The organism is Streptomyces sp. NPDC001315 (genome assembly GCF_042896175.1).
Classification (GTDB): Bacteria; Actinomycetota; Actinomycetes; order Streptomycetales; family Streptomycetaceae; genus Streptomyces.
This window is the reverse complement of sequence record NZ_JBIAWZ010000004.1, coordinates 402,542-516,555: the sequence shown is the minus strand read 5'-3', so window position 1 is coordinate 516,555 and position 114,014 is coordinate 402,542. Positions and strand designations below refer to the sequence as shown.

101 protein-coding genes, 1 pseudogene and 1 riboswitch (1 of these 103 cut by a window edge) are annotated in these 114,014 nt (G+C 70.4%); of the genes and pseudogenes, 70 read left to right on the top strand and 32 right to left on the bottom strand.

Going from position 1 to position 114,014, the window contains the following annotated elements:
• The first annotated feature begins 60 nt into the window (after nt 1-60).
• Nucleotides 61-2,955, top strand: a complete 2,895-nt coding sequence (locus tag ACFY16_RS15730; protein ID WP_390647666.1) for a vitamin B12-dependent ribonucleotide reductase — start codon at nt 61-63, stop codon at nt 2,953-2,955.
• 275 nt (nt 2,956-3,230) lie between these two features.
• Complete coding sequence (locus ACFY16_RS15725) at nt 3,231-4,019, top strand: DUF2785 domain-containing protein (protein ID WP_390647665.1); 789 nt, start codon at nt 3,231-3,233, stop codon at nt 4,017-4,019.
• Nucleotides 4,020-4,031: 12 nt separating this feature from the next.
• Here ACFY16_RS15725 and ACFY16_RS15720 read toward each other — a convergent pair whose 3' ends face one another.
• Complete coding sequence (locus tag ACFY16_RS15720) at nt 4,032-4,556, bottom strand: TerD family protein (protein ID WP_390647664.1); 525 nt, start codon at nt 4,554-4,556, stop codon at nt 4,032-4,034.
• 154 nt (nt 4,557-4,710) lie between these two features.
• Between ACFY16_RS15720 and ACFY16_RS15715 the strand changes: the two genes are divergently transcribed.
• From ACFY16_RS15715 to ACFY16_RS15705, 3 genes are all read left to right on the top strand, one after another.
• The gene (locus ACFY16_RS15715) at nt 4,711-5,316 is read left to right on the top strand and encodes a YdbC family protein (RefSeq protein ID WP_390647663.1); all 606 of its coding nucleotides are present in this window, start codon (nt 4,711-4,713) and stop codon (nt 5,314-5,316) included.
• A gap of 116 nt (nt 5,317-5,432) precedes the next feature.
• The gene (locus ACFY16_RS15710; protein WP_351152847.1) at nt 5,433-6,092 is read left to right on the top strand and encodes a histidine phosphatase family protein; all 660 of its coding nucleotides are present in this window, start codon (nt 5,433-5,435) and stop codon (nt 6,090-6,092) included.
• A 12-nt stretch (nt 6,093-6,104) separates the two neighbouring features.
• Nucleotides 6,105-7,010, top strand: coding sequence for an ADP-ribosylglycohydrolase family protein (locus tag ACFY16_RS15705; RefSeq protein ID WP_390647662.1), 906 nt, complete (start codon nt 6,105-6,107; stop codon nt 7,008-7,010).
• Nucleotides 7,011-7,352: 342 nt separating this feature from the next.
• On the opposite strand, the gene ACFY16_RS15700 is transcribed toward ACFY16_RS15705, so the two are convergent.
• Nucleotides 7,353-8,900, bottom strand: coding sequence for an MFS transporter (locus tag ACFY16_RS15700; protein ID WP_390647661.1), 1,548 nt, complete (start codon nt 8,898-8,900; stop codon nt 7,353-7,355).
• Nucleotides 8,901-9,086: 186 nt separating this feature from the next.
• Here ACFY16_RS15700 and ACFY16_RS15695 point away from each other — a divergent pair, with 186 nt between their 5' ends.
• The 3 genes from ACFY16_RS15695 to ACFY16_RS15685 all read left to right on the top strand — a co-directional run bounded on the left by ACFY16_RS15695 (nt 9,087) and on the right by ACFY16_RS15685 (nt 11,195).
• Nucleotides 9,087-9,710 (top strand): TetR/AcrR family transcriptional regulator, encoded by a 624-nt coding sequence (locus ACFY16_RS15695; RefSeq protein WP_390647660.1) that lies wholly within the window; start codon nt 9,087-9,089, stop codon nt 9,708-9,710.
• Between the two features lie 82 nt (nt 9,711-9,792).
• Nucleotides 9,793-10,494 carry a ribonuclease HII gene (locus ACFY16_RS15690; RefSeq protein ID WP_390647659.1) on the top strand — a complete coding sequence of 234 codons (702 nt, stop codon included), beginning with the start codon at nt 9,793-9,795 and terminating at the stop codon, nt 10,492-10,494.
• A 68-nt stretch (nt 10,495-10,562) separates the two neighbouring features.
• The gene (locus ACFY16_RS15685) at nt 10,563-11,195 is read left to right on the top strand and encodes a hypothetical protein (RefSeq protein ID WP_390647658.1); all 633 of its coding nucleotides are present in this window, start codon (nt 10,563-10,565) and stop codon (nt 11,193-11,195) included.
• A gap of 376 nt (nt 11,196-11,571) precedes the next feature.
• Here the strand turns inward: ACFY16_RS15685 and ACFY16_RS15680 are convergent, their stop codons facing one another.
• On the bottom strand, nt 11,572-12,192 hold the full coding sequence (locus ACFY16_RS15680) for a hypothetical protein (RefSeq protein ID WP_390647657.1): 621 nt from the start codon (nt 12,190-12,192) through the stop codon (nt 11,572-11,574).
• 581 nt (nt 12,193-12,773) lie between these two features.
• Between ACFY16_RS15680 and ACFY16_RS15675 the strand changes: the two genes are divergently transcribed.
• From ACFY16_RS15675 to ACFY16_RS15640, 8 genes are all read left to right on the top strand, one after another.
• Complete coding sequence (locus ACFY16_RS15675; protein ID WP_390647656.1) at nt 12,774-14,933, top strand: RecQ family ATP-dependent DNA helicase; 2,160 nt, start codon at nt 12,774-12,776, stop codon at nt 14,931-14,933.
• 484 nt (nt 14,934-15,417) lie between these two features.
• Nucleotides 15,418-17,013 carry a DUF4192 family protein gene (locus ACFY16_RS15670; protein WP_390647655.1) on the top strand — a complete coding sequence of 532 codons (1,596 nt, stop codon included), beginning with the start codon at nt 15,418-15,420 and terminating at the stop codon, nt 17,011-17,013.
• 662 nt (nt 17,014-17,675) lie between these two features.
• Entirely contained in the window at nt 17,676-19,595 is a 1,920-nt protein-coding gene (locus ACFY16_RS15665; RefSeq protein ID WP_390647654.1) for a glycogen debranching N-terminal domain-containing protein, read from the top strand.
• Nucleotides 19,596-19,736: 141 nt separating this feature from the next.
• Nucleotides 19,737-20,495, top strand: coding sequence for an NUDIX domain-containing protein (locus tag ACFY16_RS15660; protein WP_390647653.1), 759 nt, complete (start codon nt 19,737-19,739; stop codon nt 20,493-20,495).
• A gap of 130 nt (nt 20,496-20,625) precedes the next feature.
• The gene (locus ACFY16_RS15655) at nt 20,626-22,866 is read left to right on the top strand and encodes an ATP-binding cassette domain-containing protein (RefSeq protein ID WP_390647652.1); all 2,241 of its coding nucleotides are present in this window, start codon (nt 20,626-20,628) and stop codon (nt 22,864-22,866) included.
• A 162-nt stretch (nt 22,867-23,028) separates the two neighbouring features.
• A complete protein-coding gene (locus ACFY16_RS15650; protein WP_390647651.1) occupies nt 23,029-23,916 on the top strand; it encodes a FadR/GntR family transcriptional regulator in 888 nt (295 codons plus the stop codon).
• A gap of 428 nt (nt 23,917-24,344) precedes the next feature.
• Nucleotides 24,345-25,886 carry an RNA polymerase sigma factor gene (locus tag ACFY16_RS15645; RefSeq protein ID WP_390647650.1) on the top strand — a complete coding sequence of 514 codons (1,542 nt, stop codon included), beginning with the start codon at nt 24,345-24,347 and terminating at the stop codon, nt 25,884-25,886.
• Between the two features lie 131 nt (nt 25,887-26,017).
• Nucleotides 26,018-26,896, top strand: a complete 879-nt coding sequence (locus ACFY16_RS15640) for a S1 family peptidase (protein WP_390647649.1) — start codon at nt 26,018-26,020, stop codon at nt 26,894-26,896.
• 185 nt (nt 26,897-27,081) lie between these two features.
• Here ACFY16_RS15640 and ACFY16_RS15635 read toward each other — a convergent pair whose 3' ends face one another.
• Complete coding sequence (locus tag ACFY16_RS15635; RefSeq protein ID WP_390647648.1) at nt 27,082-27,312, bottom strand: hypothetical protein; 231 nt, start codon at nt 27,310-27,312, stop codon at nt 27,082-27,084.
• Between the two features lie 441 nt (nt 27,313-27,753).
• Here ACFY16_RS15635 and ACFY16_RS15630 point away from each other — a divergent pair, with 441 nt between their 5' ends.
• The 6 genes from ACFY16_RS15630 to ACFY16_RS15605 all read left to right on the top strand — a co-directional run bounded on the left by ACFY16_RS15630 (nt 27,754) and on the right by ACFY16_RS15605 (nt 34,976).
• Nucleotides 27,754-29,877, top strand: a complete 2,124-nt coding sequence (locus ACFY16_RS15630) for a type IIA DNA topoisomerase subunit B (protein ID WP_390647647.1) — start codon at nt 27,754-27,756, stop codon at nt 29,875-29,877.
• A 527-nt stretch (nt 29,878-30,404) separates the two neighbouring features.
• Nucleotides 30,405-30,929 (top strand): DUF1453 domain-containing protein, encoded by a 525-nt coding sequence (locus tag ACFY16_RS15625; RefSeq protein WP_390647646.1) that lies wholly within the window; start codon nt 30,405-30,407, stop codon nt 30,927-30,929.
• The gene (locus tag ACFY16_RS15620; protein ID WP_390647645.1) at nt 30,926-32,077 is read left to right on the top strand and encodes a sensor histidine kinase; all 1,152 of its coding nucleotides are present in this window, start codon (nt 30,926-30,928) and stop codon (nt 32,075-32,077) included. The genes ACFY16_RS15625 and ACFY16_RS15620 overlap by 4 nt, the downstream gene beginning before the upstream one ends.
• Nucleotides 32,074-32,757 (top strand): response regulator, encoded by a 684-nt coding sequence (locus tag ACFY16_RS15615; RefSeq protein ID WP_390647644.1) that lies wholly within the window; start codon nt 32,074-32,076, stop codon nt 32,755-32,757. The genes ACFY16_RS15620 and ACFY16_RS15615 overlap by 4 nt, the downstream gene beginning before the upstream one ends.
• Before the next feature lie 69 nt (nt 32,758-32,826).
• Nucleotides 32,827-33,387 (top strand): DUF485 domain-containing protein, encoded by a 561-nt coding sequence (locus tag ACFY16_RS15610; protein WP_390647643.1) that lies wholly within the window; start codon nt 32,827-32,829, stop codon nt 33,385-33,387.
• Nucleotides 33,384-34,976, top strand: a complete 1,593-nt coding sequence (locus ACFY16_RS15605; protein ID WP_390647642.1) for a cation acetate symporter — start codon at nt 33,384-33,386, stop codon at nt 34,974-34,976. The genes ACFY16_RS15610 and ACFY16_RS15605 overlap by 4 nt, the downstream gene beginning before the upstream one ends.
• A 108-nt stretch (nt 34,977-35,084) precedes the next feature.
• Here the strand turns inward: ACFY16_RS15605 and ACFY16_RS15600 are convergent, their stop codons facing one another.
• Nucleotides 35,085-35,777, bottom strand: coding sequence for a response regulator (locus ACFY16_RS15600; protein WP_390647641.1), 693 nt, complete (start codon nt 35,775-35,777; stop codon nt 35,085-35,087).
• Nucleotides 35,778-35,938: 161 nt separating this feature from the next.
• Between ACFY16_RS15600 and ACFY16_RS15595 the strand changes: the two genes are divergently transcribed.
• From ACFY16_RS15595 to ACFY16_RS15585, 3 genes are all read left to right on the top strand, one after another.
• Nucleotides 35,939-36,754: an ABC transporter ATP-binding protein gene (locus ACFY16_RS15595; protein ID WP_390647640.1), complete on the top strand. Its 816-nt coding sequence runs from the start codon at nt 35,939-35,941 to the stop codon at nt 36,752-36,754.
• Nucleotides 36,744-37,622, top strand: a complete 879-nt coding sequence (locus tag ACFY16_RS15590; protein ID WP_390647639.1) for an ABC transporter permease — start codon at nt 36,744-36,746, stop codon at nt 37,620-37,622. The genes ACFY16_RS15595 and ACFY16_RS15590 overlap by 11 nt, the downstream gene beginning before the upstream one ends.
• A gap of 73 nt (nt 37,623-37,695) precedes the next feature.
• A complete protein-coding gene (locus tag ACFY16_RS15585) occupies nt 37,696-38,757 on the top strand; it encodes an ABC transporter substrate-binding protein (RefSeq protein ID WP_390647638.1) in 1,062 nt (353 codons plus the stop codon).
• Nucleotides 38,758-38,812: 55 nt separating this feature from the next.
• On the opposite strand, the gene ACFY16_RS15580 is transcribed toward ACFY16_RS15585, so the two are convergent.
• From ACFY16_RS15580 to ACFY16_RS15565, 4 genes are all read right to left on the bottom strand, one after another.
• On the bottom strand, nt 38,813-39,493 hold the full coding sequence (locus ACFY16_RS15580; RefSeq protein WP_390647637.1) for a response regulator: 681 nt from the start codon (nt 39,491-39,493) through the stop codon (nt 38,813-38,815).
• Nucleotides 39,490-41,160 (bottom strand): ATP-binding protein, encoded by a 1,671-nt coding sequence (locus ACFY16_RS15575; RefSeq protein ID WP_390647636.1) that lies wholly within the window; start codon nt 41,158-41,160, stop codon nt 39,490-39,492. Before ACFY16_RS15575 ends, ACFY16_RS15580 begins: the two co-directional genes overlap by 4 nt.
• A gap of 269 nt (nt 41,161-41,429) precedes the next feature.
• Nucleotides 41,430-42,368, bottom strand: a complete 939-nt coding sequence (locus tag ACFY16_RS15570) for a sucrase ferredoxin (protein WP_390647635.1) — start codon at nt 42,366-42,368, stop codon at nt 41,430-41,432.
• Nucleotides 42,369-42,446: 78 nt separating this feature from the next.
• Nucleotides 42,447-43,703: a citrate synthase family protein gene (locus ACFY16_RS15565; RefSeq protein ID WP_390647634.1), complete on the bottom strand. Its 1,257-nt coding sequence runs from the start codon at nt 43,701-43,703 to the stop codon at nt 42,447-42,449.
• A 98-nt stretch (nt 43,704-43,801) separates the two neighbouring features.
• Between ACFY16_RS15565 and ACFY16_RS15560 the strand changes: the two genes are divergently transcribed.
• Nucleotides 43,802-44,968, top strand: coding sequence for a citrate synthase (locus ACFY16_RS15560; RefSeq protein ID WP_390647633.1), 1,167 nt, complete (start codon nt 43,802-43,804; stop codon nt 44,966-44,968).
• 180 nt (nt 44,969-45,148) lie between these two features.
• Here the strand turns inward: ACFY16_RS15560 and ACFY16_RS15555 are convergent, their stop codons facing one another.
• Nucleotides 45,149-45,385, bottom strand: a complete 237-nt coding sequence (locus ACFY16_RS15555) for a hypothetical protein (protein WP_189147568.1) — start codon at nt 45,383-45,385, stop codon at nt 45,149-45,151.
• Between the two features lie 191 nt (nt 45,386-45,576).
• A complete protein-coding gene (locus ACFY16_RS15550) occupies nt 45,577-46,143 on the bottom strand; it encodes a DUF6082 family protein (RefSeq protein ID WP_390647632.1) in 567 nt (188 codons plus the stop codon).
• Between the two features lie 319 nt (nt 46,144-46,462).
• On the opposite strand from ACFY16_RS15550, the gene ACFY16_RS15545 reads away from it, so the two are divergent.
• Nucleotides 46,463-47,539 carry a CobW family GTP-binding protein gene (locus tag ACFY16_RS15545; RefSeq protein WP_390647631.1) on the top strand — a complete coding sequence of 359 codons (1,077 nt, stop codon included), beginning with the start codon at nt 46,463-46,465 and terminating at the stop codon, nt 47,537-47,539.
• Here ACFY16_RS15545 and ACFY16_RS15540 read toward each other — a convergent pair.
• A complete protein-coding gene (locus tag ACFY16_RS15540) occupies nt 47,536-49,992 on the bottom strand; it encodes a DNA topoisomerase (ATP-hydrolyzing) subunit A (protein WP_390647630.1) in 2,457 nt (818 codons plus the stop codon). The genes ACFY16_RS15545 and ACFY16_RS15540 overlap by 4 nt on opposite strands.
• Before the next feature lie 275 nt (nt 49,993-50,267).
• Between ACFY16_RS15540 and ACFY16_RS15535 the strand changes: the two genes are divergently transcribed.
• From ACFY16_RS15535 to ACFY16_RS15520, 4 genes are all read left to right on the top strand, one after another.
• Nucleotides 50,268-51,665, top strand: a complete 1,398-nt coding sequence (locus tag ACFY16_RS15535) for a M16 family metallopeptidase (protein ID WP_390647629.1) — start codon at nt 50,268-50,270, stop codon at nt 51,663-51,665.
• The gene (locus tag ACFY16_RS15530; RefSeq protein WP_390647628.1) at nt 51,662-53,065 is read left to right on the top strand and encodes a M16 family metallopeptidase; all 1,404 of its coding nucleotides are present in this window, start codon (nt 51,662-51,664) and stop codon (nt 53,063-53,065) included. The genes ACFY16_RS15535 and ACFY16_RS15530 overlap by 4 nt, the downstream gene beginning before the upstream one ends.
• Nucleotides 53,066-53,287: 222 nt before the next feature.
• A riboswitch (cyclic di-AMP (ydaO/yuaA leader) is annotated at nt 53,288-53,452 on the top strand.
• Nucleotides 53,453-53,464: 12 nt separating this feature from the next.
• The gene (locus ACFY16_RS15525; protein WP_390647627.1) at nt 53,465-54,217 is read left to right on the top strand and encodes a M23 family metallopeptidase; all 753 of its coding nucleotides are present in this window, start codon (nt 53,465-53,467) and stop codon (nt 54,215-54,217) included.
• Between the two features lie 211 nt (nt 54,218-54,428).
• A complete protein-coding gene (locus ACFY16_RS15520; protein ID WP_390647626.1) occupies nt 54,429-55,124 on the top strand; it encodes a GntR family transcriptional regulator in 696 nt (231 codons plus the stop codon).
• 223 nt (nt 55,125-55,347) lie between these two features.
• Here the strand turns inward: ACFY16_RS15520 and ACFY16_RS15515 are convergent, their stop codons facing one another.
• The gene (locus ACFY16_RS15515) at nt 55,348-55,629 is read right to left on the bottom strand and encodes an HPr family phosphocarrier protein (protein WP_003993478.1); all 282 of its coding nucleotides are present in this window, start codon (nt 55,627-55,629) and stop codon (nt 55,348-55,350) included.
• Between the two features lie 179 nt (nt 55,630-55,808).
• Between ACFY16_RS15515 and ACFY16_RS15510 the strand changes: the two genes are divergently transcribed.
• The 4 genes from ACFY16_RS15510 (at nt 55,809) to ACFY16_RS15495 (ending at nt 61,247) form a co-directional block, all read left to right on the top strand.
• Nucleotides 55,809-58,667 carry a GNAT family N-acetyltransferase gene (locus tag ACFY16_RS15510; RefSeq protein WP_390647625.1) on the top strand — a complete coding sequence of 953 codons (2,859 nt, stop codon included), beginning with the start codon at nt 55,809-55,811 and terminating at the stop codon, nt 58,665-58,667.
• A 71-nt stretch (nt 58,668-58,738) separates the two neighbouring features.
• Nucleotides 58,739-59,335: a DUF5998 family protein gene (locus ACFY16_RS15505; RefSeq protein ID WP_351146542.1), complete on the top strand. Its 597-nt coding sequence runs from the start codon at nt 58,739-58,741 to the stop codon at nt 59,333-59,335.
• Entirely contained in the window at nt 59,335-60,540 is a 1,206-nt protein-coding gene (locus ACFY16_RS15500) for an alkaline phosphatase family protein (RefSeq protein ID WP_390647624.1), read from the top strand. Before ACFY16_RS15505 ends, ACFY16_RS15500 begins: the two co-directional genes overlap by 1 nt.
• A gap of 56 nt (nt 60,541-60,596) precedes the next feature.
• Entirely contained in the window at nt 60,597-61,247 is a 651-nt protein-coding gene (locus ACFY16_RS15495) for a thymidine kinase (RefSeq protein WP_390647623.1), read from the top strand.
• Between the two features lie 58 nt (nt 61,248-61,305).
• Here the strand turns inward: ACFY16_RS15495 and ACFY16_RS15490 are convergent, their stop codons facing one another.
• Complete coding sequence (locus tag ACFY16_RS15490; RefSeq protein ID WP_390647622.1) at nt 61,306-62,109, bottom strand: VOC family protein; 804 nt, start codon at nt 62,107-62,109, stop codon at nt 61,306-61,308.
• Nucleotides 62,110-62,404: 295 nt separating this feature from the next.
• Here ACFY16_RS15490 and ACFY16_RS15485 point away from each other — a divergent pair, with 295 nt between their 5' ends.
• Complete coding sequence (locus ACFY16_RS15485; protein WP_390647621.1) at nt 62,405-63,256, top strand: sulfurtransferase; 852 nt, start codon at nt 62,405-62,407, stop codon at nt 63,254-63,256.
• Between the two features lie 171 nt (nt 63,257-63,427).
• Here ACFY16_RS15485 and sepH read toward each other — a convergent pair whose 3' ends face one another.
• Nucleotides 63,428-64,462, bottom strand: coding sequence for a septation protein SepH (sepH, locus tag ACFY16_RS15480; RefSeq protein ID WP_390647620.1), 1,035 nt, complete (start codon nt 64,460-64,462; stop codon nt 63,428-63,430).
• Nucleotides 64,463-64,950: 488 nt separating this feature from the next.
• On the opposite strand from sepH, the gene ACFY16_RS15475 reads away from it, so the two are divergent.
• Nucleotides 64,951-65,730, top strand: a complete 780-nt coding sequence (locus ACFY16_RS15475) for a hypothetical protein (RefSeq protein WP_390647619.1) — start codon at nt 64,951-64,953, stop codon at nt 65,728-65,730.
• Here ACFY16_RS15475 and ACFY16_RS15470 read toward each other — a convergent pair.
• Both ACFY16_RS15470 and ACFY16_RS15465 read right to left on the bottom strand, forming a co-directional pair.
• Nucleotides 65,654-66,973: a D-arabinono-1,4-lactone oxidase gene (locus tag ACFY16_RS15470; protein ID WP_390647618.1), complete on the bottom strand. Its 1,320-nt coding sequence runs from the start codon at nt 66,971-66,973 to the stop codon at nt 65,654-65,656. The genes ACFY16_RS15475 and ACFY16_RS15470 overlap by 77 nt on opposite strands.
• Nucleotides 66,933-68,171 (bottom strand): MFS transporter, encoded by a 1,239-nt coding sequence (locus ACFY16_RS15465; RefSeq protein WP_390647617.1) that lies wholly within the window; start codon nt 68,169-68,171, stop codon nt 66,933-66,935. Before ACFY16_RS15465 ends, ACFY16_RS15470 begins: the two co-directional genes overlap by 41 nt.
• 125 nt (nt 68,172-68,296) lie before the next feature.
• On the opposite strand from ACFY16_RS15465, the gene ACFY16_RS15460 reads away from it, so the two are divergent.
• Together ACFY16_RS15460 and ACFY16_RS15455 are read left to right on the top strand one after the other, a co-directional pair.
• Nucleotides 68,297-69,424, top strand: coding sequence for a ferrochelatase (locus ACFY16_RS15460; protein WP_390647616.1), 1,128 nt, complete (start codon nt 68,297-68,299; stop codon nt 69,422-69,424).
• A gap of 8 nt (nt 69,425-69,432) precedes the next feature.
• Complete coding sequence (locus ACFY16_RS15455) at nt 69,433-70,248, top strand: inositol monophosphatase family protein (RefSeq protein WP_390647615.1); 816 nt, start codon at nt 69,433-69,435, stop codon at nt 70,246-70,248.
• Nucleotides 70,249-70,342: 94 nt separating this feature from the next.
• On the opposite strand, the gene ACFY16_RS15450 is transcribed toward ACFY16_RS15455, so the two are convergent.
• On the bottom strand, nt 70,343-70,516 hold the full coding sequence (locus tag ACFY16_RS15450; protein WP_351146330.1) for a hypothetical protein: 174 nt from the start codon (nt 70,514-70,516) through the stop codon (nt 70,343-70,345).
• Between the two features lie 415 nt (nt 70,517-70,931).
• Here ACFY16_RS15450 and ACFY16_RS15445 point away from each other — a divergent pair, with 415 nt between their 5' ends.
• The 4 genes from ACFY16_RS15445 to ACFY16_RS15430 all read left to right on the top strand — a co-directional run bounded on the left by ACFY16_RS15445 (nt 70,932) and on the right by ACFY16_RS15430 (nt 74,466).
• Nucleotides 70,932-71,585: a response regulator transcription factor gene (locus ACFY16_RS15445; protein ID WP_009340866.1), complete on the top strand. Its 654-nt coding sequence runs from the start codon at nt 70,932-70,934 to the stop codon at nt 71,583-71,585.
• 6 nt (nt 71,586-71,591) lie between these two features.
• Nucleotides 71,592-72,824, top strand: coding sequence for a sensor histidine kinase (locus ACFY16_RS15440; protein ID WP_390647614.1), 1,233 nt, complete (start codon nt 71,592-71,594; stop codon nt 72,822-72,824).
• 396 nt (nt 72,825-73,220) lie between these two features.
• On the top strand, nt 73,221-73,517 hold the full coding sequence (locus tag ACFY16_RS15435) for a DUF4193 domain-containing protein (RefSeq protein ID WP_003993510.1): 297 nt from the start codon (nt 73,221-73,223) through the stop codon (nt 73,515-73,517).
• A 13-nt stretch (nt 73,518-73,530) separates the two neighbouring features.
• Nucleotides 73,531-74,466, top strand: a complete 936-nt coding sequence (locus ACFY16_RS15430; RefSeq protein ID WP_390647613.1) for a hypothetical protein — start codon at nt 73,531-73,533, stop codon at nt 74,464-74,466.
• Between the two features lie 107 nt (nt 74,467-74,573).
• Here ACFY16_RS15430 and ACFY16_RS15425 read toward each other — a convergent pair whose 3' ends face one another.
• Complete coding sequence (locus tag ACFY16_RS15425) at nt 74,574-75,038, bottom strand: DUF3093 domain-containing protein (RefSeq protein WP_390647612.1); 465 nt, start codon at nt 75,036-75,038, stop codon at nt 74,574-74,576.
• A 58-nt stretch (nt 75,039-75,096) separates the two neighbouring features.
• Between ACFY16_RS15425 and ACFY16_RS15420 the strand changes: the two genes are divergently transcribed.
• The 9 genes from ACFY16_RS15420 (at nt 75,097) to ACFY16_RS15380 (ending at nt 83,863) form a co-directional block, all read left to right on the top strand.
• Nucleotides 75,097-75,681, top strand: coding sequence for a PaaI family thioesterase (locus ACFY16_RS15420; protein WP_390647611.1), 585 nt, complete (start codon nt 75,097-75,099; stop codon nt 75,679-75,681).
• Nucleotides 75,678-76,238 carry a dUTP diphosphatase gene (gene dut / locus ACFY16_RS15415; RefSeq protein ID WP_390647610.1) on the top strand — a complete coding sequence of 187 codons (561 nt, stop codon included), beginning with the start codon at nt 75,678-75,680 and terminating at the stop codon, nt 76,236-76,238. The genes ACFY16_RS15420 and dut overlap by 4 nt, the downstream gene beginning before the upstream one ends.
• Before the next feature lies 1 nt (nt 76,239).
• On the top strand, nt 76,240-77,001 hold the full coding sequence (locus ACFY16_RS15410) for a DUF3710 domain-containing protein (RefSeq protein ID WP_390647609.1): 762 nt from the start codon (nt 76,240-76,242) through the stop codon (nt 76,999-77,001).
• Nucleotides 77,002-77,177: 176 nt separating this feature from the next.
• The gene (locus tag ACFY16_RS15405) at nt 77,178-78,356 is read left to right on the top strand and encodes an alginate lyase family protein (protein ID WP_390647608.1); all 1,179 of its coding nucleotides are present in this window, start codon (nt 77,178-77,180) and stop codon (nt 78,354-78,356) included.
• Between the two features lie 77 nt (nt 78,357-78,433).
• The gene (locus ACFY16_RS15400; protein ID WP_390647607.1) at nt 78,434-79,126 is read left to right on the top strand and encodes an ABC transporter ATP-binding protein; all 693 of its coding nucleotides are present in this window, start codon (nt 78,434-78,436) and stop codon (nt 79,124-79,126) included.
• A 145-nt stretch (nt 79,127-79,271) separates the two neighbouring features.
• A complete protein-coding gene (locus tag ACFY16_RS15395; RefSeq protein WP_390647606.1) occupies nt 79,272-81,818 on the top strand; it encodes an ATP-binding protein in 2,547 nt (848 codons plus the stop codon).
• Nucleotides 81,812-82,528 (top strand): response regulator, encoded by a 717-nt coding sequence (locus tag ACFY16_RS15390; protein ID WP_390647605.1) that lies wholly within the window; start codon nt 81,812-81,814, stop codon nt 82,526-82,528. Before ACFY16_RS15395 ends, ACFY16_RS15390 begins: the two co-directional genes overlap by 7 nt.
• Nucleotides 82,529-82,708: 180 nt before the next feature.
• Nucleotides 82,709-83,107 (top strand): OB-fold nucleic acid binding domain-containing protein, encoded by a 399-nt coding sequence (locus ACFY16_RS15385; protein WP_390647604.1) that lies wholly within the window; start codon nt 82,709-82,711, stop codon nt 83,105-83,107.
• Between the two features lie 3 nt (nt 83,108-83,110).
• Nucleotides 83,111-83,863 (top strand): DUF3159 domain-containing protein, encoded by a 753-nt coding sequence (locus ACFY16_RS15380; RefSeq protein WP_390647603.1) that lies wholly within the window; start codon nt 83,111-83,113, stop codon nt 83,861-83,863.
• 77 nt (nt 83,864-83,940) lie between these two features.
• Here the strand turns inward: ACFY16_RS15380 and ACFY16_RS15375 are convergent, their stop codons facing one another.
• Nucleotides 83,941-84,618, bottom strand: a complete 678-nt coding sequence (locus ACFY16_RS15375; RefSeq protein ID WP_351146343.1) for a TrkA family potassium uptake protein — start codon at nt 84,616-84,618, stop codon at nt 83,941-83,943.
• Entirely contained in the window at nt 84,618-85,286 is a 669-nt protein-coding gene (locus ACFY16_RS15370) for a potassium channel family protein (protein WP_390647602.1), read from the bottom strand. Before ACFY16_RS15370 ends, ACFY16_RS15375 begins: the two co-directional genes overlap by 1 nt.
• A 299-nt stretch (nt 85,287-85,585) precedes the next feature.
• Here ACFY16_RS15370 and ACFY16_RS15365 point away from each other — a divergent pair, with 299 nt between their 5' ends.
• The 5 genes and pseudogenes from ACFY16_RS15365 to ACFY16_RS15345 all read left to right on the top strand — a co-directional run.
• Complete coding sequence (locus ACFY16_RS15365; protein ID WP_390647601.1) at nt 85,586-86,818, top strand: SLC13 family permease; 1,233 nt, start codon at nt 85,586-85,588, stop codon at nt 86,816-86,818.
• Between the two features lie 4 nt (nt 86,819-86,822).
• On the top strand, nt 86,823-87,323 hold the full coding sequence (locus ACFY16_RS15360) for a universal stress protein (protein WP_390647600.1): 501 nt from the start codon (nt 86,823-86,825) through the stop codon (nt 87,321-87,323).
• A gap of 469 nt (nt 87,324-87,792) precedes the next feature.
• The gene (locus ACFY16_RS15355; RefSeq protein ID WP_390647599.1) at nt 87,793-89,844 is read left to right on the top strand and encodes an APC family permease; all 2,052 of its coding nucleotides are present in this window, start codon (nt 87,793-87,795) and stop codon (nt 89,842-89,844) included.
• A 116-nt stretch (nt 89,845-89,960) separates the two neighbouring features.
• Entirely contained in the window at nt 89,961-91,289 is a 1,329-nt protein-coding gene (locus tag ACFY16_RS15350; RefSeq protein ID WP_390647598.1) for a class I SAM-dependent RNA methyltransferase, read from the top strand.
• A gap of 378 nt (nt 91,290-91,667) precedes the next feature.
• Nucleotides 91,668-91,982: pseudogene (locus ACFY16_RS15345) on the top strand (sensor histidine kinase); the annotation flags it as partial.
• A 192-nt stretch (nt 91,983-92,174) separates the two neighbouring features.
• Here ACFY16_RS15345 and ACFY16_RS15340 read toward each other — a convergent pair.
• Complete coding sequence (locus ACFY16_RS15340) at nt 92,175-92,573, bottom strand: type II toxin-antitoxin system VapC family toxin (protein WP_390647597.1); 399 nt, start codon at nt 92,571-92,573, stop codon at nt 92,175-92,177.
• A gap of 192 nt (nt 92,574-92,765) precedes the next feature.
• Between ACFY16_RS15340 and ACFY16_RS15335 the strand changes: the two genes are divergently transcribed.
• Nucleotides 92,766-92,843 (top strand): hypothetical protein, encoded by a 78-nt coding sequence (locus tag ACFY16_RS15335; RefSeq protein WP_390647737.1) that lies wholly within the window; start codon nt 92,766-92,768, stop codon nt 92,841-92,843.
• Nucleotides 92,844-92,895: 52 nt separating this feature from the next.
• Here ACFY16_RS15335 and ACFY16_RS15330 read toward each other — a convergent pair whose 3' ends face one another.
• Nucleotides 92,896-93,513, bottom strand: coding sequence for a TetR/AcrR family transcriptional regulator (locus tag ACFY16_RS15330; protein ID WP_390647596.1), 618 nt, complete (start codon nt 93,511-93,513; stop codon nt 92,896-92,898).
• A 102-nt stretch (nt 93,514-93,615) separates the two neighbouring features.
• On the opposite strand from ACFY16_RS15330, the gene ACFY16_RS15325 reads away from it, so the two are divergent.
• Genes ACFY16_RS15325 through ACFY16_RS15315 form a run of 3 tightly spaced genes read left to right on the top strand, consistent with a single transcriptional unit; the run spans nt 93,616 to nt 95,794 of the window.
• Nucleotides 93,616-93,987 (top strand): DoxX family protein, encoded by a 372-nt coding sequence (locus tag ACFY16_RS15325; protein ID WP_390647595.1) that lies wholly within the window; start codon nt 93,616-93,618, stop codon nt 93,985-93,987.
• A 50-nt stretch (nt 93,988-94,037) separates the two neighbouring features.
• Entirely contained in the window at nt 94,038-95,066 is a 1,029-nt protein-coding gene (locus tag ACFY16_RS15320) for an LLM class flavin-dependent oxidoreductase (protein WP_390647594.1), read from the top strand.
• Between the two features lie 35 nt (nt 95,067-95,101).
• Nucleotides 95,102-95,794, top strand: coding sequence for an NADPH-dependent F420 reductase (locus tag ACFY16_RS15315; RefSeq protein ID WP_390647593.1), 693 nt, complete (start codon nt 95,102-95,104; stop codon nt 95,792-95,794).
• A 17-nt stretch (nt 95,795-95,811) separates the two neighbouring features.
• Here ACFY16_RS15315 and ACFY16_RS15310 read toward each other — a convergent pair whose 3' ends face one another.
• From ACFY16_RS15310 to ACFY16_RS15295, 4 genes are all read right to left on the bottom strand, one after another.
• A complete protein-coding gene (locus ACFY16_RS15310) occupies nt 95,812-96,150 on the bottom strand; it encodes a hypothetical protein (protein ID WP_390647592.1) in 339 nt (112 codons plus the stop codon).
• A 382-nt stretch (nt 96,151-96,532) separates the two neighbouring features.
• Nucleotides 96,533-97,024, bottom strand: coding sequence for a DUF4188 domain-containing protein (locus tag ACFY16_RS15305; RefSeq protein ID WP_390647591.1), 492 nt, complete (start codon nt 97,022-97,024; stop codon nt 96,533-96,535).
• Between the two features lie 34 nt (nt 97,025-97,058).
• Nucleotides 97,059-97,268, bottom strand: coding sequence for a 2TM domain-containing protein (locus ACFY16_RS15300; protein WP_390647590.1), 210 nt, complete (start codon nt 97,266-97,268; stop codon nt 97,059-97,061).
• 50 nt (nt 97,269-97,318) lie between these two features.
• A complete protein-coding gene (locus ACFY16_RS15295) occupies nt 97,319-98,041 on the bottom strand; it encodes an alpha/beta fold hydrolase (RefSeq protein WP_390647589.1) in 723 nt (240 codons plus the stop codon).
• 386 nt (nt 98,042-98,427) lie between these two features.
• Between ACFY16_RS15295 and ACFY16_RS15290 the strand changes: the two genes are divergently transcribed.
• Nucleotides 98,428-99,303, top strand: coding sequence for an alpha/beta fold hydrolase (locus tag ACFY16_RS15290; protein WP_390647588.1), 876 nt, complete (start codon nt 98,428-98,430; stop codon nt 99,301-99,303).
• Nucleotides 99,304-99,454: 151 nt separating this feature from the next.
• Nucleotides 99,455-100,696, top strand: a complete 1,242-nt coding sequence (locus ACFY16_RS15285) for an MFS transporter (protein ID WP_390647587.1) — start codon at nt 99,455-99,457, stop codon at nt 100,694-100,696.
• Nucleotides 100,697-100,939: 243 nt separating this feature from the next.
• Here ACFY16_RS15285 and ACFY16_RS15280 read toward each other — a convergent pair whose 3' ends face one another.
• Nucleotides 100,940-101,689, bottom strand: coding sequence for an IclR family transcriptional regulator (locus ACFY16_RS15280; protein ID WP_390647586.1), 750 nt, complete (start codon nt 101,687-101,689; stop codon nt 100,940-100,942).
• Nucleotides 101,690-101,832: 143 nt separating this feature from the next.
• Here ACFY16_RS15280 and ACFY16_RS15275 point away from each other — a divergent pair, with 143 nt between their 5' ends.
• The 4 genes from ACFY16_RS15275 (at nt 101,833) to dmpG (ending at nt 105,490) form a co-directional block, all read left to right on the top strand.
• A complete protein-coding gene (locus ACFY16_RS15275) occupies nt 101,833-102,597 on the top strand; it encodes an IclR family transcriptional regulator (RefSeq protein ID WP_390647585.1) in 765 nt (254 codons plus the stop codon).
• A gap of 90 nt (nt 102,598-102,687) precedes the next feature.
• On the top strand, nt 102,688-103,536 hold the full coding sequence (locus tag ACFY16_RS15270; RefSeq protein WP_390647584.1) for a 2-keto-4-pentenoate hydratase: 849 nt from the start codon (nt 102,688-102,690) through the stop codon (nt 103,534-103,536).
• A complete protein-coding gene (locus ACFY16_RS15265; RefSeq protein WP_390647583.1) occupies nt 103,533-104,480 on the top strand; it encodes an acetaldehyde dehydrogenase (acetylating) in 948 nt (315 codons plus the stop codon). Before ACFY16_RS15270 ends, ACFY16_RS15265 begins: the two co-directional genes overlap by 4 nt.
• Nucleotides 104,477-105,490: a 4-hydroxy-2-oxovalerate aldolase gene (gene dmpG, locus ACFY16_RS15260; RefSeq protein WP_390647582.1), complete on the top strand. Its 1,014-nt coding sequence runs from the start codon at nt 104,477-104,479 to the stop codon at nt 105,488-105,490. Before ACFY16_RS15265 ends, dmpG begins: the two co-directional genes overlap by 4 nt.
• Nucleotides 105,491-105,954: 464 nt before the next feature.
• Here the strand turns inward: dmpG and ACFY16_RS15255 are convergent, their stop codons facing one another.
• From ACFY16_RS15255 to ACFY16_RS15240, 4 genes are all read right to left on the bottom strand, one after another.
• The gene (locus ACFY16_RS15255; protein WP_390647581.1) at nt 105,955-106,899 is read right to left on the bottom strand and encodes a 3-carboxyethylcatechol 2,3-dioxygenase; all 945 of its coding nucleotides are present in this window, start codon (nt 106,897-106,899) and stop codon (nt 105,955-105,957) included.
• Nucleotides 106,896-108,650, bottom strand: coding sequence for a bifunctional 3-(3-hydroxy-phenyl)propionate/3-hydroxycinnamic acid hydroxylase (locus ACFY16_RS15250; protein WP_390647580.1), 1,755 nt, complete (start codon nt 108,648-108,650; stop codon nt 106,896-106,898). Before ACFY16_RS15250 ends, ACFY16_RS15255 begins: the two co-directional genes overlap by 4 nt.
• A gap of 26 nt (nt 108,651-108,676) precedes the next feature.
• Entirely contained in the window at nt 108,677-109,537 is an 861-nt protein-coding gene (locus ACFY16_RS15245; RefSeq protein ID WP_390647579.1) for an alpha/beta fold hydrolase, read from the bottom strand.
• Between the two features lie 515 nt (nt 109,538-110,052).
• Nucleotides 110,053-110,688: a TetR/AcrR family transcriptional regulator gene (locus ACFY16_RS15240; RefSeq protein ID WP_390647578.1), complete on the bottom strand. Its 636-nt coding sequence runs from the start codon at nt 110,686-110,688 to the stop codon at nt 110,053-110,055.
• Between the two features lie 113 nt (nt 110,689-110,801).
• On the opposite strand from ACFY16_RS15240, the gene ACFY16_RS15235 reads away from it, so the two are divergent.
• The 3 genes in view from ACFY16_RS15235 to ACFY16_RS15225 are tightly spaced (at most 37 nt apart) and all read left to right on the top strand, a layout consistent with a single transcriptional unit that may run on beyond the window.
• Nucleotides 110,802-112,352: an FAD-dependent monooxygenase gene (locus ACFY16_RS15235; RefSeq protein ID WP_390647577.1), complete on the top strand. Its 1,551-nt coding sequence runs from the start codon at nt 110,802-110,804 to the stop codon at nt 112,350-112,352.
• Between the two features lie 37 nt (nt 112,353-112,389).
• Nucleotides 112,390-113,367, top strand: a complete 978-nt coding sequence (locus ACFY16_RS15230; protein ID WP_390647576.1) for a VOC family protein — start codon at nt 112,390-112,392, stop codon at nt 113,365-113,367.
• Nucleotides 113,364-114,014, top strand: partial view of an alpha/beta fold hydrolase gene (locus tag ACFY16_RS15225; RefSeq protein ID WP_390647575.1) — the 5' portion only. Its footprint extends 222 nt past the window's final position; only the first 651 of its 873 coding nucleotides appear in the window; its start codon is at nt 113,364-113,366; its stop codon lies beyond the right edge, outside the window. The genes ACFY16_RS15230 and ACFY16_RS15225 overlap by 4 nt, the downstream gene beginning before the upstream one ends.

The following is a 114,014-nucleotide window of genomic DNA, read 5'->3' as shown; positions in this document are numbered from 1 at the left end:
CACCGTGCCACGGGAACATCGGGGCACTTCAGGGCGTTTTTGCCCGTACAGGGAGGCGGCATGACAGAGACGGCGAGCGGTCCGGCACGGAGTTCCCGCGCCAAGGGCACCAAGGCGAACAAGGGACTGCGTATCGAGCGCATCCACACCACCCCTGGCGTGCACCCGTACGACGAGGTGGCCTGGGAGCGCCGTGACGTCGTCATGACCAACTGGCGCGACGGCTCGATCAACTTCGAGCAGCGTGGCGTCGAGTTCCCCGACTTCTGGTCGGTGAACGCGGTCAACATCGTCACCAGCAAGTACTTCCGGGGTGCCGTGGGCACTCCGCAGCGCGAGACCGGCCTCAAGCAGCTGATCGACCGCATCGTGAAGACGTACCGGAAGGCCGGCGAGGACTACAAGTACTTCGCCTCGCCCGCCGACGCCGAGATCTTCGAGCACGAGCTGGCGTACGCCCTCCTGCACCAGATCTTCAGCTTCAACAGCCCCGTCTGGTTCAACGTGGGCACCCCGCAGCCCCAGCAGGTCTCCGCCTGCTTCATCCTGGCCGTCGACGACTCCATGGAGTCGATCCTCGACTGGTACAAGGAAGAGGGCATGATCTTCAAGGGCGGCTCCGGCGCCGGCCTGAACCTCTCCCGCATCCGCTCCTCCAAGGAGCTGCTCTCCTCCGGCGGCAACGCCTCCGGTCCGGTGTCGTTCATGCGCGGCGCCGACGCCTCCGCCGGCACGATCAAGTCCGGTGGCGCCACCCGCCGTGCGGCCAAGATGGTCATCCTCGACGTCGACCACCCCGACATCGAGGACTTCATCGAGACCAAGGTCAAGGAGGAGGAGAAGATCCGCGCCCTGCGCGACGCGGGCTTCGACATGGACCTCGGTGGCGATGACATCACCTCCGTCCAGTACCAGAACGCCAACAACTCGGTCCGCGTGAACGACGAGTTCATGAAGGCCGTCGAGAACGGCGAGAAGTTCGGCCTGCGCGCCCGTATGACCGGGGAGGTCATCGAGGAGGTCGACGCCAAGGCACTGTTCCGCAAGATGGCCGAGGCCGCCTGGGCCTGCGCCGACCCGGGCATCCAGTACGACGACACGATCAACCACTGGCACACGTGCCCGGAGTCCGGCCGCATCAACGGCTCGAACCCGTGCAGCGAGTACATGCACCTGGACAACACGTCCTGCAACCTCGCCTCGCTGAACCTGATGAAGTTCCTGAAGGACGACGGCAAGGGCCACCAGTCCTTCGACGCCGAGCGCTTCGCCAAGGTCGTCGAGCTCGTCATCACCGCGATGGACATCTCCATCTGCTTCGCGGACTTCCCGACCCAGAAGATCGGCGAGAACACGCGCGCGTTCCGCCAGCTCGGCATCGGCTACGCCAACCTCGGCGCCCTGCTGATGGCGACCGGTCACGCGTACGACTCCGACGGCGGCCGTGCCCTCGCCGGCGCGATCACCTCTCTGATGACCGGTACGTCGTACCGCCGCTCCGCCGAACTCGCCGCGGTCGTCGGCCCGTACGACGGCTACGCCCGCAACGCCGACGCCCACAAGCGCGTCATGAAGCAGCACGCCGACGCCAACGGCAAGGCCGTCCGCATGGACGACCTGGACACCCCGATCTGGGCCGCCGCCACGGAGGCCTGGCAGGACGTCGTGCGCCTCGGTGAGCAGAACGGTTTCCGTAACTCCCAGGCGTCCGTCATCGCTCCGACCGGCACCATCGGTCTCGCGATGTCCTGCGACACCACCGGCCTCGAGCCCGACCTCGCCCTGGTCAAGTTCAAGAAGCTGGTCGGCGGCGGCTCGATGCAGATCGTCAACGGCACCGTCCCGCAGGCCCTGCGCCGCCTGGGCTACCAGGAGGAGCAGATCGAGGCGATCGTCGCCCACATCGCCGAGCACGGCAATGTGATCGACGCCCCGGGCCTCAAGCACGAGCACTACGAGGTCTTCGACTGCGCCATGGGCGAGCGCTCCATCTCCGCGATGGGCCACGTCCGCATGATGGCCGCGATCCAGCCGTGGATCTCGGGCGCCCTCTCCAAGACGGTCAACCTCCCGGAGACCGCCACCGTCGAGGACGTCGAAGAGGTCTACTTCGAGGCCTGGAAGATGGGCGTCAAGGCGCTCGCCATCTACCGCGACAACTGCAAGGTCGGCCAGCCGCTCTCCGCGAAGACCAAGGAGAAGGAGAAGGCCGAGGTCACGGCGAAGGCCGAGGAGACCATCCGTACCGCGGTCGAGAAGGTCGTCGAGTACCGTCCCGTCCGCAAGCGCCTCCCCAAGGGCCGTCCCGGCATCACGACGTCCTTCACCGTCGGCGGCGCCGAGGGCTACATGACCGCCAACTCCTACCCGGACGACGGTCTCGGCGAGGTCTTCCTGAAGATGTCCAAGCAGGGCTCCACCCTTGCCGGCATGATGGACGCCTTCTCCATCGCCGTCTCCGTCGGTCTCCAGTACGGCGTGCCGCTGGAGACGTACGTCTCGAAGTTCACGAACATGCGCTTCGAGCCGGCCGGCATGACGGACGACCCGGACGTGCGGATGGCGCAGTCGATCGTCGACTACATCTTCCGCCGCTTGGCGCTGGACTTCCTGCCCTTCGAGACGCGCTCGGCGCTCGGCATCCACTCCGCCGAGGAGCGCCAGCGTCACCTCGAGACCGGCTCCTACGAGCCGACCGAGGAGGAGGTCGACGTCGAGGGCCTGGCCCAGTCGGCGCCCCGTCAGACGGACCTGAAGGCCGTCGCCACGCCGAAGGCCCAGGTCGAGGAGGTCAAGCCCGCCCCGAGGCAGGCCCACACCAGTGCCGAACTGGTGGAGATGCAGCTGGGCATCCAGGCCGACGCCCCGCTGTGCTTCTCCTGCGGTACGAAGATGCAGCGGGCCGGCTCCTGCTACATCTGCGAGGGCTGCGGCTCGACCAGCGGCTGCAGCTGATTCCGGGCACAACCCGCGGGTGATTTTCCCTGGTCAGGGCGGTGGAGCCGTTTCTACGGCGCCACCGCCCTTGGCGTCTGTGATGCGTGAATGTCGCACTCCATGCACCAGCCAGGCGCTCGTCGGCGGGGCTCCGGCCACATCGCCCGATGCCGGACAAACCCCTTCCTCGTAGCGGGGAGCCGTTCGCCGGCGTCGACGCGGGTCGGCGCGGGTCGGCGCCCCCTTTTCTCGTCGGTGCCCGAACCGGCGCCGGACCCCCGTAGCCTCCGATCATGACCACAAGGCAGTTGTACGACGGTGAGATCGGCGGGCTCTCGGGGGCGCCCCGCGCCGCGGCCCTGGACGCGCTCGTCACCGACCTCCGCTCACCGGATCCTGTGGTGCGCGACGACCGGGCCTACGTCACGGCCGTGCGCTGGATACCGGACCTCGACCCGGCAGAGCGGCATCAACTCGGCGACCGCATGGCCGTGTACTTCACCGATCCCGTACCGCAGGCCCGTACCTTCGCCCCGCTGATCCTGGCGCGGATCGTGGAGGCGGGGGACTGGCGTGCGGCGTGGTGGCGGCCCTTCGCCGACTGGTACCCGGCCGAGCGGGACCTCCGTGGGTACGATCCTGCCCTCGGCTGGCTGCATGCCGCAGCGCACGGGGCCGACCTGCTGGCCGCCCTGGCCCGACATCCGGGCCAGGACCCGCTGCGGCTGGCCCAGTTGGCGGTCGACCGGCTGCTTGCCCCCACCGACCACCTCTTCGACGCCATGGAGGACGACCGCATCGCGTACGCGCTCGCCCGGATCCTGAGCGGTCAAGAACTCACCGCAGCGCGGTCCGTGGCATGGCTGGAACCGGTTGCCGAGGCCTTTCGCACAGGTGAGCCGGGACCGGTGCCCGCCTGGGTGTCCAACACCGTGCGGACGCTGCGTATGCTCTATGTGCTGGCCGACCGCGGTGTGCGCACCCGTAACACCGACGAGCCGCCCCGCCCGGTCACCCACCGGGAACAGGTCCTGGAAGCCCTGGCAGACACACTCGCGATCGTCGCCCCTTACACGGGGTGAAAAACAGGGCCGTTATGCCCGGCCCATGGTCCTGGTGAAGGTCGCGGGATCGTCCTCGAAGCCCTCGAGACCGGGGTGGAAGGTCCACCCTGCGGAGGAGTCGCGGACGAACTCCGCGACCGTCGCCGCCGTGGCGCCGAGGACGCCGGCGAAGTCGTCGTCGGTCAGGACCGTGTAGCCCTCGCGGATGCGCAGCCCCGGGTTGCGGACGCCGTCGAAGGTCCGGCGTGCGGAGCGCTGCTGTATGACGACGCCGACCACCACGCGCGCGTACCGGCCGTCGAGTCGGTCGAGCTCCAGCGTCATGACCTCGTCCCAGCCGAAACCCTTGCCGTCCTTGCTGTCCCGGTTGAGGTAGATCGTGCCGTCGGGGGAGCGGCTGTCGAAGTGCACGACGTAGGCGGGGGCGCCGTGGGGATCGTCCGCGACATAGGTCGCGGCGACTATGTCCAGGTCGGTGGGCGACTCCCCCGTGGGACTCGGGTCCCACTTCAGCGCGACTTCGACCTTGCGGATGCCTTTGCTGAGGCCGTTCACCGGACTCCCCTTCCCCGTGTCCCCGAATGCCCTCGGACCGAACTGCCGGTTCGGCAGGGCGGATTGTCCATCCTGCCACGCGCGCGTGGCGATCGCGCGGCTGCTCTCGGCCGGACAGTGACGGGTGCCACTCTCCGGGCCGTACGATGGCGCGGTGCTGGTCAAGTGGATTCGCTGCACCGTGGTGGACCGCCGCGGCTTCGAGCGGGGGCAGCGAAAGTGGGCGGGGCTTCTGGGGGAGCCGGGGTTTCGGGGACAGGGCGGGGGCTGGAGCAGGAGGCGGCCCTCGGTGGCGCATGTGTTCGCGTTCTGGGAAAGCCGCGCCTTCTACGACTCCTTCATGGCCCGCTCCCACGACCGGCTGGCGGCGGCTCAGGCCGGCACGTTCAAGGACATCCAGGTCAAGCTGTTCGACCACCGCTTCGACGTGAAGACCGGCTTCGAGCCGCGCTTCACGGAGGCCGACCTGATCCGGGTGGCCCTCTGCCGCGCCCACGAGGAGCGCGCCGAGCACTTCACCCTCATGCAGGAGAAGGTGTGGAATCCCGCGATGGCAGGCTCCCCCGGGATGATCCGCGGGCTGTTCGGTGAGGCGCCGGGGCACGAGTTCCTGGTGCTCTCCATGTGGCACTCGGAGGCGGAACACGGCAAATACCGCACCGAGCGGGTGGAGCGGCTCGCCCTGCGGGCCCAGACCGAGGCGGACGTCGCCTCACTCACCGGGGACATCGTGGAGATGGAACCGAGCTGGACGGTGTGATTTTCGGCGTGGTTCATCGTGTGCCCTGTGGCCCGTGGCGCGGGATCTGTGTGACCTACGCCGTATGGAAGCCGTACAAGTGCTCGGTGAGCCCTCATTCGATCTAGGGTTTCGGCATGGCACGACCACGGCGCATCGTCCTTGTCCGGCACGGCGAGTCAACGGGCAATGTTGATGACACCGTCTACGAGCGTGAGCCCGACCACGCACTGGCCCTGACCGAACGGGGGTGGTGGCAGGCCGAGGAGACCGGCAAACGCCTGCGCGAGGTGTTCGGCCGCGAGCGCGTCAGCGTGTACGTCTCCCCGTACCGCCGTACCCACCAGACCCTCCGGGCCTTCCATCTCGACCCCGAGCTCATACGGGCGCGTGAGGAGCCCCGGCTGCGCGAGCAGGACTGGGGAAACTGGCAGGACCGCGACGACGTACGCCTGCAGAAGGCCTATCGGGATGCGTACGGGCACTTCTTCTTCCGCTTCCCGCAGGGGGAGTCCGGTGCCGATGTGTACGACCGGGTCGGTGGCTTCCTGGAGAGCCTGTTCCGCAGTTTCGAGGACCCGGACCATCCGCCGAACGTGCTCCTGGTGACCCACGGCCTGGCGATGCGGCTGTTCTGCATGCGTTGGTTCCACTGGACGGTCGCGGAATTCGAGTCGCTGTCGAATCCGGGGAACGCCGAGATGCGCATGCTCGTTCTCGGGGACGACGGCAGGTACACGCTGGACCGGCCGTTCGAACGTTGGCGAGATCCGGAGCCGTACGGGATCACCGGATAGAGTGGCAGAGCGATGACCGCTGAATCCTCACACGACGGGCGCCTGGACCGCGCCCTGGCGAGCTTGCGCGGACTGGCGGTGGGGGACGCGCTGGGCTCGCAGTTCTTCGTGCCGGTGAACTATCCGCTGCTCAAGCACCGCGAGCTGCCGCCCGGCCCCTGGCAGTGGACGGACGACACGGAGATGGCCTGCTCGGTGGTCGCCGTCCTGGCCGCTCACCACCGCGTCGACCAGGACGCCCTGGCGCTCTCCTTCGCCGAGCATCACGACTTCGACCGAGGGTACGGCCCGGCGGTCAACCGGCTGCTGCGCCTCGTCCGGGAAGGGGGCGACTGGCGCGAACTGGCCGCCGCGCTCTTCAACGGACAGGGGTCGTGGGGCAACGGCGCCGCGATGCGGATCGCCCCCTTGGGCGCCTACTACGCGGACGACCCCGAGCAGGCGACCCACCAGGCGGAGATCTCCGCCTACCCGACGCACCAGCACCGTGAGGCAGTGGTCGGCGCCATGGCCGTCGCCGCGGCCGCCGCGCTGGCCGGCGCCCCGGGTGGGCCGCCCAGCGCCGAGGCGCTCCTCGACGGCGTTGTCGCGCTCGTCCCGAAGAGCGCCGTCGGTGCGGGCCTGCGGCGCGCCCGGGACATGCTGGACTACGGCGACGCTGCCACGGTCGCGGCCGTGCTGGGCTGCGGGCGGCGCACGACCGCCCACGACACCGTGCCCTTCGCCCTCTGGTCGGCCGCGCGGGCGCTGGGCGACTACGAACGGGCGTTCTGGACGACTGCTCAGGTCGGTGGGGACGTGGACACGACCTGCGCCATCGTGGGCGGGGTGCTGGCCGCAGGGAAGGCGGGGGCTCCGCCGTCCGGCTGGGTGGAGCAGACGGAGGTCCTCCCGGGCTGGGTCGCGACGTCCGTCTGACACGTTCCCTGCGCGACGGCTGCTGTGGTGCGGCTTCGGAAGCTCTTCCCCGGTGGGATCCGGAAACTCCTCTGAGTGAAGCTGCGTGGTCGCTGAAAACTCTCCGTGTTCTCCGGGAACTCTGTGTGACAGCCCGGTCGTTGTCACGACATCCGCTGTGCGACACATGGGGCGCACGGTCAGTGGCATGGGAGTGGCGGCGGGGTGGGCAGGGTGCGGGGAGGGGTGGGCAGGATGTTCTCGTCGACTGTGCGTGCGGTGCGGGTGACCGGGCCGTCGTTCAAGCCGTCGGTTCCTCGGGCGCGGCCCGGTCACCCGTGGTCTTTCGCGGACCCGGCCGGATCAGCCGGCCACGGGGCCTGCCGTTCCCGCCAGAGCCTCCAGATCGCTCTTGCGGACCCGGATCACCAGCCAGGCGGTCACCAGGGCGAGCAGGGCCATGGCCGCTGCCGGGACGAAGGCGGTGGAGATGCCCTGGGCGAGCACCTCGTGGCCCCAAGGGGCGGGCAGTTGGTGCGTCCTGGCGAACTCCGCCTTCTGCTCAGCCGATCCATTGGCGAGGAACTTCGGCAGTTGCTTCTCCGCCTCGTCCTTGCTGGCCGTGCCGAACACCGTCGTCAGGATGGACAGGCCGAGCGATCCGCCCACCTGTTGTGTGGCGTTGAGCAGCCCGGACGCAGCGCCCGCCTCGTGCTGGGCGACCCCGGAGACCGCGGTGACCGTCACCGTGACGAAGTTCAGGCCCATACCGAAGCCGAACACCAGCATGGGGCCCAGCACCCCGCCCGCGTAGGAACTGTCGGGACTGATGAAGGTCTGCCAGACGAGTCCGATCGCCACGAGCGCGGAGCCGGTGACCAGGAACGGCTTGGGGCCGAGCAGCGGCAGGAAGCGCTGCGACAGACCTGCGCCGACCGCGATCGCGACCGTAACGGGCAGGAAGGCGACGCCCGCCTTGATGGGGCTGTAGCCCAGGACGTTCTGCACGAACAGCACGATGTAGAAGAACATGCCGAACATCGCCGCTGCCAGGCTCAGCATGATCACATACGTGCCCGAGCGGTTGCGGTCCGCGAACATCCGCAGCGGAGTGATCGGCTCCTTGGCCCGCCGCTCGATGAACACGAAGGCCAGCAGCAGCACCACCGCGGCGGCGAAGGAACCGCGGGCAAGACCGTCCCGCCAGCCCTCCTCGGCAGCGCGGATGAAGCCGTATACCAGGGACGCCATCCCCGCCGTCGAGGTCAGCGCGCCCGCGATGTCGAAGCGTCCGGGATGCCGCTCGGACTCGCTGATGTAGATCGGCGTCAGCACGGCGATCAGCACACCGATCGGCACGTTGACGAAGAGCACCCAGCGCCAGTCGAGCCACTCGGTGAGCATGCCGCCCGCGAGCAGACCGATGGCCCCGCCTCCCGCGGACACCGCGGCGAAGACGCCGAAGGCCCGGTTCCGCTCCGGGCCCTCCGGGAAGGTGGTGGTGATGAGCGCCAGCGAGGTGGGCGACGCGATCGCGCCACCCACGCCCTGCAGGGCGCGGGCCGCGAGCAACTGCCAGGGTTCTTGGGCGAGTCCGCCCAGCAGCGAGGCGAAGGTGAAGAGCAGTATGCCGGTCATGAACACCCGGCGGCGTCCCAGGATGTCACCGGCTCGGGCACCGAGCAGCAGCAGACCGCCGAAGGTGAGCGTGTAGGCGCTGACCACCCAGGTGAGATCGGTTGTGCTGAATTCGAGCGCGTCTTGAATGTGCGGGAGAGCGATGTTCACAATCGTCGCGTCGAGTACCACCATGAGTTGGCAGGCAGCGATGACGGTGAGTGCTATGCCGGGATGTCCCTCCCGGCGAGCCGCTCCTGGCTTCTGGTTCTGAATTAACTGAGAGGTTGTCACTATGGGTCCCCCACAAGTGCCTTAGTGAACGCTCGCGTTCACTGTCGCGTCAACGGTAGTGAGTCCCCAGTAGTGAACGCAAGCGTTCACTTAACGCTCTGTCGCTCGGCGTGTCCCCCTTCGTGCCGCGTGGCGTGTCCCCCATCCCCGGAAAATCCCCTCCCCTTGCACGCTGGAGATGCTCAGATGGTTACTTCGCGCTGGACGGACGCCCCCGCTCGGACCGCCTCCTTGCGCCGGCGTGGCGCCGTGCTCGAACGCGCGATCCTCGATGCCGCGCTGGAGCAGCTCGGCACGGTCGGCTGGAACTGCCTCACGATGGAAGGAGTCGCCGCCGGCGCCCAGACGGGCAAGGCCGCGGTCTACCGGCGCTGGCCGACGAAGGAGGATCTGGTCGCGGATGCGCTGCAGGCCGGACTGCCGCGCCTGGACGCGGCGCCCGATCTGGGGAGTGTGCGCGCGGACCTGCTCGAGCTGTGCCGGCAGGCGCGCGACGCGATGTTCTCGCGTCCCGGCTTCGCGCTGCGCTCAGTGATTCACGAATGCGACCATACCCAGGCTGAACGCTTCCATGCAGTGATCATCGAGGGGGTCGTGGAGCCGACCATAAGGCTCCTGAGGGAGGTCATCGAGCGTGGTATCCGGAGAGGTGAGGTGCGGTCCGACGCGACAAGCGGTTACGTCCTCGATGCCATCCCGGCGATGATGATGTATCGCGCAAAGATGTGCGCAAGCGAATGGGTCGACCAGGACGTCGAGGAGATGATCGACCAGTTGATGTTGCCGCTGCTGCGTCCGAACGGTATCTGAGCGCGGTTCGCGGCGGCCGTGAGGGCGCTCGGGCCAACCGGGGTGTCGTACCGGGATCCCGGCGGCGTACCCTAAGGGCGCCATGCCGTACGAACCGCCTACTCACACCGTCGAGCGCTCCCTTCGCGCCACGACCGGAGCGAAGGTCATTGCCGGTGTCGACGAGGTGGGGCGCGGTGCCTGGGCCGGTCCCGTCACCGTCTGCGCGGCGGTCACCGGACTGCGCCGGCCCCCGCAAGGGCTCACCGACTCGAAGCTGCTCACCGTCAAACGACGCACCGAACTCGCCCTGGAACTCCGGAAGTGGGTGACGTCGTACGCCCTGGGGCACTCGTCACCGGAGGAGATCGACGATCTGGGGATGACGGCGGCGCTGCGGCTCGCGGCGGTGCGTGCCCTCGATGCCCTGCCGGTCCGCCCCGACGCGGTGATCCTCGACGGGAAGCACGACTACCTCGGCACTCCCTGGATGGTCCGAACGGTCATCAAGGGCGACCGGTCGTGCGTGGCGGTTGCGGCGGCCTCGGTGATCGCCAAGGTTCAGCGCGACAAAATGATGGCCGAACTGGGTATCGACCATGCACACTTCCGTTTTGCGGACAACGCCGGGTATCCGTCACCCGTGCACAAGGCCGCACTGGAGGAGTGGGGCCCCACCCCCTACCACCGGTTGTCGTGGGCGTATCTTGATGCGCTGCCCCAGTGGCGGCATCTCAAGAAGGCCCGCAACTGGGCGGACGGACGCGTTCCGGAGATCGAGGGTCAGCTCGGCTTCGACTTCTGACGATTCCGCTCGCGCTGATGTGCCACCCCCTGGCGCGAGCCGCACCAACGTTTGATAAAAAACAGCTCATGCCTCTCATTCCCGAGGAGCCTCAGATTCACGAGAGTGCCCAGGGTCCCCGCGCCACTCCGGCCAGTGGCCGTACCGCGCCGACCCCCCGCCCTGTACCCGGCCCCCGCCCCGCGGCTCCGTCGCGACCCGGTCGTCCCGGTCCCCTCCGGCCCGCGCCGCCGGTGCAACGCACGCCACGCGACGTGGCCGCCAAGCACGAACCGTCGGGCCCGGCTGCCCCTGCCCCTACCGCCGCGGTGACTCCGCAGCTCCAGCTGATCCCGGCCTCGGCCGAGGGTGCGCTCGACGCTGCCGAGGAGGCCGTGGACCTGCTCCTGGACTCGGGTCGCGTCCCCGGTGACGTTCTTGTGGTCACCACCGGCGATCCGCACCCCTGGGCCGCTCACGAGCTGTCCTTCGGTGAAGCCTCCTATTGGGCGCAGGACGACGCGCGCGACGACGTCTTCTACGCCGACGCCGCCATCGCGGGCCGTGCCGGATCCCGTCCCGTGGTCGTGGTCGCCGTCAACGGCGGCCCCGCCGCCGCTGCCGCCACCGCCCTGTCGCTCGCCCATGCCAAGGCCGGTGCCCTGCTGATCGTCTGCGGCGACCCGCAGCAGATCAACTCGGTGCTGGGCGCGGGCGTCTGAGCCGGTTCCGCCGGTCCCGGCGGATGCCGGGAGTGACGGAGGTGCTGTTGCGACGGCACCCGCACAGTGGGCATTTCGGCACGCCCGGACGGCCGTGGGCACGCGCAGTGCGCGTGCCTCCGCCCCGGTCCGCGATCTCCGTCGACGCCGCTGCCGGCGCCGGGAGGCAGTTGCCGTGCCGCAGTTTCCTGTCCCAAGGGGCGTTCCGGTGTGCGGTGGCCCGGCCGTTTGCGGGCACTCGGCGTCTGGAGGGTCGTACGAATCGCGTCGGCAGTGACGTCGCGGCACGGTGACGCCGGGCGGGGCTGCCGACGGGGGTCTTGACCGACGTACGACGGGACGCGTGCCCTCCGGCGTGGAGCCCCGTCGGCGACCTTCAGCGGGCGGCGGCGCGGCGCAGGACCTCCGAGGCGGCGCCGCCGGTGCGGGGCAGCAGCGGTGGCGCCTCGGATATCGCGAAGGGCTCCGGTGCCGAGTCGGCATTGGGGCGACGGCCGCCGCGGCCCTCGCCGAGGACCTGCCAGCCGTCGTGGGTCAGCGTGATGTATGCCCCGCAGCGCAGCCCGTGCAGCGTGCAGGCGTCACGCAGCCCCCACATCCACGCGCCGTCCTCCTCCGTCCAGCGCGCGTCGCCCTCACGGCAGTAAAGCAGCACGGCGGTGCGCACCGGGGTGCGGCGCCGCAGGTCGTGCGGGATGACCCGGCGCAGCTGGGCGAGCAGCGCATTGCGGAACATCCAACCGTCCGCCGGAGTCGAGCGGCGAGCGAACGAGGCGCTTGCCCGCACTCGTTCGTCCGGGTCGAGCACAGCCACGATCGCCGTCTCGGGCTTGGGACGGTGCCGGGTGTGGAGGCCGCTGACGACCTCCCGGGGGTTGCGCAGCAGCGGGATCCCGGCGGCGGCCCACTCCGCGGGTTCGAGCATGCGGCTGGCGGAAGCGGCGGACGTGGATGTCGACAACGATGCTGCCGAGGACGGAGCGAATCCGAAGGTCACGGTCCTCCCTTCGGCTACGCGCCCACACTGCGGGCGGGTCGGATTCGGGGGAGCGCACACCGCAGCAGAGCCCTACCTGATCACGGACGAGCCGTGCGGGGAGCGGACTTCAATTCTTCCTGTCGAACTTGGATGCGGCAACGAGCAATTGGGGCCACCGACCTGTATGCGGCAGTGTGTGACTTATATCCCTACCCCGTGTTTCACCCGGCGATGCGAGAGACGGCAGCGGACGGCACGTTCGACCGCGTGCGGTGCGGAGGAGTCGAACGAGTGCGGCCGCGTGGCCGCCCGGTCGGCATTGCGCGGCGAGTATCAGCGGCAGCACCTGCCGGGCGCCGCACAGCACCTGGTCGCCGGAAGTCCGGGTCGTTGAGGGCTCCAGGCCGGAGAACCGGGAAGCATGTGAATCCGGGCGAATCGGGGATCTGATCTGCGCAAACGTGCTGTTCGAGGACAATCGTGGCCGAACGCTTGGCCTTGGCCGTCCCCATCGGTGCGTGGTCGATGGACCGTTCGCGAACTGCTGGTCACGCTGGGTGAGGTGGCCCTTTGTCGTTGCCATCGGGTTGCATGGGGGCATGGACAACCTGGAGCTCCGCACTGAAGCCGACGCCATCCTCGCTGAGCTCGTCGGTGACCCGGGGGGTTCGGCGCGGCTGCGGGAGGACCAGTGGCAGGCGGTGGCGGCTCTGGTGGAGGAGCGCCGGCGTGCCCTGGTGGTGCAGCGCACCGGCTGGGGGAAGTCGGCGGTGTACTTCGTGGCCACCGCTCTGCTGCGCCGACGTGGCTCGGGGCCGACGGTGATCGTTTCGCCGCTGTTGGCGCTGATGCGCAACCAGGTCGAGTCGGCGGCGCGGGCCGGTATCCGGGCGCGCACCATCAACTCGGCCAACCCGGAGGAGTGGGACACGATCTACGAGGAGGTCGAGCGCGGCGAGACCGATGTTCTCCTCGTAAGTCCGGAACGCCTTAATTCTGTTGACTTCCGCGATCAGGTGCTGCCCAAGCTGGCGGCCACGACCGGCCTGCTGGTGGTCGACGAGGCGCACTGCATCTCCGACTGGGGGCACGACTTCCGCCCCGACTACCGCAGGCTGCGGGCGATGCTCACTGAGCTTGCCCCCGGCGTGCCGGTGCTGGCGACCACTGCGACCGCGAACGCGCGGGTCACCGCTGATGTGGCCGAGCAGCTGGGTACCGGTGCCGGCGAGGCCCTGGTGCTGCGGGGCCCGCTGGAGCGGGAAAGCCTGCGGCTGGGCGTGGTCCAGCTGCCGGACGCCGCCCACCGCCTGGCCTGGCTCGCCGAGCACCTGGACGAGCTGCCGGGCTCCGGAATCATCTACGCCCTCACCGTCGCCGCAGCCGAGGAGGCCACCGCCTTCCTGCGGCAGCGCGGTTTCCGGGTGGCTTCCTACACAGGGCGCACGGAGAACGCCGACCGGCTGCAGGCCGAGGTCGACCTGCAGGAGAACCGGGTCAAGGCGCTGGTCGCGACTTCGGCGCTGGGCATGGGCTTCGACAAGCCGGACCTGGGCTTCGTGGTCCATCTCGGCTCGCCGTCCTCGCCGATCGCGTACTACCAGCAGGTGGGGCGTGCGGGTCGCGGTGTGGCCCATGCCGACGTGCTGCTGCTGCCGGGCAGGGAGGACGAGGCCATCTGGCGCTACTTCGCCGACACGGCCTTCCCGCCCGAGGCGCAGGTCCGCCAGACCCTCTCGGCGCTCGCCGGTGCGGGACGGCCGCTGTCCGTGCCGGCCCTGGAGGCGGCGGTGGATCTTCGGCGTACCCGTCTGGAGACGATGCTGAAGGTGCTGGACGTCGATGGGGCCGTCAAGCGGGTGAAGGGCGGCTGGATCTCCACTGGCGAGCCGTGGGTCTACGACTCCGAGCGCTACGCCTGGGTCGCCCGGCAGCGGGCGGCCGAGCAGCAGGCCATGCGCGACTACGTGAGCACGTCCCAGTGCCGGATGGAGTTCCTGCGCCGGCAGCTGGACGACGAGGGTGCGATCCCGTGCGGCCGTTGCGACAACTGCGCGGGAGCCTGGGCAGATTCCTCGGTTTCGGCGGAGACGCTGACGGGGGCGGTGAAGGAACTGGACCGACCGGGGGTGGAGGTCGAGCCGCGCCGGATGTGGCCGACGGGGATGCCCGCACTGGGTATCGAACTCAAGGGGCGTATCCCTGCCAAGGAGCAGTGCTCCACCGGGCGCGCTCTGGGGCGGCTCTCGGACATCGGCTGGGGCAACCGGCTGCGCCCGCTGCTGGCTGAGAACGCGCCCGACGGGCCAGTGCCCGATGATGTCCTGCGGGCCGCGGTGGCGGTCCTCGCCGATTGGGCGCGTTCCCCGGGCGGCTGGGCGGCGAATGTTCCGGACGCTGTTGCCCGGCCGGTGGGCGTCGTCGCTGTGCCGTCCCTGGCCCGCCCCCAACTGGTGGGGTCTCTGGCCCAGGGAATCGCGGCCATCGGCCGCCTCCCCTTTTTGGGCACCCTGGCCTACACCGGGCCGAGCGGCGTGCATGCGGCGCGTCGCAGCAACTCCGCTCAACGCCTCAGGGCGCTCTCCAGTGCCTTCGCCGTCCCCGAGGAACTGGCTGGTGCCCTGGCCGGCTCTCCGGGTCCCGTCCTCCTCGTGGACGACTACACCGACTCCGGCTGGACCCTCGCAGTCGCCGCCCGCCTGCTCCAACAGGCAGGCAGCGAACAGGTGCTTCCCTTGGTCCTCGCTGCGGCAGGCTGAGTTTCCCCGTTTCGTGGGTGCGGCCGAACGCGTCGCCTCTGTCGTGGTGGGCGGCGCGACGGTTCCAGTGGTGGCCGGAATGCGCGTGCCCCGACCCGTCAAATTGGCTGGATGGCTGGTTATCGACTGTTTTGGGGAAGGCCAAGGTCTCGTGGTGCCCAGCGCCCGGTACGCCCTGCGGCGCCTCCTCGGGGATGCGCGCCTGCGTGCCGGAGTGTGGGGGCGTTGACGTCCGGGGCTTGGAGACTCGGCCGTTCACCCGCCGACCCGCCTGGGCGGTTCGGTGAGGCGGGCGAGGATCGTGTGGGCCGCCGTCCGAAGGTCCATGTTTGCTCGTGTGCTCCATGCGTCCCATACGACACGACCGCACTGACAGGCGGCGGAGACGCCGCGGCGACGCTGCGGAGACGCCGTCATGACGTGTTCCTGATTGAAGTTATCCACAGGCAAAGCGGAACTTCGCAATCCGCGAGATCGTCGGCGCATGACGAATCACGGCGAAACGACTGGATCATTCGAAAACGGCGACATGGCACGGCGTGCGGGCATGGAACGTGCCGGGTTCGACGACCCCACCGGCACGCACCAGGTCACCCTGCGCACCCCGGCCGAGCTGGCCGACGCCCTGCCGTACCTGCTCGGGTACCGCCCTGAGGACAGCATCGTGCTGGTAGCCCTGCACGACAAAGCCGGACGGGGCCGGTTCGGCGGCCGGGCCCGGCTCGGCATTCCGGCCGGTTCCGACGACTGGGCCTCCGTGGCACGGCAGTTGGCGCACGGACTGGTGACGGGTAGCGAACGCCGGGGCGCCCGGCCCGAGCAGATGGTCGCCTACCTCTGCCAGGAACCGGGGCCGGGCGAGTCGGGTCGACAGGTCATGGAACGGCTGCGGCCCCTTGCACAGCGCATCCGCGTCGAATGCGGTCTCCTCGACGTGCCGGTCATCGAGGCGCTGTGCATCTCGGACGGCCGCTTCTGGTCGTACTGCTGCACAGGTGAAGCCTGCTGTCCGGCCGAGGGTGTCGTGATGGGCCTGCCCGGCACCTCCGTGCTGGCTGCCGCCGCCACCTACGCCGGACTCCAGGTGCGCGGCACACTGCGAGAGCTGCGGGCCAGGCTGCTGCCCTGGGAGACGACGGCCGCGCTCGACCAGGAGACCGCCCTCGACGCCGCCAGCAGGAATTTGGTCCCCATGATCCTGGACGACACGAGCCGCGCCCGTGTGGCGGACGAGACCTTGGCACTGGTGGAGGGGGTCATGCGGCGCTTCGCCGAGGCGCCGACCGTCTCCGGCACTCTCATGGCCGACGGGCGCGACGACGAACTGCTGGAACACGACGAGGCCGCGGCGCTGATTCTCGGCCTGCAGGATCGCACGACCCGCGACCGGGCGGCCGCGTGGATGGAGGGCGACGAGGCAGGTCCCGCACTCCGTCTCTGGCGCGCACTGGCCCGCCGCTGTGTCGGTTCCTACGGCGAACACGCCGCGGCGCCCCTCACCCTGGCCGGCTGGGTAGCCTGGTCGACCGGCGATGACCTGGAGGCCCGGGAGGCCCTGGCCATGGCGCTGGGTGCCGACCCCGGGTACCTCTTCGCCCGTCTGCTGCACCAGGCCTGCAACGAGGGCCTGGACCCGGAGTCGGTCCGCCGCTGCCTGCGTGCCGAGCGCGCGGAACGCGCGAGCCGTGGGTGTCCTGCTGCCGAGCCGACTGTCAGGACGGCACGGGTGGGCACCGACGCCCCGGTACCAGGCGATGTCACTGAGTCTGTACCAAGCGATGTGACTGCGTCGATGCCCCGCGATGCGACCGAGTCGATGCCCCGCGATGCGACTGAATCGGCGTCATGTGACGTGGCCGAGGCGGTGCCGAGCTCTGCGCCGAGCTCTCCGGTCACCTCGGGAGAGGCTCCCCGCCGCCGACGCCGCACGCGCGGTGCCGGGGCCGCCGAGGGCCGCCCCGGCACCGCTCCGACGGGCAGCACGCGACCACATGGTTCGAGGAAAGGCACGGAGCGGCGTCGTGGCACCGGTGCGGGGGGCGCGCGTCCTGGGCGCGGTGACACCAAGAAGGAGGCATGAGCGACTGTCGGGGTGTGCCTGCCGCAGCCGCGGATGTCCTCGCGTGGGCGGCAGCAACGGGACGAGCGGCGGACCGTACCCCAGGGCCGGTACCAGTGTGCCGCCGCACCGCCACCATTCGGTGGGGCTGTCCCATGGCGGCCGTGACCCGAAGAAGCCCGGATCCGTTCACCTGAGTGGCGGAACGCATGGACGGGGCGCGCCGCCGCACCCGTGTCCCGCCTCAGCCCTCCGCCCGGCGCCGCCCACGCCAGCGGCGCACAGAGCGCAGAAGAAGCCACCGTATGCACCAGTCCACTCCGCCCTCAGCCGACGACGACCGCTTTGCCGCCGGGAGGTCCGCGCCGCCCCTTCGTCCCGGCACGGGTCCACCGCCCGTGGACCAATCCAGTGCAGGCCGGGTCCGGACGCCTGCGCCTGCAAGCCAAAGCCAGACCCACGCGCCCGCGGATCAAGGCGGGATTCCCGGGCTCACGGGCGAAGGTCCACCTCCTGCGTCCGCGAGCGCCCAGCCGCCTTGGTCCACAAACCCCGTATGGTTTCCGTCCCCGCACACCAGCCAGGCGCGTCGGGCATCGGCCGCCCCGCCGAGAGGAACCTCGCAACCAGCCCCGCTCCCGACGCCCCGTCGTGCCGGCGATCTCCCGCCCACCCACACCACGATGATCTGCCTGGCTCTCCCCGGCCTCGTGATCTCGACGGAACAAGGGCAGCTGACCGGCCGGGGACTGGAGGGGTACTACCGTGCGGGTCGGCGCCTGCTGTCCCGTTGCCAGGTCCGCGTGGCCGGACGCGAACCGCTCGCGGTCCAGGCGCGGATGGCCGCGGCCGACCGGGTGCGTTTCGTAGGAACCCTGCGCGTCTCCCCCTACGCCGGCCCCGATCCGGACGTCGTCGTCGAGCGGATCCGGCACGCGGACGGCACGGAGCGGATCACACTGCGCAGTACGGCCCCGCGTCCAGTGCGCCTCCCGGTCGAGGTGGCCCTGGGCACGGACCTGGCCGACCTGGGTGCTATCGCGTCCGGCACCGCAGGGCCCGAACTGCCCGCCAGCGTCCACGACTCCGGCCTGCGCTGGAGCTGCTCCGCCGGTACGTCGTCGGTCACCGCCGCCCCGCCACCCGCCGACGCGCTGGCCTCCGCGGGACTGCTGCGCTGGGACGTCGAGCTGCCTCCGGGCGGGAGTACCACCGTGGAACTGCGTGTCCGACCGGACGGGGCGGGGCCCGTCCGGGCCGCGGGCCGCGCGACGACGAGCCCACTCGCCGCCGCCCGCGCGACCGGTGACCACCCAGGAGCTCCGGCACTCCTGCGCACGAGTATCGAGGACCTCCAGGCGCTGCTGCTGCGTGACCCGGCACACCCGTCCGACAGGTATCTCGCGGCCGGGGCACCCTGGCGGTGCGGCCTGGCTCCGGCTGAGGCGCTCGCCGCGGCCCGGATGGCCCTGCCGCTCGGCACCCGGCTCGCCACGGGCACGCTGCGCACCCTCGCCCGCACCCAAATCCCGGCCCCGGACGCGCGCTCCGGCATGATCCCCGGACCGCTGCGCGACGCGGGTCCTCGTCTGCCGCCGGCCTGCACGGCCACAGAGGCCACGCTGCTGTTCCCGGTGCTCCTGGCGGAGGCCCGCCGCTGGGGGCTCCCCGAACACGAGACCGAGGAACTGCTGCCGGCGGCCGAGCGCTGTCTGACCTGGCTGCGGGCCACCGTGGGCGACGGCACGTACCTGTACGACCCGCAGACCGAAGGTCCCGCCCGCTGCGAGACGCAGGCCCACGCCCACCGTGCCGCGGTGCTCGGCGCCGACCTGCTGGATGCCTGCGGGCGGCCCGGTGGCGACGGTCTGCGGCAGTGGGCCAAGGCGCTGCGGAACGCGTTTCGGGAGGACTTCTGGGTCGAGCACCCCGGCGGTGGGCGACCCGCGGCCGCGCGCGCCCCGGACGGACGTCTCGTCGCGCGCCTCGGCGCGTCCGTCGTCCATCTGCTCGACCCCGGTCTGCTGGGCGGAGGTGAACTGGCGCCGGGGCTGCTCGACAAGGTACGGACGGAACAACTCGCCCGGCTGCTCGGTGGCCCCGTCATGGACTCCGGCTGGGGACTGCGTGGGCTCGGCACGAAGGAAGCGGAATACAACCCGTTCGGCCACCGCGGCGGCGCCGTGCGGGTCCAGGAGACGGCGGTCGCCGTCGCGGGCCTGGCCGCCGCGGGGTACGAGAAGGAGGCGACCTCACTGCTGCGCGGGGTTCTGGCAGCGGCCGACGCCTTCGGCCACCGGCTGCCCGAGATGTATGCGGGCGAGCCCCGCACCGACGGGAACGCTCCGGTGCCGCACCCGGCGGCCTGCCGTCCCGCCGCCACCTCGGCGGCCGCCGGAGTCCTGCTGCTCACCACCCTCACCGGGATCCGTCCCGACGCCCCCGTCGGCACGGTCACGCTGCGCCCCGTGCGCAGTGCGCCGCTGGGCGAGATCGGTCTGACAGGCCTGCGCGTCGCGGGCACACCCTTCTCCGTACGGGTCAGCAGACTCGGTGTCGCCATGGTCGAGGAGGCGGCCGCTGGACTCCAACTGCGAGCCTGACCTCGTACGGCACCGCGTCGCACACCGAATGCCTCCGGGCCCCGAGGCGGCGGTGAGGTGCACGGCGAGTGAAGCGGATCAGCCACCGATGCGGCCGACGAAGGGAGTGTTTATCGTCAGGCAGACGACTATGATCGCGGCATGCCCTACGACCCGTCAGCCTTTCCGCCCTTCGCCGTCACCGTGGACCTGGTCGTGCTGACCGTGCGCCGCCACGCCCTGTGCGCGCTGGCGGTGCGCAGGGGGGAACCGCCCTTCCAGGGGCGCTGGGCACTCCCCGGCGGCTTCGTGCGGGCCGACGAGGACCTGTCGCAGGCCGCGGCGCGCGAGCTTGTCGAGGAGACCGGACTGCACGCGCACGATCCTTCCCTCCCCGTCCAGGACAACGGCGCCCACCTGGAGCAGCTCGCCACGTACGGCGACCCCAAGCGCGACCCGCGGATGCGCGTGGTCAGCGTTGCCCACTTGGCGCTCGCTCCCGACCTGCCCGCGCCCCGGGCCGGTGGCGATGCCAGCAACGCGCGCTGGGCACCCGTCGAGGAGCTGCTGCAGCAGGGCGGTTACGGCCGTGACGGCGAACCGGTCGCGCCGCTCGCCTTCGACCACGCCCAGATCCTCTCCGACGGAGTGGAGCGCGCCCGCTCGAAAATCGAGTACTCGTCGCTGGCCACGGCGTTCTGCCCCACCGAGTTCACCGTCGGCGAGCTGCGCCGTGTCTACGAGGCGGTGTGGGGCGTGGCGCTCGACCCACGCAACTTCCACCGCAAGGTGACGGGCACTCCCGGCTTTCTGGTCCCCACCGGCGGCACCACCACACGTCAGGGCGGCCGCCCGGCCCAGCTTTTCCGTGCCGGCGGCGCCACATTGCTCAACCCCCCGATGCTTCGCCCCGAAGTCTGAACTCTGCCACGTCGGCACGTCGGGTCCGCGGCGCAACGGAGTGCAGGGGACCGAGCCAATCGGTCGTCCGCTGTCGGAGCGCGCCTTGCGATGCCCGAAAAACCGGACATAGCACGCTATCTTGCTTTGGGTGATCCAGGCCTTCGGACTGACCAGCGACCCCCGCAAGGACCTTCCGCCCGCGGTCGACGACGTCTCCTTCGAGGCACGCGCGGGCCGCGTCACCACGCTGCTCGGAGCGGCGGGCGCGGGTAAGAGCACGGCACTGAGACTCATGCTCGAACTTCAACAGGGCCGTGGCATCACCTACTTCAGAGGCCGCCCCCTGCACCGCATCGCCCACCCGTCGCGCGAGGTGGGCGTGCTGATGGGAGACGTCCCGGGACACCCCGCCCGCACGGTCCGCGGCCACCTTCGCATGCTCTGCGCTGCCGCGGGAGTACCGGTTCGAAGGGCCGACGAAGTCCTCGAGGTCGTCGGCCTGGTCAGCCTGCGAGACGAACGCCTCGGCACCCTCTCGCGCGGCATGGACCGCCGACTCGGTCTCGCCTGCGCCCTGCTCGCTGACCCGCACACCCTCGTGCTCGACGGCCCCACCCAAGAGCTCACCGCCCGCGAAAGCCGGTGGCTGTACGGAATGCTGCGCGCGCACGCCACCCAGGGCGGCACGGTCCTGATCACCACCACCGACTCCAAGGAGGCCGCCCGCACCGCCGACCGGATCGTCACGCTCGAGCAGGGCAGAGTCGTCGCCGACCAGGAGGCCGCGGACTTCGCCCGGACCCGGCTTCGTCCCCGGGTCGCCGTTCGCAGCCCGCACGCCGCGCGCCTCGCCGCCCTCCTCGCCAAGGAGGCCCGCACCGCCCAGCGCTCGGTCGAAGTCGTCCAGGACGGCGGCAACCGCCTCTCCGTCTACGGCAGCACCTGCGCCGACGTCGGCGAGACCGCGTTCCGTCACGGCATCCTCGTACATCAACTCGCCGACGAGACCGGCGACATGGTCCCTGGAGCGAGGGCCGAGTCGTCCGACGAGCGGTTCGAGTTGCGGTTCGACGAGGGGGAACTGCGGGCCGGGAGCCGTCGGGAGCCGAAACCCACGGTCGATACCGACAGCGCCACCGCCGCAGGAAACCCACGCACGCCCGGTGCGGCCCGCCGCACCGACGTACCCCGCCCCGCGGCCGGCGAGCCGTCACCCGCCGAGACGCAGCAGCGCCCCGCCGACCCACCACTACGATCCACCGTCACACCGCCGGGTCTCCGCGCGGTCGCGGCCCCGGCCGACGCACAGACACCCAGAGCTGTGGCGCTGCCGGGCACTCTCGCCGCACAGACCTCCACCGACGTGCAGGCGACTGCTCCAGCCCCGCCCGTGCCCGCGGCGGCATCCCGGAATCCCGCTGCCGGACCACATTTCCCCGACGCGTCACCGGCCCTCACGGAGACTCCCGCAGTCGACGAGGCCGACACATCCGGGCGCCCAGTCGCGCACTCCCCGCAGACACCGGGCACGTACGCCACGGCACGCTCCCTTCCTCCCGCCGAGGCCGGCACGCTCGGCGCCCTGTCCGATCTCCCGCCCCCGATCTCCGTCCACCCCGCCCCCAGCCCGCTGCGCCCCCTTCGCTACGAACTCCGCCGTGCCGCCGGCATCGGCACCGGGTTCCTCACGGCGGCCGCTGTGCTCGTCACCTCGGCCGTGGGCGCCGTACTCCTGGCTCGTATCGGTCACACCCCGCAGCCGCGGCTGCTCGCGGCCTGGCCGCGGGAGCTCCCGCTGCCGCCTGCGGCGCTCGGCGCCGGACTGCTCGGTGCGCTCGCCTTCGGGGACGAGTTCCGCCATCCCGCCCTGGCGGCGGACCGCGGCACCGTACCCCGCCGGCTCGGGCTGCTCGCCGCCAAGCTCCTCGTCTCCGCGGCCACCGCGCTGATGCTGGCCTTTCTCACCGTGGGCTGCGACGCCGAAGTGCTCTATGTCGTATACGGGCGGGAGCTCGCCCAGGTTCCCGACGGCTGGTTCTCGCTGAGCGCCAGTTGGCTCGGGCTCGTGGTCGGTTGCGCCTGGGCCGGTGTGCTGGCCGCGGGCGTCTTCCGGTCCACCACCGCCGGGCTCGCCGCGGTGGTCGCCGTGCCGGTGGTCGTCGTACCGCTCGTACAAAAGGCCTTGGAAGGACCGTCCGTGCGGAGGGCGACCGGCCTCTCCGTGCGGCTGCGTGAGGTGTTCCTGCTGCAGTGGCCGTTCGGGGGGGAGCGCTATTTGGCGGGCGTGGCCCGGGTGATCGCCCAACCTGTTGGTGGCGCGCTGACGTTGTCGCTCACCGCTCTGCTCTGCGCATATCTGCTCACGAACCTGCGTAGCAGGGTCCGATGACACCCGTCCGCACGCTTCAATGCCCGGCCTGCGCACAACTCCCCGGAGAACGCTCATTTCTTTCCGATAAGGCGTCAATTGCGACGGCGTGAGCGATCACCCTTTCGTGTGCTTTTCACCAAAGACCTCAAGGGAGTTGGAGACGGCGCCGACAAAGGATCCGTGAGTACCCTTGCGCACACCATGATGACCGCCGCCCGCTCCGCAGACTCCGGCCTCGTCGGCCCGGGCGAACTCGACCGCTACCCCTTCGCCGAGGCCTCTGTCGCCGACCGCGTCGGAGCTCCCGTGTGGGAGGGCGCAGACCCGGAGCTGGGTCGCGTGGGCCGACGCGCCGCGGGCAGCCGCGGGCGCGGGCTGCACGGCCAACTTGTTCAGCAGCTGGGCCAGATGATCGTCTCCGGTGACCTGGGCGCCGACCGTCCGCTGGTGCCGGAGGAGATCGGCCAGCGCTTCGAGGTCTCCCGGACCGTCGTCCGCGAGTCGCTCCGGGTCCTGGAAGCCAAGGGCCTGGTCAGTGCCCGCCCGAACGTGGGCACGCGCGTGCGCCCCGTCAGTGACTGGAACCTCCTCGACCCGGACATCATTGAGTGGCGGGCCTTCGGGCCGCAGCGTGACGACCAGCGCCGCGAGCTCAGCGAGCTGCGCTGGACGATCGAGCCGCTCGCCGCCCGGCTCGCCGCCGGACACGGGCGCGAGGACATCCAGCAGCGGCTGGGCGACATGGTCGAGATCATGGGCCATGCCATGGGACAGGGTGACGCGCTCACCTTCTCCCGGGCCGACGCCGAGTTCCACTCGCTGCTCATCCAGGTTGCGGGCAACCGGATGCTGGAGCACCTCTCCGGGATCGTGTCCGCCGCCCTCCAGGTCTCCGGCGGTCCGGTCGCGGGCTGTGAGCGGCCGAACGAGGCGTCCCTGGCGCATCACGGCAGGATCGTCGACGCCCTCGCCGCGGGCGACGGTGCGGCGGCCGAGACGGCCATGCGCCACCTTCTCACTGTCCACCCCGAGGTTGAGCGCGTGGTGCCCGCGCCACGCGAGCACTGACTGCGCACCGCGGGCGGCCCGGCCGGAGATGTCTCCCCCCTCCTGTGACATAGCCCGGTCGACGCACCGTCCCCCGCCGGACCCCGCAGGAGCCTCCGGTTCCTGCGGGGTCCGGCGGTGCGACGAGGCGGTGACTGCATCGGGGCGGTCCTGGTCGACGATGCGGGTGACCTCACTTGTCTATGTTTGACCGCTTTTTGGCGGTTATGGGGTGTGACTCGGGCCACGCAGATTGGGCGTAACGCTCGTGGAGACAACGCGATGACCTAAGAGGTGACAGTCGTGGAGGGAATATGGACGCCGTTTACGGCGCTGTGCTTCTTCCCGGCCCCCGCCCGCGCCGTCGGCCCATCCCCAGGCCGGTGGTCGGCTCCCGTCCGTCGTGGATGGGGCCGGAAGCCGTTTTCCAACGTTCCGAGAGGTTGTTCGTGTCGGCCAGCACATCCCGTACGCTCCCGCCGGAGATCGCCGAGTCCGTCTCTGTCATGGCGCTCATTGAGCGGGGAAAGGCTGAGGGGCAGATCGCCGGCGATGACGTGCGTCGGGCCTTCGAAGCTGACCAGATTCCGGCCACTCAGTGGAAGAACGTACTGCGCAGCCTCAACCAGATCCTCGAGGAAGAGGGTGTGACGCTGATGGTCAGTGCCGCGGAGCCCAAGCGCACCCGAAAGAGCGTCGCAGCGAAGAGTCCGGCCAAGCGCACCGCCACCAAGACGGTCGCGGCGAAGACCGTGACCACCAGGCAGGCCACCGCCACCCCGGCGGCGACCGCCGACCCTGCCGTCGCCGATTCCGCCGACGAAGCCACGATCGCCAAGAAGGCCGCAGCCAAGAAGGCGACCGCCAAGAAGACTGTGGCGAAGAAGACGACCGCCGTCGCCAAGAAGACGGCGGCCAAGAAGACCAGCGCCAAGAAGGATGACGCCGAGCTGGTCGAGGAGGAGGCGCTCGAGGAGGTCAAGGGCGGCGCCGAGGAGCCCGAGGGCACCGAGAGTGCCGGCTTCGTGCTCTCCGACGAGGACGAGGACGACGCGCCCGCCCAGCAGGTCGCGGCCGCCGGTGCCACCGCCGACCCGGTCAAGGACTACCTCAAGCAGATCGGCAAGGTCCCCCTGCTCAACGCCGAGCAGGAGGTCGAGCTCGCCAAGCGCATCGAGGCCGGTCTGTTCGCCGAGGACAAGCTGGCCAACGCCGACAAGCTGGCGCCGAAGCTCAAGCGCGAGCTGGAGATCATCGCCGAGGACGGCCGCCGCGCCAAGAACCACCTCCTGGAGGCCAACCTCCGTCTGGTGGTCTCCCTGGCCAAGCGCTACACCGGCCGCGGCATGCTCTTCCTGGACCTCATCCAGGAGGGCAACCTCGGTCTCATTCGCGCGGTGGAGAAGTTCGACTACACCAAGGGCTACAAGTTCTCCACGTACGCCACCTGGTGGATCCGTCAGGCGATCACCCGCGCCATGGCCGACCAGGCCCGCACCATCCGTATCCCGGTGCACATGGTCGAGGTCATCAACAAGCTCGCGCGCGTGCAGCGCCAGATGCTCCAGGACCTGGGCCGCGAGCCCACCCCGGAGGAGCTGGCCAAGGAACTCGACATGACCCCGGAGAAGGTCATCGAGGTCCAGAAGTACGGCCGCGAGCCCATCTCCCTGCACACCCCGCTGGGCGAGGACGGCGACAGCGAGTTCGGTGACCTCATCGAGGACTCCGAGGCCGTCGTCCCGGCCGACGCGGTCAGCTTCACGCTCCTGCAGGAGCAGCTGCACTCCGTCCTGGACACCCTGTCCGAGCGCGAGGCGGGCGTCGTCTCCATGCGCTTCGGTCTCACCGACGGTCAGCCGAAGACCCTCGACGAGATCGGCAAGGTGTACGGCGTCACGCGCGAGCGCATCCGTCAGATCGAGTCCAAGACGATGTCCAAGCTGCGTCACCCGTCACGTTCCCAGGTACTGCGCGACTACCTCGACTAGGCCGTAGTCGTACGACGCCGAAGGCCCGGTTCCCCGCGAGGGGGCCGGGCCTTCTTGTGTGTGCGGGTGCGCGACGCAACGCTCTGAATCACCCTGGGTCTCCGATGAACTCCGCAGAGTGAGGAGCGTGTATGTGCCGTCCTTTTGTCCGGGCCCTGACCCGGCCCCTGGTACTGGCAGCCGTGGCGGCGGCCATACCACTGGTGTCCGCCTCCCCCGTCGCCGCCGACAGCATCGTCGTCGGCGGTTTCCCAGTCGACGTGTCCAGCAGTCCGTGGACGGTGGCACTGTCCAGCCGTGACCGGTTCGGGGGTACGCGAGCGGGTCAGTTCTGCGGTGGTGTGGCCATCGGCCCGACCACTGTGCTCACTGCCGCCCACTGCCTGGGCGAGGAGGTCCTTGGGGCGCCACCGGACCGTGCGAGCGACCTCAAGGTCATCGCGGGCCGTACCGACCTGGTCTCGGCCCAGGGCAAGGAGATCGCAGTACGCGACACCTGGGTGAATCCGAACTACGACACTTTCAGTAACGCAGGGGACTTCGCCGTACTGACCCTTGCGGGGCCCCTGCCGAGGGGCTCCGCCATCGGGATGGCGGCCGCGGGTGATCCCGTCTACGGACCCGGAACGACCGCCACCGTCTACGGATGGGGTGACATCACGGGGGTCGGCGACTACGCGCGTAGCCTACGGGCGGCGCGCGTGCACGTCCTGCCTGATGCTCTGTGCGAGCGCGCCTACCGGGATGGTGTCGACGGCTCGTACCACACCGCGACCATGCTGTGTGCCGGTGAGGTCAGCGGCGGCCGCGACGCCTGTCAAGGGGACAGCGGCGGGCCGCTGGTGGCCGAGGGGAAGCTGATCGGGCTCGTGTCGTGGGGGAGCGGCTGTGGAGAGCGGGGGAGTCCCGGCGTCTACACGCGCGCATCCGACATCGTACGAGTGCTCGGCGAAGCCGGCACCGATCCTGCCGTGGGGCGGAGTCACAGGATGCCACCCGATGGCAGCTGAGCGTTGCTGCAGCCGGCATCACCGCCGTACTGCGGCGTCCGCATGGAGCGGGCCCTTCATGGGGACCGCTCATCGCGCCTGACGCACCGAACGCAGCGTTTACGAGTCGGGCGGCCGCCCCGAGTGCGGGGCGGCCGCCCATGCGCCGGTCTGTGCCGGAGCTGGCTCGTCGTGGATCCGAAGCGTCAGCGTTCTTCGTCGGGGGAGGATTCGGGAACGGACGTCAGCCGCTCCGTCTCGTCCTGTATCTCAGCGGCGATCTTCTTGAGTTCCGGCTCGAACTTGCGACCATGGTGGGCGCAGAAGAGCAGTTCTCCGCCGCTCAGCAGGACGACGCGCAGGTATGCCTGGGCGCCGCAGCGGTCGCAGCGATCAGCGGCCGTCAGTGGGCTCGCGGGGGTCAGAACAGTAGTCACGTCGCCTCTTCTCTAGCTCGACGAGCTGTCGTACCAGGGTCAACATCCAACCAGCCCCAAAACGTTCCCGCTCGTGGCTTTTCCTCGAAAAAATCTTCCGAGGCGGCAGGTTGCTGCCGGTTTGGCGGCGAATGTGCCGTATTGCGTGTCTGTCGGCTTACGGTTTCGCACGGTCGGTCATGGTCGGTCCTCCCGGCTGGGTTGCCGGTTTGTTCATGAGGACGTGCCCGGAGCCTAAATGGTTCATGCCTCGAAGGGAACGTGATATGTACTTCACTCCAAACGAGGGATCGAACACACATACGACTCTGGACTAGTCTGAGTTCAGAGGAGGGTGGCGTTACAACGGCTCTACCAGGCCTCGGTACCCTCTTGGCGGCGACCCAAGCCGCGCCCTTACCCAGAAGGGCCCACCTTGAAATTCAGCGAGGAGCGAACCGCGTGACCGCCGAAACGTCCGTGCCGTCCACAGCGCTGCTGGCAGGAGCAGACCGGGACGGTTCCAACTACACCGCGCGGCATCTGCTCGTCCTCGAGGGGCTCGAGGCCGTACGCAAGCGCCCGGGTATGTATATCGGTTCGACAGACAGTCGCGGCCTGATGCACTGTCTGTGGGAGATCATCGACAACGCCGTGGACGAGGCCCTCGGTGGCCACTGCGACCACATCGACGTGATCCTGCACGATGACGGCTCGGTGGAGGTGCGGGACAACGGCCGAGGCATCCCGGTCGACGTCGAGCCCAAGACCGGCCTGTCCGGCGTCGAGGTCGTCATGACCAAGCTGCACGCCGGTGGCAAGTTCGGTGGCGGCTCGTACGCGGCCTCCGGCGGTCTGCACGGCGTCGGCGCCTCCGTGGTGAACGCCCTGTCGGCCCGGCTGGACGTCGAGGTGGACCGTGGCGGCCATACCCACGCGATCAGCTTCCGGCGCGGTGTTCCCGGTGCGTTCGCCACCGATGGCCCGGACGCCAAGTTCGACGCCACCGCCGGCCTGCGCAAGGCCAAGAGGATTCCGAAGACACGTACCGGCACGCGCGTGCGGTACTGGGCCGACCGGCAGATCTTCCTCAAGGACGCCAAGCTTTCCTTGGAGAACCTCCACCAGCGCGCCCGCCAGACAGCCTTCCTGGTGCCTGGCCTGACCATCGTCGTCCGCGACGAGTACGGCCTGGGCGAGGGCGGCAGCAAGGGCGAGGAGTCCTTCCGCTTCGATGGCGGCATCAGCGAGTTCTGCGAGTACCTGGCCACCGACAAGGCCGTCTGCGACGTCCTCCGCTTCACTGGGCAGGGCACCTTCAAGGAGACGGTCCCGGTCCTGGACGACCACGGTCAGATGACCCCGACCGAGGTCACCCGGGAGCTCGGCGTCGATGTCGCGCTGCGCTGGGGAACCGGCTACGACACGACTCTCAGGTCGTTCGTCAACATCATCGCCACCCCCAAGGGCGGTACCCACGTCGCCGGCTTCGAGCAGGCCGTCACCAAAACGATGAACGAAGTCCTGCGCGCAAAGAAACTGCTGCGTGTCGCCGAGGACGACGTCGTCAAGGACGACGCCCTGGAAGGCCTGACCGCCGTCGTCACCGTCCGCCTCGCCGAGCCGCAGTTCGAAGGCCAGACCAAGGAGGTCCTCGGCACGTCGGCGGCCCGCCGCATCGTGAACACGGTGATCTCCAAGGAGCTCAAGGCCTTCCTGACCTCCGCGAAGCGCGACGCCGCGGCCCAGGCCCGCGTGGTCCTGGAGAAGGCCGTCGCCGCCGCCCGTACGCGCATCGCGGCACGCCAGCACAAGGACGCGCAGCGCCGCAAGACGGCCCTGGAATCTTCCTCGCTGCCCGCCAAGCTCGCCGACTGCCGCAGCGACGACGTCGACCGCAGTGAGCTGTTCATCGTCGAGGGGGACTCCGCGCTCGGCACCGCCAAGCTCGCCCGGAACTCCGAGTTCCAGGCGCTCCTGCCGATCCGCGGCAAGATTCTCAATGTTCAGAAGTCGTCCGTGACGGACATGCTCAAGAACGCCGAGTGCGGCGCGATCATCCAGGTCATAGGAGCGGGGTCCGGTCGGACCTTCGACATCGAGGCGGCCCGCTACGGCAAGATCATCATGATGACCGACGCCGACGTGGACGGCTCCCACATCCGCACCCTGCTGCTGACCCTGTTCCACCGCTACATGCGTCCCATGGTCGAGGCGGGCCGGGTGTTCGCCGCGGTGCCGCCGCTGCACCGGATCGAGCTGACCCAGCCGAAGAAGGGTCAGGACAAGTACATCTACACGTACTCGGACCGTGAGCTGCGCGACAAGCTCATGGAGCTCCAGAGCAAGGGCACCCGGTACAAGGACTCCATCCAGCGCTACAAGGGTCTGGGCGAGATGGACGCCGACCAGCTGGCCGAGACGACCATGGACCCGCGCCACCGCACCCTGCGCCGCATCAACCTCTCCGACCTGGAGGCCGCGGAGCAGGTCTTCGACCTGTTGATGGGCAACGACGTGGCGCCCCGCAAGGAGTTCATCTCGAGCTCGGCGGCGACACTGGACCGCTCGCGTATCGACGCGTAGCCGCTGCGCTCGGCTTGGGCCACGGGGCGTCTTGGCCGGGGTCCGCCTCGGGTCGGGTGTCGGTTGGGGGCGGGGGTGCTCGGCTCGGGCGGGGTGTCGCGTCAGGAAGGTTCAGGGGATCCCGGGCGGCCTGTCCGGCCTGTCCGGCCCGGGCGGTCATGATCGGCTCCGGACGGGTCGTGGGTCCTGCCAGGGCCCGACGACTGGCTCGGGACCGGACGGCTGCCCCGGGCGGCCCCCTGTCCGGGGGAGGTCGGCTCGGCTCGGCCACGATGGTCCGGTTGGCCATGATGATCGGCTCGGGGCCGGATACCCGCTGCGCCCTGACAGCGGCACTGCGACCAGCGGAGCAGCCCGGCACCGAGTGCCGTGGGAAGGTCTCCACCTATGGGTGGAGTGCGCGGGCCGTCGTGGATCCACCCATGATCCACCTCGGCTCCGATCTGCCGTCCTGCGCGTTTCCGTAGCGTCGAAGGCGTCGGCAGCACCCGCTGTCGACGTCTCCTCTCCCGCTCGCGGAGGCTGTGATGCCCGGGCTCGTCAACGCGTTGGTGATCGCGGCCGTGGTTGCTCTGGTGGTCGTGCGACAGTTCCGCGCACGTCAGGTCGACGCTGACCGGCGCTGGTGGCTGGTGCCCGTGATCCTGGCCGTGGTGTCCCTGCGGGAGCCGGGCATGCTCGACGCCGATCACCACTCCGAGTCGGCCCTGCTGCTGGGCGTCGAACTCCTCATAGGCCTGGCCACTGGGGCCGGTTGGGCCTGGACCACTCGCATATGGGTGGAGCCGGACGGCGCCGTGTGGAGCAAGAGCACCAAGGCCAGTGCGGCCGTCTGGATCGTTGGCATCGGCCTGCGTGTGGGTCTCCTTGCGCTCGGCGCGCTCTTGGGCGTGCACCAGAGCAGCCAGGCCCTGCTGCTCGGCCTCGCGGCCACCCTGTTGGTCCGCGCCGGCATCCTGGTCCGGCGGGCGCAGACCATCGCCTCCGCGGACGCCCGAGCCGCGGCGTACGGTGACGCTATGCCTCTGCCCACGCGGAAGGAGCGGGTGTGACGGAGAACGCCTGGACCCGCTGGCCCTCGCGGGAGGCACTCGCGCGCCCGGGGACCTCGCGGAGCCGGCGATTGCTCGGCTGGGCCGTCAGGCTGTTGGTTCTCGGCATGCTGCTGTGGGGCGCATCCAGTAACAGCCGAGTGCAGGGCTGGGGTGTGGTCGCGGCCGCGGCAGTCGTCCTTCTGGCTGCGGCCGCCGGCTGGGCTCTGTTCCGGACCACGCTCGCGCACCGGCTCTGGCCGTCCATCGCGCTGATCACCGTACTCTTCGCCGTCGCGCTCGCTGGTCAAACGGTCGACTTCAGGGTGCCCGCCCTGGTGATCTGGTGCGGTTGTGCCGTCACCGCACTGGAGCGGCTTCCGCCGGCGGCCGCGCTGCCGGTGACTTCGGTGGCCCTCGGCGCATACGCCGTGGTCAACGACGACGGACGGCTGACCACCGCTGGGACCACCGTCGGGCTCGCCCTCGCCGGTTATGTGCTGCGCCTGGACGCCGAGGCCCGTGGCAGCGCCCAGCGGCTGCTCGCCCAGGAGCGGGCGGCGCGGGCGGCCGAGGCGGATGCCGCGGCGCTCGCGGAGCGGGCTCGCATCGCGCGGGAGATCCACGACGTGCTGGCCCACAGCCTCTCGGCTCAGCTCGTGCACCTGGAGGCGGCCAGGCTGCTGATCGAGCGGGGGGCCGACCGTGATCGGATCCTCGAGCGGGTCGTGGCCGCACGCGGAATGGCCCGCGACGGGCTCGCCGAGACCCGGCAGGCACTGTCCGCGCTGCGCGGCGAGCTGACGCCCCTGGAGGACTACCTGGCAGAGCTGCTCCGTGCGGTCGACGGAGCCGAGGTCACCATCACGGGTGAACGAAGACCGTTGCCGGCCGAGGCGTCCCAGGCCGTGCGCCGGGTCGCCCAGGAAGCCCTCACGAACGTCCGCAAGCACGCCCCGGGCGCCAAGCTCCAGGTCCGGCTCGACTACAGCGCGCACGAAGTAACCCTGGACGTACGGGACTCGGGCGGTTCGCCGGGCGAACTCTCAGGGTCGGGAGCCGGGTACGGTCTGCTGGGCATGCGGGAGCGCGCCGAGTTGCTGGGCGGCTCGCTCCGGGCGGGGCCGGACGAGGAGGGATTCGTGGTGACGCTGAAGGTGCCGACATGACGGAGGAAGCAGCGACGAAGCCCGCGCGGGTCGTGGTCGCGGACGATCAGACCGTCGTCCGGGAGGGCATCGTGATGCTGCTGGGGCTGCTGCCCGGGATCGAGGTCGTCGGTGCCGCGGGGGACGGGGACGAGGCGGTGAAGCTGGTGGCCGAACTCGCCCCGGACGTGGTGCTGATGGACCTGCGCATGCCGCGCTGCGACGGGGTGGAGGCGACCCGGCGCATCCGGTCGGAGCATCCCGGGACACAGGTGGTGGTCCTCACGACCTATGCGGACGACGACTCGCTGTTTCCGGCGCTGAGGGCAGGAGCGCGTGGTTACCTCACCAAGGACGCCGGAGGCGACGAGATCGTGCGGGCCGTGCACAGCGTGCTGTCCGGGGAGGCTGGGCTGGCGCCAAGCATCCAACGGCGGCTGTTGGAGCGATTGTCGGACCCCGAGCCGGTTGCGGCGGCGCCCGCCGAGGCTCCCGACGGGCTCACCGCGCGGGAGATCGAGGTGCTGGCACTGATCGCCGAGGGCCTGAGCAACCAGGAGATCGCCCGCAGACTGCATGTCTCCACCGCGACCGTGAAGACCCACATCAACAACCTGTTCGCCAAGACGGGGCTCAAGGACCGTGCACAGGCGGTGCGTTACGCGTATGCGAAGGGAGTGGTTCGGCCACCAGCGGGGTGAGTCACCTGATGGGGTGAAGAGGAAGGGGAAGAAGAGTCAGAGATCTTCCCGTTCTGTCCATGCTTGGGCATGCAGTCAAGCAACGGCCGCCCACGCGGAGACGAGGGCGGCCCCGAGAGTCCGGACGAGAACGGCGAGCGGCTTGCTCCGGTCCCTGCGGGAGCACCAGTAGCCCCGCCTTACGACGACCCCTGGTACGACGCACTCGCCTCGGGCTGGGGTGAGGCGGACGCCGCGCACGCTCCAGTGGCCCCCGTTCCACAGGCGCGCGGCGTGCGGGAGGACAGGGTGGTGGCTGCGGGCGACATCTACCTCGAGGTGCAGCGAAGCGCTGCCTTCCAGGAGGTGCGCAGTCGGTACCGGAGGTTCGTGGTGCCGGCGGTCGCCGTCTTCTTCAGTTGGTACGTGGGGTACGTAGTGACCGCGACGACCGCTCCCGGCTTCATGGCGCGGCCCGTGGCGGGGGCCGTGAACGTGGCGATGCTCGCCGGGCTCGGCCAGTTCCTCACCACGTTCCTGCTCACCTGGGCCTACGCCCGCCATGCGCGGCTGCGCAGGGACCGGGCCGCGCTCGAACTGCGTTGGGACACCCAGGAACTGACACGTGGAGTCAGAGGCGGTGTGTCGTGACGGCCAATCACCAGACCCTGGCACTACTGCTGTTCAGCGGGTTCATCGCCGTCACACTCGGGATCACGACTTGGGTGAGCCGTCACCGGCACGGTTCGGCGGAGGAGTTCTACGCGGGCGGTCGGCTCTTCTCACCCATGGAGAATGGCTTCGCCATCGCGGGTGACTACATGTCGGCCGCTTCCTTCCTCGGCATCTCCGGCCTCATCGCGCTGTTCGGCTACGACGGGCTGCTCTACTCGGTGGGCTTCCTCGTCGCCTGGCTGGTCGTGCTGTTCCTGGTCGCTGAACTGGTACGTAACTGCGGCCGGTTCACGCTCGCCGACGTGGTCGCGGCGCGGATGAGGGAGCGGCCGGTGCGGATCGCCGTGGGAACTTCCTCGGTCACGGTGTCCGTTCTCTATCTGGTGGCGCAGATGGTGGGCGCGGGCAGCCTGGTCGCACTGCTCTTCGGACGGACGGATGAGGCAGCACAGGCCTGGACCGTCATCGGCGTCGGCGCGCTCATGGTGATCTATGTGTCGTTGGGAGGGATGCGGGCCACCACTTGGATCCAGATCGTCAAGGCGGTCCTGTTGCTCGGGGGCACCGTCGTGCTGACCGTCCTCGTCCTGGTGCGTTTCCACGGGGACTTCGACCGACTGCTGCTCACGGCGGCGGAGCGCAGTGGCCACGGGGACGCGTTCCTGGCGCCCGGACTGAAGTACGGCGGGGACTGGACCGCGCGTTTCGACTTCATGAGCCTGGGGCTGGCACTCGTGCTCGGTACGGCCGGGCTGCCGCACATCCTGTCCCGCTTCTACACCGTGCCCACCGCACGGGCCGCACGGCGTTCGGTCGTGTGGTCGATCGGGCTCATCGGCGGCTTCTATCTGATGACGATCGTCCTCGGGTTCGGGGCGGCCGCGATCGTGGGACCGGATGCCGTGCGGGCGTCGAACCCGGCCGGGAACACGGCGGTCCCCCTGCTGGCCCTCGACCTGGGCGGTGGCGGGGACTCGACGGGAGGAACGGTCTTCTTTGCGATCGTTGCCGCCATCGCCTTCGCCACGATCCTTGCGGTGGTCGCCGGAATCACGCTCGCGTCCTCGGCGTCGGTGGCACACGACCTGTACGCGTCGCTGCGGCGCCGACGAGCGGAGCCGTACAGTGAGGTGGCTGTGGCGCGGGCCGCCGCGGTCGGCATCGGTGTGGTCGCGATCGCCCTGGGCCTGTTGGCCCGTGACCTCAACGTTGCGTTCCTCGTGGGACTCGCCTTCGCCGTCGCCGCGTCCGCAAATCTGCCGGTGCTGCTCTACTCGCTGTTCTGGGGCGGTTTCACCACGCGCGGCGCCGTGTGGGCCGTTTACGGCGGGCTGATCCCGGCGCTGGTGCTCGTTGTGCTGTCGCCGGTGGTGTCGGGCGGTCCGGAATCGCTGTTTCCGGGCGTCGACTTCCAGTACTTCCCGTTGCAGAACCCTGGGCTCGTCTCGATCCCGCTGGGCTTCGTCGCGGGGTGGCTCGGCACGGTCACCTCGGCCGAACTGCCGGACGAGGCCAAGCATGCCGAGACCGAGGTGCGGTCGCTGACGGGAGCGGGGGCCGCGTAGCCCCCGCCAGGCGCGGCTCCCACACCGTCGTGCGGCCGCTTCGCCGGCGTACACGCTGTCTCTGTCGACGTACCCGCTGCCCCCCGTCGTCGTACGGCTGCCGTAGGCCTACGGCGCCACCCATGCGTAGCGGTGTTCCGGGCGACCCGTGTCGCCGTATCTGAGGGTCAGGCGGAGGCGGCCGGCCTGTTCCAGGTGGCGGAGGTAGCGCTGGGCGGTGGAGCGGCTCAGGCCCGTCTCGGCGGCGACCTCGTGGGCGGACAGGGGGTGGTTCGCGCGGTGCAGTACGGCGCAGATGAGGTCCGTCGTCGGCTCCGAGTGGCCGCTCGGCAGCCCCGGTGACGACGGCACCGGGGCCGTGCGCAGGGCACCGAAGATACGGTCGACCTGCTCCTGGCCGGCGATGCCGCGACCGCCGACGCGGTCGACGGTGCGGCGCAGGGCCGCGTAGGAGTCCAGGCGGGTGCGCAGCGCGGCGAAGGTGAACGGTTTCACCAGGTAGTGCAGGGCGCCGAGGCGCATCGCGGCCTGGACGGTCGTCAGATCGCCGGCCGCCGTGATCATGATGACGTCGGTGCCGTGCCCCTGTTCCCGCATGCGGTGGACGAGCTGGAGGCCCGTCCGATCCGGGAGGTAGTGGTCGAGCAGCACCAGGTCGATGGCGTCGCGCTCGACAGCCGCCAGGGCCTGGGCGGCGCTGTGCGCGCGGGCGGCCACCCGGAAGCCGGGAACCTTTCCCACGTACTTGGCGTTGATCTCGGCGACACGGAAGTCGTCGTCCACGACCAGGACGTCAATCATTGGCCCTCTCTTCCTCAAGGCCAGGCGAGCGTTAAGCCCGTGTTTCGGCTCCGCTTTTGTAGCGCGAGCAAAACGAGCACAACAGGCCCTTGCGAGCAAAAGAACGGCTAGCGCTCAGAAGACTGCTGCTGGGGCACGGGCCACACCTACGGTCCTCGGCCATGAGCGCAGACACCAGCCCCGCCATCGAGCTGCGGGGCGCGAGCAAGATCTTCAAGACCCCGTCGGGGGGTCTGCACACGGCCGTCAGGGAACTGGACCTCACGGTCGGGCGTGGCGAGTTCGTGGCGGTCGTCGGCCCCACGGGCTGCGGTAAGTCCACCACGCTGACCCTGGTCAGCGGCCTGGAAGAGCCCACCGAGGGCGAGGTTCTGGTCTCCGGCGAGCCGGTTCGCGGCGTGGGCGGCAAGGTCGGTTTCGTCTTTCAGCAGGACGCCACCTTCCCCTGGCGCACCGTCCTGTCCAACGTGATGGCGGGCCCGCGCTTCCGCGGCGTGCCCAAGGCGGAGGCCAAGCAGAAGGCGCGCGAATGGCTGGCCCGGGTCGGGCTCGCCGCCTTCGAGGACCGCTACCCGCACCAGCTCTCCGGCGGTCAGCGCAAGCGCGTCGCCCTCGCCGCGACCTTCGTCAACGATCCCGAGATCCTGCTGATGGACGAGCCGTTCTCGGCGCTCGATGTGCAGACCAGGGCCCTGATGTCGGACGAGCTGCTGGAACTGTGGGAGGGCACGGGTGCCTCCGTCGTCTTCGTCACCCACGACCTGGAGGAGTCCATCGCCCTGGCCGACAAAGTCGTCGTGATGACGGCCGGGCCCGCCACCGTCAAGCAGGTCTTCGACATCGACCTGCCGCGGCCGCGCAAGGTCGAGTCGGTGCGCCTCGAGCCGCGGTTCATCGAGATCTACCGCGAGATCTGGGAGTCGCTCGGCGAAGAGGTCCGCATCACCCGCGAGAGGGGTGCCACCCATGTCGCCTGAGATCATGCCCGAGGCCGCGGTGGCACTGACCGTGACCGAGCCCGGCAGCAAGACGAACCGCGCCCACTCGCGCGCGCGTGCCGCCCGCAGACGCAAGATCGTCGTAGCGGCCGCTCGCGCGCTGCTTCTGATCGCCGTCCTCGGCCTGTGGGAGGTTCTCTCCCGGACCAAGGTCATCGACCCGTTCAACTTCTCGATGCCCTCGAAGATCTGGGACCAGATCTACACCTGGGTGACCCATGGGACCGCGCTCGGATCCTTGGGCGAACAGATCTGGTACACGCTCTACGAGGCGCTGCTCGGCTGGGTCTTCGGAGTGGTCGGCGGTGTCGTGTGCGGTATCGCTCTCGGCAGGATCACCTTCCTCGCCGATGTCCTTGGTCCATACATCAAGGTGCTCAACTCCATACCGAGGATCGTCCTCGCTCCGATCTTCGTGATCTGGTTCGGACTCGGCCCCGCCTCCAAGGTCGCGTCGGCCGTCGTCCTGGTGTTCTTCCCGGTGTTCTTCAACGCCTTCCAGGGCGCCCGAGAGGTTGACCGCAACCTGGTGGCCAACGCCCGGATCCTCGGCGCGAGCGACCGCCGGGTGACCCTTCAGGTGGTCATCCCGTCCGCCACCTCGTGGATCTTCACGAGCCTCCACGTCAGCTTCGGCTTCGCCCTCATCGGCGCCATCGTCGGCGAGTACATCGGCGCGACCAAGGGCATCGGCCTGCTCGTGGCCCAGTCCCAGGGGACCTTCAACGCGGCCGGTGTGTACGCCGCGATGGTCATCCTCGCCGTCGTGGCGCTCGTCGCCGAGGGACTGCTGACCTTCGCCGAGGGCCGCATCTTCCGGTGGAAGCCGTCGGGCTCCGACGACTGAGCGACTCTTCGACGCATCCCCTCCAGCCCTTCCTCTTCCCCCGCACCGCCTTCTCACAAGGACGTGAACCGCCATGCGCAAGACCGCCAGATACGCCGCCCTGGCAGCCGTCGGCCTGCTCGCCCTCTCCTCCCTCACCGCCTGCGCCAACGACGCCGCCAGCACCGCGTCCTCCGGTTCCGGCAGCAAGGGTGACGGAAAGGGCGAGAAGGTCAAGATCATGGTCGGTGGCCTCGACAAGGTCATCTACCTGCCGGCGATGCTCACCCAGCGGCTCGGCTACTTCGACGCCGAGGGCCTCGACGTGGAGCTGCTGAGCGAGCCCGCCGGCGTGCAGGCCGAGACCGCGCTCGTCTCCGGCCAGGTCCAGGGAGCGGTCGGCTTCTACGACCACACCCTCGACCTCCAGGTGAAGGGCAAGGCCGTGGAGTCCGTCGTGCAGTTCTCGCACGCGCCCGGCGAGGTGGAGATCGTCTCCACCAAGGCCGCCGGCGACATCACCTCGCCCAAGGACTTCAAGGGCAAGAAGCTCGGTGTCACCGGCCTCGGTTCCTCGACCGACTTCCTCACCAAGTACCTCGCGGTCAAGAACGGTGTGAAGGTCAGCGAGTTCACGCCGGTCGCCGTGGGCGCGGGGCCCACTTTCATCTCGGCGCTCCAGCAGGGCGCCATCGACGGCGGTATGACGACCGACCCGACCGTCGCCACGATCCTGGACAAGAAGGCGGGCAAGATCCTCCTCGACATGCGGACGCCCGAGGGCTCGCAGGAGGCACTCGGTGGCCCGTACCCGTCGTCCAGTCTGTACATGCAGACCGACTGGGTGAACGGCCACAAGGACACTGTCCAGAAGTTGGCCAATGCATTCGTCAAGACGCTCAAGTGGATGTCCACCCACAGCGCCTCCGAGATCGCCGACAAGATGCCCGCCGACTACTCCCAGGGCAACAAGACGCTCTACGCGGAGGCCATCAAGAGCACGCTGCCGATGTTCACCGAGGACGGCGTGATGCCCACCAACGGACCCGAGACGGTTGAGAAGGTGCTCAAGGCGTTCAACCCCAACATCCAGAACGCGGACGTGGACTTGAGCAAGACGTACACGACCGAGTTCGTCGAGAAGGCGGCGGGCTGACATACGGAGAGGGGGGAGGGCACGGTTCCTTCCCCCGCCCCCACGGGTCGTGCCCTCAGGCGCGGGTCGCCCACTCGTAACGGTGTTCCGGGCGGCCCGCGTCGCCGTACTTGAGGGTCAGTCGGGCCCGGCCCGTGCGCTCCAGGAGCTTCAGGTAGCGCTGGGCGGTCTGGCGGCTCACCCCGGTCCGGTCGGCGATCTCCTGGGCCGACAGGGGGCCCTCGGCGTTCATCAGGGACTGGCGTACCAGCTCCGCGGTGGTCGGGGAGTGCCCCTTCGGCAGACCGGGCTCCGAATGCGCGGACAGTGCGCCGAAGATGCGGTCCACATCGGCCTGTTCCGCCTCGCCGCCGCCGTCGAGGGTGCGGCGCAGCTCCGCGTACGCCTCCAGCTTGGCGCGCAGGCCGGCGAAGGCGAACGGCTTGACCAGGTACTGCAGCGCGCCCTGCCGCATCGCCGCCTGCACCGTCGAGACGTCCCGTGCCGCCGTCACCATGATCACGTCGGTCTGGTGGCCACGTCGGCGCATCTCCTGGACGACCTCCAGCCCCGTCTCGTCGGGCAGGTAGTGGTCCAGCAGGACCAGGTCCAGCCGGGGCAGTGCCTCCAGCTGACGCAGCGCGTCGGCCGCGCTGTGCGCCTCGCCGGCGACGTGGAACCCCGGCACCTTCTCGACGTAGGCGGCGTTGACCCGGGCGACCCTGCTGTCGTCGTCCACGACCAGGACCTCGATCACAGCGAGTCCTCCTCGACTGCGGACTCCGCGGGCCCGGTGAGGGCGGGTTCCAGGTCCGGCCCGGCCAGCGCCTCGGGCAGGACGACGGTGAACTCCGCGCCCCCGCCGTCCGCCTCGCTCACCGTCGCCCTGCCGCCCTGCCGCTCGGCGAGCCTGCGCACCAGGGAGAGGCCGATCCCGCGCTTCCCGTGCACGGGCGGCTTCTTCGTGGACCATCCCTCGGTGAAGATCAGTTCCCGCTGCTCGGCAGGGATTCCGGGTCCCGTGTCCCGTACCCGGAGGACGGCGGTACGGCCCTCCGCGCGCAGTTCGACCTCCACGCGCGCGTGCGGTGTGCCCGCGACGGCGTCCAGCGCGTTGTCCACCAGGTTGCCGACGACCGTGACCAGCCCCCGGGGATCGATCAGCCGGTCCGGGAGCCGGGTGCGGTCCGAGACCCACAGAGCGACGCCGCGTTCGGCCGCGACGGTCGCCTTGCCGACCAGCAGGGCCGCGAGCAGCGGGTCCCTGATCTTCTCGGTGACCTGTTCCGCGGTGGCGCGGTGGTCGCCGACGACCTCTCCGACGAACTCCACGGCGTCGTCGAACATCTCCAGCTCCAGCAGTCCGAGCAGGGTGTGCATCCGGTTGGCGTGCTCGTGGTCCTGGGCACGCAGCGCGTCGATCAGGCCGCGCGTGGAGTCGAGTTCCCGGCCGAGCTGCTCCAGCTCGGTGCGGTCACGCAGGGTGGCGACGGCGCCGCCGTCGTCGGTGGGCATGCGGTTGGCGACCAGGACGCGCTGGCCACGGACGGTGAGCAGATCGGTGCCGGTCACCCGGCCGGCCAGGACGTCCGCCGTCCGCCCCGCGCCGAACGCCTCGTCGGGAGAACGGCCGACGATCTCCTCGCCGATGTCCAGGAGGCGCTGCGCCTCGTCGTTCAGGAGGCGTATGCGGCCGGTGCGGTCCAGGGCGACGACACCCTCCCGTATGCCGTGCAGCATCGCCTCGCGTTCCGCGAGCAGCCCGGAGATGTCCGAGAAGGCCAGGTCGCGGGTCTGTCGCTGGACCCGCCGGGAGATCAGCCAGGCGGCCAGCGCGCCGACGGCGAGGGCGCCACCGGCGTACGCCAAGAGCCCCGGGATCGCATGGATCAGCCGTGCCCGCACACTGTCGTACTCGATACCGACCGACACCGCGCCGACGATCTCGCCGTCGCCGTTGCGCAGGGGCACCTTGCCGCGCGCCGAGCGTCCCAGGGTGCCGCTGTCGATCTCCATGACGTCCTTGCCGGCCAGGGCCTCACTGGGGTCGGTCGACACGATGCCGCCGACCTGCTCGGGGTCCGTGTGCGACCAGCGCACGCCATCCTTGTTCATCACCACGACGTACTCGGCTCCGCTGGCCTTCCGTATCCGCTCCGCCTCCCGCTGCACCGGCCCGTCGACCGACGGAGACGTGCTCTCGAGGTCCTTGGCGATCTGTGGCTGGGCGGCTGTGGTCTGCGCGATCGCCAGCGCCCGGCGCATCGCCTGGTCGTCCAGCTGGTTGCTGAGCGGCGCGAGGAACAGCCCGGTCGCGAGTACCGCGACTCCCGCGGCGATCGCCACCTGCATCAGCAGGACCTGCGAGAACACGCGCCTGGGCATTCCCAGGCGCAGCCGGCGTGCGGGGGGAGTGGGGCTCATACCCATGACGGTACGTGGGCGCGCGGCGCTTGCGGCGGGGGAGTGGTGTGGATCTCTTGACCAGCCCTTGGGAAAGCGGGGAGGAGGGAGTGGCAGCAGGGGCCGCCATGTGGTGATCCCATGGAAAGCCGCCATCCGCTACGGCGATCTTCGGTGCGGCCACGTCCCCATGCGGCTCTCGGCGGTTCGGCCGCTTCCCGGTACGGCGCACGGCCGCCTCCCGGGTACGGCTCGCGTCGGTTCGGCCGCCGCCCGGGACGCGCGAAACGTCAGCTCACCAGCGCCGCCGCCAGCTCGCGCACCGCCACCACGTCCATGCGGGCCGGTGCGCCCAGGACCGACGTCCCGCAGCTCTCCGGGCGGGGTGGCAGAGAGGCGCCCTGGGCCACGATGACCCGCCAGTGGCGGCCGTCGACGTGCGCGACGGTCACCTCCCAGCGCGGCGCGGCACCGTCCGTCCGTACGACGCTCAGCGCGCCCGCCGCGTTTTCGCCCGCCGCCGTGCGTACGGCCAGCTCGGCCGCCTGGCCGGGCCGCTCCCAGGCGGAACTCCCACGGCACCCCTCCACGACGATCCGACCCTCCTGGACGCCGTGCAGGACCTCCTTGACGGCGTGGGCCTCGACCCGTCCGTACGCGTATCCGTGCGGCAGGACGAGCACCGTCGGCGAGAAGCGATGACCACCCAGATGGGTGACCTCCCAGATGCCCTCCACTCCGGAGCCGGCGAGTTCCGCCGCGAGGGGGCGGCCGAGCAGCGCGCAGCAGCGGTCGCGCTTGCCGTTGGTGCAGACGAGTGCGAGCGGGTCGCCGGTGTGGGGCAGGCCTTGCACCGTGGCGCCGAAGGTCCGGTGGTCACCGCTGCCGAGTGCGGCGAAGTCCAGGTCGAGCAGGCGCTCCGGGGCGGTGGTCGTGGCGCTGTGCAGCCACACGTTTCCGGGCGTGGTGTGGGCGGCGTACACCTGCCGTGCCAGAGGCGTGCCGAAGTCGGCGTGGCGGCCCGGGCGGCGGATGAGGGCGATGCGTACGCCGGTGTCCTGCGCCGCCGCTTCCAGGGCGCGGCCGAGTGCTGGATCCAGATGACTCGAAGTGAGCGCCTTGGCACCCCACGGACCCGGCTGTTCCAGCAGGAGCCAGGTCCTCGCAGTGGCCGCGGTTCCGGAAATGGGCTCGTCGAGGTCCCGCGAGACGGTCGCGCACGTACTCACAGAGGTGAGCCTAACCTGACTTGGCGCGGGGCGACTTCCGGCCGCGCCTGTGTCCTGCTCCGGCCGTTGCCGTGTGCTCTACTCCGGGAGGGGTTGGGGCGGCCTCGGCCCCACGTAGTTGCCGCTCGGGCGCATACGCAGCGGACGTTCCCCGTACTCCTCCAGGGCGTGGGCGATCCAGCCCGCCGTACGGGCGACGGCGAAGATCGTCTCGCCCGCGGAGGCGGGCATGCCGGAGGACGCGGTGAGCACGGCGAGGGCCAGGTCCACGTTGGCGTGCAGCGAAGTGTGGCGGGCGGTGGTCGCCACGATGTCGTGGGCCGCCGCGAGGGCGGGTGCGGCCTGGGGCATCTCCTCCAGGAGGGTGAACAGGGCACGCGCGCGTGGGTCCTCACCGGGGTAGAGCCGGTGGCCGAGTCCGGGGATACGACGGCCGGCCCGCAGCTCTTCCGCGATCACGGGGGCCGCGTTGCCGTGGTCGAGCACCTCCAGCAGCAGCCGGTGGGCGAGCCCGCTGGCCGCGCCGTGCAGAGGGCCCTCGAGCACGCCGAGCCCGGCGGAGACGGCCGCGTAGGGGTGCGCGCGGGCCGACGCCGCGACGCGCACCGCGAGCGTGGAGGCCGCCAGGTCGTGGTCGACGAGCAGGCCGAGTGCCGTGTCCAGGACCCGCAGTGACGCCTCGTCGGCGTCCCGTCCGGTGAGCCGCGCCCAGAGCCGGTGCGCCAACGGGCCCGTGTCACGGTGGCTGCGCCGAACCGGCGGCAGCGCCGCGACGAGGGTGGGGATGAGGGTGCGCGCGGTGCCGAGCACGGCGTCCTCGGACAGGTCGAAGCGCAGGGGGTCGGCCGCCGCCGCGGCGATCGCGGCCACCCGCAACCGGTCGGTGGGCCCGGTGTGTTCGGGCAGGGCGTCGACCGAGCGGCGGGCGACGGTGACGGAGGCCTCGGGGGCTGTGAACGTGATGCCTGGGCGCAGTCGCCCCGTCCACAGCCACTCGGCGATCTCTTCGTAGGAGTGGCGCGCGGCCAGTTCGGTGGCGTCGACGCCCCGGAAGTAATACCGGTCCTTGTCGATGAGTGTGATGCGGGTGCGTACGGACATCTCCGAGCCGGCGGCCGAACTTCCGCTGCCCTCACGCCTGTTGCGCCGGGCGACGGCCTCGACCTCCTTGGCGTCGAAGGTGCTTCCCCGGCCGCCGGGCACACGTTGGCTGCTGAGCTGACCGCGGCTCACGTAGGCGTACACGGTCTCGGGCTTCACGCCGAGCAGCTCGGCGGCCTCCTTGGTGCTCAGCCGCCGCCCCGGGTGACCGGGGTCGGGTTCTTGATCGCGCATGGAGCTCACCGTAGCCGCCCTTTCATACATTGATTCAATCAATATTGACAGAAGAATAGTCAACCATGGACAGTCGAATCAATTCGAGGGAGGAAAACATGTCCGTCAACAGGTCCGCTGCCACTCTTGTCGACGTACCGCGGGGGCTCGCGGGGGTCGTTGTCACCGACACCGAAATCGGTGATGTCCGGGGGCTCGAGGGCTTCTACCACTACCGCCAGTACTCGGCCGTCGAGCTCGCGCAGACCCGCACGTTCGAGGACGTCTGGCACCTCCTGGTCCACGGTGAACTGCCGGACGCCGAACGAGGCGCCGCGTTCACGGCCCGGACCGCGGCGCTGCGCCGGCTGCCCGACGACGTGCGCGGGGCGCTGCCCGCCGTCGCGGCGGCCGGCGGACACTCCGGCCCACTCGCCGGCATGCGTACGGCCCTGTCCCTGCTGGGTGCGGCCAAGGGATTCCGTCCGGTGTACGACATCGACGCCGCTCGGCGTCGCGAGGACACCGTCGTGGCCGCCGCGGCCGTACCGACCCTGCTCACCGCACTGCACCGGCTGCGGCAGGGGCTCGACCCGGTGGAGCCCCGAGAGGACCTGTCGTACGCGGCGAACTACCTGTACATGTTGACCGGGGTGGAACCGGATCGGCAGCGGGCTCGCGCCGTCGAGCAATACTTGATCTCAACCATTGATCACGGCTTCAACGCGTCAACCTTCGCCGCGCGGGTCATCGCGTCGACCGGGGCGGACGTCGCGGCCTGTCTCGTCGGTGCGGTGGGTGCGCTGTCGGGGCCGTTGCACGGCGGTGCGCCCAGCCGTGCGCTGGACACCTTGGACGCGATCGGAACCCCCGACCGGATCGACCCCTGGATCCGGGAGCGCGTCCTCGCCGGCGAGCGCATCATGGGCTTCGGCCACGCCATCTACCGCACCGAGGACCCCCGCTCCCGGATGCTCCGCGAGATCGCCCAGCGCTTCGGCGGCCCTCGCGTCGAGTTCGCCGTAGAGGTCGAACGCCACGTCGAGGCGATCCTCGCCGAGCTGAAGCCGGGCCGCGAACTCCACACGAACGTCGAGTTCTACGCGGGCGTGGTCATGGAACTCTGCGGCCTGCCGCGCGAGATGTTCACCCCCACCTTCGCGGCGGCACGCGCGGTGGGCTGGAGCGCCAACATCCTGGAGCAGGCGGAGGACTCGAAGATCATTCGGCCGGTGGCGCGGTATGTGGGGCCGGGGGCGCCGGTGGCGGTGCCCTTGATGGGCTGAGGGCCCCGGAAACACGTGCGGCCTGGCGCCGTTCCGGCTCCAGGCCTCATCGGTGGGGGGTCGAGCAGTGACGGGGTGCCGGGCCGCTCGCCGTTCAGGTGCCGGACTCGCTCAACGGTTGCGTGCGGCCGGGGGTGGGACGGGACGGGTCTGGGGTGGACGCGTACTCGTGCGGTGACGTCAGGCGTCGGGGATGTCTGCCTTGGCGCGGATGAGGGTTTCCCGGCTCACGATGACAATGCGTTCGTAGTCGGCTCTTGCGGCGTCTGCGGGCAGTTCGCCGTCCAGCGCCTCGGTGGCCTCGGTGCCGATGACGGCGAAGTTGCCGTCACTGAGTTCGAACACATCCGGGCAGGTGGCTCCTGAGTTGCTGCCACGGGCACTCGGAGGCACACCGATGCGGCGCACGATCTTCAAGGGGTACCGGTCCTTACAAAAGGTGTGGGCACAGTTGTGGGCAGAAAGGTACGGGGTCCGAGAGGTGTTCGTGGCCACATCGGGAAGAGTTGCGGGGCGTGTCTTTGATGCCGGAGAGGTTACTGGCGGCGAACTCCGGGCGGTGGTCAGGAAACTCCGGGTGGATGGCAGGAAACTCCGCGTGAGCGATATCAGTCGGACGGGGGGTTGCCCACCACCCACCACTCGTCCGTGTCCGCTTCGTCGAGATCCATGAGGAGGCCGTCAACCATGTGCCCGATCCCGGCTTCCTCGGACGACTCGTTCAGGGATGCCCGCTGAGACGTCGACGCCTCCCAGTACTCACGGAAGAGGGGGCTCTGGAAGAACTCGCGCAGATGCCGGTACAGCTCCTCTCTGTCCAGGATCCCCGCCCGGTAGAGGTGAAAGAGATGGACGTACCACGCGTTGGCGTAGAAGAACTGACGGCGTTTCTCCGCGGGGATGCTCTTGTCGTAGGTGTCGATCACTGCGGCGAGCGAGGGGTCGTCGATCGCCCGGCCCAGCAGTTCCCACTGCATGCGCTGCTGGTGTGCCAGGGCCTTGCGCCGGATCGCCAGCTCCTCGAGTTCCAGGCGCCGCTCCTCCAGGCGCCGCTCCGCCTGGCGTGCCGCTTCCAGGCGTCGCTGACGTGCCGCCAGCGTCATCGTGGCGGTGACGAGCAGCAGGCTGAGTGCGGCGGAGCCGACCCTCCCCGCAGTGTTCTTCCGTGTGGCCATGTCAACCCCGATTCAGGCGGCCGTCCGCCGGTCGTCGGAGTGCGGGTCGACTGGTGGGGACCGGCGAGCGATGGGCGGCGCGTGCCGCCTCCAGGGTGCCGAGCGGCTCTGATCGGCGGGGGAGGCGGAGAGGAGGCGCACGGAAGGAAGCGAGGGTCGCACACTCCGGCGCCATGCCCAACGTCTGCCCCGCCGACGCTGCTAACAATCGTTCACTCAGCGGTGATTCTTCTGGCTCGTATCCTGGGGCGGCATTCATTCTTTGTACGTGCGCCGGGCCGTGAGCCGGAGTACGCGTCGGCGTGAAAGAGGTCGTACGTTGAGTCAGCCGAGCCCGAGCCCGAGCCCGCAGCAGATCCCGGTGGTCGTACTCGCCGGATTCCTCGGCTCCGGCAAGACCACGCTCCTCAACCATCTCCTCCACCGCAGCGGCGGCAGCCGGATCGGCGCCGTCGTCAACGACTTCGGAGCCATCGAGATCGACGCGATGGCCGTGGCCGGTGCGCTCGGTGACTCCACCGTCTCCCTCGGCAACGGCTGTCTGTGCTGTGCCGTCGACGTCAGTGAGCTCGACGACTACCTCGAGCGGCTGACGAACCCGTCCACCGGCATCGACGTCATCGTCATCGAGGCCAGCGGGCTCGCCGAGCCCCAGGAGCTCGTGCGCATGGTGCTCGCCAGCGAGAACCCGCGGGTCGTCTACGGCGGGCTGGTCGAGGTCGTCGACGCCGCCGAGTTCGACGACACCCGCGCGCGACACCCGGAGATCGACCGGCACCTCGGCCTCGCCGACCTCGTCGTGGTCAACAAGCTCGACCGGGCGGCGGACGGCGAGCGGGTCCTCGGCCTCGTCCGGTCCCTCACCGACCGTGCCGCGGTCGTCCCCGCCACCTACGGCCGTATCGACCCCGAGTTCCTCTTCGACTGCCGACCGAACGAGGAGCGCATCGGGCAGCTGTCCTTCGACGACCTGCACGATCATGGCAGCGCGGGTGATCACGACGGCCATCTGCACACCGCGTACGACAGCCTGTCCTTCGTCTCCGCGGTCGCCCTGGAGCCACGCCGGCTGATGGCCTTCCTCGACAGCAGGCCCGAGGGGCTCTACCGGATCAAGGGGTACGTCGACTTCGGCGCCCACGACGTCCGCAGCCGTTACGCCGTCCACGCCGTCGGACGGTTCCTCCGCTTCTGTCCGGAGCCCTGGGCCGCCGGTGAGGAACGCCTCACCCAGCTTGTGCTCATCGGCTCCGGCATCGACGCGCCCGCCCTGCGCAAGGAGCTCGAGGCCTGCGCGAACGACGCCCCGCACACCGCCGACGAGCACGGCATGTGGGGCGTCCTGCGCTACGTACGAGCCCCCGAGGAAGCCGGGGAACCCGGGGAAGCGGCCTAGACCGGTCCCGCCACCACCGCCACCGTCTTCGCCAGCGAGACGCCCGAGCCGTCGCGGCGCGGGTCGATGTCCGGGAGTTCGGCAGGGGTGCCGTTCTTCTGCGCGGCCCGTGCCGGGACGGCGCCCGCCCAGGCCAGCGACAGGCAGTCCTCGCCCTTCAGGAACCGCTGGCAGCGGACGCCGCCGGTGGCGCGACCCTTGCGCGGGTACTGGTCGAACGGGGTCATCTTGGCTGTCGTCTGGACGGAGTCGTCCAGTGTTCCGCGCGAGCCGGCCACGGTGAAGACGACCGCGTCGACGGCCGGGTCGACCGCCGTGAAGGAGATCACCTTCGCGCCCTCGGTGAGCTTGATGCCCGCCATACCGCCTGCCGCACGGCCCTGGGGGCGGACCTGGGACGCCTGGTAGCGCAGCAGCTGAGCGTCGTCCGTGATGAAGACCAGGTCCTCCTCACCGGTGCGCAACTCGACCGCACCGACGATCCGGTCGCCCTCCTTGAGGGTGACGACCTCCAACTCGTCCTTGTTGGACGGGTAGTCCGGGACGACACGCTTGACCACGCCCTGTTCGGTACCGATGGCCAGGCCCGGGGACGACTCGTCCAGCGTGGTCAGACAGACCAGCGTCTCGTCGTCCTCGAGGGAGACGAACTCCGACAGTGGGGCACCGCCCGACAGGTTCGGCGCCGACGCGGTGTCCGGGAGCTGAGGCAGGTCGACGACGTTGATCCGCAGCAAGCGGCCCGCCGAGGTGACCGCGCCGATCTCGCCGCGTGCCGTGGCCGGGACCGCCGAGACGATCACGTCGTGCTTGGTGCGCCTGGCGTCGGGCTCCTCCGGGAAGGGCTCGTCGTTCGCCGTGCGGGCCAGCAGGCCGGTCGAGGACACCAGCACGCGGCACGGGTCGTCCGCGACCTGCAGCGGCACGGCGGCGACCGGGGCACCAGCCGACTCCAGCAGCACCGTACGGCGCTCGGTGCCGAACTTCTTGGCCACGGAGGCCAGTTCCGCGGACACCAGCTTGCGCAGCTCCGCGTCCGACTCGAGGATGCGGGTCAGCTCCGCGATCTCCGCGTTGAGCCTGTCCTTCTCCGACTCCAGCTCGATCCGGTCGAACTTGGTCAGGCGGCGCAGCGGCGTGTCCAGGATGTACTGCGTCTGGATCTCCGACAGTGAGAAGCGCTCCATCAGGCGCTCCTTCGCCTGCGCGGAGTTCTCACTGGAGCGGATCAGCCGGATGACCTCGTCGATGTCGACGAGCGCCGTCAGCAGGCCCTCCACCAGGTGCAGACGGTCCTGCCGCTTGCTGCGCCGGAACTCCGAGCGGCGGCGGACGACCTCGAAGCGGTGGTCGAGGTAGACCTCCAGGAGCTCCTTCAGGCCCAGCGTGAGCGGCTGGCCGTCCACCAGGGCGACGTTGTTGATGCCGAAGGACTCCTCCATCGGCGTCAGCTTGTAGAGCTGCTCCAGGACCGCCTCCGGCACGAAGCCGTTCTTGATCTCGATGACCAGGCGCAGGCCGTGCTCGCGGTCGGTGAGGTCCTTGACGTCGGCGATGCCCTGGAGCTTCTTCGAACCGACCAGGTCCTTGATCTTGGCGATCACCTTCTCCGGGCCGACGGTGAAGGGCAACTCGGTGACGATCAGGCCCTTGCGGCGCGCGGTGACGGTCTCGACCGCGACCGTGGCGCGGATCTTGAAGGTGCCGCGGCCCGTCTCGTACGCGTCCCGGATGCCGGTGAGGCCGACGATCCGGCCGCCGGTGGGCAGGTCGGGGCCCGGGACGAACCTCATCAGGGCTTCCAGATCCGCGTTCGGATAGCGGATCAGGTGGCGGGCGGCCGCGACGACCTCGCCGAGGTTGTGCGGCGGCATGTTCGTGGCCATGCCGACCGCGATGCCCGACGAGCCGTTGACCAGGAGGTTCGGGAAGGCCGCCGGCAGGGTCGCCGGCTCCCGCTCCTGGCCGTCGTAGTTGGGGGCGAAGTCGACGGTGTCCTCGTCGATGGATTCCGTCATCAGGCTCGCGGCATCGGCCGCCCGGCACTCGGTGTAGCGCATGGCGGCCGGCGGGTCGTCGTTGCCCAGCGAGCCGAAGTTGCCGTGGCCGTCGACGAGCGGCACACGCATGGAGAAGGGCTGGGCCATGCGTACCAGGGCGTCGTAGATCGACGCGTCGCCGTGCGGGTGGAGCTTGCCCATGACCTCGCCGACGACACGGGCGCACTTCACATAGCCGCGCTCCGGGCGCAGGCCCATCTCGTTCATCTGGTACACGATGCGGCGGTGCACCGGCTTGAGGCCGTCGCGGGCGTCCGGCAGGGCGCGGGAGTAGATGACCGAGTACGCGTACTCGAGGAAGGAGCCCTGCATCTCGTCGACGACGTCGATGTCGAGGATCCGCTCCTCGTACGAGTCGTCGGGCGGCGGGGTCTTCGTGCTGCGGCGGGCCATCGCTGCCGGCTCCTTGCTGAAGCGTGAACGGGTTCTGACGCGGACCATTGTGGACCGCGCTACTGACAGTGCGGGCGCGGGCCCGGCGTCGGCCGCCCGGCCCGGTGCGGAGGGGCGCCTCCCTCCACGACTGCCCGCAGGCTACGCGATCTCGCTCTCGGCGTACGTCGTGCGGGAACTTCGCCCATGGTCCGCCTGCTTGCATACAGTGGCAGGACAGGGACGAAACGCGCGGTTCAACGACCGCGACCGCGATCGAAGGGACGTACATGCCCATGGGTCACACGGCCACAGCCGAGGCAGGCTCCGGGGGCCTGACAGCGACCGAGCACCGCCTGGCCAACGGGCTCCGCGTGGTGCTCTCCGAGGACCACCTGACCCCGGTCGCGGCGGTGTGCCTCTGGTACGACGTCGGCTCCCGCCACGAAGTCAAGGGCCGTACCGGCCTGGCTCACCTTTTCGAGCACCTGATGTTCCAGGGATCCGGCCAGGTCAAGGGCAACGGCCACTTCGAGCTGGTGCAGGGCGCCGGCGGCTCGCTCAACGGCACCACCAGCTTCGAGCGCACCAACTACTTCGAGACCATGCCCGCCCACCAGCTGGAGCTCGCCCTCTGGCTGGAGGCCGACCGCATGGGCTCCCTCCTCGCCGCCCTCGACGACGAGTCCATGGAGAACCAGCGGGACGTCGTGAAGAACGAGCGCCGCCAGCGCTACGACAACGTCCCCTACGGCACCGCGTTCGAGAAACTGACCGCCCTCGCCTACCCGGAGGGCCATCCCTACCACCACACGCCCATCGGCTCGATGGCGGACCTGGACGCGGCCACCCTGGAGGACGCGAGGGCGTTCTTCCGGACGTACTACGCGCCGAACAACGCCGTCCTGTCCGTGGTCGGCGACATCGACCCGGAGCAGACGCTCGCCTGGATCGAGAAGTACTTCGGCTCCATCTCCTCCCACGACGGCAAGCCCGCCCCGCGTGACGGTTCGCTGCCCGAGGTCATCGGCGAGCAGCTGCGCGAGGTCGTCGAGGAGGAGGTCCCGGCGCGCGCCCTGATGGCCGCCTACCGGCTGCCGCACGACGGCACGCGCGCGTGCGACGCGGCCGACCTGGCGCTGACCGTCCTCGGCGGCGGCGAGTCCTCCCGCCTCTACAACCGGCTCGTACGGCGCGACCGTACGGCGGTGGCGGCCGGCTTCGGCCTGCTGCGGCTGTCCGGGGCGCCCTCCCTGGGCTGGCTGGACGTCAAGACGTCCGGTGACGTCGAGGTGCCGGTCATCGAGGCTGCCATCGACGAGGAGCTCTCCCGGTTCGCCGAGGAGGGCCCCACGGCCGAGGAAATGGAACGCGCCCAGGCCCAGTTGGAGCGCGAGTGGCTGGACCGGCTCGGCACGGTCGCGGGCCGCGCCGACGAACTGTGCCGCTACGCGGTCCTGTTCGGCGACCCGCAGCTCGCCCTCACCGCCGTCCAGCGTGTGCTGGACGTGACGGCGGAGGAGGTCCAGGAGGTCGCCAAGGCCCGCCTGCGTCCCGACAACCGTGCGGTGCTCGTCTACGAGCCGACCGTCCCCGAGGCCCTGGACGACGCCGAGGCCGCGGAACGCACCGAAGACCCGGAGTCCGCGGCGACCGTGGAAGCCACCGACGAGACCGAGGAGGCGGCCCAGTGACCGAGCTCGCCACGATGGAGTTCCACCCCCAGCCCCGGGCGGGCGAGGCCAGGCCCTGGGCCTTCCCGGCGCCCGAGCGCGGCACGCTGGACAACGGCCTGACCGTCCTGCGCTGCAACCGGCCCGGCCAGCAGGTCGTCGCCGTCGAGGTGCTCCTCGACGCGCCCCTGGAGGCCGAACCGGCCGGTCTCGACGGCGTGGCCACGATCATGGCGCGGGCCTTCTCGGAGGGCACCGACAAGCTCTCCGCGGAGGAATTCGCCGCCGAACTGGAGCGCTGCGGCGCCACCCTCGACGCGCACGCCGACCACCCCGGCGTACGCCTGAGCCTCGAAGTTCCGGCCTCGCGCCTGGCCAAGGCGCTCGGCCTGCTCGCCGACGCCCTCAGGGCGCCCGCGTTCGCGGACAGCGAGGTCGAGCGGCTGGTCCGCAACCGGCTCGACGAGATTCCGCACGAGCTGGCCAACCCCTCCCGCCGGGCCGCCAAGGAGCTCTCCAAGGAACTGTTCCCGGCCACGTCGCGCATGTCGCGCCCGCGCCAGGGCACCGAGGAGACGGTCGTGAAGATCGACTCCGCGGCCGTACGCGCCTTCTACGAGAGGCACGTCCGCCCCGCCACGGCCACCGCCGTGATCGTCGGCGACCTCGTCGGCATCGACCTGGACGCGCTGCTCGGCGACACCCTGGGCGCCTGGACGGGCTCCTCGGCCGAGCCGCGCCCCGTGCCGCCGGTGAGCGCCGACGACACCGGCCGCGTCGTCATCGTGGACCGCCCCGGCGCCGTCCAGACGCAGCTGCTGATCGGCCGGACCGGCGCCGACCGGCACGACCGCGTGTGGCCCGCCCAGGTGCTCGGCACGTACTGCCTCGGTGGCACCCTCACCTCCCGTCTGGACCGCGTCCTGCGCGAGGAGAAGGGCTACACCTACGGTGTGCGCGCGTTCGGGCAGGTCCTCAGGTCGGCGGCCCCCTCTTCCCCCGGAGGGGCTACGGGCGCCGCGATGCTCGCCATCAGCGGCTCCGTGGACACCCCGAACACCGGTCCCGCCCTGTCGGACCTGTGGACCGTGCTGCGCACGCTCGCCGCGGAGGGCCTGACCGACGCCGAGCGGGACGTCGCCGTGCAGAACCTCGTCGGTGTGGCGCCGCTGAAGTACGAGACGGCGGCGGCCGTGGCGAGCACGCTGGCCGACCAGGTCGAGCAGCACCTGCCCGACGACTACCAGGCGACGCTGTACCAGCAGCTCGCCGCGACCGGCACGGTGGAGGCCACCGCGGCGGCCGTGAGCGCCTTCCCGGTGGACTGTCTGGTGACGATCCTCGTCGGCGACGCGGCGCAGATCAAGGAGCCCGTCGAGGCCCTCGGCATCGGTGAAGTCACCGTAGTGTCCGCCGAGTAGAAGCCGAGTAGCGGCAGAGCACAGGCACGCGCGCGTAAGGGCCCTGGTGACGATGAGTCACCAGGGCCCTTCAATGTCCGGAGAATGTCCGAATTGAGGGAGAGTTGCCTGTCTGCCCTGTGGCATGCGCTACAAAAGCCCTGATCCGTTTGAGGATTGCAAGACGGCCCCCGTACGGTCGTCCGGGCTGTTCGTCAGGCAGTGCGCCGCACCCGCGGCAGCGGACAGTCATCGCCGAGTCCCCGTACGGCGCGAGCCAGGGGAGCCGGGGACCCATCGCAGTCCCTGGGGTGAATCGGACGCCCGCGCGTGCCGCGAGGGGGTCCGTAGGAGACCTTCCTGCTCCGAACCCGTCAGCTAACCCGGTAGGCGAGAGGGAAGGAAAGGATCAGCCACTACATGGCGTTCATGTGCGCCCCCGGGAAGCACCGCCGTCCCGGCCGGATGAAGCGCACCAGCGCTCAGGCAGCCGGCATCGCGGCCCTCGCCACCACCGGCGTCGTCGGCACCCTCGCTGCCCCCGCGCTCGCCGCCGAGAACTCCGTCGAGCAGACGGGCCTCACCCCGGTCATCACCATCGGCGACTCGGTCGCCGAGCAGATCGGCGCCCAGGCCGCAGCGCAGAAGCAGGCCGCGGAGCAGAGGGCGGCCGAGGAGGCCGCCCGCAAGAAGGCCGCGGAGAAGGCCAAGGAGGAGCGCGAGGCCAAGGCGCGCGCCGCCCGCGAGGCCGAGCGCAAGCGCCTCAACACGTTCGTGGCGCCGATCTCCCACTCCTACGTGTCCACGGGCTACCTCAGCGGCGGCTCGTTCTGGTCCTCCGGCAGCCACACCGGCATCGACTTCCACGCCGCCAGCGGCACCTCCGTCCACGCGGTCGGCTACGGCACCGTCGTCGAGGCCGGCTGGGGCGGGGCGTACGGCAACCAGGTCGTCATCAAGATGAACGACGGCACGTACACGCAGTACGGTCACCTGTCGTCCATAGGCGTCTCCGTGGGCCAGAAGGTCACCATGGGCGAGCGGATCGGCCTCTCCGGTGCGACCGGCAACGTCACCGGCCCGCACCTGCACTTCGAGGCCCGTACGACCGCCGAGTACGGCTCGGACATCGACCCTGTCGCCTACCTCCGCAAGCACGGTGTCAACGTCTGACGCTCGCCCGGCGTGACGTCTGACAACGGACGGCGAGACATACCGACGCCCCGGCTCCCCGAGCCGGGGCTTTCGGCGTTTCGCAGGCCCCGCTGTCCAAAAAATATCCCTGGATTCCGGCCTCCCGTCGGAAATTGCAGCTGATTGCAATAGAGTCACTGAACGCACGTCAATCGGCGACGTTTCACGGGGATTAAGGCGGAGGTCGGTCATGCGTATTCCGGCGCACTCGGTATGCACGGCGATCCGGGACGACATCGTCGCCGGTGTCTACGAGCGCGGCAGCCGGCTCACCGAGGAACTCCTCGCACGCCGCTACGGCGTCTCGCGCGTCCCCGTCAGGGAGGCCCTGCGCACCCTGGAGGCGGAGGGGTTCGTGGTGACCCGTCGGCACGCGGGCGCGTGCGTCGCGGAACCCACCGAGCTGGAGGCCTCCGACCTGCTGGAGATGCGCATGCTCCTGGAGCCCCTCGGCGCTTCCCGAGCCGCCCAGCGCCGCACCGAGGCCCATCTGAAGGTGCTGCGCGGCCTCGTCCGGCTGGGCCAGGAGCGGGCCAGACGGGGCAACAGCGAGGATCTGCGTTCCCTGGGCGGCTGGTTCCACGAGACGCTCGCGCAGGCTTCCGGCAGCCAAGCCCTGACCGCCACGCTCACCCAGCTGCGGCACAAGATCGCCTGGATGTACGCGGTCGAGGCACCGGCCAACCCCGTGGAGTCCTGGACCGAGCACGGCGCGATCGTGGACGCGGTGGCGCGCGGCGACGGTGAGCGCGCGCGGGCGATCACGGCACTGCACACGGAGCGTTCGAGCGCCGCACACCGGCTGCGTTTCTCCGGGGGAGGAGTGCGACCCGACCGCGTGAGGACTTCGCAACACCCCGTAAACATGACGGGTCTGCGGCATTAACACAGGGGCCGTATACAAAGAAGGGCAATTCCAGGGGGACTATTTATGCTGCCCATGAACAGGAAATGCGAAGGGCTCGCCCGGCAATTCGGGCGAGCCCTTCGGAGTTGCGGGAGGAAGTCTTTAAAGCGACAAGCACCGCAAACCATCAATTGAGGAACCCCGACGGCACACAACCAGCTCCGCGAAAGCGGCGCCGGCTCAGGCGCGAAGGGGGTCGTGCTCAGACGGTCTCGGGAAGCTCCTCGAGCCCCTCGGAGACCAGCTTCGCCAGACGGTCGAGCGCGGCGTCCGCACCCTCGGCGTCGGAGGCGAGGACGATCTCCTCGCCACCCTGGGCGCCCAGGCCGAGGACGGCCAGCATGGAGGCCGCGTTGACGGGGTTGCCGTCGGCCTTGGCGATCGTGACCGGGACGCCTGCGGCCGTGGCGGCTCGGACGAAGATGGAGGCGGGACGGGCGTGGAGGCCCTCGGCCCAGCCGACGTTGACGCGGCGCTCAGCCATGTGATGCTGCCCTTCAGTGTCTCAGGGTTGTCTAGACCAGTGTTCCACATCGGAATGCGTGCCCGGAGCGGTCCTGTGTCCCGTTCCGGAAGTGGCGTCGGATCGCGGCCTCGACCCGACTTCCGTCCTCCACAGACTGCCTCGCGCCGTTGTCGTACGCGAGCCGTACTCTGGGGCCCATGCAGACCTCGGCGGACCGGCACGACCGGCACGAGTACCCCGCCCACTGGGAGGCGGACGTGGTGCTGCGCGACGGCGGCACCGCGCGCATCCGGCCCATCACCGTTGATGACGCCGACCGTCTGGTCAGCTTCTACGAACAGGTCTCGGACGAGTCGAAGTACTACCGCTTCTTCGCGCCCTACCCGCGCCTGTCCGCCAAGGACGTCCACCGCTTCACGCACCACGACTTTGTGGACAGGGTGGGACTCGCGGCCACGGTCGGCGGCGAGTTCATCGCCACCGTACGCTATGACCGCATCGGCACCGATGGCATGCCCGCCTCCGCGCCCGCCGACGAGGCGGAGGTCGCCTTCCTGGTGCAGGACGCCCACCAGGGTCGCGGTGTCGCCTCCGCCCTCCTGGAGCACATCGCCGCTGTGGCCAGGGAGCGCGGCGTCAGCCGCTTCGCCGCCGAGGTACTGCCTGCCAACTCCAAGATGATCAAGGTGTTCACGGACGCCGGCTACACCCAGAAGCGCAGCTTCGAGGACGGCGTCGTGCGCCTGGAGTTCGACCTCGAACCCACTGAACGCTCGCTGGCCGTGCAGCGCGCGCGGGAGCAGCGCGCCGAGGCGCGGTCGGTACGGCGGCTGCTCGCCCCGGGGTCCGTGGCGGTCGTCGGCGTCGGCCGCGCCCCGGGAGGCGTCGGCCGCAGCGTCCTCGGCAACATCCGGCAGGCCGGGTTCACCGGAAACCTGTACGCCGTGAACACGGCCCTCCCCGAGGGGCAGAAGGAGCTCGACGGCGTGCCCGCGCACCGCTCGGTGCGGGACATCGAGGGGCCTGTCGACGTGGCGGTCGTCGCCGTGCCGACCGAGCGCGTGCCCGACGTGGTCACCGAGTGCGGCGAGCACGGTGTGCAGGGACTCGTCGTGGTCTCCGCCGGGTACGCCGAGAGTGGTCCCGAGGGGCGCGAGCGCCAACGCGAACTCGTACGCCACGCGCGCGTGTACGGGATGCGCATCATCGGCCCGAACGCCTTCGGGATCATCAACACCTCCCCGGACGTGCGGCTGAACGCCTCCCTGGCCCCGGAGATGCCGAGGCCCGGGCGGATCGGTCTGTTCGCGCAGTCCGGCGCCATCGGCATCGCCCTGCTGTCCCGGCTGCACCGGCGCGGCGGAGGGGTCACCGGGGTCACCGGGGTGTCCACGTTCGTCTCGTCCGGCAACCGGGCGGACGTCTCCGGCAACGACGTCCTTCAGTACTGGTACGACGACCCGGACACCGACGTCGTACTCATGTACCTGGAATCCATCGGCAACCCGCGCAAGTTCACCCGCCTCGCCCGGCGGACGGCGGCGGCGAAGCCGCTGGTCGTGGTGCAGGGTGCGGGTTCTGCTCCGCAGGGGCACGCCGTACGGGCGACGCGGCTGCCGCACGCGACGGTGTCCGCGCTGCTGCGGCAGGCCGGGGTCATCCGCGTCGACACGATCACCGAGCTGGTGGACGCGGGGCTGCTGCTCGCGCGCCAGCCGCTGCCGGCCGGGCCGCGAGTGGCGATCCTCGGGAACTCCGAGTCGCTGGGCGTGCTCACGTACGACGCGTGCCTCTCCGAGGGTTTGCGGCCATGGCCGCCGGTGGATCTGACCACGGGGGCCACGGCGGACGACTTCCGGCGGGCGCTGTCACGGGCGTTGGCGGACGAGACGTGCGACGCGGTCGTGGTGACCGCGATACCGGCGATCGGGGAGACGTCGGTCGGGGACGCGGTGTTGGCGGAGGCGTTGCGGTCGGCCGCCGAGCAGGTCCCGGGGAAGCCGGTGCTCGTCGTGCACGTGGAGCTCGGGGGACTTGCGGAGGCGCTGTCGGCTGCGGCGAGTACCGCACCACAGGCGGGTTCGGACGCACCGGGCGCGGAAGGCGGTGCCCACTCGTTCTTCCGCCCTGCGGAACGACCGCCCGGCGCGGAACCGGAACAGGCGGCCGCCGCCGAGCCCTCCGAAACCGACTCCCGCCTCATCCCCGCCTACCCCGCCGCCGAGCGCGCCGTCCGCGCTCTCGCCGAAGCCGTCAAGTACGCACAGTGGCGGCGCGAGGCCGCCGACCCCGGGAAGGTGCCGGAGCACGAGGACATCGACGAGAAGGGGGCCGCCGAGCTGATCGGCGGACTGCTCGCGCGGGGGCAGGGGCTCACACTCGGGCCGGAGGAGACGGGCGAGCTGCTGGGCCGGTACGGGATCGCCGTACGCAGGGCCGTGCCCGCGCCCACCCCCGACGCCGGTGTCGCAGCCGCCCGCACCCTCGGCTACCCCGTGGCCCTCAAAGCCACCGCCCCGCACCTGCGGCACCGTGCCGACCTCGGTGGCGTACGCCTCGACCTGGCGGACGAGGAGCAACTGCGGCGGGCGTACGCCGAATTGACCGAGCTGTTCGGGAAACCGGAGGAGCTGCGGCCGGTGGTTCAGGCGATGGCGCCGCGCGGGGTCGACACGGTCGTACGCGCGGTCATCGATCCGGCGGCCGGGGCCGTACTGTCGTTCGGGCTCGCCGGAGCCGCCTCCCAGCTGCTCGGCGACATGGCGCACCGGCTGGTGCCGGTCACCGACCGCGACGCGACCTCGCTGATCCGGTCGATCCGGACGGCGCCGCTCCTGTTCGGTTGGCGGGGCTCGACGCCGGTCGACACACCTGCGCTGGAGGAACTGCTGCTGCGCGTGTCCCGGCTGGTCGACGACCACCCCGAGGTCGTCGCGGTCACCCTGGAGCCGGTCGTCGTCGCCCCGCGGGGAGTGAGCGTCCTCGGAGCCACCGTGCGCCTGGCACCGCCCCCCGCCCGCGACGATCTCGGCCCACGGACGCTCCCCGCGTACTGAGCGGAACCTTCCCGTGCACGGAACCTTCCCGTGCGCTGAGCGGTGCCTCGCAGTCAGTGCGCCCCCGTAGGATGGACGTCATGGCCAAGACCAGTACGACGACCCAGGGGCTGCGAGCGGCGATCGAGCGCAGCGGCTACTACCCGGCCCTCGTGGCCGAGGCGGTGGAGGCCGCTGTGGGCGGCGAGCCCATCCGGTCGTACCTGGTCCACCAGGAGACCACATTCGACCAGAACGAGGTGCGGCGGCACGTGACCGTGCTGGTCCTCACCGGCAATCGCTTCATCGTGAGTCACACCGATGAGCAGGCCGCGGACACCACCTCCCCGACGCCGTACGCCACGACGTCCACGGAGTCCGTGAAGCTCGGCCGGATCTCGTCCGTCGTGGTCAGCCGTGTGGTCGCCAACCCGGAGTCCTACACCCCGGGCACGCTGCCGCGCGAGATCGTGCTGACCATCGGCTGGGGCGCCGTCTCCCGCATCGACCTGGAGCCCGCCGCCTGCGGTGACCCCAACTGCGACGCCGACCACGGCTACACGGGCAACTCGACCGCGGACGACCTCAGCCTGCGCGTCAGCGAGGCCGGCGACGGCCCGGAGACGGTCCGCCAGGCCCTTGCCTTCGCGCAGGCCATCTCCGAGGCGACAGCGGACGTCACCCGCTGATGTCCCACCTGTCCTCTGCTGATTCCGTCGCCTGGGACCAGCCCGAACCGCTTCCCGTCGGCTCTGCCCCCGTCCCCGAGTACGGCTCCGGCTCGCTCGCCGACCTGTTGCCCACGCTCGCCATGGGCATGGGCGTTCCGGGGATGCCGTCGGCCATCCCCGAGCTGACCGCCGCCGACCGCAACTGTGTTTTCCTGATCGACGGCCTGGGCTGGGAGCAGCTGACGGCTCACCCGGACGAGGCCCCCTTCATGGCCTCGCTCCTCGCGAGCTCCCGCGGCGGCACGGGGCGCCCGATCACCGCCGGCTACCCGGCGACCACCGCGACCTCCCTCGCCTCCGTCGGTACCGGCCTCCCGCCGGGCGCCCACGGCCTGCCCGGCTACACGGTCCGCAACCCGGCCACCGGCGAGCTGATGAACCAGCTCCGCTGGAAGCCGTGGACCGACCCGCGCCCCTGGCAGCCGTACCCCACTGTCTTCCAGCTGGCCCAGGACGCGGGCGTGCACGCCGCCCAGGTCTCGTCGCCCACCTTCGCGAACACCCCGCTGACCAAGGTCGCGCTCAGCGGCGGAACGTTCCACGGGAAGCTGACCGGCGAGGAGCGCATGGACCGCGCGGCCGAGCAACTGGCCGCGGGCGACCGCTCCCTTGTCTACACGTATTACGCCGAACTCGACGGCGCGGGCCATCGCTACGGCGTCGCCTCGGACACCTGGCGTGGCCAGCTGATGTACGTCGACCGCCTGGTCGAGCGCCTGGCCGAGCAGCTGCCCCCGCGCAGCGCGCTCTATGTCACCGCCGACCACGGCATGATCGACGTGCCCTTCGACGAGCAGCACCGTATCGACTTCGACGAGGACTGGGAGCTGCGTGCCGGGGTCGCCCTGCTCGGCGGCGAGGGCCGCGCCCGCCACGTCTACGCGGTGCCGGGTGCCGAGAACGACGTACTGACCTGCTGGCGCGAGGTGCTCGGCGAACAGTTCTGGGTGGCCTCGCGGGACGAGGCGATCGCGGCGGGCTGGTTCGGCCCGCACATCGACGAACGCGTGTACGCACGCATCGGCGACGTGGTCGCGGCCGCGCACGACGATGTCCTGATCATCGCCTCGGAGCGGGAGCCGAAGGAGTCGGCGATGGTCGGCAACCATGGATCGATGACCCCCGCCGAGCAGCTCGTACCCCTGCTCGAAGTACGCTCCTGAAGCTCCCCGCCCTGCCACCGCCTGTTCTCTTTTCGCCGAAAGGTGCTCAACTCCCCATGCCCGAGCTGGTGTTCTTCTCCGGAACGATGGACTGCGGGAAGTCGACGCTGGCTCTCCAGATGGAGCACAACCGCTCCACGCGCGGGCTGGTCGGCATGATCTTCACGCGTGACGACCGCGCGGGCGAGGGCAAGCTGTCCTCCCGCCTCGGCCTGGTCACGGACGCGGTGGAGGTCGAGGACGGACAGGATCTGTACGCGTTCCTCGTCGAGCACCTCTCGCAGGGTGGACGCGCGGACTACGTGATCGCGGACGAGGCGCAGTTCCTGGCGCCGGAGCAGATCGACCAACTCGCGCGGGTGGTGGACGACCTGGGTGTCGATGTCTACGCCTTCGGTATCACGACCGACTTCCGCTCGAAGCTGTTCCCCGGCTCCCAGCGGCTGGTGGAGCTGGCCGACCGGGTCGAGGTGCTCCAGGTCGAGGCCCTGTGCTGGTGCGGCGCCCGCGCCACGCACAACGCGCGCACGATAGGCGGTGAAATGGTCGTCGAGGGTGCCCAGGTGGTCGTGGGCGACGTCAATCACTCCGCGGACGAGATCGGCTACGAGGTGCTGTGCCGCCGTCACCACCGCCGCCGTATGACGGCGGCCACGGCGCACGCGGCGGCGCTGTCGCCGGACGTCCTCCCGGTGTCGACCTCCTGAACCGGAGCTCCTGAAGAGGGCCACGTGAATCGGGCCTCCTGAACGGGGTTCCCGAGGGTCAGCGCGGGCTCTGGATCAGTGAGAACCGGGCCCCCTCCGGATCCGCCACCGAGGCCACGCGCCCGTGGGCGCTGTCCCGGGCCGGCGTGAGCACCTGACCACCCAGCTCGACGAGCCGGGCCAGCGCCTCGTCCGTGTCGGCCACCTCGAAGTACGTCATCCAGTGCGGGCCCCTGTCGCGCGGCAGAGCGTTGCCCACGCCGTGGATCCCGGCGACCGGGCGGCCCCCGACGTGCAACGTCACGTGGTCGAAGCCGGGGGAGACCATCGGCTTCTCCTCGTAGCCGAACACCGTTTTGTAGAACTTGGCGACGCTCGCCGACTCGAAGGTCAGCAGCTCGTTCCAGGCGGGCGTGCCGGGTACGCCGGTGAGGCCGGTGCCCAGGTGTGCCGTCGCCTGCCAGACGCCGAAGACGGCGCCCGACGGGTCCGAGCAGATCGCCAGCCGCCCGGCCTCGGCCGCGTCGAGCGGGCCGACCCCGAGGGTGCCGCCGCACAGGCGTACCGTTTCAGCGGTCTGGTCCACGTCGTCCGAGGCCAGGTAGGGGGTCCAGGCGATCGGGAGGTGGCGGTCCGGCGGCAGCCGGCCGATGCCCGCCACCTCGCGGCCGTCCAGCAGGGCCCGCACGTAGGGGCCGAGCTGCTGGGGCCCGGGCTGGAACTCCCAGCCGAACAGCTGTCCGTAGAAGTCCTGAGTCGCGGCCAGTCCGTGCACCATCAGACTCACCCAGCAGGGCGTGCCGGGCGAGTACCGAGCGTGCGTTTCGCCGTTCGGGCCGGCCGACCCCCGTGCCTCGGTCATCGTCACTCTCTTCTCGGCCCCTCGCGGTGGCCGCGTCGCTTCCGCTCTCCGGACCCCGTGCAGATGCTCGCACCGCCCGTGGTACCGCGCTCACCGGGCGCACCATCGCGCGCGGGCCGTGACCGGAGAATGCCCGCGGTGCGGTTTCTCGCCCGTTTCCGCGCGATTGCCCATGGGGGTCGATCAGTTGTACAGCATGTGCTCGATCCCGTACGCCTCGTGATCGAGCCTGCCCGGCCGAGCAGAGTAGCCGGACATGGACGATGCGGCCACCCCGTGCGCAAGGATGGTGACCATGAACGCCATCATTTCCGCATCCGAACTCGTGAGCGAGCTGGCGGGGGAGCACCCGCCGGTGGTGCTCGACGTCCGCTGGCAGCTCAGCATGGCCAAGGCCGCCGGCCAGCCGGCCTTCGACGGCCGGGCCGAGTACGGGGCCGGTCACGTTCCCGGTGCCGTCTTCGTCGACCTCGACAGGGAACTCGCCTCCGCGCCCGGTGCGGCCGGCCGGCATCCGCTGCCCGACGTGGCCGCCTTCGGCGCCGCGATGCGCCGGGCGGGCGTGTCGGCCGCGGTCCCGGTCGTTGTGTACGACGGCGGGCAGGGGTGGGCGGCGGCCCGCGCCTGGTGGCTGTTGCGCTGGACGGGTCACCCGGACGTGCGGGTCCTCGACGGTGGGTTGCCGGCCTGGGAAGGGGTCCTGTCGGTGGACGTGCCCTCACCTGCCGAGGGCGACTTCGAGCCGGTGCCGGGGAGTGTGGGGCTCCTCGACGCGGACGGGGCCGCGGCGCTGGCGCGGTCGGGGGTGCTGTTCGACGCGCGCGCGGGGGAGCGGTACCGGGGCGATGTGGAGCCGATCGACCCGGTGGGCGGCCACATTCCGGGCGCGGTGTCGGCGCCCACGACGGAGAACGTGGGGGTGGACGGGCGGTTCCTGCCCGCCGAGGAGCTGAACGCGCGCTTCAAGGCTCTGGGTGCCGCCGGTGACGCCGAAGTGGGCGTGTACTGCGGCTCGGGCGTGTCGGCCGCCCATGAGGTGCTGGCGCTGGCGGTCGCGGGGATTCCGGCGGCGTTGTACGTGGGTTCGTGGTCGGAGTGGTCGTCCGATCCGCAGCGGCCCGTCGCCGTGGGTCCCGAGCCGCAGTAGCCGGACGGCCGGCGCTCGGGGGCGGGCCCTGGCAGTGCGGCTGACCGTGACTCGGCCGCACGCCGACGGCGCCCCCGGCCAGTCGGCTGCCCGCGGCCCCGCACGCCGACGGCGCCGGTACGGCAGGGCCCGCGCCCTCAGGGGCGCGGGCCCTCACTCGTACGGCGGGGACTACTCCTGCTTCTTGCGTCGCGTACCGAACACGATCTCGTCCCAGCTCGGGACCGCGGCCCGGCGGCCGGGGCGCACGCCGTCGGCCTCGGCCTGGCGGTCGGTCGCGCCGACGAGCCGGTCGCGGTGGCTGCCGACGGAGCGGGGCATGAGGACGTCCGCGTAGGCAGAACCGGCGGAGGCGGCGGGGGCCGGGGGTTCCTCGGCCTCCGGTTCCTCCGCGGGCTCCTCCACGGGTGGCTCCGCCGGGCGTTCCGGGACCACCAGGTCGCCCCGGAAGCTCGGTACCGCCTCCAGCAGGCTGGTCAGCGAGTCCCGTTCGCCCGTGCTCTCCTCGGCCGGCTCGGACGCCTGCGCAGGCAGGCTCGGCCGCTCCCGGTCGAGGGAACGGTCCAGCGGGCGGTCGCGCGGCAGCCGTGCGATACGCGGCACGAACGGGAAGCTGGGCTCGGGCACGGCGAGGTCGTCGGACTCGCCGATCAGTGAGCGCGCCTCCGCGTCGACGGCCTGTACGAGCCGCCGGGGCGGGTCGTACGTCCAGCTCGCCGAGTGGGGTTCGCCCGCGACCAGGTAGACGAGCAGAACCTCCCAGGTGCCGTCGTCGCGGCGCCAGGAGTCCCACTGGACGGTGTCCTTCTCGGCGCCGCGCAGCAGCAGTCGCTCCTGGACGGCCTCGCCGAGCTGCGGCCCGGCGTTCTCACCGGGCCGACGGACCGGAGTCTTCCGCGCCCGCTCGGCCATGAAGGCGCGTTCGGCCAGCACGGGGCCCTCGAAGCGGCGTACGCGATCGACGGGGATGCCGGCCATCTGGGCGACTTCTTCCGCGGTCGCGCCTGCGCGTATCCGCGCCTGGATGTCGCGGGGGCGGAGATGGCTCTCCACCTCGATCTCGATCTGGCCGAGGCGGGGACGATCGCCGCGGACGGCGGCGCGGAGACGTTCGTCGATCGGAAGCGTGTACTCCGTGCTGTCCGCAGCCTTCAGCACCAGCCGTGTGCCGTCATTCGAGACGGCCACGACACGCAGTTCGGGCATGGGGACCTCCCGGGTGGTGCCTGCCGACGTCACGTGCGTCGCTGCTTCCGCTAGTCGAGTGTGGCCTGCCCGGGTGCAGCCTGCCACAACCTTGCCGAGTTGCCCGGCGTGTCGGGCGAGGGCCCGCGTACGCCGTTATGACACGGTTACCTGTTCGCAACGCTAAGTGACAAACTCCGTCACCCTGTGCAACTAGCCCCCTCCCGGTGGTCCGGCAAGGCCCCGGACGCCCAGGCGGGAGACCGGACCCAGGGCTCGCAACAGTACTCCATTTGGGCCACGTGCGTGGATTGGCGCGCCGCCCAACTTGTCGCAAGGGATGGGACTTGGCCCTCCGTTGCGCGGTTTCGCGGTATCGAACGTGGCGTACTTCACGCAACGGCCGGAAACGGAACTAATGGTTTCGTTCGCACGTCCCCTTCTCGTGCAGGTGGTTGATCAAATAGGAAAAGTCGATCAAGTCAGGGAAGGGCAGGCAAGATCCCGGGATGCGTGAAAGGCCCGTTGTCGTGGACGAGTCCAGCGCCGGGGAGGAGGCGGAAAAGAGGAAGCGGATCGACCTGAGCGTCCCTCAGGTCGCGGGCAGTGCCGTGGCCGCGGTGGTGGCGGCCAAGCTGGCCTCCTACTTCGGTGTCTACGGGACCATCCTCGGCGCCGGTGTGGTCAGCGTCGTCGCCACCTGCGGTGGCACGCTCTTCCAGCACTTCTTCAGGCGGACCGGCGAACAGATCCGCGAAGTGACCGTCCCGTCCAAGCCCGCCGTGACGGTGCCCGAAGTCCAGGCGCCCCCGTCGGTCGGCGAGTTCACGGAGGGCACCGTCTACCGCGCCCGGGTCAGGAACTGGAAGCGGCCGGTGGTCGCGGCCGCCCTCGTGTTCGGGGTCACCATGGCCGGAATCACCACATACGAGCTGGCGTCCGGCAACAGCTTCAGCGGCGGCGGTACGACCGTCGGTGACGCCCTCTCGGGCCACGACAAGTCGTCCTCAGGCTCAGGCGGTGGCTCGCCCTCGTCCCCTTCCTCCGCGATGCCGGAGCCGACCGACGGCGCCACTCCGTCGAGCAGCGCCCCGTCCGGGGCCACGGGGAGAGGCGGTACGACGCGGAATCCGACACCGGCTCCGAGCGCCACCGACAGCGAGGGCTCCGGTGACGGCTCGTCGACCCCGGCCGGGACGCCCAGCCCGTCCGCTACTTCCCCAGAACCCTCCGCAAGTAGTCGTTCTGGAACAGTCGTTCCGGATCAAGTCGGTCCCTCAGCGCGGTGAACTCGCCGAAGCGGGGGTAGACCCCGGCCAGGTATTCCGAGTCCCGGGTGTGCACCTTGCCCCAGTGCGGCCGGCCCTCGTGCGCGGTGAAGATGCGCTCGGCGGCGGTGAAATACGCCTGATAGGGCGTACCCCTGAACATGTGGACGGCGATGTAGGCGCTGTCGCGGCCCGAGGCCGTGGACAGGGCGATGTCGTCGGCCGGGGCGGTGCGCACCTCGACGGGGAAGCTGATCCGCAGACCGGAACGGTCGACCATCGTCTTCAGCTCACGCAGCGTCTCGACCAGGGCCTCGCGCGGGACGGCGTACTCCATCTCGACGAAGCGCACCCGGCGCGGAGAAGTGAAGACCTTGTAGGGGATGTCCGTGTAGGTGCGCGCGGACAGGGCCTTGCTGGAGATCCGGGCGATCGCGGGAATCGTCGTCGGGGCCGTCCGGCCCACCCACTGGGCCACCTGGAAGACGCCGTTGGAGAGGAACTCGTCCTCGAACCAGCCGGCCAGCTGTCCCACCGGCTGCTCCGGGCCCGCGCTGCGGTTGTTGCGCTTGGTGTTGGTGCTGCCGGTGTGCGGGAACCAGTAGAACTCGAAGTGCTCGTTCTCGGCCCAGAGTTCGTCGAGGTCGGCGAGGACCTTGTCGAACGGCATCGGCTCCTCGCGAGCCGTGAGCAGGAAGAGCGGCTCCACGGCGAAGGTGATCGCGGTGACGATGCCGAGCGCGCCCAGACCGATGCGGGCCGCCGCGAAGACCTCCGGATTCTCCTTCTCGGAGCAGACGAGCACCGACCCGTCGGCAGTGACCAGCTCCAGCCCCTTGATCTGGGCGGCGATCGAGCCCGACTCGCGGCCGGTGCCGTGCGTGCCGGTGCTGGTGGCACCGGAGACCGTCTGCTCCATGATGTCGCCCATGTTGGTGAGCGAGAGGCCCTCGCGGGCCAGGGCCATGTTGAGCCTCTTGAGCGGGGTACCGGCCTCCACCGTGACGGTCCCGGCCTCACGATCAATGTTGCGGATGCCGGTCAACAGTTGAGGGCGGATCAATACGCCGTCGGTGGCGGCGATCGACGTGAACGAGTGCCCGGTCCCCACGGCCTTCACCCTCAGGCCGTCCTCGGCGGCCTTCCGCACGGCCGCCGCCAGCTCCTCGACGGAGGCGGGCGTGACCTCCCGCGCGGGCCGGGCGGAGACATTGCCGCCCCAGTTACGCCACGTTCCGTTCTTCGCGCTCACTGTCGTGCTCAACGGTGCCTCCCCGACCCGGAGCCGGCCTGCTGAGCCGGCGGTACCCCAGGAAACCGACCGCGACCGCGACGGCCCCGGACACCGCCGGAACCCCGTACCCCGCGCGCGCACCGGCCGCGTCGATCACCCAGCCGGCCGCCGAGGAACCGAGCGCGACGCCGACCGCGAGCCCGGTGCTCACCCAGGTCATGCCCTCGGTCAGTTGCGCGCGTGGTACGTGCTCTTCGATGAGGGACATCGTCGTGATCATCGTCGGCGCGATGGACAGGCCCGCAACGAACAGCGCCACGGCCAGAAACGGCAAGTTTCCGACCAGTAGGAGGGGGATCATACTCACGGCCATCGTGAATACGCCCAGCAGCCAGCGACGTTCGGGCGCCCCCTTGAAGTGCCGCAGTCCGAAGACGACTCCCGCCACGCAGGATCCCGCCGCGTACAGCGCGAGGACGACGCTGGCGGCGCCCTTGTGACCGCGCTCGTCGGCGAAGGCCACGGTGACCACGTCGACCGCTCCGAAGATCGCTCCGGTCGCCACGAAGGTGGCCACCAGGACCTGCAGTCCACGCGAGCGCAGCGCCGTACCGCCGTCGGTCCGCTCCCGCGGGTGCGGCTCGGGTTCGGTGGCGCGCTGGGCGGTCAGCCAGAAGACGCCGACGGCCAGGAAGCAGGCGGCGAGCAGTGGCCCGGCCTCCGGGAACCAGGCCGTGGACAGCCCGATGGAGATGATCGGTCCGAAGATGAAGCACACCTCGTCCACCACGGACTCGAAGGAGTACGCGGTGTGCAGCTGCGGGGTGCCCCGGTACAGGGCGGCCCAGCGCGCGCGGATCATCGCGCCGAGGCTCGGTACGGAGCCGATGCCTGCGGCGCACACGAAGAGCATCCAGTCCGGCCACCCGAAGTGCGCGGCGAGCAGCAGCCCGGCCGCGGCGGCGAGCGCGACCAGCGTCGCCGGGCGCAGCACTCGCCGCTGCCCGTACTGGTCGACCAGCCTCGAGACCTGCGGGCCGATCGCCGCCGCCGCCAGCGCGATGGCGGCCGACAGCGCGCCGGCGAGCCCGTAACGCCCGGTGAGCTGGGAGATCATCGTGACCACGCCGATGCCCATCATCGACAGTGGCATCCGGCCGAGGAAGCCCGCGGCGGAGAAGCCCTGGGAGCCGGGGGCGGCGAACAGGGCACGGTAGGGGCTGGGCACGGGAGTCTCCGGGGATCCGGTAAGGCGCGAAGAAGGCTGATACAGCTTACGGGTTAGGTGAACCTAACGCACCTGCGATGCGGGGCGAGATCCCGGCTGTCGGTGCCGGGTGGCAGGATCGACTCATGCCAGACGCGCTCGATGCCACCCCCTACGACGCCCTGCTCCTGCTCTCCTTCGGCGGCCCGGAAGGCCCGGACGACGTGGTCCCGTTCCTGGAGAACGTGACGCGCGGGCGCGGCATCCCCAAGGAACGCCTCAAGGAAGTCGGACAGCACTACTTCCTGTTCGGCGGGGTCAGCCCCATCAACGACCAGAACCGCGCCCTGCTGGACGCCCTCCGCGAGGACTTCGCCGACCACGGCCTGGAGCTGCCGGTCTACTGGGGCAACCGCAACTGGGCGCCCTACCTGACCGACACCCTGCGCGAGATGGTCGCCGACGGCCGCCGCCGCATCCTCGTCCTGGCGACCAGCGCCTACGCCTCGTACTCGGGCTGCCGTCAGTATCGCGAGAACCTCGCCGACTCGCTCGCGGCCCTGGAGGCCGAGGGTCTGGAGCTGCCGGAGATCGACAAGCTGCGGCACTACTTCAACCACCCCGGCTTCCTGGAACCCATGATCGACGGGGTGATCGAGTCCCTCGCCGATCTCCCCGAGGACGTCCGGGACGGCGCGCACTTCGCCTTCTCGACCCACTCCATCCCGACCTCCGCCGCCGACGCCTCCGGTCCGGCCGAGGAGCACGGGGACGGCGGGGCGTACGTCAGGCAGCATCTGGACGTGGCGCAACTGATCGCCGACGCCGTCCGCGAGCGCACCGGCGTCGACCACCCCTGGCAGCTCGTCTACCAGTCCCGCTCCGGCGCCCCGCACATCCCGTGGCTGGAGCCCGACATCTGCGACCACCTGGAGGAGCGACACGCGGCCGGCGTCCCGGCGGTCGTCATGGCACCCATCGGCTTCGTCTCCGACCACATGGAGGTCCTGTACGACCTCGACACAGAGGCGAAGGCCAAGGCCGAGGAGCTGGGACTGCCGGTACGCCGTTCGGCCACCGTCGGCGCCGACCCGCGCTTCGCCGCCGCGGTCCGCGAGCTGATCCTGGAGCGTGCCGGGACCGAGCGCGGGCAGGAGGTCACGCCCTGCGCCCTGGGTGCGCTCGGCGCGAGCCACAACCTCTGCCCGGTCGGCTGCTGCCCGGCCCGCGCCCCCCGGCCCGCCGCCGCCGGCGCCGACAGCCCCTACGCGTGAGGAACACCGTGACCGACCCCCTGCACACGGAACTGCTCGAGCTGGCCCAGGAGGCCGCCCGCCGCGCGGGTGAGCTGCTGCGGGACGGCCGCCCGGCCGACCTCGCGGTCGCGGCCACCAAGTCGAGCCCGATCGACGTCGTCACCGAGATGGACATCGCGGCGGAGAAACTGATCACCGGCCTGATCGCCGACCACCGCCCCGACGACGGCTTCCTCGGCGAGGAGGGCGCCTCCAGCGAGGGCACGAGCGGCGTCCGCTGGGTGATCGACCCCCTCGACGGCACGGTCAACTACCTCTATGGGCTGCCGACCTGGGCCGTGTCCATCGCCGCGGAGCAGGACGGCGAGACCGTCGTCGGGGTGGTGGCGGCCCCGATGCGCGGCGAGACGTACCACGCGGTCCGCGGCGGCGGGGCCTGGGCCACCGGCGCCTGGGACGGCGAGCGCAGGCTCGCCTGCCGACCCGCACCGCCCCTCGACCAGGCCCTGGTCTCGACCGGCTTCAACTACGTCACCGAGGTCCGCGCGCACCAGGCCGAGGTCGCCCGGAAGCTGATCCCGCTGCTGCGCGACATCAGGCGCAGCGGATCGGCCGCCGTCGACCTGTGCGACGTCGCCGCGGGCCGCCTCGACGGCTACTACGAGCGCGGACTGCACGCCTGGGACTACGGCGCGGGTGACCTGATCGCCCGTGAGGCGGGCGCCCTGACCGGTGGACGCCCCGCGCAGCGCCCCTCACGCGACCTCACGGTGGCGGGGACCCCGGGCGTCTTCGAACCCCTCCAGCGGCTCCTGGAGGACTTCGGCGCCTGGCACGACTGAGAGCACCCACGGTGTCGTACGACGCCGTACGACGACGACAGCGGGGCCCCGGCACTGGATCGCCCGGGGCCCCGCTGTCGTACGTACGAACCGGTCAGACGGCGGACACGCCGACTTCCACGCCATGCTCGGCGGCGAGGCGGCGCAGGTCGTCGAGCTCGCCCTGTTCCACCTCGACGAGGAAGTCGTCGCCCTCGTCACGAGCCCGCGTCAGATCGGACTCGGTCGCCTTTATGCGCTGCAGAAGTCCTGCGGTGAAAGCGTCCATGCTGCGCCCCCTCGTCCTGGGTCGTGGGTCGATGGCACGGGGGTGTGCCGTTCGGAAGGGGCGATCACGTCTCCCGTAGGTGCCCGGCGCAGCCCATTGCCGGGCGGCCACGGTGCCGGACACCCACGCCCACTCTGCGGAAAGCGGACGGCGACGTGCCGCATGGTGTTGCGGCACAAGCAGAGCGTGATCGCGGGGTGTAAACCGTCCTCCCCCCGCTTCCTTCCGCGGAAACCTCAACCCGACGAGAAAATCTGCTATTCCCCGGTCGATCACCCGCGCTTCGGAGCCCGATCACCCGTCTTACAGCCGACTTATGGCCGAAAAGGGCAGGATGGACGGCACACACCCACGAAGACCCCTGCCCGCGTGTGCCCAAGGCGCTGCGCGGGTGGACACAGGAAGGACAAGCGACGTGCGCGTACTCGTCGTCGAGGACGAGCAGCTGCTCGCCGATGCGGTGGCCACCGGACTGCGCCGGGAGGCCATGGCCGTCGACGTCGTGTACGACGGTGCGGCCGCCCTGGAGCGCATCGGCGTCAACGACTACGACGTGGTCGTCCTCGACCGCGACCTCCCGCTCGTCCACGGCGACGACGTCTGCCGCAAGCTCGTCGAGCTCGGCCTGCCCACGCGCGTGCTGATGCTCACCGCCTCCGGCGACGTCAGCGACCGTGTCGAGGGCCTGGAGATCGGCGCCGACGACTATCTGCCCAAGCCCTTCGCGTTCAGCGAGCTCATCGCACGCGTGCGTGCCCTCGGCCGGCGGACGAGCGTGCCGCTGCCGCCCGTCCTGGAGCGGGCCGGCATCAAGCTCGACCCCAACCGCCGCGAGGTCTTCCGCGACGGCAAGGAGGTCCAGCTCGCGCCCAAGGAGTTCGCGGTCCTGGAAGTGCTGATGCGCTCCGAGGGCGCGGTCGTCTCCGCGGAGCAGCTGCTGGAGAAGGCCTGGGACGAGAACACCGACCCGTTCACCAACGTCGTGCGCGTGACGGTCATGACCCTGCGCCGCAAGCTGGGCGAGCCGCCCGTCATCGTCACCGTTCCCGGCTCCGGCTACCGGATCTGATCCACCGTGGCCACGACCCCCGCGCCTCCCCAGGCGCCTCCGAAACCCACCTGGGACCCCAGGAGGCCGCAGCCCCCCTTCCCGTGGCTGCGCCCGACCATCCGGATACGTCTCACCCTGCTGTACGGCGGCATGTTCCTGATCGCCGGCATCCTGCTGCTGTCGATCATCTACCTGCTGGCCGCGAACGCCCTGAACGTGGGCAGCGATCTGCCCTTCAAGATCATCGCGGGTCAGGTGACCAGCGACATCTGCAACTTCCCGACCCAGACGACCGCGAGCGAGCTCAACCACGCGATGAGCGCCTGCGTGAACGAGCAGCGCCAGCACGCCCTGGACGACCTGCTCAGCCGATCGCTGCTCACCCTGCTCGGCCTCGCCGTGATCGCCTTCGCCTTCGGCTACGCCATGGCCGGCCGTGTGCTGTCCCCGCTCGGCCGGATCACCCGTACGGCGCGCGCCGTGGCGGGTTCGGACCTGTCCCGCCGTATCGAGCTGGACGGGCCGGACGACGAGCTGAAGGAGCTGGCCGACACCTTCGACGACATGCTGGAGCGCCTGCAGCGCGCCTTCACGGCCCAGCAGCGCTTCGTCGGCAACGCGTCGCACGAGCTGCGGACCCCGCTCGCGATCAATCGCACGCTCCTCGAAGTGCACCTGTCCGACCCGAACGCGCCGGTGGAGCTGCAACAGCTCGGCAAGACGCTGCTGGCCACCAACGAGCGCAGCGAGCAGCTCGTGGAGGGCCTGCTGCTGCTCGCCCGCAGCGACAACCAGATCGTCGAGCGCAAGCCGGTGGACCTCGCCGAGGTCGCCGAGCAGGCCGTCGACCAGGTGCACGCCGAGGCGGAGGCCAAGGGCGTGGAGATCCGTGGCGAGCAGAAACCGGCCGTCGTCCAGGGCAACGGCGTGCTGCTGGAGCGGATCGCCCTGAACCTGGTGCAGAACGCCGTACGCTACAACGTCCCCGAGGGCGGCTGGGTCGAGGTCACCACCGAGGTCCAGCACGGCCAGGCGCTCCTGGTCGTGTCGAACACGGGGCCGGTCGTACCGGCGTACGAGATCGACAACCTCTTCGAGCCGTTCAGACGGCTGCGTACGGAGCGCACGGGCAGCGACAAGGGCGTCGGGCTGGGCCTGTCCATCGCGCGGTCCGTGGCCCGGGCACACGGGGGGCATATCGCGGCCCAGCCGCGGGAGGGAGGCGGGCTCGTGATGCGGGTCACGCTTCCCATCTGAGATCATGTCGCCGACACACACGGACATGTTCGCTTTGCGCGGAATTTTCAGGGCAATCGACGAGCGGTTCCATGTGTGATCGATCACAAGGGCGAATTTCGGGCCATCTACTCTCCGTGATCATGACTGGTGCCGTAAAGCCGGGAAAATCCGGGTTTTCGGAGGTCCTGATCACGGGAAGTACACGGTGAGACGCCTTTGAAGAGCGGCCTTCGGACCGTGTACGGTCCCGATCGCCATCCAAGCCGATCACTCTTGAGGGGTCCGGTTGGGTGTCGATTGAGTAACAGACCTTGATGTGAGGCAAAATCTCCGCCTCGGGTCGGGCACAAGTCCGGCCTCTCACGCGTTACGTGCGCTGGAGACACCGCAGACACCCAGAGGGGGAGAGCGACCATGGCAACCGATTACGACACCCCACGGAAGACCGACGACGACGTCGACTCGGACAGTCTTGAAGAGCTGAAGGCTCGACGCAACGACAAGTCGGCCTCGGCCGTCGACGTCGACGAATTCGAGGCCGCCGAGGGCCTCGAACTGCCCGGAGCCGACCTCTCGAACGAGGAGTTGGCCGTCCGAGTGCTGCCGAAGCAGCAGGACGAGTTCACTTGCATGAGCTGCTTCCTGGTGCATCACCGCAGCCAGCTGGCCCGCGAGAAGAACGGCCAGCCGATCTGCCGCGACTGCGACTGAGGACGGGTCGGCCGTGACTGGCTCGACCCCTCCTCGGAAGCGCCGCTTTCCCCTGGGGAAGGCGGACCAAGGGCCGTCCGGCGGCCCTCACGGCGTGCGTGACGACGAGCGGGGCTCATCCGGTACGACCGAGTCGTCCGGCTCGGCCTCGCTCGAACCGGCAGGCGACCGGGGTGACCTCCCGGCGCCGGTGGAGAGTCCCGCGCCCGTCGCCCGGCGACGGGCCGCGGCGATCCGCCACAAGGCCACGGACCTGGCCAAGGAAGGCGTCCGCAAGGGCGGCAGCCGCGCCAGGGCGGGCTTGGCGTACCTCGCCGACCGGATCATCGAGATCGCCCCGCGGGTCCCCGTACGGGACCTCGGGACGCTCCGCAGGCAGTTCCCGGGCCTCGGGCCCGAGCAGCTCGCGGACAAGCTCGTGGCGGGCGCCGCGAACGCGACGTCCAGCGTGGGAGCGGGAATCGGGGCGGCCGCGATGCTCCCCGTACCGCCCGCGATTCCCACCGAACTGGCCGCGGAGATCACCGGGGTCGCGGCGATCGAGCTGAAGCTGATCGCCGAACTCCACGAGGTGTACGGCGTGCGGCCGCCGGGACAGCTGAAGGACCGCAGCACCGCGTATCTGCGCTCCTGGTCGGGCGAGCGCGGGATCGACGTGCTGAAGCCGGCGACGGTCAATTCGGCCCTGGGCGGCAAGATGAAGCGCGAGCTTCGGCAGCAGATCATGAAGCGCACGGTCCGGGACCTGCCGAACCTGATGCCGTTCATGGTCGGGGCGGCCGTGGGCGCGGTCATGAACCGCCGTGACACGAAGAAACTTGCCGCGCGGATCCGGGCAGACCTGCGGAAGATGCAGGTGCCCTGGGACGCGCTGCCCGAGCTGCCGCCGCTGGAGCCCCCGGCGGATCCGGTGCGGCTGGGCGACATCTCGAAGGAACTGGGGCGCTGAGACGCACCGCCCGCGGGCGCCGTCGGGCCCCTGTGGGCCGTCCCCCGGCCTTCCAGCTCCGCCTCCTGGCCGCCGGAACCCGCGACCCCCGCCCGCGGGCCCAGGCGTTACGCCGCGGCCGCCCGGGCGGCCTTCAGGGCCTCTGCCAGGCGTTCCGGTTCCCGGCTCGACAGGTACAGGTACGGCGTGGGGTCGTCCGGATCCGTGACCTGGATACGCAGGGCCGTGGGGATGTAGGAGCGCAGCAGGAGGAAGGCGCGCACGTCGGCCTTGTGGGTACGCCAGGCGCGGGCCTCCTCGGCGTCCAGGACCTCCGCCTCGCCGAGGGCCGACAGGGGGATCTTCGCCTCGCCGGCGATCAGGGAGTCCCCCACCACACGGATGCGGAGCGAGCCGTAGGAGCTGGCCGCGACCGCCGCGGCCGCCGTGCCGCCGACCAGGCCGCCGAGCAGCGGCAGGGTGCCGAAGGGGAGCAGGATCAGGGCGAGGGCGACGCCCACGAGGAACGAGATCAGCCACCACGAGCGCGGGGCGGTCAGGCGTTCTTCGTATGGAGTGGCGGAGAGCTGCATGGACTCAAGCTTGGCACGGTGTCCGGATCACGCCGACGCGCGGGTAAGGTCTGCGGCTGTGAGTGGTACTTCCCCAGCTCTTCAGCCTCCCGTCGACGCGGTGAAACCGGTGCGGCACCCCGATGCTCCCGCACCCGGCGAGCTCCTCGGCGCCCACTACGAACAGTGTTTCGGGTGCGGCGGCGAGCAGCCTCATGGGCTGCACCTCGAGGCACGGGCCGGTGAGGGCGTCACGATCACCGCCGAGTTCACCGTGCAGCCCGCCCACCAGGGCGCTCCTGGACTCGCGCACGGCGGTGTGCTCGCGACCGCGCTCGACGAGACCCTGGGCTCGCTGAACTGGCTGCTGCGCACCATCGCGGTGACCGGACGGCTCGAGACCGATTTCGTACGGCCGGTGCCTGTCGATACGACCCTGTACCTGGAGGCGGAGGTGACGGCGGTGGCCGGGCGGAAGATCTACTCGACCGCCACCGGACGCATCGGCGGCCCCGACGGGCCCGTCGCCGTCCGGGCCGACGCCCTCTTCATCGAGGTCAAGGTCGAGCACTTCGTCAACCACGGCCGCGACGCGGAGATCCAGGCCGCCATGAGCGACCCGGACCGGATCCGGCGTGCCCGCGCCTTCGAGGTGAACCCTTGAGCCCCGCCGGCCGTGACCCGGTGAACGTCCTGATCCGGCGTGTCGACCCCGACGTACCGCTTCCGACGTACGCACATCCCGGGGACGCGGGCGCCGACCTGCGCACCACCGAGAGCTGTGAGTTGCAGCCGGGCGAGCGGGCCGTCCTGCCCACCGGGGTGTCTGTCGCCCTCCCCGAGGGGTACGCGGCCTTCGTGCATCCGCGATCCGGTCTCGCCGCCCGCTGCGGTGTCGCCCTGGTGAATGCCCCGGGGACGGTTGATGCCGGGTACCGTGGGGAGATCAAGGTGATCGTGGTGAATCTCGACCCGCGCGAGTCGGTGCGGTTCGAGCGCTTCGACCGGATTGCCCAACTGGTTGTCCAGCAGGTCGAGAGGGTCCGCTTCCAGGAGGTCGCGGAGCTTCCCGACTCGGCACGGGCCGAGGGGGGCTTCGGGTCCACCGGCGGCCATGGCGCGGTGGGCGGCGCGAGCGGCACAAGCGGTCAGGCCGCCGAGGGCGGCACAACGGGTGGGTATAGATACGCTTCGGTCGTATCCGACCGGGAAGGACAGTGACGTGTTCGGACGTCGCAAGAAGAAGGGTGCCGCCGAGGACGCGGCCGGCGAGGCCGAGCAGGTCGTCGACAGTGTCGACACCGAGGCGGACGAAGAGGGCGGGCGTGGGCGCGTGAGGCTCGAGCCCGAGCCGCGGCCCGACGGGCCCTGGGACGACTCCGAGGTGCGCGACCCGGGCGAGGGCCGCGTGGACCTCGGCGGTCTGTTCGTGCCGGGAGTCGACGGCATGGAGCTGCGGGTCGAGGTCGCCGGCGACGCGATCGTCGCGGCCACCGTCGTGCTGCGCGACAGCGCCATCCAGCTCCAGGCCTTCGCCGCTCCCAAGCGTGAGGGCATCTGGGGCGAGGTGCGCGAGGAGATCGGCTCGGGTATCACCCAGCAGGGCGGCATCGTCGACGAGGTCGAGGGTCCGCTGGGCTGGGAACTGCGGGCCCAGGTGCCGGTCCAGCTGCCCGACGGCACGGGCGGTTTCCAGGTCGTGCGCTTCGTCGGCGTGGACGGTCCCCGCTGGTTCCTGCGCGGTGTCATCTCGGGCCAGGGCGCGGTGCAGCCGCAGGCGGCCGGTCTGCTCGAGCAGATCTTCCGCGACACCGTCGTGGTCCGGGGCGAGGGCCCGATGGCGCCCCGTGACCCGATCGTCCTGAAGCTGCCGAACGACGCGCAGATGGTCCCCGAGGGCGTCCAGCAGGAGGAGGCCGGTTCGCGCTTCTCCGGCGGCATGGGGCAGTTGCAGCGCGGGCCGGAGATCACCGAGGTTCGCTGAGCGCAGTCGTACGCAGTGGGCCGCACCCGGTCGGGTGCGGCCCACTGTCGTGTCGTCATGTGCGGGCTCGTGCGCGATCCCTTGACGGCCAGTTGGTCTGTACCTATGGTCTCGGCCCAGCGCGTTGTTCATGCAGACGCTCATCGTTCACATGAGAGAACGGATGGCCCCCCACCATGCGCCGTACCGCACTTCTCGCCACCGTCGCCACCCTCGCCGCGGGCGCCCTCGTCTGGCCCGCCGCCCGCCACGCCGACGCCGCCCCCGCCACCTTCGTCCACCCCGGAGTCACCGTCTCCAAGGGCCAGTTGGACTTCGCCCGCACCCAGGTCAACGCCGGCGCACAGCCCTGGAAGGGCGCGTACGACCAGATGCTGGCGAGCAAGTACGCCGACCTGAACCGCACCCCGGCGCCCCGCGCGACCGTCGAGTGCGGCTCGTACTCCAACCCCAACTACGGCTGCACCGACGAGCGTGAGGACGCGATAGCGGCGTACACCGACGCCCTCGCCTGGTACATCACGCGGGACGACCGGTACGCGAAGAAGTCCATCGCGCTGATGGACGCCTGGTCCGCCGTGATCAAGGACCACACCAACAGCAACGCGCCACTGCAGACCGGCTGGGCCGGATCCTCCTGGACCAAGGCCGCCGAGATCATCAAGTACACGTACACCGGGACGTGGACCAACTCCGGCCGCTTCGCGACCATGCTCCGCGACGTCTACCTCCCCGAGGTCATCGGCGGCTCCAACTCCAACGGCAACTGGGAGCTGACGATGACGGAGGCCGCCGTGGGCATCTCCGTCTTCCTCGAGGACAAGGCTTCGTACGACAAGGCCATGGCGACGTTCCGGACGCGTACGGCCGCGTACGTCTATTTGTCCTCCGACGGCTCGGTGCCGAAGACCGTGCCGAGCCAGAACCTCGACACCACCGCCAAGATCGTCAACTACTGGCAGGGGCAGTCCACCTTCGTCACCGGTCTCACCCAGGAGACCTGCCGCGACCTCACGCACACCGGGTACGGCATCTCGTCCATCTCGCACATCGCCGAGACCAGCCGCATCCAGGGCCAGGACCTGTACGGCACCGACGTCGGGGAGCGGCTGCGGCAGGCACTCGGCTTCCAGGCCAAGTACCAGCTGGGTACGGCCGTCCCGAGCTGGCTGTGCGGCGGCTCCCTCACCCTCGGGCTCGGTCCGGTCACCGAGGTCGGGTACAACGCCCTGCACAACCGGCTGGGCATCGCGATGACCAACACGCAGACACTGACGCAGCAGAACCGTCCGGCCGGCAGCAACAACCTGTTCGTCGCCTGGGAGACCCTCACCCACGGGGACAACCCGAGCTGAACCGTTGAACGGCCGGGCGCCCGGCGGTGATACTGGCGCCCGGTCCACAGGGGACACGGGGTCACGGGGGAGGGCGCATGAGCCGGGTGGTCACCGAGACCATGGTGCGCGTCGAGGACGTCCACAAGTCGTACGGCCGTGGCGCCGCCGCCGTCCACGCGCTGCGCGGCGTCTCCTTCGAGGTCCCGCGCGGTGAGCTCGTCGCCCTCAAGGGCCGCTCGGGCTCCGGCAAGACCACGCTCCTCAACATCGTCGGCGGCCTCGACGAGCCGGACGCCGGCCGGGTCACCGTCGACGGGCTCGACCTGGCGGAGCTCGGCGAGGACGGGTTGCTCGCCCTGCGCCGGGACCGCGTCGGCTTCGTCTTCCAGTCCTTCGGCCTCATCCCCATCCTCACCGCCGCCGAGAACGTCGGGGTACCGCTGCGGCTGCGCCGGGCCGACCCGCGCGAGCGCGAGGAACGCGTCGAACTGCTGCTCTCCCTGGTCGGACTGGCCGACCACGCGGCCCAGCGGCCCGGCGAGCTGTCCGGAGGCCAGCGCCAGCGGGTGGCCATCGCCCGGGCCCTCGCCAACAGCCCCGCACTCCTCGTCGCCGACGAGCCGACCGGCCAGCTGGACGCGGAGACGGGTCACGCCGTCATGGAACTGCTGCGCGCGGTCGTCCGCAGCGAACAGGTCACCGCCCTCGTCGCCACCCACGACGCGACCCTGCTGGACCTGGCCGACCGGGTGCTCGAGCTGAGGGACGGGGAAGTGGCCGAGCAGTAGGCCCCGCCGAGCAGCACGGCCCGTGCCCGGCGCGTCAGGGTTGCGTCAAAGACGCCCCCTGCCCCATTCCTCGTCCTATTTGTCGACATCGTTGACCGTAAGGTCGACGCTGCGTACGCAGTAGTCACGGGAAGACAATGGGGCCATGGCACGCGGCAAGCTTCGGATCTACCTCGGTGCGGCACCGGGCGTCGGCAAGACGTACGCGATGCTGTCCGAGGCGCATCGGCGGGTGGAGCGGGGCACCGACTGTGTGGTCGGGTTCGTGGAGCACCACGGCCGGCAGCGCACCGAGGTGATGCTGCACGGCCTGGAGCAGATCCCGCGCAAGGAGCTCGGCTACCGGGACACGGTCTTCACCGAGATGGACGTCGACGCGGTGCTCCGGCGCGCGCCCGCCGTCGCCCTGGTGGACGAACTGGCCCACACGAACATCCCCGGCTCCCGCAACGCCAAGCGCTGGCAGGACGTGGAGGAGCTGCTCGCCGCCGGGATCGACGTCGTCTCGACGGTGAACATCCAGCACCTGGAGTCGCTGGGCGATGTCGTGGAGTCCATCACGGGGGTGCGGCAGCGGGAGACGGTGCCGGACGAGGTGGTGCGCCGTGCCGACCAGATCGAGCTGGTCGACATGTCGCCGCAGGCGCTGCGCCGCCGGATGGCGCACGGCAACATCTACAAGTCGGACAAGGTCGACGCGGCCCTGTCGAACTACTTCCGGCCCGGGAACCTGACCGCTCTGCGGGAGCTGGCGCTGCTGTGGGTGGCCGACCGGGTCGACGAGTACCTGAAGCAGTACCGCAGTGAGCACCGGGTGTCGACGATATGGGGTTCGCGGGAGCGGATCGTGGTCGGCCTGACCGGTGGTCCGGAGGGCCGGACGCTGATCCGGCGGGCCGCGCGGCTGGCGGAGAAGGGGGCGGGCGGGGAGGTGCTGGCGGTGTACATAGCCCGCAGCGACGGGCTGACGTCGGCCTCGCCGAAGGAACTGGCCGTCCAGCGCACCCTGGTCGAGGATCTGGGCGGCACGTTCCACCATGTCGTCGGCGAGGACATACCGGCGGCATTGCTGGACTTCGCGCGCGGGGTCAACGCCACGCAGATCGTTCTCGGTGTCTCGCGCCGCAAGACCTGGCAGTACGTCTTCGGGCCGGGCGTCGGCGCGACGGTCGCCCGGGAGTCGGGGCCCGACCTCGACGTCCACCTGATCACCCATGGCGAGGCGGGCAAGGGGCGCGGGCTGCCGGTCGCCCGGGGCGCGCGGCTCGGGCGGGCCCGGATCATCTGGGGCTGGCTGGCCGGCGTGGCCGGCCCGGCGATCCTGGCGGTGCTGCTCAACACCGTGGACCTCGGCCTCGCCAACGACATGCTGCTGTTCCTGGCGCTGACGGTGGCCGCGGCCCTGCTCGGCGGCCTCCTGCCGGCGCTCGCCTCGGCGGCCCTCGGATCACTGCTGCTGAACTACTACTACACGCCCCCGCTGCACCGGCTGACGATCGCCGATCCCAAGAACATCGTCGCCATCGCGATCTTCTTCGGGGTCGCGGTGTCGGTGGCCTCCGTGGTGGACCTCGCCGCCCGGCGCACCCACCAGGCGGCCCGGCTGCGGGCCGAGTCGGAGATCCTCTCCTTCCTCGCGGGGAACGTGCTGCGCGGGGAGACCAGCCTGGAGGCACTGCTGGAGCGGGTGCGCGAGACCTTCGGCATGGAGTCGGCGGCGCTGCTGGAGCGGGAGAGCGACGTGGCGCCGTGGACCTGCGCGGGGAGCGCGGGCCTCGGACGGACGCTGGAACGGCCCGAGGACGCGGACGTGGACATGCCGGTCGGGGACCACATGGCACTGGCGCTCACGGGACGCGTGCTGCCCGCCGAGGACCGCCGCGTCCTGGCCGCCTTCGCCGCCCAGTCCGCTGTCGTCCTGGACCGTCGGCGCCTCCAGGAGGAGGCCGACCAGGCCCGGCGGCTGGCGGAGGGCAACCGCATCCGCACCGCCCTGCTGGCCGCCGTCAGCCATGACCTCCGCACCCCGCTGGCCGGGATCAAGGCGGCCGTGTCGAGCCTCAGGTCCGATGACGTGGACTGGTCCGAGGAGGACCGTGCGGAACTCCTGGAGGGCATCGAGGACGGCGCCGACCGCCTCGACCACCTGGTCGGCAACCTGCTCGACATGTCCCGCCTCCAGACCGGCACCGTCACCCCGATCATCCGCGAGACGGACATCGACGAGGTCGCCCCGATGGCTCTCGTGGGCGTACCCGAGGACAGTGTCGAGCTGGACGTCCCCGAGACCCTGCCGATGGTCGCCGTCGATGCCGGGCTGCTGGAGCGGGTGGTGGCCAACCTGGTAGAGAACGCGGTCAAGTACAGCCCACGCGGCGAGCGCGTCCTGGTCGCCGCCAGCGCCATCGCCGACCGGGTCGAGGTACGCGTGGTGGACCGCGGGCCGGGCGTCCCGGACGACGCCAAGGAACGCATCTTCGAGCCCTTCCAGCGCTACGGCGACGCCCCGCGCGGAGCGGGCGTCGGCCTCGGCCTCGCCGTGGCCCGCGGCTTCGCCGAGGCGATGGGCGGCACCCTCGACGCCGAGGACACGCCCGGCGGCGGCCTCAGCATGGTTCTCACCCTCCGCGCGGCAGGATCGCGCCCTGAGCTTCTCCACCCCGCACAACCGGAAAGGCAGGTCCCATGCTGAGCCCGACTGGGGGGACCCCCCAGACCCCCACGAGGGTGCTCGTGATCGACGACGAGCCGCAGATCGTGCGTGCCCTGGTGATCAACCTCAGGGCCCGCAAGTACGAGGTCGACGCGGCCCACGACGGAGCCACCGCGCTCCAGCTCGCCGCGGCCCGCCACCCGGACGTGATCGTCCTCGACCTGGGACTGCCCGACATGGACGGCGTCGAGGTGATCAAGGGGCTGCGCGGCTGGACCCGGGTGCCGATCCTGGTGCTGTCCGCGCGGCACTCCTCCGACGAGAAGGTCGAGGCGCTCGACGCGGGCGCCGACGACTACGTCACCAAGCCCTTCGGCATGGACGAACTGCTGGCCCGGCTGCGGGCCGCCGTCCGCCGGGCCGAGCCCGCCGGAGCCGGCGAGGACGACGTGATGGTGGAGACCGACGAGTTCGCCGTGGACCTGGCCGCGAAGAAGGTCACCCGGGGCGGGAAGGACGTGCGTCTTACGCCCACGGAGTGGCACCTGCTGGAGGTGCTGGTGCGCAACACCGGCCGTCTGGTCAGCCAGAAGCAGCTGCTCCAGGAGGTCTGGGGACCCTCCTACGGAACCGAGACGAACTACCTGCGGGTGTACATGGCCCAGCTGCGCCGGAAGCTGGAGGCGGACCCCTCGCACCCGAAGCACTTCATCACCGAGCCCGGGATGGGTTATCGCTTCGAGAAGTGAGTGGCGGCGGGCCGGGGGTCCGGGGGTTGGCCCCCGGGGGGTGCGGTATCACGGAGCCCGGGATGGGTTGTCGCTTCGAGAAGTGAGTGGCGAGTGCGTCGCCGAGCCGGGCATGGGGAGCGGTTCGAGCGTCGGCACCGTGGGTACGTTGCTGACGGTGCATCCCGGTACGCTTCAGGTATGAGTGGTGTTCCTCGTTCCGAAAAGCCGGTGGGCCGGTTCCGGCGCATGCTCGACCGGCTCTCCTCGTCACAGGAGGAACTGGAGTCCGAGGAGCTTCGGGAGGACGCCGAGACCGCCGGCTGCGTCCGGATCGGTGACTGCCACGACCGGCAGATCGTTACGGTTACTGGTACCTTGCGCACGGTCACTCTGCGGCCGCGTGCCGGAGTCCCGGCCCTGGAGGCCGAGCTGTTCGACGGCTCCGCCGCGCTGGACGTGGTGTGGCTCGGCAGGCGTTCCATCGTGGGGATAGAACCGGGGCGCAGGCTGATCGCGTCGGGCCGGATCTCCATGAGCCGGGGCCGCCGGGTGCTGTTCAACCCCAAGTACGAACTGAGACCCCTCGGACGGGAGTAGCCGGTGACGTCGCTCGACAAGCCGACCCAGGACACCCAGCAGGACGACGCCCGGACGGTGACGGAGGCCGCGCTCTTCGAGGCGTTCGGCGGGGTGCGGGGCATGGTCGAGACGGTGCTGCCCGGCCTGCTCTTCGTCACGATCTTCACGATCAACAAAGACCTGCACTGGTCGGCGATCGCCGCGGTGGCCGTGTCGCTCGTCCTGGTCGTGGTCCGGCTCGTGATGAGGGACACCGTCAAGCACGCCTTCAGCGGTGTCTTCGGCGTCGCCTTCGGTGTCGTGTTCGCGATGATGACCGGCAACGCCAAGGACTTCTACCTGCCCGGCATGCTCTACACACTGGGCCTGGCACTGGCGTACATCATCACCACGTTGTGCGGTGTGCCGCTGCTCGGCCTGATCCTCGGCCCGGTCTTCAAGGAGAACCTCTCCTGGCGCACCCGCAACCCGGGTCGCAAGAAGGCGTATGCCAAGGCCAGCTGGGCCTGGGGCCTGATCCTGCTCGCCAAGTGCGCGATCATCTTCCCGCTGTACTGGTGGGCCGACACCGCCCAGCTCGGCTGGGTCCTGGTCGCCCTGAAGATCCCGCCCTTCCTGCTCGCCGTCTGGATCACCTGGCTCCTCCTGGCGAAGGCGCCCGCGCCGATCGACGTCTTCGCCGAGATGGAGGCGGAGGAGAAGGCCGAGGCGGAGAGGAAGGCCGCCCTGTCCGCGGAGCAGGGCGAGGCGACGGGCGGACGTCACCGCCGGTAGGCACCACAGACGCGGTGACGACGATGGGGCGCCCGGAGACATTTCCGGGCGCCCCATCGTCGTCACCCTCGGGGCGACTAGCTCGACGTGTCCTCACGGCGCACCGACAGCAGGTCCTCCAGTTGCTCCTCGCGGGCCTGCGCGGCCACGAAGAGCAGTTCGTCGCCCGCCTCCAGGGAGTCCTCCTGGGACGGGGTGAGGACGCGGGTGCCGCGGATGATGGTGACGAGGGATGTGTCCTCGGGCCACTCCACATCGCCGACCTGGGTGCCGGCCAGGGCCGACTCCTCCGGCAGGGTCAGTTCGACGAGGTTGGCGTCGCCGTGGCTGAAGCGCAGCAGCCGGACCAGGTCGCCGACGCTCACCGCCTCCTCGACCAGGGCCGACATCAGACGCGGGGTGGAGACGGCCACGTCCACGCCCCACGACTCGTTGAAGAGCCACTCGTTCTTCGGGTTGTTGACACGGGCGACGACGCGCGGAACGCCGTACTCCGTCTTCGCCAGCAGCGAGACGACCAGGTTGACCTTGTCGTCGCCCGTCGCGGCGATCACGACGTTGCAGCGCTGGAGCGCCGCCTCGTCCAGGGACGTGATCTCGCAGGCGTCGGCGAGCAGCCACTCCGCCTGCGGGACGCGCTCGACCGAGATGGCGGTCGGCGCCTTGTCGACGAGCAGGACCTCGTGGCCGTTCTCCAGCAGCTCGCCCGCGATCGAGCGGCCGACCGCACCGGCACCGGCAATGGCGACCCTCATCAGTGACCGCCCTCCTTCGGGCCCTCGGCGAACGACGCCTCGACCTTCTCGACGTCGTCGCTGCGCATCATCACATGCACCAGGTCACCCTCCTGCAGCACCGTCTGCGAGGTGGGCAGGATCGCCTCGCCGAGGCGGGTCAGGAACGCCACGCGGACGCCCGTCTCCTCCTGCAGCTCGCTGATCCGGTGGCCGACCCAGGAACTGGAGGCGTGCACCTCGGCGAGCTGTACGCCGCCGGTGGGATCGCGCCAGAGCGGCTCGGCGCCGGACGGCAGCAGACGGCGCAGCATCTGGTCGGCCGTCCAGCGGACCGTGGCGACCGTCGGGATGCCCAGGCGCTGGTAGACCTCGGCGCGCCGGGGGTCGTAGATGCGGGCCGCGACGTTCTCGATGCCGAACATCTCGCGGGCCACGCGCGCCGCGATGATGTTCGAGTTGTCGCCGCTGGAAACCGCCGCGAAGGCGCCGGCCTCCTCGATGCCGGCCTCGCGCAGGGTGTCCTGGTCGAAGCCGACTCCGGTGACCCGACGACCGCCGAAAGAGGAGCCCAGTCGTCGGAAGGCGGTGGGGTCCTGGTCGATCACGGCGACCGTATGCCCCTGTTGCTCCAGGGTCTGGGCGAGAGCGGAACCCACTCTGCCGCAGCCCATGATGACGATGTGCACCGAGCCCTACCCCGCAGTCCTGGTCATCCCGCTGACCTGCGAAAACACGCTGCTCACTCTTCTCTCTCAGTCTGCCGGGCAACAACGGGGCAACAGCATGCGGCGTTGCCCGAAACGAGCTTATGCTGCAACGTCGTCCGTGCCAGCATCCGCGTACGCATTGGCGCGGGCGCGGCCGTGGAAGGCGGGGATCGCGAGCCGTGGTTGGCGCTGTGGACGAGGCGCGTCTGGTTCGATGAGGTGTCGCCGCTGCCACAATCCGCGAGGAGTCGATCCTGAACACGTCGGTCGCCGAGGTCATGTCGGTGGTCCTGCTCCTGGCAGTGCTGGCCTGTGCGGTGGTGCGCCCGTGGGGCTGGCCGGAGGCGGCCGTCGCGGTTCCGGCTGCCGGAGTCCTGATCGGCACCGGGGCGATCTCGCCGGAGCACGCGTGGGCCGAGGTGACACGGCTGGGCCCGGTCGTCGGCTTCCTGGCGGCGGTGCTGGTGCTGGCTCAGCTGTGCGACGACGAGGGCTTGTTCCACGCGTCCGGGACGTGGATGGCGCGGACCGCGGCGGGGCGGCCGCGCCGGCTGCTCGTGCAGGTGTTCGTGACCGCGTCGGTGATCACGGCGGTGCTGAGCCTGGACGCCACGGTGGTGCTGCTCACCCCGGTGGTGTTCGCCACCGCCGCGCGACTGGGCGCCCGCCCCAAGCCGCACGTGTACGCGTGCACGCACCTGTCCAACACGGCCTCACTCCTGCTGCCGGTCTCCAACCTGACCAACCTGCTGGCGTTCGCGGTCAGCGGGCTGAGCTTCGCCCGCTTCGCCGAGCTGATGGCGCTGCCGTGGCTCGTCGCGATCGGCGTCGAGTACGTGGTCCTGCGGCGTTTCTTCGCCGCGGACCTCGATGCCGGCGCCCAAGCCCCACTCGCCGCGGACCCTCCCGAACTGCCGGCGTTCGCCCTGGTCACCGTGGCGGGCACGCTGGCCGGCTTCGTGCTCACCTCCGCGCTCGGCATCGAGCCGGTGTGGGCGGCCCTGGCGGGTGCGCTGGTGCTGGCCGCCCGTGCCCTCGTCCGGCGCCGGACCAGTCCCGGGGCGATCGTCCGTGCCGCGGCCGTGCCTTTCCTTGCCTTTGTGCTGGCGCTGGGCATCGTTGTCCGAGCGGTCGTGGACAACGGCCTCGCCGCGGCCCTCGCCGGCCTGGTCCCCGGCGGGACCGGTCTGCCCGCCCTGCTGGGGATCGCGGCGCTGGCCGCCGTGCTGGCGAACGTCATCAACAACCTGCCCGCCGTCCTGGTCCTGCTGCCGCTGACCGCTCCGGCCGGGTCCGGCGCGGTCCTCGCGGTGCTGCTGGGAGTGAACATCGGGCCGAATCTGACGTACGCCGGCTCTCTGGCGACCCTGCTGTGGCGACGCATCCTGCACGAGCACGACACCGCCGTGGAACTGCGGGAATTCACCCGGCTCGGACTTCTCGTCGTGCCGCCGGCCCTGGGACTGGGCGTGGTAGCACTGTGGGTGTCGTTGCACGTCATCGGAGGCTGATCACGTGAGGGTCATTGTCTGGATCGTCGAAGGCACCTGGCCGGCCTGCATCGACGCCGCCCGTTCGCACGCGCCGCACGATGCCGACGTCGTCCTGCTGCACGTCACCGGTCACGACGTGCCCGGCGCCGCGCACGGCGCGTATGCCGGACTGCTCGGCCGTGGCCACCCCGAACGGGACCCCGGCACCCGTGTGGAGGATCTGGCCCGGACGTCGGCCGAAGCCCTTCTCGGGACCGCTGCCGAGCGACTCGCCCGTCCCTGCGCCCGCGAAGAGCGGCTGGGACGCATCGAGCGGGAGGTCGTGGCCGCTGTCGAGGGAGCCGACCTGCTCATTCTCGCCCGCGACGGTGACCGCACCCACCTGGGGCCCCGCAGCCTCGCCCCCGCCAGCCGCTTCGTCGTCGACCACGCCCCCTGCCCCGTCCTCCTCGTCTGGCCCGAACCAGCCCCGGGCATCGCCACCATCCCGCCCCCGCCACCGCATCCTCCGCACCACCGCTAGCCAGGGCCTGCCGGGCCATGAAGTCGCAGGAGAGCGGCGGTGCCCCCGGCATGGGAGTACGGCGGTCGGCGGCGCGGCGCACCGCATATGCCACAGGCGTGGGCGACGTCCGGCCGTGCCCGGGGTGCCCAGCGTGTACCGCGTGCGCGGATCGGCCGGGTCCCGGACCCCACCGGTCCGGGACCCCACCTCGGTCACGGGGGGTGCGGCGGTCGGCGGCGCGTGATGCTGCGCACGCTGCGCAGGGTCAGGAATCCGAGGCCGACAAGGGCCACGGCGGCGCCGATCAGCTCTGCGGTCGTGGACATGGAACCTCCGAGGGTCGGCGACGGCGGGGTTCAGACATCTAGGCACGGCGGCGGCTCCACCTGCGGAATCCGTCGCCCGCCGCGTCCGCGAATTCACCCGTGAGGCAGATCTCGGCCGGCCGGTGGGCGAGCTTCTGTTCGAAGGCCTACGATCCTCTGTTGTGTCCAAACTGACCGACGTGCCCAAACGGATTCTGATCGGGCGCGCCTTGCGCAGTGATCGGCTCGGAGAAACGCTCCTGCCGAAGCGCATCGCCCTCCCCGTTTTCGCCTCCGACCCGCTGTCCTCCGTCGCGTACGCGCCCGGAGAGGTGCTGCTGGTCCTGTCCATCGCGGGCGTGTCGGCGTACCACTTCAGCCCCTGGATCGCCCTCGCGGTCGTCGTGCTGATGTTCACCGTGGTCGCCTCCTACCGACAGAACGTCCACGCCTACCCCAGCGGCGGCGGCGACTACGAGGTGGCGACCACCAACCTCGGTCCCAGGGCGGGTCTCACGGTCGCCAGCGCGCTGCTCGTCGACTACGTCCTCACCGTCGCCGTCTCCATCTCCTCCGGCATCGAGAACCTCGGCTCCGCCATCCCCTTCGTCGTCGAGCACAAGGTGTTCTGCGCGGTCGCCGTGATCGTGCTCCTGACACTGATGAACCTGCGCGGCGTCAAGGAGTCGGGCACGCTGTTCGCGATCCCGACGTACGTCTTCGTCGCGGGCGTCTTCATCATGATCGCCTGGGGTGCCTTCCGCGGACTCGTCCTCGACGACACCATGCGAGCGCCGACGGCGGCGTACCAGATCAAGGCCGAGCACCAGGGGCTGGCGGGCTTCGCGCTCGTCTTCCTCATGCTGCGCGCCTTCTCCTCGGGCTGTGCCGCGCTCACCGGCGTCGAGGCGATCTCCAACGGTGTCCCGGCCTTTCGCAAGCCCAAGTCGAAGAACGCGGCGACCACGCTGGCCATGATGGGTCTGCTCGCGGTCACCATGTTCTGCGGCATCATCGCCCTGGCCATGACGACGAAGGTCCGCATGGCCGAGAACCCGGCCGCCGACCTGCTCCACAACGGCAACCCTCTCGGCTCCGGCTACGTCCAGAACCCGGTGATCTCCCAGGTCGCCGAGGCCGTGTTCGGCAAGGGCAGCTTCCTGTTCGTCGTGCTGGCCGCGGCGACCGCCCTGGTCCTGTTCCTGGCGGCGAACACCGCGTACAACGGCTTCCCGCTGCTCGGCTCGATCCTCGCCCAGGACCGCTACCTCCCGCGCCAGCTGCACACCCGCGGCGACCGCCTGGCCTTCTCCAACGGCATCGTGCTCCTGGCCGGCGCGGCCATGCTGCTGGTCGTCATCTACGGCGCCGACTCCACCCGACTGATCCAGCTCTACATCGTCGGCGTGTTCGTGTCCTTCACGCTCAGCCAGACCGGCATGGTCCGGCACTGGAACCGCCACCTGGCCATCGAGAAGGACCCCGCCAAGCGTCGCCACATGGTCCGCTCGCGCGCCATCAACACCTTCGGCGCCTTCTTCACCGGCCTGGTCCTCGTAGTCGTCCTCGTCACCAAGTTCACGCACGGCGCGTGGGTCGCGCTGCTCGGCATGTGCATCTTCTACGCGACGATGACGGCGATCCGCCGCCACTACGACCGGGTGGCTGAGGAGATCGCGGCCCCGGAGGGCCCGAGCGACGACAGCGTACGGCCGTCCCGCGTGCACTCGGTCGTCCTGATCTCCAAGATCCACCGCCCCACGCTGCGCGCCCTGGCCTACGCCAAGCTGATGCGCTCGGACACCCTGGAGGCGCTCACCGTCAACGTCGACCCGGCGGAGACGAAGGTGCTGCGGGAGGAGTGGGAGCGGCGCGGTATCGACGTACCGCTGAAGGTGCTCGACTCGCCCTACCGCGAGATCACGCGGCCGATCATCGAGTACGTCAAGAGCCTGCGCAAGGAGTCCCCGCGCGACGCGGTCTCCGTGATCATCCCCGAGTACGTGGTCGGCCACTGGTACGAGCACCTGCTGCACAACCAGAGCGCGCTGAGGCTCAAGGGCCGCCTGCTGTTCACGCCGGGCGTCATGGTGACCTCGGTGCCGTACCAGCTGGAGTCCTCCGAGGTGGCGCGGAACCGGGCTCGCAAGCGGCAGGAGTGGAACGCTCCGGGCGCGGTGCGGCGCGGTCCTGCGGAGGAGCGGCCGAAGGAGTCGTCGACCGCGAAGAGCTGACCCCGCTCGGCTCACTCCGCGCGGCGGGCTCGTGGTGAACGGCCGGACGACACCCACGTAGACTGGTGGGCTGTTGTCCGGCCGTTCCTCTTTCGATGTTGTGGAGTCACCCCGCCATGCAGGCAGAACCGAAGAAGTCGCTGGTGGGGGAGGAGTACGAGGTCGAGATCGGCCCCGTCGCCCACGGCGGTCACTGCATCGCCCGTACGGACGCCGGCCAGGTGCTGTTCGTCCGGCACGCGCTGCCCGGCGAGCGGGTCGTGGCGCGGGTGACCGAGGGCGAGGAGGGGGCCCCCTTCCTGCGCGCGGACGCGGTGGAGGTGCTGGACGCCTCCAAGGACCGCGTCGAGGCGCCCTGCCCCTACGCCGGTCCCGGCCGCTGCGGCGGCTGCGACTGGCAGCACGCCAAGCCGGGTGCCCAGCGGCGGCTCAAGGGCGAGGTGATCGCCGAGCAGCTCCAGCGGCTCGCGGGCCTCACGCCCGAGGAGGCCGGCTGGGACGGCACGGTGATGCCGGCCGAGGGCGACAAGCTGCCCGCCGGCCAGGTACCGCAGTGGCGCACGCGCGTGCAGTACGCGATCGACGCCGACGGCAACGCCGGCCTGCGCCGCCACCGCTCGCACGAGGTCGAGCCGATCGAGCACTGCATGATCGCGGCGCCGGGCGTCAGCGAGCTCGGCATCGAGAAGCGCGACTGGGCCGGCATGGCCTCCGTCGATGCGATCGCCGCGACCGGCTCCCAGGACCGCATGGTGATCCTGGAACCCCGCCCCGGCGCCCGCCTGCCCCTCGTCGAGCTCGACAAGCCCGTCTCCGTCATGCGCGTCGAGGAGAAGGACGGCGGCATCCATCGTGTCCACGGCCGTGCGTTCGTACGCGAGCGCGCCGACGGCCGCACCTACCGCGTCGGCAGCGGTGGCTTCTGGCAGGTCCACCCGATGGCCGCCGACACCCTGGTCAAGGCCGTCATGCAGGGCCTCCTGCCGCGCAAGGGCGACACGGCCCTCGACCTGTACTGCGGCGTCGGCCTCTTCGCCGGCGCCCTCGCCGACCGGGTCGGCGAGCAGGGCGCGGTGCTCGGCATCGAGTCCGGCAAGCGCGCGGTGGAGGACGCCCGGCACAACCTCGTCGGCTTCGACCGGGTGCGTATCGAGCAGGGCAAGGTCGAGAGCGTCCTGCCGCGCACCGGGATCACCGAGGTCGACCTGATCGTCCTCGACCCGCCCCGCGCCGGCGCCGGCCGCAAGACGGTGGCCCACCTGGCGTCGCTGGGTGCTCGCAGGATCGCGTACGTGGCGTGCGATCCGGCGGCGCTGGCGCGGGATCTGGCGTACTTCCGGGACGGGGGGTACCGGGTGCGGACGCTGCGGGCGTTCGATCTGTTTCCCATGACGCATCATGTGGAGTGCGTCGCCATCCTCGAACCGGCCGCGAAGGGCTCCTGACCTGCGGTTTTGTGTGTGAGCATCATGTGTGGTGTGGGCGTTACGGGCGATATCTTGACGCTGAAATGACGCTCGTGACGCTCAAATGCCGCTCGTTCTGACGGGACGTCACCTGATTGATCATGCAGGTCATGCCAGGTGGAGGGCGCGTTCCCGCCGGGCTGTCTTTGCCGGAACTTGAAGGAAAATCGGCCGAGTTCCTGCATGTCCTGGTTCAGCGGGCCGGACGTTGGCGGAGCGGGCGCTCAAAGGTCGGTCCGTAAGGGCTCCAGTGCCCGAGGAAGGGCCTTAGGTCGTCGGCTCGCGGGTCGGGGACGTCGGGCAACCGGGGTGGTGAGCTCAGCGGGTCGAGGCGCTCGACGGTGGCCGCTGCCCACCGTCACCCATACCCCGCCCGGCACCCCGATCGGCGTCGGCACCGTGGACGACCGGGCCGTCCTCGAAGTATCCGACGAGGGCCCGGGCCTCACCCCCGCCGAACGCGACCGCGTCTTCGACCGCTTCTACCGAACCGACGACTCCCGCGCCCGCACCACCGGCGGCTCGGGCCTCGACCTCGCCATCGCCCACGCCCTCGTCACCGCCCACAACGGCCGCCTCACCCTCGTCACCGCCCCCGGGCAGGGCTGCACCTTCCGCATTGAGCTCCCGCTGCCCGACGCGTCACAGCCAGAGGCGGGCGGCAGCGGGTAAGGCGTCGGCCGTGTCACCGCTGCGATGTGGCCGGAAGGCGGTGCGCCATGGAGGGAGTGCGGACGGGGTGGTGGAGGAAGGCCCTGGCGGACCCGGGTTGCGTCGGCAGGTGCTGCCGAGCGCGGCGTGCTGGTGGACGTCGCTCGTTCAGTGTCGGCTTCGGCGTGAGGCGTAGATCTGAGGCAACGAGAGTCAGACCTTCTCCGCGGTGACGCGCGGGTGGTCGGTGGTGAGCATGGCGATGTCCTCGACGTCGGAGGTCAGGATGGTGACGCGGCCGGGCTGGGCGAGGGCGGTGGCGCAGAGCATGGCGTCGATGGCGTACTTGTGGCCGTGCAGTCCGGCCCTGCGCAGCAGGGCGGTAGCGGACTGGGCGATGGCCTGGATGACCGGCTCTACCCGCAGCCGCGACAGCGTCCACTTCAAGGCGGCGTCGTTGATCCGAGGGTGGATGACCTCGACGAGCACCGCAGCCGAGGTGATCACCGGAAGGTCGGCGTCGCGGGCGGCGGTGAGCCACTCGTGGACTTCCCGGTCGCGCTGCACGGCCTTGGCCAGCGCCTCGCTGTCCAGGACGAGCGCGCCGCTCACGCGGCCGCCCCGGCGTCCGAGGAGGTGCCGCCGGTGAGCTTGGCCCGCTTGGCGGCCACGCCCTCGGGATCGGCGGGGCCGTGGGTCTTGTCGAAGTCGGCGATCAGCTCGTCGAGGTTGTCACGCTCGATCTGCCGCTGCGCGGCCTTCTCCTCGCTGTACGAGTACTACTTCTTCGGCGACCCGGTGCGGATGGCGGGCGCGTACGTGAAGTCGTACGACCGCGAGCCTTACAAGGCCAAGGTACAGGCGTTCCTGGAGCGTTCCTGACCTTTGACTCCTGACCGTTGTGACCGCCGGAGGGGACCTTCCGGCGGTCACTTCAGCGTCCGCAGAGCCGCTCGACCAGCGCCTGCCAGCCGTCGCCGAGGCGGTCCGCCGCCCGAGGGTCGGGAGGGTTCGTCGGCTGCGGTGCGGAGAGGAACAGCAGCAGCGGACCCTCCAGCGCCGCTGTCAGCTGAAGGGCGAGGGTGTCAAGGTCGGCGACGCCGGGCCGGGCGAGCGTCAGGAGCATGCGGAGGTGCAGCCGGGTCAGCGTGGACGCCCCTCCGGCGGGGGCCGGTCGATTGCGGTCGAGCGAGGCGCGGACGAGTGTCAGATGGTCGGCCAAGTAGGCGGTGCGGGCACGGCCGTACGCGACAAGTCGGTCGAGGGGGGCGGCGCCGGGGCCCAGCGGGGGCGGGCCGCTCATGACCTGTTCCTGGAAAGCGTGCTCGTCCTCGTCCAGGAGCGCGTGGAAGATCCCGGCGCGGGTGCCGAAGCGGCGGTAGACGGTGCCCTTGCCCAGGCCCGCGCGCTCGGCCAGGCCGTCCATCGTGACCTTCTCGACGCCCATCTCGGCGACCATCGCGCGAGCCGTGGCCAGGAGCTGCTCGCGGTTGTGGGCGGCGTCGGCGCGCTCGGCGCGGGGCCGCCCGAGCGGCACAAAGGGGCTGTCCATGAGCTCCAACCTACCCCCGGAAATATTAAGCGGGGTGAAGTCCGTTTATGCTCTCGTCCGGATCGCCAAGCCCCATCCCCACTCGTCGACAGGACTGAACCCGTGCACGTCTTTCTGTGGATCCTGCAGATCCTGCTGGCGCTCGTTCTTCTCGCCGCCGGCGGCGGCAAGCTCGTCCAGCCGTACGAGAAGACCGCCGAGTCCATGCCGTGGGCCCGCAGCTTCAGAGCGGGCCAGGTCAAGGCCATCGCGGCGCTCGAAGTGCTCGCTGCGTTCGGTCTCGTGCTGCCTGCCGCGACCGGCATCGCCCCGGTGCTGACCGCGCTCGCCGCCACCGGTACGGCGCTGATCATGGCTGGCGCCGTCATGACGCACGCCCGCGGCAAGGAGTGGTCCCAGATCGGTCCCGGCGCGGTGCTGCTCGTCATAGCAGTGGTGATCGCCTGGGGGCGGTTCGGTCCCTACGCCTGGTGAGCCCACGCCTCCTCTCCCCGTCCCCGCCCCACCGCATGAAGGAGTCATCCATGTCTGACGTTCTCTTCGGCCTGGACACGTTCGGCGACGTCCCGGAGGACGACTCCGGCCGTTCCGTCTCGTACGCGCAGACCATCCGGCATGTCGTCGACGAGGCCGTGCTCGCCGATCAGACCGGGGTCGACGCCCTCGCTCTCGGCGAGCACCACCGACCCGAGTACGCGATCTCGACGCCGGAGACGGTGCTCGCCGGCATCGCCACCCGCACCGAGCGGATCAAGCTCGGATCCGGGGTGACGGTCCTGAGCTCCGACGACCCCGTCCGCGTCTTCCAGCGGTTCGCGACCCTGGACGCCCTGTCGAACGGACGGGCCGAAGTCATCCTGGGGCGCGGCTCGTTCACCGAGTCGTTCCCCCTGTTCGGCTACGACCTTGCGGACTACGACGTGCTCTTCGAGGAGAAGATCGAGCTCTTCGCCAAGCTCCTGGAGGAGAAGCCCGTCACCTGGAGTGGCACCACGCGGGCGCCACTCACCGACGCGGACGTGTTCCCCAAAACCGAGAACGGGCTGACCACGTGGGTCGGTGTCGGCGGCACCCCGCAGTCGGTCGTGCGCACCGCGAAGTACGGGTTCCCGCTGATGATCGCCATCATCGGCGGCAGCCCGACGCGCTTCGCCCCGTACGTCGATCTGTACGAGCGGGCCACCGAGCAGTTCGGCACCACCGCCCACCCCGTGGGCATGCACTCGCCGGGCTTCGTCGCCGACACCGACGATCAGGCCCGTGAACTGCACTGGCCCCGCTACAAGGTCATGCGCGACCGTATTGGTGCGCTGCGCGGCTGGCCGCCGGTGAGCCGGGCGGAGTACGAGCGCGAGATCGAGCACGGCTCCCTCTACATCGGTTCGCCCGAGACGGTCGCCCGCAAGATGGCCGCCGCCATCAAGGGCCTCGGTGTCGGCCGGTTCGACATGATCTACGGCTCCGGCACCATGCCGGTCAGCGCCCGGCTGCGCGCGGTGGAGCTGTACGGCACGAAGGTCGTTCCGATGGTCCGCGACATCCTCGCGGGCTGACCTTACGGACGTACGGAAGAACGGAAGGAGTGGACATGGACTTCGGCGACGTACGGACGCTCGGCATCCTGGGCGCGGGAAAGGTCGGGACGGTGCTGGCGCGGCTCGCGCTCGGAGCCGGGTACCGGGTGCTGATCGCCGGTTCCGGGGACCCGGCGAAGATCGCGCTCACGGTCGAGGTGCTGACTCCGGGGGCGGTCGCGGTCACCGTCGAGGAAGCCGTGGCGGGCGCGGACGCGGTCGTGCTCGCGCTGCCGCTGGGCAAGTACCGCACGCTGCCCGCGGACGCGCTGCGCGGCAGGCTGGTGATCGACGCCATGAACTACTGGTGGGAGACGGACGGTGTGCGGGACGACCTCAGTGACCCCGAGGTCTCCTCCAGCGAGACCGTGCAGCGGTTCCTGACCGGGGCGCGGGTCGTCAAGGCGTTCAACCACATGGGCTACCACGACCTGGAGGAGGGGGCACGGCCCGCGGGCGTGGCCGGGCGCAAGGCCATCGCCGTCGCCGGTGACGACCCCGCGGCCCTCGCTGCCGTCGCGCACCTCGTCGACCGGCTCGGCTTCGCCTCCGTCAACGCGGGCCGCCTGGCCGACGGCGTTCGGCTGCAGCCCGGCACCGAGCTCTTCGGCGCCAACGTCGGCGCCGAAGAGCTACGGGCGGTGCTCGACCGGTTCCCGAAGGCGGGCCACGGCAGGGCGGCTGCTCACGTCACCTCGCCGACGTGATGCCGGGGCGGGGAAGGTCAGCAGCCGCAGCCCCCTGTCTGTGCGGTCGAGGCGGCCAGGGCCGTCGCCGTTGTGGTGGTGCCTTCCTGGTCCTGTGCGATGCGGCCGAGGAGCATGTTCCGCATCACCTGCATGAACAGCTGGGCGTCGGAGGTGCCCACGACGAACGGGTTGTCGGTGGTGTCCGGATTGCTGCGCAGTTCCTCCATCCGCTCCAGGCCGTGGTCGCAGAACCCGTGGTTGCTGAGCTCGACGTCGACCCCGGCCCCCTTCATCCGCGCGCTGAAGTCCTTGATGGAGGAGTTGTAGGTCTGCTTGTCCGCGGTGGCGGTGGGCGGGTTGGTGCCGCCCGACACCCCCGGCCTCTCCTTACGTCGGCCCAGCCGGGCGGTGCCTCCTCCATTCCAGCCGTCCCGCCCGGCCGGCCCCCATCACACGCCCCAACGCACGCTCCCAACGCACCTGGGAAACGTTCGTCCTGTTTCACATGGAGGACCTCTCCGCTTTCACCTGAGGTGGCGGGTCCGTGGTGGGATCGGGGCGCCGTTCGTTTTTGCGGAGTCACGCATGAATGACGCACGGGGTGATGTTCCGTCAGGTGCCTGCGGGGCCTGGACCAGCCTCGATCTTGCATGACGGTCCGTCGACGGGGTCGGCGGATGCCTGGCAAGCCTGGCCGACCCCGTGGTACTCGGGTGCGGGGCGGTTCAGCGTGAGCGGTCCTCGCGGCACGGACGCCTATTTCTCTGCCGCCCTCAGACGCTGGGCCGCCGTGTCGCCACGCCGACCGACCGGTACGACGCCTGTCGCGGCGCCGAGGCCGTATGCGGGCATGTCGACGTACACCGATTCGTAGGAGCCCGCCGGGACGATGAACGTCTCGTGCCAGATGCCCACGCTCCCCTTCCCGGCGCGTGCGCGTCGGTTGAACTCGGTCCACGCGGGCCGGTGCTCCTTGTCCTGCTGGTGGGCGTAGGCGAGGAGCCGTTCCTTGTCGGTCCAGTACTGGACGACGTAGAAGTCTCGGAGGCTGCCGTAAAGCACCTTGTAGCCGAGGAGCCCGCTGCTCTTTTCCTGTGACAGCTCGCGCAGCATTCGTGGCATCGACATGAATGCCGGCAACCAACTGGAGAATGCTCGCAGCCGGTTGATCCGTAGCCCGATGTGGAAGACGACGATGTCGCCTTCGGCGGCGGCGGTGTTGCGACCCGGAACCATTTTCTCGGACATGATCCTCCTCTGGTCCTCCTTGCGTTGGTTCAGGTCATGGCCGGACGAGTGATCGGGACTTCGAACGAATCGCCCAGAAGTGGATCACCAGCCCGATACCCCAGCCCAGAATCGACCACAAGGGCCAGAAGAAGTGGTCCGGGGTGAGGATCCCCCACAGCAGCACCTGGGCCAGATTGGCGATGATGTACCAGAAAAGGTGGATCCGCAGGCCCCACCTCATGGCCCTTTCGCTCTTCTGCATTTTCCCTCCCATGGTTCATCAGATCGATGCACTTGCGATGACCGGCGGTGCTATTGCCGGAGCGCCTGCTCCTGGGCGGCTGTCTCGATGAGGGCCACGGTCGCGCCCGGCCGGGAGACGAACACCATGTGCGAAGCACCCTCGACCATCTGGGTCTTCGCGCCGGAGCGCTGGGCCATGAACTCCTGCGTCGCCGGTGGGATGATCCTGTCGGCGCCGCTGATCAGGTTGTAGTTCGGGATCGTGTGCCATGCCTGCGGACCGGCGGCGGGCTCGCCCAGGGCGGCGCCGGTGGCCGGGCGTTGTGTGATCGAGTAGAGGGTGGCTTCCTCCGCGGACACGTCGGCCGCGAAATGGGGATGAAAGACCTTCGGGTCGATGTAGAGGTCCACCTGTCCGTCGGGCAGCGGCACAGGCTTCAGGGACTCGCCCACGGTGCTGCCCGGGAACCGCTCGACCAGTGCTTGCGCGCTCTCGCCCGTCTCCGGCACGAACGCCGCCAGGTAGACCAGTGCCTTCACGTTCGCGTTTCCCGCGGCGGCCGTGGAGATGACCGCACCGCCGTACGAGTGCCCGACCAGCACGATCGGTCCCTCGATGCTGTCCAGCAGCGCCTTGACGTGGATCGCGTCAAAGGCGAGCCCTCGAAGTGGATTCGGCGCGGCGACCACTGGATAGCCGTCGGCGACAAGCCGCTTGGCGATGGCGTTGAAGCCGCTGCTGTCGGCAAAGGCTCCGTGTACGAGCACGATCGTCGGATTCCCGCTCACCATGGACCAACCTCTCCTTCGGATGACGGCCGACAAGGGCCGGAGCGGGTGTCGGGTTCTCCCACACCGTCCGGCTGACGACCACTTCTTCGAACCGCGCTTGCGGGGAACGTCCGCCGGCGCGACGTCGACCGCCGGAAGTGTCCGGACACGTCGGTCGGCGAACCGGAGGCGTGACCGCGGCGACCGTGGTGGGTTTGCGGATGAACTCAGCGAAGTACGACACGGCTTCACACCCTTACGCTCGACGCAACGCTATGGCGTCGCACTGGACGGGAATTGAATGAGACCGGGACCTGGTTCCGGGTGGCCTTCACTGATCATTCAGTCGACGTCAAGCCGGCTCGGCCAATCTGAGCGCCTCGGAGGACAGATGCTGGGGGGTGCCGATGGTGGCGGACGAGGAAGCCGATGTGGTGGTGATCGGGTCGGGTATGGGCGGTCTCGCGGCGGCGCGCACGATCGCGCAGTTCGGCGGGAAGCGTGTTCTCGTCCTCGCTGATGAGTGTCCTGCTCGCGGCCGCCGACGCCGGTCACATCCCGGTACCTGTCGGGTGCGGGTGCTCTCCGGCGCCTACGAGACCGATGACCGGGGGATGTTCTCCGCCGACGAGTTGGCGGCGGGCCGGCGGCTGGCCTGCCAGACACTGCCCACCGAGGACCTGGTGATCGGGGGTGAGGCGCTGCTGGGCCTGCAGACGAAGTACCCGGGAAGCAGGCTCAGCGAGGAGGCGCTGGACTTCCGTCCCTACGGTGGAGGCCTCGTCGACGGCTACATCAAGAAGGAGCTCTTCCACGACGTGTTCGCCGGGGACCTGCCGAAGGCGACCGCCGAGCTGATGTGGGCCGGCCAGCGGCCGGCGGACGTGCGCACCCTCGGGGAGCCGTCCGGCGCCCCGGCCTGGAAGACCATTCCGTCCTGGTACCTCGTGGGCCGCGACGACCAGGTGCTGCCCCCGGCGGCGCAGCGGTTCATGGCGCGCCGGGCCGGCGCGCACACCTTCGAGGCCGACGCCTCGCATGTCGCGATGATCGCGCAGCCCGCGGCGACGGCCGCGCCGCGCGCTGACCCGACCGAGCCGACGAAGCCGGGAGGGGACGGCGACGTTCGTGAGGTGGGGGCGGACGATGGTCAGCCGACGGTGGTGGGCGATCGGCCTGGCTGCGGCCTTCCGGGCGCTCGGCCCTCATCGCCGTCCTGGTGGACGCGACGATCGTCCGGGCGCTGCTGGTACCGGCCACGATGCGCCTGCTCGGAAACGTGAACTGGTGGGCGCCGGCGCCCCTGCGGCGCTTCTACGCCCGCCACGGCCTCCGGGAGGGCGACGACCCGCCCCGCACGCCTGATCTCCGTCCCGCACCGGCCCGTACGCAGTCCAACTGCCCCTCCTGCCAAGGACGAGACGAGGCGAGACGATGCATCAGCGCGCATACGCCAGCCAGTGCACTGCCGAGGAGAAGCGGCACACCTCCGCGAAGTCGCCCATCAGGAATCCCAAACTGACGTTGTTCGCACTGGCGTTGGGGACCTTCGCGATCGGCGCCGGTGAGTTCGGCAGCAACGGCATCATCCAGCTGTTCGCGTCCGATCTGGATGTGTCCGTTCCGGTCGCGACCTACGCGATCACCGCGTATGCCTTCGGGGTGATGATCGGCTCTCCGGCGATCACCCTGCTCGCCGCCCGGGTCAACCGGCGCACTCTGCTGCTCGGCCTGATCGGGCTGTTCCTGGTCCGCAACGGACTCTCCGCCCTGGCGCCGGACATCGTGCTGTTCGTCGTCTTCCGGTTCGTCGCGGGCAGCGTGCAGGGCGCGTTCTTCGGCGCCGGGGCCGTCGTCGCCGCGTACGTGTACGGGCCGGGCAAGGGCGGCAAGGCGTTCGCCACCGTGATGGGAGGACTCACCGTCGCCACCATCGTCGGGTCGCCGCTCGGCACCTTCATCGGCCAGCACGCCGGCTGGCGCGTCATGTACGGGACCGTGGTCGCCGTCGGCCTGCTTGCCGGAGCTGCCCTGATGGCCTGGCTGCCGCGCACCGACGACCTGCGCGGCAGCTCCCTCACGGGCGAACTCGGCGCCCTCCGGCGGCGGGGCGTCTGGCTGATGGTCACCGTCGCGGCGTTGGGTATCTCCAGCATCTTCGCCGTCTACACGTTCATCGGCCCGTTCGTCACCGACGCGGCGCTGCGGGACGCCTCGCTCATCCCGATCGCGCTCGCCGTCTTCGGCCTCGGCATGGCGGTCGGCAACCACGTCGGCGGACGTGTCGCCGACCGGTACGAGAACCGCGGTCTGATCTTGGGCTACGGCGGTGCTCTGGCGTTCCTGGTGCTGATCGGTGCGGCAGGCGGCAACCTGGTGATTCTGCTGCCCTGCCTGTTCGGCGTCGGCGCGACCATGATGTTCGCCATCCCCACCATCCAGGTCCGGTTGACCGGTTTCGCACCGGACGCCCCGTCCTTGATGGGAACGCTCAACCTGGCCGCCCTCAACCTGGCCAACTGTCTCGGCGCGATCGGCGGCGCGGTCGCCCTCGGCGCCGGCTGGGGGACCTTGTCCACCGTGTGGGCCGGCTTCGTCCTCACCACCGCGGGTCTGCTCCTGTACGTCACGACCGTCGCCCGGGTGAAGCCGGCGCCCGTTCCGGTTCGCGCCTGAACAGCTCGACTCGACCAGTACTCCAGCAAGAGACCCTTCTGGTCCTGTGTGACGGAGGAATCACGTGAACGACGGTGCGGTACAGCGCGGGCCGGTCCTGGACGACGAGCAGTTCCGCCGGCTCGCCGAGTACGGTGAGGTGGAGCACGCCGAGCCCGGCCGGGATGGCACCGCTGCCGCCCGGTCGCCGGAAGCGAAGAACTTGGCGCGACCACCCGCTGCCGCGGCGCTGTGGCCGGGATGTCAGCCGAGCGCCGCGATCTCCTCGGCCACCGCCTGCATCACCGGCACGGCCGCGTCAACCACGTCCTCTCGGGCGGTGATCAGGTTCACGCACAGGTGCAGCGCAGGATCGGCGGTGCGCAGCGGCACGGCGACGCCGTAGGCCCCGGGTTCGATCTGCCCGAACGTACGGGCGTACCCCCTGCCCCTGACCTCCGCCACGGCGGCCGGCTCCCCCGGGGAGGGCAGACGTAGCGCGGCGAGGGCGAGCCCAGCGGCGCCGACACCGATCGGGTGGCGGCTGCCCACGCGATAGGCGATGTGGTAGTCGACGGTCTGCGGCTCGACCACCGCGACGGCGACGGCCTCGTCGCCTTCTGCGGAGATCAGCGCGACAGTGGCGCCCAGCTCGTCGGCGGTGCGCCGCAGCACGGGCAGCGCCGCCTCCCGGATGCCCGCCGCGTACCCACGCGCCAGCGTGACCGTGCCTGAGCCGGCCCGATAGCGGCCGTCGGAGCTGCGCACGACCAGCCGGAACTCGGCGAGCGTGACCAGGATGCGGTACGCGATGGTGCGATGGACGTCGAGCCGCTGCGCCACCTCGTTCACGGTCAGGCCCTGAGGCTGACCCGCGATCGCCTCCAGCGCCAGCAGGCCGCGGGCGAGTGTCTGGGAGCCTGCGGCCTTTCCCTGCGCGCCGCCGCCCTGCGCCGCCGAGCCGCGGGCGGTCTTCTTCCCCCGCGTGCTCGAGGCCACCTGATCGTCACTCATTCCGGAAGTCTACGGCCGCGCGATGACAGCCTGTCACCTCCGCCCACGCCCTGCGGTGCGGGATCCGATCGCCGTAGAATCGGATCCCGCGGGCAGGCCGTGACCTGCAGGGACACGCGCGGCGGCGAGAAGCGGAGGCGGGCGTGGGCGAGGCCGCACCGAGCGGCGTGCTGAGCAAGGCGCTCGCCGTGCTGCAGGCGTTCAGCGTCGAGGACACCACTCTCGGCTTCGCCGAGTTGCAGCGTCGCACCGGTCTGCCCAAGGGCACTTTGCATCGCACCCTCGGCGATCTGGCGGCCGCGCGCCTGCTCGACCGGGTCCAGGGCCGCTACCGTCTGTCCAGCCTGGTCTTCGAACTGGGGATGCGTGCCTCGGTGGAGCGCGGCCTGCTGGAGGTGGCGACCCCGTTCCTGGAGGACCTGTACGTGCGCACGCACGAACTGGTCCACCTGGGCATCCGCGAGGGTACCGAGGTGGTCTATGTGGCGAAGATGGGCGGGCACCAGCAGGCCGACTCCCCGTCCCGGCTCGGCGGGCGCATGCCGCTGCACTCCACCGCCCTCGGCAAGGTTCTCCTCGCCCACGCGCCCGCCGACGTCCGTGAGTCGGTGCTGCGCGGACCGCTGGAACGCCGGGCCCCCCGGACCATCACCAACGTCGACGTCCTCACGCGCCAGCTGTCCGACATCGCAGCGAAGGGCGTCGCGTTCGAGTACGAGGAGTCGGCGGTCGGCATCGTCTGCGTCGCGTCCGGGATCTTCGGCCCGTCGGACGAGATCCTGGGCGCGGTCAGTGTGACAGGCCCCGTGCACCGCTTCCAGCCCGCCCGGCACGCCAACAGCATCCGGGCGGCGGCGGGCGGCATCACCGCCACCCTCGGCCGACGCGAGGAACTCCTGCGGCACTGACCTCCGCGGTCGCCCGGCGGACAGGCCCGTGTTCCGTCTCGCGGAACTTTTTCCTGGGCGCCGCGCGCCCCGAGTCTCCAAGCTGGGGGCATGAACGAGACCCCCCGTGGCAGCGACGCCGTAGCAAAGGCAGCTCAGCGCCTGTCGGCAGCCGCCGCCGACCGCGTGCCCTGCTCCCCCGTCCGCGACCTGATCGGCAGCGACGACGTGAAGGCGGCGTACGCCGTCCAGGAGCTGCTCACCGCACGTCGTTTGGAGACCGGAGCGTGCGTCACGGGACGCAAGATCGGCCTCACGTCGCCCGCCGTCCAGGCCCAACTCGGCGTGGACCAACCTGACTTCGGTGTCCTCTTCGACGACATGCAGGTCGCCGACGGCACCCTGGTGCCGACCGGGCGGCTGCTCCAGCCGAAGGTCGAGGCCGAGATCGCGTTCGTGCTCGGCGCGGACCTTGCCGAGGGCCCCCTGGATGCGCAGCAGATCCGGGACGCCGTGGCGTACGCCGTCCCGGCCCTGGAGATCGTCGACAGCCGTATCGCCGGCTGGGACATCACCTTCGGCGACACCGTCGCCGACAACGGCTCCAGCGCCCTGTACGTGCTCGGGTCGGCGACGAAGACCATGGCCGAGTTCGAGCCGGTGACCGCCGCCATGACCCTCACCCGGGGCTCCGAGACCGTCTCCAGCGGTGACGGCGCGGCCTGCCTCGGCGACCCGCTGACCGCGCTCGCCTGGCTGGCGCGGACCGCACGCGAGGTCGGCGACCCGCTGCGCGCGGGCCAGGTCGTGCTCTCCGGCGCCCTCGGCCCGATGGCCGTCGCCGAGCCCGGTGACACGTTCACCGCCGAGATCAGCGGCCTCGGGTCCGTCTCCGTCCGCTTCCCCGCGTCCCCCGAGGGCGACGCGCTCTCCGACTCCGACGAAGGAACCTCCGTATGAAGACCAAGGTGGCCATCATCGGCTCGGGCAACATCGGCACCGACCTGATGATCAAGGTGCTGCGCCTGTCCGACACCCTGGAGGTGGGCGCGATGGTCGGCATCGACCCCGCCTCCGACGGGCTCGCCCGCGCCCAGCGGCTCGGCGTCCCGGTCACGGCCGAGGGCGTCGAGGGCCTGGTCCGCATGGACGGCTTCGAGGACATCAAGATCGTCTTCGATGCCACGTCCGCCAAGGCCCATGTGGCCAACGCCGCCGTCCTCGCCCCGCACGGCAAGCAGCTCATCGACCTCACGCCGGCCGCGATCGGACCGATGGTGATCCCCGCGGTCAACCTCACCGAGCACGTGGGCGCAGACAACGTCAACATGGTCACCTGCGGCGGCCAGGCCACGATCCCGGTCGTCGCCGCGATCTCCCAGGTGGCTCCGGTGCCGTACGCGGAGATCGTCGCGTCCATCGCGTCGAAGAGCGCAGGCCCCGGTACCCGCGCCAACATCGACGAATTCACCGAGACCACGAGCCACGCCATCGAGAGCGTCGGCGGCGCGGGGCGCGGCAAGGCCGTCATCATCCTCAACCCGGCCGAGCCCCCGCTGATCATGCGGGACACCGTGCTCGCCCTGGTGAACGCACCGGAAGAGGACACACACGAGGCGATCCGCGCCTCCATCGCCGCGATGGTCGAGCAGGTGTCGGCGTACGTGCCCGGCTACCGGCTCAAGCGACAGGTGCAGATCACCCCGGTCCCCGCCGACCAGCCGGTGCACACCCTCACCTCGGACCCGGTCACCCACCAGGTGTCGGTCTTCCTCGAGGTCGAGGGCGCCGCCCACTACCTGCCGGCCTACGCCGGCAACCTCGACATCATGACCAGCGCGGCCGTCCGCATGGCCGAGGCCATGGCCGCCCACAGCAACGAACTTCAGGGAGCGGGCGCGTGACCGTCGACAGGCTCTTCATCCAGGACGTCACCCTGCGGGACGGCATGCACGCCATCCGCCACCGCATCGAGCCGGAACAGCTCGGCCGGATCGTGGCCGCGCTCGACGCCGCAGGTGTCGACGGCATCGAGGTCTCCCACGGCGACGGCCTCGCCGGCGGCTCCCTCAACTACGGTCCAGGCAGCCACACCGACTGGGAGTGGATCGAGACCGCCGCCGCCCACATCGAGAACGCCCGCCTCACCACGCTGCTGCTGCCCGGCATCGGCACCATCGAGGAGCTCAAGCAGGCGTACGCGCTCGGCGTCCGTTCGGTGCGTGTGGCCACCCACTGCACCGAGGCCGACGTCTCCGCGCAGCACATCGCCACCGCCCGCGAGCTGGGCATGGACGTGTCCGGCTTCCTGATGATGAGCCACATGGCCGACGCCGAGACGCTCGCCGGGCAAGCCAAGCTCATGGAGTCGTACGGCGCGCACTGCGTGTACGTCACCGACTCCGGCGGCCGTCTGATGATGGACGGCATCCGCGACCGCATCCGCGCCTACCGGGACGTTCTCGACCCGGCCACCGAGATCGGCGTCCATGCCCACGAGAACCTCTCCCTCTCGGTCGCCAACTCGATGATCGCGGTGGAGGAGGGCGTCACCCGGGTCGACGCCTCGCTGGCCGGCCAGGGTGCGGGCGCGGGCAACACCCCCCTGGAGGCGTTCATCGCGGTGGCCGACCTCAAGGGCTGGGCCCACGGCTGCGACCTGTTCGGGCTCCAGGACGCCGCCGACGACCTGGTGCGTCCGCTGCAGGACCGCCCGGTGCGGGTCGACCGCGAGAGCCTCACCCTCGGCTACGCCGGCGTCTACGGCTCCTTCCTGCGCCACGCCGAGACCGCGGCCGAGCGCTACGGCGTCGACGTACGCACCATCCTCGTGGAGGTCGGTAAGCGCGGCCTCGTCGGCGGCCAGGAAGACATGATCGTCGACGTGGCGCTGGGGCTGGCCGAGTCCCGCTGACCCACGGGGGACGGCACGGCAATTCCCGGACAGCGGCCGGGCCGTCGCCCGTGTCCGCAGACCCACCCGCTTGCACGTGCCGGTGGACGACGCTCGTCGGCGCCGTGTCCGGAACGTCGCCGGCTGAGCCGCGTGGGTGACTCCTCCGGCGCGGCGCGGGCAGTTCGGCGGTCCTGGCGCTGCGGCTGGGCAGCCCCACCCGGGCGGCCCGGCCGCAGCGCCAGGGCATCGACGCCGACAACTCATCCACCGCCGACTTCACGGGACCGTGATGCCGGGGGCGCCACCACGAACGGCACGGCGCCGCCTTCGCCGGCTGCACGGGTTCCTGCGCTGGGCCCGTGGGCGCCGGGTGGCTCGGGACCCCAGGTACCAGTGGGCGCGCGGGCGCCCGGCCGCCGAAGGACCGGCTCGCTCCGCGGTGACCGGTGCGGATGTGACACACCGGCAGCCGCGGCGACCGGTCATGGTGCGGTGTGCGCCGTCATCACGCCGAAGCCCGCGATGTACTCGCGGATCGGCCGGTAGAACGAGTACTCCACGGCGTACGGGCCCGCCGCGCCGAGGGCCGCGAAGGCGGCGACCCAGGTGCGGACCTCGTGGGCGGAGTTTCCGGCATCCTTCGCCATCTGCTCGGGCGTCATCGCGTCGACCGGGGAGAGATCGCCAGAGGCGAGGGTCGCCATGAGGGCCTGGTCCCACTCGGGGTTGAGGTCCTGGATGGTGGCCGTGCCCGCCGTGAAAGCCTTCGCCGTGTCGATGACCCGTTGCTGCCGGGCGTCACGGGCCGCGGCCGTGGGGTGCCTGCCGTTGAGCAGCAGGGCTCGGGCGGCGTCGTCGGCGGTGGCCCACTGCGGTACCGGCGGGTCGTGGGAGAGGCCGCCGGAGCCGATGACGAGGACGCGCTCGTCCTCGAGTGTCGAGAGGAAGCCGCCGATCGCCTCGCCGAGTCTGCGGACCCGGCGCATGGTCACGAACGGCTTGGCGACACCGTTGACGAAGACGGGGATGGTCGGCACGGTGTCGATGCCGCCGAAGAGGAGCTCCAGCGGCTGGACGGCGCCGTGGTCGACCTCCATCCGACGGGAGATGGCCACGTCGATGTCGCGTTCGGCCACCCACTGGGCCAGTTCCTCGGCGCGCTCGGTCGGCACGCTCAGTGGTCCTTCGGCAGTGCCGTAGTCACCGACGCCCAACGCCTCGTAGCCGATGCAGAACGGCGGCATCAGGTCGTAGAAGAAGCCGTTGTAGTGATCGGGTGCGAAGGAGACGACCAGCGTGGGGTCGTACTCCTTGACGAAGGCCCGCGCGGCGGCGAAGGCTCCGTGGACGGCGTCTACCACCTCGGCGGGCGGGTCGGCGTACTCGAGGAGCGGGCTGTGCGACATCGTGACGAGGGCGAGGCTCATGCCTGCACTCCTTCCGTGGTACGTGCCGTGGTCTGCGCAGGGATGTCCGCAGCGGTTCCCGCCGTGAGGAGCGAACCGGCCTTCTTGACGGAGGCGAGGGCCTGCGCCGCCTGCCGGGTCAGGGAGGCCGCGGCGACGAAGCGGTCGGGGCGCAGCACGACCAGGCCGCAGGAACGGACGTCGAACCAGTCCTTGAGGGCCCCAGTGGTGTCACCGACCACGGTGACCGGCGCCGAGGAGCCCGCGTACTGCTTCTCGGCCCAGGTGCGCTGGGTCTCCGGCATGAAGGAGACCAGTTTGATCCGGTGGCGGTGGACGAACTCGAGGTCGGTGGGAGAGAGGAACGCCGTCGGGTCGGTGCCCCAGGTGGCCAGCGTCCACCAGTCGCCGGTGACGTCGTCGAGCAGGACGTTCGTGGCGTCCGCGGTGTTCACCCGGGGTTGGATGAACTGCAGACCGACCGGCGAGAGTTCACCCGCCGAGTCGATGAAGGGCGCCAGCTTGCCGCGCTTGAAACCGGCCTGCGCCTGGCCCGGGGTGAGCGTGGCCTGGTCGACGACGACACCGGCGGCGTAGCGCGGCATCGGCTTGAACCGCAGCTCGGTGAAGTACGACTTCCACTTCGGCACGAGGTTGAGCGCGGAGGCGGACAGGTCGCGCACCTTGCCGCCGAAGCGGCCCATCTTCATGACCGTACCGGCCGCCATGTTCACGTCGATCATGTCGGCGGCGTGCTTGCGGCGCTCCTCGGTGTAGGTGTCGAGGAGGGCGTCGTCGGCGTCGCCGGACAGCACGGCGGTGAACTTCCACGCCAGGTTGGTCGCGTCACGTATCCCGGAGTTCCAGCCCTGGCCGAGCCAGACCGGCATCAGATGCGCGGCGTCACCGGCGATGAAGACCCGGCCCTTGCGGAAGTCCGAGGCGACCCGGCCGTGGTGGGTGAAGGTGCGCTGGTTGATGACCTTCAGACCCGACGGGTCGGGGACGTGGCGGCGGAGCAGGGAGTGCATGAACGTGGGGTCGTCGCACAGCTCGCTGGGCTCGTCGTCGTGGAGCATGAACTCCCAGCGGCGGATGCCCTGGGGAAGACCGATGGACACGTACGGTCGGCGCGGGTCGGCGCCGAGGTACACCGACGGGGTGCCGATCGGGTCGTTCTCGACGTCGACGACCACCCATCGGGTCGACGGCGACTTGCCTTCGAACCGGACACCCATCCACTTGCGGGTGAAGGAGCTGCCGCCCTCGCAGCCGACGGCGTACCGAGCGGTGAGAGTGACCGTTCCGGTGGCGTTGTCGTCGGCGTCGAGCCGCTCGGCGGTGACCGCGACGTGGTCCCCACGGTCCTCGATCCCTACCACACGGTGACTGAAGCGCAGCTCGGTGCCCTCGAAGCGGTCGAGCCCGGCGGCCAGCTCCTTGTCGACCAGCGGCTGGATGAAGCCGTGCTTGCGCGGGTAGCCGAACTCCTGCGTCTTGGGAGCGTTGGTGGCGAGCACCTGGCCCGTGCCGTTGACCAGCCGGACCACGTGGTGCGGGACCGTGTAGGGCTGGATCTGCTGCCACAGGCCCGCCGTGTGCAGGGTGCGGATCGACTCATCGTCGAGGCCGACACCGCGGGGGTAGTCGATCAGCTCGTGGCGGGCTTCGAGCACGGTGGCCCGGTGGCCGCGTACACCGATCAGGTTGGCGAGGGTGAGGCCCACCGGCCCGGCTCCGATGACGACGACGTCAGTGTCGAAGGTGGTCATGGGGGTGTGTCCGATCGGGTCAGCTGTCAGTTGTGGGAGAGGAAGTCGATGACGAGGCGGTTGAACTCTGCGGCGTGCTCGATCATCGCCCAGTGGCCGCAGCGGTTGAGCAGGACGAGCCGCGAGTCGGGGATGTTGGCCAGGAGCCACAGGCTGGTCTCGTAGTGCAGGACCCGATCGTCCTTGCCGTGGATCAGCAGGGTCGGTGTCCGGATGCCGGAGATCTTGTCGCGGTCCACCTTGATCGGGATCGGGGCGCCATGCGCGAGGCCCTCGACATAGTTCTTGAGGTGGTCGGGACGGGCGAGCGCCGCTTCCGAGCGCTCCCGGGTCAGCTCGGGGGTCGCGAAGCGCGCCTTGTCGTAGGTCATGATCTCGACGAGCGCCTTCATGTTCTCCGGGCTCGCGTCCTTGTACGCCTTGACCAGGACCTTCAGGCCCTCGCTCGGGCCGTCACCAGCGCCGAAGAGGGAGGCCGGGCCGCGGCCGAGTGAGGCCCCCATCGTCACCAGGTGGGTGATGCGCTCGGGGTGCAGCGTGGCGAAGCGGACCGCGGTGTGGCCGCCCATCGAGTTGCCGACCAGGGCGGCCTTGGGCAGGCCGAGTGCGTCCAGGAACTCCACGAGCGTCTTGTCGTGGTCCATGTCCGTGGTCGCCTGCGCGTCGGAATCGCCCCAGCCCGGCATGTCAGGGGCGATGACATGGAACCCGGCGTCGGCGATGGCGCTGATGTTGCCGGCGAAGTTCGACCAGCCGGTCGCGCCGGGGCCGGAGCCGTGCAGCAGGACGACGGGCACGGCACCGGCCTCGCCGGCCTCGTAGTACCGCATGCGAAGCCCCGACGGAAGAGCGATGTCGCGCGATGCGGTCTCTTTTGTGACGGCCATGATCCGGAGTCCCTTGTACGACGGCTCGTGCGTTATATGAACGCCAGCGAACGATAATTGCTCAGTTACCTGTATGCAACGCTCGCGATCGAGGAATGTCAAGGGGGCGCTGTACCGGAAGAGGCGCAGCCGATCAGCCGCCACGAGTACCGACGGCGGCGTGGTCGACGCTCCGGGCGCGGGCAGGTGACGCCGGGCTCGGCGGTGCGGATCGCCGCACCGAAGCCGCGCCCGCACGCCTGGGCGGCGCCCGCGACCCCACCTGGCCCAGGAAGGACGACCACGCCCGGAGGATCCCGGCTGCCCGTCCTCGAGCCGAGCGCGCAGCGTGAAGCTGGACCGGTGCGCCGTGTGTCCGAGCACGCGCGACACCTTGGGCGACTCGATCACCAGGTGACTTCTGAATACCTTTGGCCCCGGTGGGATGGATCGCCGCACGGAGATCGGCGGGGCGCCCCGAGAAGGGCCCGCCATGCGGCGCAGCCGGGACCGCCGGCCGTCGCGGCCGATCCCGGTTACGCGCGGAGCGCTTCCCTGCCCAGGCTCGACAGCGCGACGGCGAGCTGCTCCATCAGGCGCTCGTGCGCCACGGCCGGGTTCGCCTGGAGCGCGAGGAAAGCGCCGTCGAAGCCCGCGAGCGCGAAGTCGACGGTGTCGTCGGCGACCTGCCCGGCCCGGTCGGGGGCAAGGGTGGTGAAGGCGCGAGTGATCACAGCGTGGAGGTTGGAGCGCGCGTGGGCCCGTACCCGCTCGACGATCTCGGTCGTCTCCGGGGTGTCGCCGCTCAGCAACAGCAGCACGAACAGCCGCAGGAAATCCGGGTGTTCGACGAAGGCGGCGCCGGAGGCGCGGAGGGTGCGGCGCAGGTACACCTCGGGGGTGTCCCCGGGTTCGGGTTCGGGCGTGGTGACGCTCGCGAAGAAGAGGCCGGCCCCGCGCTCCATGACCGCGGCGAGGATGCCCAGCTTGGAGTTGAAGTGCCAGTAGATCGAGCTGTTGGGCAGCCCTGACTCCCGGGCGATGTCGGCGATGCTCGTCCCGTCGTATCCGCGAAGCGACATCATCCGCGAGGCGGCGTCGAGAATTTCGTCCCGCGATCGCTCGCCCTGGAGCTGGCGCTTGGTGCGGCGCCCTGCAGCTGTGGTCGGCATCCCCCCAGTCTATCTGGAGTGTTCATTCCAGACCCTTGACAGCCCCCTTCCGGCCACTTCTAATGGGCCCACGTCAATCTGTCTGGAATATTCATTACAGAACTGAGGCATGTATGCGTCCCCACGATTTCGACGCCGACGTCGCGATCATCGGTTACGGCCCCTCGGGTGTCGCCGCGGCCAACGCGCTCGGCACGCTCGGCGTCAGCGCGATCGCGTTCGAGCGCGCGAGCGACATCTACAACCGGGCCCGAGCCGTCACGGTCAATGACTGGACGATGCGCCTCTTCCAGCAGATAGGTCTCGACAAGCAGGTCAAGGCCGACATGGACCCCACGCTCGCCCTGCGCTGGGTCACCTACGACGGCACCGAGCTGACGCGCGTGCCGTTCCCCCCGGGGCGGCTCGGCCACGCGACGTCGTACGCGATCTACCAGCCGGCCATGGAGCAGACTCTCCGCGACGGGGCCGAGCGGTTCGGTGACAAGGTCCGGGTCGAGTACGGCGTCGAGGTGACCGATGTGCAGCAGGACGCCGACGGCGTCACGGTCACCACGCGCGACATGGCCACCGGCGAGTCCGCCACGAAGCGCGCCCGGTACGCCCTGGCCTGCTACGGCGGCGAGACCGCGACCCGCGAGCGCCTGGGTGTCAATCTCATCGGCGACACCCTGGACGTGCGCTGGGTCGTCATCGACGGCAAGGTGAAGCGCTGGTGGCCCGACCGCCACATCCTCACCTTCTGGTCCGACAAGGACCGCCCGGTCGTCGACATCGCGCTCGGCCGCGACAACCACCGCTGGGAGATACCGCTCAAGCCCGGCGAGACCGACGCGGACTTCGCCACCCACGACGACCTCTGGCCGCTGCTCGAGTCGCTCGGGGTCTCGCACGACGACATCGACATCCACGGCCACGCCTTCTACAGCCACCACGTCCGCTCCGCGGAGTCCTGGCGCGTCGGCGAACGTGTCTTCCTGCTCGGTGACGCCGCTCACCTGATGCCGCCGTGGGCGGGCTCCGGCATGCAGTCGGGCATCCGCGACGCGTTCAACATCGCCTGGAAGCTCGCCGGCGTGCTCGGCGGCTCGCTCCCGGTCGCGATCCTCGACTCCTACGAAGCCGAACGCCGCCCCAACGTCGACTTCTACACCGAGGTCTCGGTACAGCTCGGCCGCATCATCAAGCAGGAACTCACCGAGGAGGAGCAGGCCGCTCTGGCCGCGCAGTCGGACGAGCTGCCGCCCCTGCTCTGGCCGCCGTCCTATGTCGCCGGCTGGTTCACGGGCGCCGCGACGCCCGACAGCGCGGTCGGCAAAATGATCCCGCAGCCGCGGGCCGCCACCGTCAACGGCCTCATCGGCCCCCTCGACGACCTGCTCGGCGACGGCTTCGTCATCCTCGGCGACAACGTCGACCCGGCCACCGTGCTGTCGGCCCAGGAGAAGACCGGTTGGGACGCCGTCGGCGCGCGCTACCTCGCCGTCCGCGCCGCCGACCAGGGCACCGAGGGGCCCGACGAGATCGTCGATATCGACGGCACCCTCATCAGCTGGCTGCGCGAGTACGGCGCCCGCGTGGTCGCCGTCCGCCCCGACCGCTTCGTGGCCGCAGCCGACCCCACTGGCCTCGCCGTTCCTACCGGCCTCGCCGACTCAGCCTGACCGCCACCCGCCTCTGAACAGATCTGAAGGAACCGACATGGCCGCAACGATCAAAGAACTCTCCTACGTCGGCATCGAGGCCGACGACCTGGACGCCTGGAGCGGATTCGCGGGGCAGGTGCTCGGACTGATGCCGGCCCGTCACGAGGACGACATCCGCACCTTCCGCCTCGACGACCACATCCACCGCACGATCATCGTGCGAGGTCCGCGCAACGACCTGGCCTTCGCCGGCTTCGACTGCGGCTCCGACGACGACCTCGACGAGGTCGTCGCGCTGCTGCGCGGTGCCGGACACGAGGTCACCGAGGGCGACGCCGCGCTGGCGGCCGAGCGCGGGGTGGCCCGCGTCCACGTCACCGCCGACCCCGAGGGCAACCGCGTCGAGCTGATCAACGGCCTGAAGAAGGCCGATGAGCCCTACGCCAACGACGTCAACAAGTACGGCTTCCAGACCCGCCAGGGCGGCGCCGGACACATGTTCCTGCTCTGTACGCCCGGCGGCGGCCGCGAGCGGATGCTCGAGTTCTACGGCCACCTCGGCTTCAAGCTGTCGGACTACATCAAGGACGAGGTCGCACCCGGCCTTTTCGTCGACGCCGCCTTCACCCACTGCAACGGCCGCCACCACACGCTGGCCTTCGCGGAGATGCCGGCACCGGTCAAGCTGCACCACTTCCTCATCGAGAACAACAACATGTCGGACGTGGGCTGGGCCTACGACCGCGTCGTCGAAGCACGTGTGCCGCTGCTGCACACCATGGGCATGCACCCCAACGACAAGATGTTCTCCTTCTACGCCCACTCCCCGTCGGGCATCGCGGTCGAGTACGGCTGGGGCGGCCTGATCATCGAGGACGACGACGCCTGGGAGGTCGGCGAGTACGACTCCATCAGCGCGTGGGGCCACAAGAACCCCATGGAGCTCGGCACGTCCCTCGTCGAACTGGCCAAGCGCGGCCAGGAACTCCAGGAAGCCGCTGTGAAGGCCAAGACCGGGGAGGCGGCCCAGTGACCGGGACAGTGGCACAGACCCCCGCCGTCGACCACGAGGTCTGCAGCCAGGACGTCCAGGCAGGCGCGCACCGGCTACGCGTCCACACCTGCGGTGACCCGGCCAACCCCGCGGTCCTGTTCATCCACGGGTCGGGGCCGGGCGTCAGCGCACCCTCCAACTGGGCTCATCTGATGCCGTCGTTCGCCGAGTCCTACTACTGCATCGCCCCCGACGTGCTGGGATTCGGTGACTCCGACCACCCGGACCCGGCCCCGACCGGCGGCATGCCCGAGTACACCGATCTGCGCGCCCGCTCGCTCCTCGCCCTGCTCGACGCCCTGGGTGTCGCGAAGGCGCACTTCGTCGGCAACTCGATGGGCGGCATGATCACGCTTCGGGTCGCCCAGATTGAGCCCGACCGCATCGACAAGATGATCCTCATGGGCAGCGGCGGGGCGCCGATCCCGCCGAGCGCGGACCTGATGAAGCTGATCACCTTCTACCAGGACCCGTCGCCCGAGGCGATGGCCGATCTCCTCGTGCGATTCGTCGACGACACCGGCCTCTTCGCCGGCAAGCTGGCGGAGATCGCGCGGACCCGGGTCGCGCTGGCCACCCGCGACGACGTGCGCCGCTCGCACCTGGCGACCTTCAACCCCGAGCAC

Bases quoted from the DNA above. Each gene is read 5' to 3' on its own strand.
- ACFY16_RS15730 (WP_390647666.1), top strand. From the start codon at position 61: ATGACAGAGACGGCGAGCGGTCCGGCACGGAGTTCCCGCGCCAAGGGC.
- ACFY16_RS15725 (WP_390647665.1), top strand. From the start codon at position 3,231: ATGACCACAAGGCAGTTGTACGACGGTGAGATCGGCGGGCTCTCGGGG.
- ACFY16_RS15710 (WP_351152847.1), top strand. From the start codon at position 5,433: ATGGCACGACCACGGCGCATCGTCCTTGTCCGGCACGGCGAGTCAACG.
- ACFY16_RS15705 (WP_390647662.1), top strand. From the start codon at position 6,105: ATGACCGCTGAATCCTCACACGACGGGCGCCTGGACCGCGCCCTGGCG.
- ACFY16_RS15695 (WP_390647660.1), top strand. From the start codon at position 9,087: ATGGTTACTTCGCGCTGGACGGACGCCCCCGCTCGGACCGCCTCCTTG.
- ACFY16_RS15690 (WP_390647659.1), top strand. From the start codon at position 9,793: ATGCCGTACGAACCGCCTACTCACACCGTCGAGCGCTCCCTTCGCGCC.
- ACFY16_RS15685 (WP_390647658.1), top strand. From the start codon at position 10,563: ATGCCTCTCATTCCCGAGGAGCCTCAGATTCACGAGAGTGCCCAGGGT.
- ACFY16_RS15675 (WP_390647656.1), top strand. From the start codon at position 12,774: ATGGACAACCTGGAGCTCCGCACTGAAGCCGACGCCATCCTCGCTGAG.
- ACFY16_RS15670 (WP_390647655.1), top strand. From the start codon at position 15,418: ATGACGAATCACGGCGAAACGACTGGATCATTCGAAAACGGCGACATG.
- ACFY16_RS15665 (WP_390647654.1), top strand. From the start codon at position 17,676: ATGATCTGCCTGGCTCTCCCCGGCCTCGTGATCTCGACGGAACAAGGG.
- ACFY16_RS15660 (WP_390647653.1), top strand. From the start codon at position 19,737: ATGCCCTACGACCCGTCAGCCTTTCCGCCCTTCGCCGTCACCGTGGAC.
- ACFY16_RS15640 (WP_390647649.1), top strand. From the start codon at position 26,018: ATGTGCCGTCCTTTTGTCCGGGCCCTGACCCGGCCCCTGGTACTGGCA.
- ACFY16_RS15625 (WP_390647646.1), top strand. From the start codon at position 30,405: ATGCCCGGGCTCGTCAACGCGTTGGTGATCGCGGCCGTGGTTGCTCTG.
- ACFY16_RS15615 (WP_390647644.1), top strand. From the start codon at position 32,074: ATGACGGAGGAAGCAGCGACGAAGCCCGCGCGGGTCGTGGTCGCGGAC.
- ACFY16_RS15610 (WP_390647643.1), top strand. From the start codon at position 32,827: ATGCAGTCAAGCAACGGCCGCCCACGCGGAGACGAGGGCGGCCCCGAG.
- ACFY16_RS15600 (WP_390647641.1), bottom strand. From the start codon at position 35,777: ATGATTGACGTCCTGGTCGTGGACGACGACTTCCGTGTCGCCGAGATC.
- ACFY16_RS15595 (WP_390647640.1), top strand. From the start codon at position 35,939: ATGAGCGCAGACACCAGCCCCGCCATCGAGCTGCGGGGCGCGAGCAAG.
- ACFY16_RS15590 (WP_390647639.1), top strand. From the start codon at position 36,744: ATGTCGCCTGAGATCATGCCCGAGGCCGCGGTGGCACTGACCGTGACC.
- ACFY16_RS15585 (WP_390647638.1), top strand. From the start codon at position 37,696: ATGCGCAAGACCGCCAGATACGCCGCCCTGGCAGCCGTCGGCCTGCTC.
- ACFY16_RS15575 (WP_390647636.1), bottom strand. From the start codon at position 41,160: ATGAGCCCCACTCCCCCCGCACGCCGGCTGCGCCTGGGAATGCCCAGG.
- ACFY16_RS15565 (WP_390647634.1), bottom strand. From the start codon at position 43,703: ATGCGCGATCAAGAACCCGACCCCGGTCACCCGGGGCGGCGGCTGAGC.
- ACFY16_RS15560 (WP_390647633.1), top strand. From the start codon at position 43,802: ATGTCCGTCAACAGGTCCGCTGCCACTCTTGTCGACGTACCGCGGGGG.
- ACFY16_RS15550 (WP_390647632.1), bottom strand. From the start codon at position 46,143: ATGGCCACACGGAAGAACACTGCGGGGAGGGTCGGCTCCGCCGCACTC.
- ACFY16_RS15540 (WP_390647630.1), bottom strand. From the start codon at position 49,992: ATGGCCCGCCGCAGCACGAAGACCCCGCCGCCCGACGACTCGTACGAG.
- ACFY16_RS15535 (WP_390647629.1), top strand. From the start codon at position 50,268: ATGGGTCACACGGCCACAGCCGAGGCAGGCTCCGGGGGCCTGACAGCG.
- ACFY16_RS15525 (WP_390647627.1), top strand. From the start codon at position 53,465: ATGGCGTTCATGTGCGCCCCCGGGAAGCACCGCCGTCCCGGCCGGATG.
- ACFY16_RS15520 (WP_390647626.1), top strand. From the start codon at position 54,429: ATGCGTATTCCGGCGCACTCGGTATGCACGGCGATCCGGGACGACATC.
- ACFY16_RS15515 (WP_003993478.1), bottom strand. From the start codon at position 55,629: ATGGCTGAGCGCCGCGTCAACGTCGGCTGGGCCGAGGGCCTCCACGCC.
- ACFY16_RS15510 (WP_390647625.1), top strand. From the start codon at position 55,809: ATGCAGACCTCGGCGGACCGGCACGACCGGCACGAGTACCCCGCCCAC.
- ACFY16_RS15505 (WP_351146542.1), top strand. From the start codon at position 58,739: ATGGACGTCATGGCCAAGACCAGTACGACGACCCAGGGGCTGCGAGCG.
- ACFY16_RS15500 (WP_390647624.1), top strand. From the start codon at position 59,335: ATGTCCCACCTGTCCTCTGCTGATTCCGTCGCCTGGGACCAGCCCGAA.
- ACFY16_RS15495 (WP_390647623.1), top strand. From the start codon at position 60,597: ATGCCCGAGCTGGTGTTCTTCTCCGGAACGATGGACTGCGGGAAGTCG.
- ACFY16_RS15490 (WP_390647622.1), bottom strand. From the start codon at position 62,109: ATGACCGAGGCACGGGGGTCGGCCGGCCCGAACGGCGAAACGCACGCT.
- ACFY16_RS15485 (WP_390647621.1), top strand. From the start codon at position 62,405: ATGAACGCCATCATTTCCGCATCCGAACTCGTGAGCGAGCTGGCGGGG.
- sepH (WP_390647620.1), bottom strand. From the start codon at position 64,462: ATGCCCGAACTGCGTGTCGTGGCCGTCTCGAATGACGGCACACGGCTG.
- ACFY16_RS15475 (WP_390647619.1), top strand. From the start codon at position 64,951: ATGCGTGAAAGGCCCGTTGTCGTGGACGAGTCCAGCGCCGGGGAGGAG.
- ACFY16_RS15460 (WP_390647616.1), top strand. From the start codon at position 68,297: ATGCCAGACGCGCTCGATGCCACCCCCTACGACGCCCTGCTCCTGCTC.
- ACFY16_RS15450 (WP_351146330.1), bottom strand. From the start codon at position 70,516: ATGGACGCTTTCACCGCAGGACTTCTGCAGCGCATAAAGGCGACCGAG.
- ACFY16_RS15435 (WP_003993510.1), top strand. From the start codon at position 73,221: ATGGCAACCGATTACGACACCCCACGGAAGACCGACGACGACGTCGAC.
- ACFY16_RS15425 (WP_390647612.1), bottom strand. From the start codon at position 75,038: ATGCAGCTCTCCGCCACTCCATACGAAGAACGCCTGACCGCCCCGCGC.
- ACFY16_RS15405 (WP_390647608.1), top strand. From the start codon at position 77,178: ATGCGCCGTACCGCACTTCTCGCCACCGTCGCCACCCTCGCCGCGGGC.
- ACFY16_RS15400 (WP_390647607.1), top strand. From the start codon at position 78,434: ATGAGCCGGGTGGTCACCGAGACCATGGTGCGCGTCGAGGACGTCCAC.
- ACFY16_RS15395 (WP_390647606.1), top strand. From the start codon at position 79,272: ATGGCACGCGGCAAGCTTCGGATCTACCTCGGTGCGGCACCGGGCGTC.
- ACFY16_RS15390 (WP_390647605.1), top strand. From the start codon at position 81,812: ATGCTGAGCCCGACTGGGGGGACCCCCCAGACCCCCACGAGGGTGCTC.
- ACFY16_RS15385 (WP_390647604.1), top strand. From the start codon at position 82,709: ATGAGTGGTGTTCCTCGTTCCGAAAAGCCGGTGGGCCGGTTCCGGCGC.
- ACFY16_RS15375 (WP_351146343.1), bottom strand. From the start codon at position 84,618: ATGAGGGTCGCCATTGCCGGTGCCGGTGCGGTCGGCCGCTCGATCGCG.
- ACFY16_RS15365 (WP_390647601.1), top strand. From the start codon at position 85,586: ATGTCGGTGGTCCTGCTCCTGGCAGTGCTGGCCTGTGCGGTGGTGCGC.
- ACFY16_RS15350 (WP_390647598.1), top strand. From the start codon at position 89,961: ATGCAGGCAGAACCGAAGAAGTCGCTGGTGGGGGAGGAGTACGAGGTC.
- ACFY16_RS15335 (WP_390647737.1), top strand. From the start codon at position 92,766: ATGGCGGGCGCGTACGTGAAGTCGTACGACCGCGAGCCTTACAAGGCC.
- ACFY16_RS15330 (WP_390647596.1), bottom strand. From the start codon at position 93,513: ATGGACAGCCCCTTTGTGCCGCTCGGGCGGCCCCGCGCCGAGCGCGCC.
- ACFY16_RS15320 (WP_390647594.1), top strand. From the start codon at position 94,038: ATGTCTGACGTTCTCTTCGGCCTGGACACGTTCGGCGACGTCCCGGAG.
- ACFY16_RS15315 (WP_390647593.1), top strand. From the start codon at position 95,102: ATGGACTTCGGCGACGTACGGACGCTCGGCATCCTGGGCGCGGGAAAG.
- ACFY16_RS15305 (WP_390647591.1), bottom strand. From the start codon at position 97,024: ATGTCCGAGAAAATGGTTCCGGGTCGCAACACCGCCGCCGCCGAAGGC.
- ACFY16_RS15300 (WP_390647590.1), bottom strand. From the start codon at position 97,268: ATGCAGAAGAGCGAAAGGGCCATGAGGTGGGGCCTGCGGATCCACCTT.
- ACFY16_RS15295 (WP_390647589.1), bottom strand. From the start codon at position 98,041: ATGGTGAGCGGGAATCCGACGATCGTGCTCGTACACGGAGCCTTTGCC.
- ACFY16_RS15290 (WP_390647588.1), top strand. From the start codon at position 98,428: ATGGTGGCGGACGAGGAAGCCGATGTGGTGGTGATCGGGTCGGGTATG.
- ACFY16_RS15285 (WP_390647587.1), top strand. From the start codon at position 99,455: ATGCATCAGCGCGCATACGCCAGCCAGTGCACTGCCGAGGAGAAGCGG.
- ACFY16_RS15280 (WP_390647586.1), bottom strand. From the start codon at position 101,689: ATGAGTGACGATCAGGTGGCCTCGAGCACGCGGGGGAAGAAGACCGCC.
- ACFY16_RS15270 (WP_390647584.1), top strand. From the start codon at position 102,688: ATGAACGAGACCCCCCGTGGCAGCGACGCCGTAGCAAAGGCAGCTCAG.
- ACFY16_RS15265 (WP_390647583.1), top strand. From the start codon at position 103,533: ATGAAGACCAAGGTGGCCATCATCGGCTCGGGCAACATCGGCACCGAC.
- ACFY16_RS15255 (WP_390647581.1), bottom strand. From the start codon at position 106,899: ATGAGCCTCGCCCTCGTCACGATGTCGCACAGCCCGCTCCTCGAGTAC.
- ACFY16_RS15250 (WP_390647580.1), bottom strand. From the start codon at position 108,650: ATGACCACCTTCGACACTGACGTCGTCGTCATCGGAGCCGGGCCGGTG.
- ACFY16_RS15245 (WP_390647579.1), bottom strand. From the start codon at position 109,537: ATGGCCGTCACAAAAGAGACCGCATCGCGCGACATCGCTCTTCCGTCG.
- ACFY16_RS15240 (WP_390647578.1), bottom strand. From the start codon at position 110,688: ATGCCGACCACAGCTGCAGGGCGCCGCACCAAGCGCCAGCTCCAGGGC.
- ACFY16_RS15235 (WP_390647577.1), top strand. From the start codon at position 110,802: ATGCGTCCCCACGATTTCGACGCCGACGTCGCGATCATCGGTTACGGC.
- ACFY16_RS15230 (WP_390647576.1), top strand. From the start codon at position 112,390: ATGGCCGCAACGATCAAAGAACTCTCCTACGTCGGCATCGAGGCCGAC.